Annotated in this window: 106 protein-coding genes, 6 pseudogenes and 1 riboswitch (2 of these 113 cut by a window edge); of the genes and pseudogenes, 11 read left to right on the top strand and 101 right to left on the bottom strand. The window is 35.6% G+C overall.

Going from position 1 to position 115,343, the window contains the following annotated elements:
• The 11 genes and pseudogenes from OTJ99_RS03855 to OTJ99_RS12460 form a co-directional block, all read right to left on the bottom strand.
• A protein-coding gene (locus OTJ99_RS03855) for a coproporphyrinogen III oxidase (RefSeq protein ID WP_083943515.1) crosses the window boundary here: on the bottom strand, window positions 1–144 show its start. Its footprint begins 1,311 nt before the window's first position; only the first 144 of its 1,455 coding nucleotides appear in the window; the start codon lies at window positions 142–144; its stop codon lies off the left edge, out of view.
• Between the two features lie 46 nt (window positions 145–190).
• The gene (locus OTJ99_RS03850) at window positions 191–799 is read right to left on the bottom strand and encodes an MBL fold metallo-hydrolase (RefSeq protein WP_045165157.1); all 609 of its coding nucleotides are present in this window, start codon (window positions 797–799) and stop codon (window positions 191–193) included.
• A gap of 40 nt (window positions 800–839) precedes the next feature.
• Window positions 840–1,289: a D-aminoacyl-tRNA deacylase gene (gene dtd, locus OTJ99_RS03845; protein WP_045165158.1), complete on the bottom strand. Its 450-nt coding sequence runs from the start codon at window positions 1,287–1,289 to the stop codon at window positions 840–842.
• A 6-nt stretch (window positions 1,290–1,295) separates the two neighbouring features.
• A complete protein-coding gene (locus OTJ99_RS03840) occupies window positions 1,296–3,464 on the bottom strand; it encodes a RelA/SpoT family protein (RefSeq protein ID WP_045165159.1) in 2,169 nt (722 codons plus the stop codon).
• Window positions 3,465–3,527: 63 nt separating this feature from the next.
• A complete protein-coding gene (locus tag OTJ99_RS03835) occupies window positions 3,528–4,055 on the bottom strand; it encodes an adenine phosphoribosyltransferase (RefSeq protein ID WP_045165160.1) in 528 nt (175 codons plus the stop codon).
• 246 nt (window positions 4,056–4,301) lie between these two features.
• Window positions 4,302–4,838, bottom strand: coding sequence for a stage II sporulation protein R (locus tag OTJ99_RS03830; RefSeq protein ID WP_235374640.1), 537 nt, complete (start codon window positions 4,836–4,838; stop codon window positions 4,302–4,304).
• A 131-nt stretch (window positions 4,839–4,969) separates the two neighbouring features.
• Window positions 4,970–5,308 (bottom strand): annotated as a pseudogene (locus tag OTJ99_RS03825) (Ger(x)C family spore germination C-terminal domain-containing protein); the annotation flags it as partial.
• Between the two features lie 117 nt (window positions 5,309–5,425).
• A complete protein-coding gene (locus tag OTJ99_RS03820; RefSeq protein WP_235374641.1) occupies window positions 5,426–6,265 on the bottom strand; it encodes a Ger(x)C family spore germination protein in 840 nt (279 codons plus the stop codon).
• The gene (locus tag OTJ99_RS03815) at window positions 6,262–7,362 is read right to left on the bottom strand and encodes a GerAB/ArcD/ProY family transporter (protein WP_045165161.1); all 1,101 of its coding nucleotides are present in this window, start codon (window positions 7,360–7,362) and stop codon (window positions 6,262–6,264) included. The genes OTJ99_RS03820 and OTJ99_RS03815 overlap by 4 nt, the downstream gene beginning before the upstream one ends.
• Complete coding sequence (locus OTJ99_RS03810; RefSeq protein WP_052671475.1) at window positions 7,359–8,951, bottom strand: spore germination protein; 1,593 nt, start codon at window positions 8,949–8,951, stop codon at window positions 7,359–7,361. Before OTJ99_RS03810 ends, OTJ99_RS03815 begins: the two co-directional genes overlap by 4 nt.
• A 17-nt stretch (window positions 8,952–8,968) precedes the next feature.
• Window positions 8,969–9,163, bottom strand: coding sequence for a CLC_0170 family protein (locus OTJ99_RS12460; protein WP_045165162.1), 195 nt, complete (start codon window positions 9,161–9,163; stop codon window positions 8,969–8,971).
• A gap of 127 nt (window positions 9,164–9,290) precedes the next feature.
• On the opposite strand from OTJ99_RS12460, the gene OTJ99_RS03805 reads away from it, so the two are divergent.
• From OTJ99_RS03805 to OTJ99_RS03790, 4 genes are all read left to right on the top strand, one after another.
• Window positions 9,291–9,743: an ACT domain-containing protein gene (locus OTJ99_RS03805; RefSeq protein WP_045165163.1), complete on the top strand. Its 453-nt coding sequence runs from the start codon at window positions 9,291–9,293 to the stop codon at window positions 9,741–9,743.
• 27 nt (window positions 9,744–9,770) lie between these two features.
• On the top strand, window positions 9,771–11,027 hold the full coding sequence (locus OTJ99_RS03800) for a homoserine dehydrogenase (RefSeq protein ID WP_045165164.1): 1,257 nt from the start codon (window positions 9,771–9,773) through the stop codon (window positions 11,025–11,027).
• A gap of 53 nt (window positions 11,028–11,080) precedes the next feature.
• Window positions 11,081–12,007 carry a homoserine kinase gene (gene thrB / locus OTJ99_RS03795; protein WP_045165165.1) on the top strand — a complete coding sequence of 309 codons (927 nt, stop codon included), beginning with the start codon at window positions 11,081–11,083 and terminating at the stop codon, window positions 12,005–12,007.
• A gap of 94 nt (window positions 12,008–12,101) precedes the next feature.
• Window positions 12,102–13,331 carry an aspartate kinase gene (locus OTJ99_RS03790; RefSeq protein WP_045165166.1) on the top strand — a complete coding sequence of 410 codons (1,230 nt, stop codon included), beginning with the start codon at window positions 12,102–12,104 and terminating at the stop codon, window positions 13,329–13,331.
• Window positions 13,332–13,395: 64 nt separating this feature from the next.
• Here the strand turns inward: OTJ99_RS03790 and OTJ99_RS03785 are convergent, their stop codons facing one another.
• The 11 genes from OTJ99_RS03785 to OTJ99_RS03735 all read right to left on the bottom strand — a co-directional run bounded on the left by OTJ99_RS03785 (window position 13,396) and on the right by OTJ99_RS03735 (window position 20,345).
• Entirely contained in the window at window positions 13,396–14,157 is a 762-nt protein-coding gene (locus OTJ99_RS03785) for a DeoR/GlpR family DNA-binding transcription regulator (RefSeq protein WP_045165167.1), read from the bottom strand.
• A 46-nt stretch (window positions 14,158–14,203) separates the two neighbouring features.
• Window positions 14,204–14,752, bottom strand: a complete 549-nt coding sequence (locus OTJ99_RS03780; RefSeq protein WP_045165168.1) for a GNAT family N-acetyltransferase — start codon at window positions 14,750–14,752, stop codon at window positions 14,204–14,206.
• A gap of 4 nt (window positions 14,753–14,756) precedes the next feature.
• Window positions 14,757–15,233 carry a metallophosphoesterase gene (locus tag OTJ99_RS03775; protein ID WP_045165169.1) on the bottom strand — a complete coding sequence of 159 codons (477 nt, stop codon included), beginning with the start codon at window positions 15,231–15,233 and terminating at the stop codon, window positions 14,757–14,759.
• Entirely contained in the window at window positions 15,211–15,825 is a 615-nt protein-coding gene (locus OTJ99_RS03770) for an XTP/dITP diphosphatase (protein WP_045165170.1), read from the bottom strand. Before OTJ99_RS03770 ends, OTJ99_RS03775 begins: the two co-directional genes overlap by 23 nt.
• Window positions 15,794–16,570 (bottom strand): ribonuclease PH, encoded by a 777-nt coding sequence (rph, locus tag OTJ99_RS03765; protein ID WP_045165171.1) that lies wholly within the window; start codon window positions 16,568–16,570, stop codon window positions 15,794–15,796. The genes OTJ99_RS03770 and rph overlap by 32 nt, the downstream gene beginning before the upstream one ends.
• 6 nt (window positions 16,571–16,576) lie before the next feature.
• Window positions 16,577–17,020, bottom strand: a complete 444-nt coding sequence (locus OTJ99_RS03760; RefSeq protein ID WP_235374642.1) for a GerMN domain-containing protein — start codon at window positions 17,018–17,020, stop codon at window positions 16,577–16,579.
• On the bottom strand, window positions 16,996–17,295 hold the full coding sequence (locus tag OTJ99_RS03755) for a hypothetical protein (protein WP_235374643.1): 300 nt from the start codon (window positions 17,293–17,295) through the stop codon (window positions 16,996–16,998). Before OTJ99_RS03755 ends, OTJ99_RS03760 begins: the two co-directional genes overlap by 25 nt.
• A 375-nt stretch (window positions 17,296–17,670) precedes the next feature.
• Complete coding sequence (locus OTJ99_RS03750) at window positions 17,671–18,651, bottom strand: MraY family glycosyltransferase (protein ID WP_045165172.1); 981 nt, start codon at window positions 18,649–18,651, stop codon at window positions 17,671–17,673.
• Window positions 18,651–19,157, bottom strand: coding sequence for a hypothetical protein (locus tag OTJ99_RS03745; protein ID WP_108720933.1), 507 nt, complete (start codon window positions 19,155–19,157; stop codon window positions 18,651–18,653). The genes OTJ99_RS03750 and OTJ99_RS03745 overlap by 1 nt, the downstream gene beginning before the upstream one ends.
• Window positions 19,154–19,936 carry a CheR family methyltransferase gene (locus tag OTJ99_RS03740; protein ID WP_045165173.1) on the bottom strand — a complete coding sequence of 261 codons (783 nt, stop codon included), beginning with the start codon at window positions 19,934–19,936 and terminating at the stop codon, window positions 19,154–19,156. The genes OTJ99_RS03745 and OTJ99_RS03740 overlap by 4 nt, the downstream gene beginning before the upstream one ends.
• Before the next feature lie 25 nt (window positions 19,937–19,961).
• The gene (locus tag OTJ99_RS03735) at window positions 19,962–20,345 is read right to left on the bottom strand and encodes a GNAT family N-acetyltransferase (RefSeq protein WP_045165174.1); all 384 of its coding nucleotides are present in this window, start codon (window positions 20,343–20,345) and stop codon (window positions 19,962–19,964) included.
• Window positions 20,346–20,460: 115 nt separating this feature from the next.
• Here OTJ99_RS03735 and OTJ99_RS03730 point away from each other — a divergent pair, with 115 nt between their 5' ends.
• A complete protein-coding gene (locus tag OTJ99_RS03730) occupies window positions 20,461–20,955 on the top strand; it encodes a MogA/MoaB family molybdenum cofactor biosynthesis protein (RefSeq protein WP_045165175.1) in 495 nt (164 codons plus the stop codon).
• 1 nt (window position 20,956) lies between these two features.
• On the opposite strand, the gene OTJ99_RS03725 is transcribed toward OTJ99_RS03730, so the two are convergent.
• From OTJ99_RS03725 to OTJ99_RS03675, 11 genes are all read right to left on the bottom strand, one after another.
• Window positions 20,957–21,880, bottom strand: coding sequence for a cyclic pyranopterin monophosphate synthase MoaC/MOSC-domain-containing protein (locus OTJ99_RS03725; protein WP_045165176.1), 924 nt, complete (start codon window positions 21,878–21,880; stop codon window positions 20,957–20,959).
• A gap of 5 nt (window positions 21,881–21,885) precedes the next feature.
• A complete protein-coding gene (locus OTJ99_RS03720) occupies window positions 21,886–22,812 on the bottom strand; it encodes a GTP 3',8-cyclase MoaA (protein ID WP_045165177.1) in 927 nt (308 codons plus the stop codon).
• Window positions 22,813–22,828: 16 nt separating this feature from the next.
• A complete protein-coding gene (locus OTJ99_RS03715; protein ID WP_045165178.1) occupies window positions 22,829–23,992 on the bottom strand; it encodes a molybdopterin molybdotransferase MoeA in 1,164 nt (387 codons plus the stop codon).
• A complete protein-coding gene (locus tag OTJ99_RS03710; RefSeq protein ID WP_045165179.1) occupies window positions 23,989–25,203 on the bottom strand; it encodes a molybdopterin molybdotransferase MoeA in 1,215 nt (404 codons plus the stop codon). Before OTJ99_RS03710 ends, OTJ99_RS03715 begins: the two co-directional genes overlap by 4 nt.
• A gap of 2 nt (window positions 25,204–25,205) precedes the next feature.
• Window positions 25,206–25,784 carry an ATP-binding cassette domain-containing protein gene (locus OTJ99_RS03705; RefSeq protein WP_045165180.1) on the bottom strand — a complete coding sequence of 193 codons (579 nt, stop codon included), beginning with the start codon at window positions 25,782–25,784 and terminating at the stop codon, window positions 25,206–25,208.
• Window positions 25,777–26,409, bottom strand: coding sequence for an ABC transporter permease (locus OTJ99_RS03700; protein WP_045165181.1), 633 nt, complete (start codon window positions 26,407–26,409; stop codon window positions 25,777–25,779). Before OTJ99_RS03700 ends, OTJ99_RS03705 begins: the two co-directional genes overlap by 8 nt.
• A 19-nt stretch (window positions 26,410–26,428) precedes the next feature.
• A complete protein-coding gene (locus OTJ99_RS03695; RefSeq protein WP_045165182.1) occupies window positions 26,429–27,244 on the bottom strand; it encodes an extracellular solute-binding protein in 816 nt (271 codons plus the stop codon).
• 86 nt (window positions 27,245–27,330) lie between these two features.
• A riboswitch (molybdenum cofactor riboswitch) is annotated at window positions 27,331–27,464 on the bottom strand.
• Complete coding sequence (locus OTJ99_RS03690) at window positions 27,460–28,140, bottom strand: HesA/MoeB/ThiF family protein (RefSeq protein ID WP_045165183.1); 681 nt, start codon at window positions 28,138–28,140, stop codon at window positions 27,460–27,462. (Overlaps the previous riboswitch by 5 nt.)
• Window positions 28,141–28,146: 6 nt before the next feature.
• Window positions 28,147–28,377 carry a MoaD/ThiS family protein gene (locus OTJ99_RS03685; protein WP_045165184.1) on the bottom strand — a complete coding sequence of 77 codons (231 nt, stop codon included), beginning with the start codon at window positions 28,375–28,377 and terminating at the stop codon, window positions 28,147–28,149.
• On the bottom strand, window positions 28,352–30,112 hold the full coding sequence (locus OTJ99_RS03680) for an aldehyde ferredoxin oxidoreductase N-terminal domain-containing protein (RefSeq protein WP_045165185.1): 1,761 nt from the start codon (window positions 30,110–30,112) through the stop codon (window positions 28,352–28,354). The genes OTJ99_RS03685 and OTJ99_RS03680 overlap by 26 nt, the downstream gene beginning before the upstream one ends.
• Window position 30,113: 1 nt before the next feature.
• Window positions 30,114–30,524, bottom strand: coding sequence for a 4Fe-4S binding protein (locus OTJ99_RS03675; RefSeq protein ID WP_045165186.1), 411 nt, complete (start codon window positions 30,522–30,524; stop codon window positions 30,114–30,116).
• A gap of 268 nt (window positions 30,525–30,792) precedes the next feature.
• On the opposite strand from OTJ99_RS03675, the gene OTJ99_RS03670 reads away from it, so the two are divergent.
• Window positions 30,793–31,542, top strand: coding sequence for a fumarylacetoacetate hydrolase family protein (locus OTJ99_RS03670; RefSeq protein WP_045165187.1), 750 nt, complete (start codon window positions 30,793–30,795; stop codon window positions 31,540–31,542).
• 134 nt (window positions 31,543–31,676) lie between these two features.
• On the opposite strand, the gene OTJ99_RS03665 is transcribed toward OTJ99_RS03670, so the two are convergent.
• The 14 genes and pseudogenes from OTJ99_RS03665 to thyX all read right to left on the bottom strand — a co-directional run bounded on the left by OTJ99_RS03665 (window position 31,677) and on the right by thyX (window position 48,032).
• Entirely contained in the window at window positions 31,677–33,266 is a 1,590-nt protein-coding gene (locus OTJ99_RS03665) for an FMN-binding glutamate synthase family protein (protein WP_045165188.1), read from the bottom strand.
• Between the two features lie 62 nt (window positions 33,267–33,328).
• Window positions 33,329–34,744 (bottom strand): phenylacetate--CoA ligase family protein, encoded by a 1,416-nt coding sequence (locus OTJ99_RS03660; protein WP_045165189.1) that lies wholly within the window; start codon window positions 34,742–34,744, stop codon window positions 33,329–33,331.
• Between the two features lie 159 nt (window positions 34,745–34,903).
• Window positions 34,904–36,592 (bottom strand): arginine--tRNA ligase, encoded by a 1,689-nt coding sequence (gene argS / locus OTJ99_RS03655; RefSeq protein WP_045165190.1) that lies wholly within the window; start codon window positions 36,590–36,592, stop codon window positions 34,904–34,906.
• Window positions 36,589–37,026: a DUF1934 domain-containing protein gene (locus tag OTJ99_RS03650; protein WP_045165191.1), complete on the bottom strand. Its 438-nt coding sequence runs from the start codon at window positions 37,024–37,026 to the stop codon at window positions 36,589–36,591. Before OTJ99_RS03650 ends, argS begins: the two co-directional genes overlap by 4 nt.
• Window positions 37,027–37,050: 24 nt before the next feature.
• Complete coding sequence (gene murI, locus OTJ99_RS03645) at window positions 37,051–37,854, bottom strand: glutamate racemase (RefSeq protein WP_045165192.1); 804 nt, start codon at window positions 37,852–37,854, stop codon at window positions 37,051–37,053.
• A 5-nt stretch (window positions 37,855–37,859) separates the two neighbouring features.
• On the bottom strand, window positions 37,860–38,954 hold the full coding sequence (locus OTJ99_RS03640) for a D-alanine--D-alanine ligase family protein (protein WP_045165193.1): 1,095 nt from the start codon (window positions 38,952–38,954) through the stop codon (window positions 37,860–37,862).
• Between the two features lie 106 nt (window positions 38,955–39,060).
• On the bottom strand, window positions 39,061–40,464 hold the full coding sequence (locus tag OTJ99_RS03635; RefSeq protein ID WP_045165194.1) for a phosphoglucomutase/phosphomannomutase family protein: 1,404 nt from the start codon (window positions 40,462–40,464) through the stop codon (window positions 39,061–39,063).
• 164 nt (window positions 40,465–40,628) lie between these two features.
• Window positions 40,629–40,731, bottom strand: a pseudogene (locus OTJ99_RS13005) (RNA polymerase sporulation sigma factor SigH); the annotation flags it as partial.
• A gap of 78 nt (window positions 40,732–40,809) precedes the next feature.
• Window positions 40,810–42,513 (bottom strand): IS1634 family transposase, encoded by a 1,704-nt coding sequence (locus OTJ99_RS03630; protein ID WP_045164553.1) that lies wholly within the window; start codon window positions 42,511–42,513, stop codon window positions 40,810–40,812.
• A gap of 513 nt (window positions 42,514–43,026) precedes the next feature.
• On the bottom strand, window positions 43,027–44,730 hold the full coding sequence (locus OTJ99_RS03625; RefSeq protein ID WP_045164485.1) for an IS1634 family transposase: 1,704 nt from the start codon (window positions 44,728–44,730) through the stop codon (window positions 43,027–43,029).
• A gap of 554 nt (window positions 44,731–45,284) precedes the next feature.
• A pseudogene (locus OTJ99_RS03620) lies at window positions 45,285–45,919 on the bottom strand (RNA polymerase factor sigma-70).
• Window positions 45,920–46,017: 98 nt separating this feature from the next.
• Window positions 46,018–46,503: pseudogene (locus OTJ99_RS03615) on the bottom strand (NYN domain-containing protein).
• Entirely contained in the window at window positions 46,496–47,257 is a 762-nt protein-coding gene (gene rlmB / locus OTJ99_RS03610) for a 23S rRNA (guanosine(2251)-2'-O)-methyltransferase RlmB (protein ID WP_045165570.1), read from the bottom strand. Before rlmB ends, OTJ99_RS03615 begins: the two are co-directional and overlap by 8 nt.
• On the bottom strand, window positions 47,244–48,032 hold the full coding sequence (gene thyX, locus OTJ99_RS03605) for an FAD-dependent thymidylate synthase (protein ID WP_045165196.1): 789 nt from the start codon (window positions 48,030–48,032) through the stop codon (window positions 47,244–47,246). The genes rlmB and thyX overlap by 14 nt, the downstream gene beginning before the upstream one ends.
• 99 nt (window positions 48,033–48,131) lie before the next feature.
• Here thyX and OTJ99_RS03600 point away from each other — a divergent pair, with 99 nt between their 5' ends.
• Window positions 48,132–49,157 carry a DnaD domain protein gene (locus tag OTJ99_RS03600; RefSeq protein ID WP_045165197.1) on the top strand — a complete coding sequence of 342 codons (1,026 nt, stop codon included), beginning with the start codon at window positions 48,132–48,134 and terminating at the stop codon, window positions 49,155–49,157.
• Entirely contained in the window at window positions 49,144–50,175 is a 1,032-nt protein-coding gene (locus tag OTJ99_RS03595) for an ATP-binding protein (protein ID WP_045165198.1), read from the top strand. Before OTJ99_RS03600 ends, OTJ99_RS03595 begins: the two co-directional genes overlap by 14 nt.
• Here OTJ99_RS03595 and fabZ read toward each other — a convergent pair.
• From fabZ to csaB, 21 genes and pseudogenes are all read right to left on the bottom strand, one after another.
• A complete protein-coding gene (gene fabZ, locus OTJ99_RS03590; RefSeq protein WP_045165199.1) occupies window positions 50,168–50,590 on the bottom strand; it encodes a 3-hydroxyacyl-ACP dehydratase FabZ in 423 nt (140 codons plus the stop codon). The genes OTJ99_RS03595 and fabZ overlap by 8 nt on opposite strands.
• A 36-nt stretch (window positions 50,591–50,626) precedes the next feature.
• Window positions 50,627–51,652, bottom strand: a complete 1,026-nt coding sequence (locus OTJ99_RS03585; RefSeq protein WP_045165200.1) for a DUF1646 family protein — start codon at window positions 51,650–51,652, stop codon at window positions 50,627–50,629.
• Window positions 51,653–51,685: 33 nt separating this feature from the next.
• The gene (locus OTJ99_RS03580; protein ID WP_200889466.1) at window positions 51,686–52,078 is read right to left on the bottom strand and encodes a Mini-ribonuclease 3; all 393 of its coding nucleotides are present in this window, start codon (window positions 52,076–52,078) and stop codon (window positions 51,686–51,688) included.
• 57 nt (window positions 52,079–52,135) lie between these two features.
• On the bottom strand, window positions 52,136–53,530 hold the full coding sequence (locus tag OTJ99_RS03575; protein ID WP_307188753.1) for an aminotransferase class I/II-fold pyridoxal phosphate-dependent enzyme: 1,395 nt from the start codon (window positions 53,528–53,530) through the stop codon (window positions 52,136–52,138).
• A gap of 1,488 nt (window positions 53,531–55,018) precedes the next feature.
• Window positions 55,019–56,230 carry an NAD(P)-dependent malic enzyme gene (locus tag OTJ99_RS03570; protein WP_045165202.1) on the bottom strand — a complete coding sequence of 404 codons (1,212 nt, stop codon included), beginning with the start codon at window positions 56,228–56,230 and terminating at the stop codon, window positions 55,019–55,021.
• Between the two features lie 496 nt (window positions 56,231–56,726).
• Window positions 56,727–58,004: a 2-hydroxycarboxylate transporter family protein gene (locus OTJ99_RS03565; RefSeq protein WP_045165203.1), complete on the bottom strand. Its 1,278-nt coding sequence runs from the start codon at window positions 58,002–58,004 to the stop codon at window positions 56,727–56,729.
• A gap of 902 nt (window positions 58,005–58,906) precedes the next feature.
• Window positions 58,907–59,572, bottom strand: a complete 666-nt coding sequence (locus tag OTJ99_RS03560) for a response regulator (protein WP_045165204.1) — start codon at window positions 59,570–59,572, stop codon at window positions 58,907–58,909.
• A complete protein-coding gene (locus OTJ99_RS03555; RefSeq protein WP_045165205.1) occupies window positions 59,569–61,188 on the bottom strand; it encodes an ATP-binding protein in 1,620 nt (539 codons plus the stop codon). The genes OTJ99_RS03560 and OTJ99_RS03555 overlap by 4 nt, the downstream gene beginning before the upstream one ends.
• A gap of 888 nt (window positions 61,189–62,076) precedes the next feature.
• A pseudogene (locus OTJ99_RS03550) lies at window positions 62,077–63,296 on the bottom strand (IS256 family transposase).
• Between the two features lie 422 nt (window positions 63,297–63,718).
• Complete coding sequence (locus OTJ99_RS03545; RefSeq protein WP_045165206.1) at window positions 63,719–64,369, bottom strand: MgtC/SapB family protein; 651 nt, start codon at window positions 64,367–64,369, stop codon at window positions 63,719–63,721.
• Between the two features lie 131 nt (window positions 64,370–64,500).
• Complete coding sequence (locus OTJ99_RS03540) at window positions 64,501–66,198, bottom strand: ABC transporter substrate-binding protein (RefSeq protein ID WP_045165207.1); 1,698 nt, start codon at window positions 66,196–66,198, stop codon at window positions 64,501–64,503.
• Window positions 66,199–66,291: 93 nt separating this feature from the next.
• Window positions 66,292–67,182: a carbohydrate ABC transporter permease gene (locus OTJ99_RS03535; RefSeq protein ID WP_083943516.1), complete on the bottom strand. Its 891-nt coding sequence runs from the start codon at window positions 67,180–67,182 to the stop codon at window positions 66,292–66,294.
• A gap of 33 nt (window positions 67,183–67,215) precedes the next feature.
• A complete protein-coding gene (locus tag OTJ99_RS03530) occupies window positions 67,216–68,130 on the bottom strand; it encodes an ABC transporter permease (RefSeq protein ID WP_045165208.1) in 915 nt (304 codons plus the stop codon).
• Between the two features lie 170 nt (window positions 68,131–68,300).
• On the bottom strand, window positions 68,301–69,854 hold the full coding sequence (locus OTJ99_RS03525) for a response regulator transcription factor (RefSeq protein ID WP_045165572.1): 1,554 nt from the start codon (window positions 69,852–69,854) through the stop codon (window positions 68,301–68,303).
• A gap of 7 nt (window positions 69,855–69,861) precedes the next feature.
• Window positions 69,862–71,613 carry a sensor histidine kinase gene (locus OTJ99_RS03520; RefSeq protein WP_045165209.1) on the bottom strand — a complete coding sequence of 584 codons (1,752 nt, stop codon included), beginning with the start codon at window positions 71,611–71,613 and terminating at the stop codon, window positions 69,862–69,864.
• A gap of 77 nt (window positions 71,614–71,690) precedes the next feature.
• Window positions 71,691–74,018: an alpha-xylosidase gene (gene yicI, locus OTJ99_RS03515; protein ID WP_045165210.1), complete on the bottom strand. Its 2,328-nt coding sequence runs from the start codon at window positions 74,016–74,018 to the stop codon at window positions 71,691–71,693.
• Between the two features lie 234 nt (window positions 74,019–74,252).
• Window positions 74,253–75,113, bottom strand: coding sequence for an AraC family transcriptional regulator (locus OTJ99_RS03510; protein ID WP_045165573.1), 861 nt, complete (start codon window positions 75,111–75,113; stop codon window positions 74,253–74,255).
• Between the two features lie 138 nt (window positions 75,114–75,251).
• Entirely contained in the window at window positions 75,252–76,193 is a 942-nt protein-coding gene (locus tag OTJ99_RS03505; protein WP_045165211.1) for a transketolase family protein, read from the bottom strand.
• A 1-nt stretch (window position 76,194) separates the two neighbouring features.
• Entirely contained in the window at window positions 76,195–77,043 is an 849-nt protein-coding gene (locus OTJ99_RS03500; RefSeq protein ID WP_045165212.1) for a transketolase, read from the bottom strand.
• A 103-nt stretch (window positions 77,044–77,146) separates the two neighbouring features.
• Window positions 77,147–77,998 (bottom strand): YitT family protein, encoded by an 852-nt coding sequence (locus OTJ99_RS03495; protein ID WP_045165213.1) that lies wholly within the window; start codon window positions 77,996–77,998, stop codon window positions 77,147–77,149.
• Entirely contained in the window at window positions 77,999–79,837 is a 1,839-nt protein-coding gene (csaB, locus tag OTJ99_RS03490; RefSeq protein ID WP_045165214.1) for a polysaccharide pyruvyl transferase CsaB, read from the bottom strand.
• 69 nt (window positions 79,838–79,906) lie between these two features.
• Between csaB and OTJ99_RS03485 the strand changes: the two genes are divergently transcribed.
• On the top strand, window positions 79,907–80,107 hold the full coding sequence (locus OTJ99_RS03485) for a DUF1540 domain-containing protein (RefSeq protein WP_045165215.1): 201 nt from the start codon (window positions 79,907–79,909) through the stop codon (window positions 80,105–80,107).
• A gap of 5 nt (window positions 80,108–80,112) precedes the next feature.
• Here the strand turns inward: OTJ99_RS03485 and OTJ99_RS03480 are convergent, their stop codons facing one another.
• The gene (locus OTJ99_RS03480; protein ID WP_045165216.1) at window positions 80,113–80,802 is read right to left on the bottom strand and encodes a 4Fe-4S double cluster binding domain-containing protein; all 690 of its coding nucleotides are present in this window, start codon (window positions 80,800–80,802) and stop codon (window positions 80,113–80,115) included.
• Window positions 80,803–80,823: 21 nt separating this feature from the next.
• A complete protein-coding gene (gene radA / locus OTJ99_RS03475) occupies window positions 80,824–82,152 on the bottom strand; it encodes a DNA repair protein RadA (protein ID WP_045165217.1) in 1,329 nt (442 codons plus the stop codon).
• Between the two features lie 130 nt (window positions 82,153–82,282).
• Here radA and OTJ99_RS03470 point away from each other — a divergent pair, with 130 nt between their 5' ends.
• Window positions 82,283–83,410 carry a glycosyltransferase gene (locus tag OTJ99_RS03470; RefSeq protein ID WP_045165218.1) on the top strand — a complete coding sequence of 376 codons (1,128 nt, stop codon included), beginning with the start codon at window positions 82,283–82,285 and terminating at the stop codon, window positions 83,408–83,410.
• Window positions 83,411–83,479: 69 nt separating this feature from the next.
• On the opposite strand, the gene OTJ99_RS03465 is transcribed toward OTJ99_RS03470, so the two are convergent.
• The 4 genes from OTJ99_RS03465 to rplM form a co-directional block, all read right to left on the bottom strand.
• A complete protein-coding gene (locus tag OTJ99_RS03465) occupies window positions 83,480–83,815 on the bottom strand; it encodes a P-II family nitrogen regulator (protein ID WP_045165219.1) in 336 nt (111 codons plus the stop codon).
• 18 nt (window positions 83,816–83,833) lie between these two features.
• Window positions 83,834–85,054: an ammonium transporter gene (locus OTJ99_RS03460; protein WP_045165220.1), complete on the bottom strand. Its 1,221-nt coding sequence runs from the start codon at window positions 85,052–85,054 to the stop codon at window positions 83,834–83,836.
• Window positions 85,055–85,254: 200 nt separating this feature from the next.
• Window positions 85,255–85,647, bottom strand: coding sequence for a 30S ribosomal protein S9 (gene rpsI, locus OTJ99_RS03455; protein WP_045165221.1), 393 nt, complete (start codon window positions 85,645–85,647; stop codon window positions 85,255–85,257).
• Between the two features lie 24 nt (window positions 85,648–85,671).
• Window positions 85,672–86,100 (bottom strand): 50S ribosomal protein L13, encoded by a 429-nt coding sequence (gene rplM / locus OTJ99_RS03450; protein WP_045165222.1) that lies wholly within the window; start codon window positions 86,098–86,100, stop codon window positions 85,672–85,674.
• 255 nt (window positions 86,101–86,355) lie between these two features.
• Between rplM and OTJ99_RS03445 the strand changes: the two genes are divergently transcribed.
• The gene (locus OTJ99_RS03445; protein ID WP_045165223.1) at window positions 86,356–87,489 is read left to right on the top strand and encodes a glycerate kinase; all 1,134 of its coding nucleotides are present in this window, start codon (window positions 86,356–86,358) and stop codon (window positions 87,487–87,489) included.
• Window positions 87,490–87,553: 64 nt separating this feature from the next.
• Here OTJ99_RS03445 and OTJ99_RS03440 read toward each other — a convergent pair whose 3' ends face one another.
• From OTJ99_RS03440 to dapF, 27 genes and pseudogenes are all read right to left on the bottom strand, one after another.
• Window positions 87,554–89,014 (bottom strand): alpha-L-fucosidase, encoded by a 1,461-nt coding sequence (locus OTJ99_RS03440; RefSeq protein ID WP_045165224.1) that lies wholly within the window; start codon window positions 89,012–89,014, stop codon window positions 87,554–87,556.
• Window positions 89,015–89,040: 26 nt separating this feature from the next.
• Window positions 89,041–90,854 (bottom strand): annotated as a pseudogene (locus OTJ99_RS13000) (L-fucose isomerase).
• A gap of 437 nt (window positions 90,855–91,291) precedes the next feature.
• Window positions 91,292–92,308, bottom strand: coding sequence for a LacI family DNA-binding transcriptional regulator (locus tag OTJ99_RS03420; protein WP_045165225.1), 1,017 nt, complete (start codon window positions 92,306–92,308; stop codon window positions 91,292–91,294).
• A 263-nt stretch (window positions 92,309–92,571) separates the two neighbouring features.
• Window positions 92,572–92,847: a 30S ribosomal protein S18 gene (gene rpsR, locus OTJ99_RS03415; RefSeq protein ID WP_045165226.1), complete on the bottom strand. Its 276-nt coding sequence runs from the start codon at window positions 92,845–92,847 to the stop codon at window positions 92,572–92,574.
• Between the two features lie 35 nt (window positions 92,848–92,882).
• Window positions 92,883–93,365, bottom strand: coding sequence for a single-stranded DNA-binding protein (locus OTJ99_RS03410; protein WP_045165227.1), 483 nt, complete (start codon window positions 93,363–93,365; stop codon window positions 92,883–92,885).
• A 15-nt stretch (window positions 93,366–93,380) separates the two neighbouring features.
• Entirely contained in the window at window positions 93,381–93,671 is a 291-nt protein-coding gene (gene rpsF / locus OTJ99_RS03405) for a 30S ribosomal protein S6 (protein WP_045165228.1), read from the bottom strand.
• A 129-nt stretch (window positions 93,672–93,800) separates the two neighbouring features.
• Window positions 93,801–94,931, bottom strand: coding sequence for an aldo/keto reductase (locus OTJ99_RS03400; RefSeq protein WP_045165229.1), 1,131 nt, complete (start codon window positions 94,929–94,931; stop codon window positions 93,801–93,803).
• Between the two features lie 111 nt (window positions 94,932–95,042).
• Window positions 95,043–96,110, bottom strand: coding sequence for a 3-isopropylmalate dehydrogenase (leuB, locus tag OTJ99_RS03395; RefSeq protein ID WP_045165230.1), 1,068 nt, complete (start codon window positions 96,108–96,110; stop codon window positions 95,043–95,045).
• Entirely contained in the window at window positions 96,103–96,603 is a 501-nt protein-coding gene (gene leuD, locus OTJ99_RS03390) for a 3-isopropylmalate dehydratase small subunit (RefSeq protein ID WP_045165231.1), read from the bottom strand. The genes leuB and leuD overlap by 8 nt, the downstream gene beginning before the upstream one ends.
• Entirely contained in the window at window positions 96,603–97,892 is a 1,290-nt protein-coding gene (leuC, locus tag OTJ99_RS03385; protein WP_045165232.1) for a 3-isopropylmalate dehydratase large subunit, read from the bottom strand. Before leuC ends, leuD begins: the two co-directional genes overlap by 1 nt.
• 491 nt (window positions 97,893–98,383) lie before the next feature.
• Window positions 98,384–99,028 (bottom strand): response regulator, encoded by a 645-nt coding sequence (locus OTJ99_RS03380; protein ID WP_045165234.1) that lies wholly within the window; start codon window positions 99,026–99,028, stop codon window positions 98,384–98,386.
• Window positions 99,029–99,079: 51 nt separating this feature from the next.
• On the bottom strand, window positions 99,080–100,078 hold the full coding sequence (locus tag OTJ99_RS03375) for an HDOD domain-containing protein (RefSeq protein ID WP_052671476.1): 999 nt from the start codon (window positions 100,076–100,078) through the stop codon (window positions 99,080–99,082).
• An 86-nt stretch (window positions 100,079–100,164) separates the two neighbouring features.
• A complete protein-coding gene (locus tag OTJ99_RS03370; protein WP_045165236.1) occupies window positions 100,165–101,868 on the bottom strand; it encodes an IS1634 family transposase in 1,704 nt (567 codons plus the stop codon).
• A 167-nt stretch (window positions 101,869–102,035) separates the two neighbouring features.
• Window positions 102,036–102,407, bottom strand: a complete 372-nt coding sequence (locus tag OTJ99_RS03365) for a response regulator (protein ID WP_268748494.1) — start codon at window positions 102,405–102,407, stop codon at window positions 102,036–102,038.
• 57 nt (window positions 102,408–102,464) lie between these two features.
• Complete coding sequence (locus OTJ99_RS03360) at window positions 102,465–103,127, bottom strand: sensor histidine kinase (RefSeq protein WP_045165237.1); 663 nt, start codon at window positions 103,125–103,127, stop codon at window positions 102,465–102,467.
• Window positions 103,128–103,170: 43 nt separating this feature from the next.
• Window positions 103,171–103,644: a response regulator gene (locus OTJ99_RS12385; protein ID WP_272508297.1), complete on the bottom strand. Its 474-nt coding sequence runs from the start codon at window positions 103,642–103,644 to the stop codon at window positions 103,171–103,173.
• 237 nt (window positions 103,645–103,881) lie between these two features.
• Window positions 103,882–104,328, bottom strand: a complete 447-nt coding sequence (locus OTJ99_RS03340; protein WP_045165238.1) for a chemotaxis protein CheW — start codon at window positions 104,326–104,328, stop codon at window positions 103,882–103,884.
• A protein-coding gene (gene prfB, locus OTJ99_RS03335; RefSeq protein ID WP_108720934.1) for a peptide chain release factor 2 occupies window positions 104,325–105,444 on the bottom strand; the annotation gives its coding sequence in 2 pieces (ribosomal slippage) (window positions 104,325–105,368 and window positions 105,370–105,444; 1,119 coding nt in all). The genes OTJ99_RS03340 and prfB overlap by 4 nt, the downstream gene beginning before the upstream one ends.
• A 46-nt stretch (window positions 105,445–105,490) precedes the next feature.
• Complete coding sequence (secA, locus tag OTJ99_RS03330) at window positions 105,491–108,037, bottom strand: preprotein translocase subunit SecA (RefSeq protein ID WP_045165240.1); 2,547 nt, start codon at window positions 108,035–108,037, stop codon at window positions 105,491–105,493.
• Between the two features lie 161 nt (window positions 108,038–108,198).
• Window positions 108,199–108,744, bottom strand: a complete 546-nt coding sequence (gene hpf / locus OTJ99_RS03325) for a ribosome hibernation-promoting factor, HPF/YfiA family (RefSeq protein ID WP_045165241.1) — start codon at window positions 108,742–108,744, stop codon at window positions 108,199–108,201.
• 268 nt (window positions 108,745–109,012) lie between these two features.
• Complete coding sequence (locus tag OTJ99_RS03320) at window positions 109,013–110,095, bottom strand: DUF362 domain-containing protein (protein ID WP_045165242.1); 1,083 nt, start codon at window positions 110,093–110,095, stop codon at window positions 109,013–109,015.
• Between the two features lie 16 nt (window positions 110,096–110,111).
• Entirely contained in the window at window positions 110,112–111,719 is a 1,608-nt protein-coding gene (gene dnaX / locus OTJ99_RS03315; RefSeq protein WP_045165243.1) for a DNA polymerase III subunit gamma/tau, read from the bottom strand.
• Window positions 111,720–111,763: 44 nt separating this feature from the next.
• Entirely contained in the window at window positions 111,764–113,896 is a 2,133-nt protein-coding gene (gene rnr / locus OTJ99_RS03310; RefSeq protein WP_045165574.1) for a ribonuclease R, read from the bottom strand.
• Window positions 113,897–113,933: 37 nt separating this feature from the next.
• The gene (locus tag OTJ99_RS03305; RefSeq protein WP_045165244.1) at window positions 113,934–114,491 is read right to left on the bottom strand and encodes an HDIG domain-containing metalloprotein; all 558 of its coding nucleotides are present in this window, start codon (window positions 114,489–114,491) and stop codon (window positions 113,934–113,936) included.
• Window positions 114,492–114,587: 96 nt separating this feature from the next.
• Window positions 114,588–114,824 carry a preprotein translocase subunit SecG gene (gene secG, locus OTJ99_RS03300; RefSeq protein ID WP_045165245.1) on the bottom strand — a complete coding sequence of 79 codons (237 nt, stop codon included), beginning with the start codon at window positions 114,822–114,824 and terminating at the stop codon, window positions 114,588–114,590.
• 24 nt (window positions 114,825–114,848) lie between these two features.
• Window positions 114,849–115,013, bottom strand: coding sequence for a hypothetical protein (locus OTJ99_RS03295; protein WP_235374647.1), 165 nt, complete (start codon window positions 115,011–115,013; stop codon window positions 114,849–114,851).
• 84 nt (window positions 115,014–115,097) lie between these two features.
• Window positions 115,098–115,343: the end of a diaminopimelate epimerase gene (gene dapF, locus OTJ99_RS03290; RefSeq protein ID WP_045165247.1), read on the bottom strand. The gene runs 591 nt beyond the window's last position; the window shows 246 of its 837 coding nt (coding positions 592–837); its start codon lies beyond the right edge, outside the window; it ends in the stop codon at window positions 115,098–115,100.

Here is a 115,343-nt window from a genome sequence, read left to right as displayed (position 1 = left end):
ACCACTTCCAAAGTTTATTTCTGCATTCGGATAAAATGCTCGTATTATATGTTGAAAATCATATAAGAATTTTTGGCTATTTGAATAGTATGTAATCTTCAACTTTGAGTTACCCCTTTTTAAAATTATGTCTTTTAAAAACATAAAATAAAAAACTTATAGCTTTCTTTATCAGCTATAAGTTGGCCTATTATTTCTCTTGAAAATTTTTCAACTCTTCATCTATTGTAGTAGGAATTCCATGACCCGGATATACTTTTACATTCTTTGGTAAAATTAAGAGTTTATTTTTTATAGACTCAAAAATTTGTCCTTCATTTCCTAGTGGAAGGTCGCACCTTCCAAAAGAATCTTTAAAAAGTGTGTCTCCTGAAAAAAGGATATTATTTTCATACAAAAAACAGCTCGAACCGGGTGTGTGTCCAGGTGTGTGGATAACTTTCAACCTCAGGTTTCCAAATTCAAGTATATCACCATCTTTGAAATACTTATCACAATTTATTATTACCTCATTCCCCACCATATATGAAAGATTATAATTCGGATTCTGTAATATCACCATTTCATCTTCATGTGCGTAGATTGGAATCTTAAACCTTTGTTTTAGATAATGACAGCCTAAGATGTGGTCAAAATGGCCGTGAGTAAGAAGTATTGCAGACGGCACAAGATTATTTTCAACAACTACACTTTCAATCCTTGTTGCATCATCTCCCGGGTCAATTATCACAACCTCTTTCTCACCAAATATATAGCAGTTTGTCAAAATATCCCCAACTTCAATACATTTAAAAAACATTTAAACTCTTTCCCCCCTCTACTTTTATAAAACAAAACCTTCAGAAGACTTTTTTGCTGTCAAGAAGAATTGTAACAGGACCGTCATTTACAATCTCAACTTCCATATGAGCCTGAAAAATTCCACACTCAACTCTGCCCACCAGTGTTTTTAGCCTGTTCACAAAATAGTTATAAAGCCTTTCTGCTTTTTCTTTGTCTGCCGCAAACATGAAATTTGGTCGTCTTCCCTTTCTTGCATCACCCATAACTGTAAAGTTTGAAACAACCAAAATTTCTCCATTTACATCTTTCAAGGATAGATTAAACTTAGATGCTTCATCTTCAAATATCCTAAGATTTACAATCTTTTCACAAAGATAATTTGCATCTTCTTCTGTATCATCGTTCGCTACACCAACCAATACACAAAGTCCTCTGTCAATTTTCCCAACAATCTCGCCATCAACAACAACAGATGCTCTCTTTACCCTTTGTACAACTGCTCTCAAAATGCTTTAGCCTCCTTTTACACGCTGAACGTCAAATACGCTGTCAATTTTTCGAAGTTTTCTTATTATCTTTTCAAGCTGTTCTGTTGAGCTTATCTCAACAGTCAAATTGATATTTGCAATCCTGTCGCGTGTTGTTCTTCCTTGAATTGCCTTTACTGAAATCTTGTTCTCACCAAGCAGGTTTGTTATATCCATCAAAATGCCCGTTCTATCATTTGCTAAAATGTTAATTTGTGCATCAAACTTTGCATCTTTTGTAACATTCCACTCAGCTTCCACTATCCTCTCAGGCTCTTTTAAGTACTGTTCAACATTAGGACAGTCACGCCTGTGGATTGAAACGCCTCTTCCTCTTGTGATATACCCTATTACCTCATCACCAGGTACAGGATTGCAGCACTTTGCAAATCTCACAAGCACATTTTCAACACCTTTTACTAAAATACCGTTGTTAGAAGACGCTTTTGTGGGCTTTGGTTTTTCTATCTGAACTTCCTTGTTCTCGTCTTCTTTAATGTATTTTTTTATCTCTTCTTTGATCCTTAGGGCAATCTTGCCAACTGTAATTCCACCATAGCCAAGTGCTGCAAACATGTCTTCAGGTGTTCTGTATCCGTAGCGCTGTGAAACTGCTTGCAAGACGTCTTCCTTAAAGGCATATTGCATTGGAAGATTCATCTTCTTGATTTCTTTTTCTAAGATGTCCTTCCCTTTTTGGATATTCTCTTCTTTTCTTTCCCTTTTGAACCACGCATTGATTTTGCTCTTTGCCTGAGGGCTTTTAACAATCTTTAGCCAGTCCTGAGAAGGACCGTGGACATTGGGTGATGTTATAATCTCAACAATATCACCATTTTTGAGCTCATAGTCAATTGGCACAAGCTTGCCATTGACTTTAGCTCCTGCCATCTTGTTGCCTATTTCGCTGTGTATTGCATATGCAAAGTCAATGGGAGTTGAACCCTGTGGCAGGCTTATAACATCGCCTTTTGGTGTAAACACAAATACTTCATCAGAAAAGAGGTTGATTTTTAAAGACTCCATGAACTCTTTTGCATCTTTTAGCTCTTTTTGCCACTCTAAAAGTTCCCTGAGCCATGCAAATTTCTCATCCTCATCAGTAGACTTTATCCTTCCCTCTTTATACTTCCAGTGTGCAGCAATTCCATATTCTGCTGTTCTGTGCATGTCAAAGGTTCTAATCTGAACCTCAAACGGCTCTCCTTCAGGTCCTATTACTGTTGTGTGAAGTGACTGATACATATTAGGTTTTGGCATTGCAATATAATCTTTAAAACGGCCTGGCATTGGCTTAAACAATGTATGGATTATGCCAAGAACTCCATAGCAATCTTTTACAGAGTTTACAATAATTCTTATAGCAAACAAGTCGTAAATCTCTTCTAATGTTTTTCCCTGTTGCTTCATCTTTCTGTATATGCTGTAAAAGTGTTTTGGTCTTCCATCTATCTGGCCAACTTCAATGTTTGCTTCTTTAAGTTTTTCAGATATAAGATTAATTATCCTCTGGATATACTCCTCTCTTTCAACTCTTTTTTTTGCTATCTTTTCAACAAGGTCATAATACCCTTCTGGGTCAAGATAGCGAAGAGATAAGTCCTCAAGTTCCCATTTTATTTTCGAAATTCCAAGTCTGTGGGCAAGCGGTGCATAGATGTCAATTGTCTCTTGCGCTTTTTGACGCTGCTTTTCAGGAGGCAAGTACTTCAAAGTTCTCATATTGTGCAGCCTGTCAGCAAGCTTTATCAAAATCACTCTTATATCTTTTGCCATTGCAATGAGCATCTTACGATAGTTTTCTGCCTGCTGCTCAAGCTTGCTTGTAAACTCAAGCTTGCCAAGTTTTGTAACCCCATCAACCAAAGATGCAATTTCGCTACCGAACTCTTGTTCGATTTGTTGTAGTGACGCAGAGGTATCCTCCACAACATCGTGCAACAGCCCTGCCACAATCGATGCAATATCAAGCTCAAGGTCAGCTAAAATCAGCGCAACTTCTAAGGGATGTACTATATATGGTTCACCAGAACTTCTTTCCTGCCCGTCATGATGTTTTTTTGCAAATTCATAGGCCTTTTTGATTAAATTGATATCTTCCTCTGTTGCGTACTTCTTCACCTTTTTTATCAGCTGTTCAAATTTCTCCTCCAAAGACTATTTCACCTCGAAGGACCACTTTTATTTTTGGTCCATTTTTTAAATTTTTAAAAGATTTTAAATCAAAGAAGACTCAAACTGGACAACAGACCTCACATCATATCCTTTTAAGTTTTGTCTTCCATTCAAATAGGTAAGTTCAACAAGATATGCAATACCCACAACCTTGCCACCAAGTTTCTCAACAAGCTTTATATTCGAAAGTGTTGTACCACCTGTTGCTAAAAGGTCATCTATAATGACTACCTTTTGCCCGGGCTGTATTGCGTCAATGTGCATCTCAAGAATATCCTTGCCGTACTCAAGTTCATATTCAACAGATACGGTTTTATAAGGAAGTTTGCCCTTTTTTCTGACCAGTACAAGACCTTTGTTCAAGACATACGCAACTGGTGCACCAAAGATAAAGCCTCTTGACTCAGGTCCAACAATTAGGTCAAAGTCAAGGTCTTTTACCAAATCTACTAGAGAATCAATTGCGTATTTGAATGCATCCTTGTCCTGCAAAACTGTTGTTATATCAATAAAATCTATACCCTCTTTTGGAAAATTCAAAACGTGTCTGAATTTTTCTTTCAGATTCATCCCATATCCTCCTGTTTCTTTTATTAAAATTTGTGTTCACGATATTTAGTATATCAAAAAAAATAATAGTTTTTGAATACCTACATATCAAATCTTTCAAAAAAATAAAAAAGCCCTTTTACTCCACAAAGGGAAATAAAAGGGCTTTTCTATATGCTCTTAAATACTCTTTTGAACCATGCTTCTTTGTAAAACTTTGTCTTTAGTATTTCATATACTTTGAGTTTCAGTTTTACAGGCATCTTATCAACGCTGCTGTAGCTCGTGGCAATTATATACTCTTTTTTTGTAAGTGATTTCTTTAAGCTCCTTTTTTGCCTTTTCTGGAAGTTCTAACTTTGCCTCATCAACAATACAAAGCGGCGGGAATATTACGCACCACCAGTTACTTCCACTTCCCTCACCAATGAACACCTTAACAGCATCATAAACACCAGAAGGAAACAGAAAGCCGTCATAGATTCTGTTTGGAAATAAATTTCTTTGTATGGCTACTTTTACATTATAGTTATATCCTCTTTGATTTATCTGCTGCTGTAAATATTTTTCTATTTGGGGGGTTTGAAGAGAAATTTGTTTTAATACATATGTCTTGCCTTTTGAATAATCAATTCTGCTTGAAAGATAAAAAATTAGCTTGTCTTTCACATATATCTTTAAATCTTGGTCTTCTTTTGAGTTGCTATTTGCAAGAATATGAATCCTTACAACTTTGTCTGCCAAATCATTTCGAAGGATACCAAGTTCTTTATAGCTCAAGTACCAATAGAAGAAATAAAACATAGTAGGGCAAACACAGCTGCAAAGAGATATCCTTGAATTTTCTTTTACTTAGCGTCATATTTTCTCTCCTCAATTTAACTTTTCTTTCTTTTAGCATTGCCACAAAAGAAAAGTTTTATACATGTCTGTCCTTAATAAATGGTGCCGCTTCTCCTAACTCTCACATCAGGCACAACTACTATATCAATCTTTTTAAACTCATCATTCCAGTTTTTCTTAAGCCTTTCCCAATCTTTTGGCCTTCTTTTTGATATTAAGTCACCAATACCTAAGATATCAGCATTGTATTTAAATTTAAGAAGGTTCACAAGTTCAGCTGCTTTCTGTTTTATAATACCATTTAGTCCTTTTTGTATATAGCTTCTCATAGGGTCATCTAAAACTTTATAACCACTTTGAAATACAAATTGGTTTACCTCACCTTCAATTCGGATATTGTATATGACCTTTATTCTACCATCTTTGCTTTCTAACTTCTTTTTAGTCTAGTCCTCTGTGGTGATAAATGGAACATAGGTGGACTTGTACTTCAAATCATCAATCAACGTATGTTTTACCTTACCCATCAAAAGTTTGTAGATAATTAGCTACTTTTCATTAAGCCACCCAACAAACCTGTAGTTCTTAAAAACTGCCGCACCAGCTACTCTCAGCGTCTCAACGCCTGGTTCTACTCTTGAGATAACTGCACATTTGGAGTTTATAAAGCTGTTTATAACATTGCTTAAAGGTGTGTCTATAATCCTTCCATAGACCGTTGCGTTTTTTGAAATCTCAAAAAGGTGAATTCCTGTCACAGGCTGGACAAGAGGCATTGTGTTTAAAGTGTCTCTTGCAGTTGTCTCTGAAACATATAAAAAGGTATTTTGAGGAATGTCTTTGTCTCTATACAGCGTGTCCAAAACCTCTTTAACAAGTTCTGGATTATCTACCAAGCCTCTTCCTAAGACAACAACCTTAAGATACCCATAATAAAGTCTTTTGTTTATATCTCTTTCAAGGTAATTTCTTATACCAAGCACACTATTTGTTGGCCTTACAAACAAAAACCTCATCTGCTCATCAGCTTTTGAGTCTTTGTTCATCATTCTGAGATTTGGAAAAAGCACAGTAACAGAGTATTTATACAGATTTTCTTTTGTTGGTAAAGGAGGTTTGACCTTTCTTTTTGTCTTTGGGTCAATGCCTTTCCGGTTTGTTTTGATCTCTGGCTTTTTCTGGTCTGGTGGAAACTTTTCGGTCTTTTTTTCAAGGTCAATGTACTTTTTGTTCTCATATTTATTTAAATCACTCAGATCATATTTATCAACGCCAAGCGCTAAAATGTATCTCCTGTCTTCTATCTTAATCCTGTCCCAGCACCCTGTGAAAGTGAATGTTATTATAAAAAGCATCAGTACTAAACCTGATATTTCCAAGCTTTTCATGTCTTCTTCACCTTCTTTTTTAAGACAAGCACAACATAGGTTATAAGTGGCAATATCAACACAACAAAGGTTGCAAAAAAGTAGCTGAAATAATCCATATATTTTTGAGTTTGTAAAATGTTATGGGGAATTAAAGAAAGGATGTATATAAACGGAAGCCGGGCAAATACAAAAAAGTTATGTTCTTTTGTATTGAATATCCTTGCTAAAATTAAGCTTGCCACCATTAAAAATATAATCTCTGTTGTATACGTTGTTATCATCCACAGAGCAACCACTATGCTTTCGGGTCTTTCTATTACAATCTCTAAAACTGTCACATCTCTAAAAAGATTTAAAGTAGGCCAAACCAGAGTTTGCATCTCTTTTGAACCAAAATCGGCAGTGCAAAATATTACTATTACCTCATAAATAAAAACCGTTATTAAAAAACCAAATAAAGCACTTCTGACTAATTTATCCTTTCTTCTTATATACGGCAGGAAGAAAAGAAAAACCTCAAACCCTAAAAAACTAAATATTGTGCTCCCTATACCTTGAATTAACTTTTTGAAAGGAATATTCAAAATTGACAAAAGATTTGAAAAATCAAGTCTTTGATATACAAAAAATGATAAGATAACTATAATCACAACAATTCCTGGCATGAGAATTTCGCACATTCTTGCTATGACCTCAACACTATATCTTGCAAGATATGCACACGTCAAAAGAAATGTAATTATTAAAACTTCGGTAGGTGTGAGATTAAACATAAACTCTTTTGCTGTCTCAGCAATTAGCCTTGTTTCAAATGCGGAAAAAACTATAAAATAGACAACATAAATAAAAGAAAAAACAACGCCAAGTACTTTACCAAAAGCAGAATTTAAAAGCTCTATAAAGGTGACATCAGGATTTGACATTGAAATTCTAAATAGAAGCAAAAAGACCAAAAAAGAAATTGTACCGCCAAGCAGCACTACAATCCAGCCGTTCTGATCAGCATATTTTGCAACTCCTGATGGCATAAACATAATACCTATTCCAATCATGACAGATACAAAAAGGACAAAACACTGAAAACTGGATATCTTGTCATTGTCGTTTATTATCATCTATTTTCACCTGCCACACTCGATGGTTGACCTCGCTCATACATCATCCTTATCTTTTGCTGTGTGCTTGCAAAAATAGGTCTTGCCCAGAGATATCTTGTGGGAAGCCTTACAATTGCATCCTTGTAGTCCATAATTTCAAACGAGACAAATGGTGAAAGCATTGGTACACCAAAGCTTTTGAGTTTAACCAAATTGCCTAATATAATAAGACTCAAAAGTATAAATCCATAAAGACCCAGTGCTGCACAAACAAGTATATACACAAACTTCAACAGTCTTAAGGATATTGAAAGATTATAAGCCGGCACTGCAAACGATGCAATTGCAGTTGTTGCAACAAGTATGACCATAATAGGCGAAATAATTCCTGCTTGAACTGCTGCCTGTCCTATAATCAAGCCTCCTACAATCCCAATTGTTTGGCCAATCGGTCCGGGAAGTCTCAAACCTGCCTCTCTTAAAAGCTCTAACATGAACTCCAAAAAAAGTGCTTCAATAAAAACAGGAATTGGCACTCCTTCTCTTGTTGCAGCAATAAAGAGCCCTAAGTCAGGTGGAATCATGCTTGGTGTAAATGATAAAATTGAAATATAAAATCCTTGGAGTGTCATAGCAACAGTTGCGGCAATAACCCTCAGTATCCGTATAACCGTTGCTATATGCCATCTTTCGTAATAATCCTCTGCATGCTGAATAGAAGTCATAATAGTTGCGGGAACAATGAGAGCAGTGTTTGTATTGTCGCACAAAATCACAACTCTTCCTTCATAAATGGCTGCAACTGCCGTGTCAACCCTCTCTGTGTGCTGGATGGTTGGGAAAAAGCAAAAGACATCATCTTCGATCAGCTGTTCTATCATTTCACCATCAATTATCGCATCAATATCTATTTTAGAAAGCCTTTGTTTAACTTCATTCAAAACGTCTTTATCAACAATGTCGTCAATATACACAAGATATATATCAGTTTGCGACCGTCTTCCAAGTTCCATATTTTTTATTCTAAGGCGTGTATCTCTCTCTCTTCGCCTAATAACAGCTGTTGAAAACCTTACAACTTCATTGAAGCTGTCTCTTGGACCTCTTACAGCATTTTCAGTAATTGGCTGTTGGATGCCTTTGTTTGGAAAGTTTCGGGTTGAGATTCGAATAATCTTGTCGCTTCCATCCACAAAAAGAAGCCTCTCTCCACAAAGAAGATCCAAAATGGCATTTTTAAAACTCGTTACTTCTTTTATGTCAGCAGTTGCAAGGATATGGTTTGAAATCTTCTCATATGCATTGATCTGATTTATATCTTCATCCATCAGGGTTGTCTCAATCATAAGATGCTTTATAACATCTCTGTCTATAATCTCTCTTGAAACAAAACCGTCCACAAACACTGTTGCACACTTGACATTTGTACAATAAAATTCCCTGTATACAATATCGTCGTTGTCAACAAGAAGTTCTTTTAGGTAGTTGAGATTGTCATCAATCTTCTTTGAAATCTCATCTTTTGCTTTAACAAATTTGCTTTCATGCAAGCACTGATATCCTTTTTCTCTCTGTCTTTTTCTTTTTATAATTTCAAAAAATCTCATCTTTTAAATCACCACTTTTAGATAAAAAGTTTTACTATATAAAAGAAAATACCAATTACAATCAAAACACTTGCCGTGATTCTTGCTAATTTGATCTCTCTCTTTAAATTCTTCGATTTAAGCTCCCTTATATCAAACATAAATATTAAAATACCACTTAAGAGAAACATTAGAATACTATACTTTGTAATGATATCTGAAAGCTTAACCATCGTATAAAATTCCTTTTCTACCATTTAGTATGAAATAAAATATCTTTTTTTATACTTGAATTTTGTCTTCGAGTATGCTAAAATCCATTTCATAAAGACATTTGTCTTTATTAGGTGAACAACAAAAATGCTAAAGAAAGATGCCACGTACTATATAGTTGAGGAGAGTGTTTTGCCAGAGGTTTTTTTAAAAGTCATCAAGGCAAAAGAGCTTTTAGAAAAGGGTGAGGTTAAGGCCGTAAACGAAGCTGTGAAAATTGTTGGAATTTCAAGAAGTGCATTTTATAAATACAAGGATTGTATATTCCCTTTTTTTGAAAGTTCAAGAGGAAAAATAATAACGCTTGCACTTGTTCTTCAAGACATACCCGGTATTCTTTCCAAAATATTGAACATTATCTCTGACACAAACGCAAATATACTTACAATCAACCAAAACATTCCCTTGGGTGGAGTTGCAACTGTTACAATATCCATTAGAACATCTGAGATGACAAAGTCTGTAAAAGAGCTGATTCAAGAAATTGAAAAGGTTGACGGAGTTAAGAAGATTGAAATATTAGGAAGAGAAGAATATTAAAGTTTTCAAAAAGGAGGGAAATTTGAATTGGTAAAGATTGCAATAATGGGATTTGGTGTTGTTGGTTCAGGTGTGTGGGAAGTTTTGACAAAAAACGCAGCATCAATTGCTAAAAGAGCTGGCGATGAGATAGGAGTTAAATACATCTTAGATATTCGTGACTTTCCAGACCATCCTGCAAAAGATTTGATTATTAAAGACTTTGACAAAATTTTAAATGACGATGAGGTTTCTATTGTCGTTGAAACAATTGGTGGGCTTGAGCCTGCGTATACTTATACAAAAAAGCTTTTAGAAAAAGGAAAGCATGTTGTAACATCCAATAAAGAACTTGTTGCAAAGTATGGACCAGAGCTTTTGAGAATTGCAAAGGAGAAGAATATAAATTATTTCTTTGAAGCAAGTGTTGGCGGTGGAATACCTATTATAAGACCTCTTCAGAACTGTTTGGCAGGAAATCAAATAACAGAGATTGCAGGAATTTTAAATGGCACCACAAACTATATCCTGACACAGATGAACAAATACTCACTGTCATTTGAGGAGGCGCTAAAACAGGCCCAGGAAAAAGGGTATGCAGAGAGAAACCCAAGCAACGATGTTGACGGGCATGACGCATGCAGAAAGATTGCAATCTTATCTTCAATTGCATACTCTCACTATGTAAACTATGAGAATATTTATACAGAGGGTATCTCAAAAGTTACAAAAGAAGACATGGAATATGCAGAGGAGCTCGGGTGCACAATAAAACTCATTGCTATGAGCAAAAAGTTAGATAGCACAACTGTTTTTGCGAGGGTAAGTCCACTTATGATACTCCAAAAAAGTCCTTTTGCAAATGTCGATGATGTATTTAATGCAATATTAGTAAAAGGTGATGCAATAGGCGATGTGATGTTCTATGGCCAAGGCGCTGGTAAACTTCCAACTGCAAGTGCGGTGGTGGGAGATATAATTGACATTGTCAAGCACATCGACAAGTCATATGTCTACACTTGGGGAATCTCTGGTGATATAAAGGTTTTGGATATAGATCAAACTTCATGCAGATTCTTTGTAAGAGTAAAGTACAAAGACCTATCAAAGGCAAAAGACGCAGTTTCAATTATTTTCAATGACTGTATGATTGTAAATACTCACAAACCAATTGGTGAAAGTGAGTTTGCGTTTGTCACACATGAGATGAAAGAAGGAGAATTCAAAGAGAAGATATCACAACTTGAAAAACTACCTGCTATTGAAAAGGTTTTATCTATCATCAGATATGATGAAAATATATAAAAGGGCTTAGAATAAATGAATAAATCTAAGTAGCTTGGGGGTAAGTTATAGAAATGATTTCTGTAAAGGTCCCGGCATCATCGGCAAACCTTGGTGCCGGATTTGACTGTATGGGGGTTGCACTAAAACTTTATAATATTATTGAAGTGGAAGAAATCGAAAAAGGATTGATCATAACCTCAAACCCAGACGACCCATCAATCGCCAAAGATGAAAATAACCTTGTTTTCAAAGCCATGAAGGTTGTATTTGACGAGGTTGGCTGGTACCCAAAGGGGTTGAGGATAAATCTTATAAATGAAATTCCACTAACACGTGGGTTGGGTTCGTCTGCTGCCTGTATCTCAGGTGGAATTTATGCTGCAAACCTTCTGTGTGGTGGAAAGCTTTCTGAAGAAGAGATGATTTTTTTGGCAGCTAAGATGGAAGGGCATCCTGACAATTCAACACCTGCAATGATTGGCGGACTTGTCTTTGCAGTACTGGAAGAAAATAAGGTAAACTACATTAAGTTTGTTGTGCCAAACAGACTCAAGTTTGCAGTGTTCATCCCTGACTTTCAGCTTTCTACTGAGTATGCAAGAAATATTCTGCCAAAGTATATTGAGTTTAAAGATGCTGTGTTCAATGTTGGAAGAGCTGCACTTTTTGCAAGCGCAATTACAACAGGAAACTACGAACTTCTGCCTGCTGCAACACAAGATAGACTTCATCAGCCGTACAGAAAAAAACTTATTCCTGACTTTGATAAAATTGTAAATTTATTTTTAGAGTTTGGTGCAAAAGGAGCATTCTTATCCGGTGCTGGTCCTTCTATAATAGCACTGATTGATGAAAACTACGATATTTTTGAGCAGAATGTTAGGAATGCACTCAAGTCCTTAGAGTTGAAAGCTAACTGGGATTTGATGATTTTAGAAGCTGATAACAGTGGTGCTACAGTCTTTTCTGTGCAAAGTAGCAGTAGTTTTAAGAGATAAGGCAATTATTAAAAAAGTGTAATATAATATTATCAAACCGACTATACAAGTTTAAAGAAATCTTTTAGTTTAAATAAAAGGGAGGGAACAAAAATTGGGAATAGTTGTTCAAAAGTATGGGGGAACGTCTGTTGCAGATAAAGAGAGAATATTCAGAGCAGCAAGGCGGGCAGTTAGCGAGTATGAAAAAGGAAACAAGGTAGTGGTTGTTGTCTCTGCTCAAGGCGACACCACCGATCAGCTAATCGAAAAGGCAAAAGAGATAAATGAAAACCCATCTAAAAGAGAGATGGATATGCTACTTTCAACAGGTGAGCAGATATCAATTGCTCTTATGGCAATGGCAATTGAAAAGCTCGGGTATCCTGTAATATCACTTACTGGCTGGCAGGCAGGAATAAAGACAGATAGTAACCACACCAATGCCAGAATTAAAGAAATTGACACAGAAAGGCTTCAAAGAGAGCTTGACAAAAGAAACATAGTGGTTGTTGCCGGCTTTCAGGGAATAAACAAGTACGATGACATCACAACTTTGGGTCGTGGCGGGTCTGACACAACAGCCGTGGCTTTAGCTGCAGCCTTGAAAGCTGACAAGTGCGAAATATATACAGATGTTGATGGTGTGTATACTGCAGACCCAAGAATTGTTCCAAATGCTTCAAAGCTAAAAGAGATTTCATATGATGAAATGTTAGAGCTTGCAACGCTGGGTGCAAAGGTTCTTCATAACAGGTCTGTTGAGCTTGCAAAAAAATATAACATTCCTATAGTTGTCAGGTCATCTTTTAATGACAATGAAGGAACAGTTGTAAAGGAGGTAAGTTCTGTGGAAAAACTGCTTGTGTCAGGTGTTGCTTGTGACAAAGATATAGCAAGGGTTGCTGTGATTGGAGTTGAAAATGTGCCAGGAAAGGCATTCCAGATATTCTCTTTACTTGCGAAAGAGAATATAAATGTTGATATAATCTTGCAATCAATTGGAAGAGAAAAGACAAAAGATATATCATTTACTGTGTCAAAAAGCAATCTCAAGCAGACATTAGATGTATTGACAAAGAACCTGCATGTAATTGGAGCAAAGGATATAACATACGCAGACAATGTTGCAAAGGTGTCAATTGTAGGTGCTGGAATGGTCAACAACCCAGGCGTTGCTGCAATGATGTTTGAAGCACTCTATGATGCAGGAATTAACATTGAAATGATTTCAACATCAGAAATAAAGATTTCTGTTTTAATTGACGAAAAGGATGCTGAAAAGGCAGTAAGAGCTATACATGATAAGTTTAAACTACATCTTTTGAATAGCAACGGAAAATAAAGGGCAAAGTTTTGGGATAATACATAAGGGGCTGCTTCAAAAATCCCAGGCAGCCCCTTTACTTTTAACAGTATACAATCTCAACATTCTTCTCTCTTATTGCATTTTCTTGACTTGGTGGCAGTACCTTGTCGGTGAAGATAAAGTCTACATCATCAAGTGTTGCAATGTTCACAAGTGCTGTTTTGTTCATCTTTGTGTGGTCTGCAATCATATAAACCTGTTCTGCTATCTCAATCATCATCTTTTTTACCTGTGCTTCAAGCTCGTTTGACTCTGTAAAGCCTTTTTCAATGTCAAACCCTTTACATGAAATTATAGCCTTGTTTGCATTAAGAGATTTCAAAGTATTCTCTGCAATAGGCCCAACAAGCGAAAGTGACCTATTTCTCAGCGTCCCACCTGTCGAAATCACCTTGATGTCTTCAAAAACTTTGAGCTCATTTATTATCTGCTCAGAGTTTGTAATGACTGTTATTTTCTTTTTGGTTTTGAGAAGCTTTGCAACTTGCAGAGCTGATGTGCTTGAGTCCATGACAAGTGTGTCGCCATCTTCGATATACTTTATTAAAGTCAGAGCTATTTGTTTTTTACCTTCAATGTTTGTTACATTTCTGAACTCAAATGGAATGTCAACATTGTAGTTTTCAACCAAGACTGCACCGCCATATGTTCTTTTTAAAAGTCCTTCCTTTTCAAGTTTCTCCAGGTCGCGCCTGATAGTTTCTTCTGTGACATTGAAAAGCTTTGCAAGCTCTGGAACAAGTACACTCTTGTTTTCATTTAGCATTGCCATTATCTTTTGTCTTCGTTCAATAGCAAGCACCTTTTTCTTACCTCCCTTTATAGATTTCAAACTGATTTCATATTCATTATTTCTGGTTTGCTATCTTCTCAAAATCTTTTCTTGTCATACCCATTATGATAACATCATGAAACTTTCCATCAATAAGCCTTGCTTCACGTAAAACCCCTTCAATTTTAAACCCACATTTCTGATAAGCTTTAATAGCCCTTATATTGTCATCAAATGTGTCAAGCTCTATTCTGTTTATATCAAGGGTTGTAAATAGGTATTTTACAAATGCCTTTATTGCGTCGGTGCCAAAACCTTTCCCCCAATACTCTTTTTCGCCTATGTGAATTCCAAGCACAACAACTTTATTTATAGGGTCATAGTCGCGGTAAGAAATAGAACCAATTGGTTTTCTGTCTTTTGTCTCAACTATAAACCGTTTAACACTTGAGGATGAACGCGAATAATACCATCTTCTGAACTCTCCAATAGATGTATAAGGAGCATCCTTCACACCACGTGCCCAGTACGCCACCTCTGGGTCATTTGACCATTTTTGGAGATATTTTAGATCTCCCCACCTCAGTTCCCTTATATTTACAAGTTCACCTTTTGCTATTAACATCCTTTCACACCTTTTCTAAATATGCTACAACACCAAACGCAGTTACCTCCGCAATAGCATATGACCTAGAGCCGTCTCTTGAAAGTGCTAAGCTGCCAGGGTTTAAAAATAAAATGTTGTCAGAGTAAAACTCTTCTTGCTGGTGTGTATGACCAAAAAACACTGCATCAACTTTTAAAGCCTTTGCGTGGTTAACAATAAGCTCATATGTAGACTTCACAGAATACATATGACCATGTGTTATTAAAATCTTTTTACCCCCAACTTCAATAATCTTCTCTGTTGGAAAATCTTTTGTAAAGTCGTTATTCCCTCGTACTATCTCAAATTTGAGATTTGGAAATTTATTCTGAAGATATACAGCATCTTTCACCAGGTCTCCTAGATGAACGCATAAAACAATATTTTTTTCATACTTTTTTACAATCCTCTCAGCATCATAAGTAATTCCATGTGTGTCACTCAGAACTAATATCTTCATTGTAAATCTCACCCAAAATCCTTTTTAGTTTTTCAAAAGCTTTAGCTCTGTGTGATATCCTGTTTTTCTCCTCACTTTCAAGCTCTGCAAATGTCAAAGTAGAGCCTTCAGGAATAAATACAGGGTCATACCCAAACCCATTTTTACCTCTTGGTTCAAAACCAATTTTTCCTCGGCATATTCCTTTTGTCTGATATACTCTGCCATTTTCATCAATAAATGTAAGCACACAGACAAACTGTGCACCCCTTTTTTCACAAGGAACATCCCTTAGTTCTTCTAAAAGCTTTTTAATTCTTTCTTCATCTGTTGCATTTTCGCCTGCATATCTTGCAGAATACACTCCAGGTCTTCCGCCAAGTGCATCTACTTCAAGGCCAGAGTCGTCTGCTAAAGTTGGTAATCTGTAAAGGTCGTATATAGTTTTTGCCTTTTTTAAGGCATTTTCTTCAAAAGTCTTTCCATCCTCAATTATGTTGATATTTCCTTCAAAATCGCTCAGAGTCAAAACCTCGTCAAAAAAATCTCCAATCAGCTCTTTTATCTCTTTTGCCTTTCCTCTATTCTTGGTCGCAACAAGAAGTTTTCTCATCCTTAGGAACACTCCCAATAAGTTTACTATCTTCCCCTAATATCTCTTTTTGTATTTCAATAATCTTTTGAATACCTTGTTTTCCAAGTTCAAGTAGCCTTTCAAACTGCTCCTGGGTAAAAGCAGCACCCTCTGCTGTGCCCTGAATTTCAATAAATTCTCCTTTGTCGTTCATAACAAGGTTCATATCAACAGAGGCTTTGGAGTCCTCTTCAAAACAAAGGTCAAGCATCTCAACCCCGTCACATATCCCAACAGAGACTGCTGCAACAAAATCTGTGATTGGGAAATTTTCTATCACTTTCTCATCATAAAGCTTTTTGCAGGCATCAAACATCGCAATAAATCCGCCCGTGATTGAAGCTGTTCGCGTACCCCCGTCTGCCTGAATAACGTCACAGTCAAGAATTATCACACGCTCACCCAATGCTTTAAAGTTTATACCAGCTCTGAGAGCTCTTCCAATTAGCCTTTGTATCTCTTGGCTTCGGCCGCTGAGCCTGAGTTTATTTATATCTCTTACATTTCTCTGCTGGGTTGCCCTTGGAAGCATTGAATACTCAGCAGTAATCCAGCCCTCACCACTTCCTTTTTTAAAAGGAGGTACTTTGTCGTCAATTGTTGCAGTGACAATTACCTTTGTGTTGCCCATCTCAATCAGGCATGAACCTTCAGCATATTTTATAAAGTTTCGTGTTATCTTTATTGGTCGAAGTTCATTATATGCTCTCTGGTCTGGTCTCATGGCTCTTTACCTTCCTTTCACAGTTTTAGATTTATAGGATTTTAATACAAACTGGCTTACATCTATTTTATCTTTTAAATGGTACTGGTCAAGGTATTCTTCTTTGCCATCTACAGAGAGTTTAATATACCGTATAGACTTGTCAATTTCTTTTGCTGTAAAACAAATTGAGGATAAGATTGTGTCAATTTCACTACTTCCTTTTAGATTCAAAATCTGGCTTGACAAATCAATATATAAGGTTTTCTCTTTTAGATTTACATTATTCAATTTTAACCCATTTAGTTTAGAAAATCTATAGCTAAGACTTTTTATCAGTTGCCTCAAACCAAAAGTCAAAAGTGTGTTTTTATAATTTTGTGGAATACCTACCCACTTTGGCACAAGAAAGATATTATCTTCAACCCTTTGCGGTACAAACAAAATTAGCTGGTCATGTGATCGTCGCAAAAATGGAGTCTTATTGTAAGATGTTCCATCTTTGTAAAAATTAAACCTCTTTTTATGTTATCAAATGAGGTAATAAAAAACGCTATCGCTTTAACGTAAAAATCTAAATATTTCTTTTGATAAAACTTTGAATTTAAATCAATTTTAGCACAATCTCCTTCAACTTTAATAGAATTTATCTCAATGTCATCGGGAAATATACAAAAAAGCCCAAAATTTCTGAGTTTCCTCTGCCTCTGTGGTGAAAACACAGAAAGTTCAAGCCCTTTTTTCATCACAGATAAAGTTTTCTCAGTATAAACATTTGCTAATACAAGGTTTTTGTGTTTGTCACAAAAATATGCTAAGAATTTTCGAAGAATTGCCAGTACTTATCTGCTCAGTTGAATAAAGAGTATAAACGTCACTGTCTACAATTTCAAAATTTATTTCAGTTTTTGTACTTTGAGAATTTTGATACACGTCATCCCGAGCTATTGTAGATAAAAAGTTATTTATACTACAAGAGGTTAAGAACAATAAGCAAAGAATTAATACAAAAAAATTCTTTTTCTCATTCCAAAACCACCCTCTTTTCATAGACTTATGTTAATCTTTTTATTAGCATATTTAAAATGAGGGTGGCTTAGAACAAGAAAAAGAATTCTTTATTATCTTCTTGCCAAAAGCATTATGATAAGAGAGGTCAGCGAAAAACAAATGCTAACTAAGTACAAAAATAGCACTGTTTGCTTTTGATTCAAGCCTGCTTCAAGAAGCCTAAAATGGACCTGACTTTTGTCAGCTTTGTGAATAGGTTTTCCTTCCTTAATTCTTTTGAATATGACAAAAAGATTATCAAATATAGGAAGTCCCAATGTCAGGATTGGCACAATCAAAGACACAACTGTTGCCACCTTAAATGTCCCTTCAACAGCAATTGTCCCAAGGACAAATCCTAAGAATGTAGCACCTGAGTCGCCCATAAAAATCCTGGCTGGGTGGCGGTTGAAAATCAAAAAAGCTGAAGCAACACCTACAAGTGCTGCCGCCATGTAAGTTGAAACCCTTGCTGTTGAAATTATGCTGAGGTTCATCAGAGCAACAAAAAACAAAGTAGTACCTGAGATTGTAGTAATACCTGCAGCAAGACCATCTATCCCATCAATAAAGTTTATTACTGTTGTCACACCAAAAAGCCATATTACAGTTGCTATATATTGAAACCACACCGGAAAGCTTATGAACTTGTGTGTAAACGGGTTCGTTATTCCTTCAATCTGAATACCCATAAAAAAAACTATTGAACATGCCAATATCTGCACCAAAAACTTTGGAAGAGCGCTAAACTCTTTACCTTGAGATTTATACCAGTCATCAACAAGACCAATTGCCAAAATCAAGCTTGATGCTATAAAAAAACCTAAAAATTCACGGCTTATGCCTCTTATCAAAAACTGGGAGACGAAGAATGCAACAAACAGAGCAACTCCACCTGTTACAGGAATTGGATATGAATGAATCTTTCGCGGATTTGGTCTGTCAACAAACCCTATCTCAATTGACTTTCTTTGGATATATGGTGTTATAACTGTTACCAAAACGAACGAAATCAAAAACGAAAGCGCATCTTTTATTATAAGGTCTGTCATTAGTTTCCCCTCCAAGGAATTTTGAGACTCTTTAGCTTTTGTAAAATAAGTGTAAGAAGATAGTCATAAAGTACAAAGATAACCTCAGAAGAAGCAACCGTCAAAGCTATTCCAAATTTAAAATTCGGGATCTCTTTCATTATTATTTTAAACACAAAATATAAAATAATTAGCGCAACATTATAAAACAAAAGTTTTAAACCAAGCTCAATATAAATTGGAAAACCTCTTTCACATATAGCCTTAAACAGCGGGTAAAGCCCAAAAATAAGAATGTATAGCACAGCTACAAGTTTGTTTGGTACAATCATTAAGCTCAGTAAAGATACTACAACGTACGTAAGAAAACCAAGTTTTATGCTATTTTGCCATACAATTATCATTATGCAAACCGAAGAGAGAATGTAAAACAAGCTATTTCCCTTTGGTAAAACTGAAGCAAAGAACAAAAAAATTATACTAAGCGCTCCCATCAACCCAGCATATGAAATTTCTTTTGCTTTCAAATATTCATCACCTTTTCATAAAAGAATGTTCTAATTGACTTTAGTCCATACTTTTGAGGCATTATTATCTGCTCAGTTGAACCTACAAATAAAATACCATTCATCACAAGAGATTTGTTAAAATTCCTATATACCATATCCTTTGCTTCTTCTGTAAAGTAAATAAGAACATTTCTGCATACAATCAAATCCATTCCAATTGGATAAGGGTCTTTTAACAGGTCATGGTGTTTGAACTCAACACACCTTTTTATCTCATCACTTATGTAATATAATTCTCCATTTTCTCTAAAAAACCTTCTTACAAATTCCTGAGGCAGTGCCTCAAGACTTTTTTTCAGATATACTCCTTCTTTTGCTTTCCTTAAAGCATCATCATCAATATCCGTTGCTAAAATCTTTATTTCGCTTAAAGGGAAAAACCTTGTCAGAAGCATGACAATTGAATATGGCTCTTCACCCGTTGAACAGGCAGCTGACCAAATTCTTGGTCTTTTTGTCCTTTTGAGAATATATGGCATAATTTCTCTTTCAAGTATTTCCCACTGTTGTGGATTTCTGTAAAATTCAGAGACATTTATTGTCAGGTAGTTAATAAACTCATTAAAAAGCCTTTGGTCTTTTGTCAGAGCACTGTAGTAGTCAGCATAGTTTTGAAAGCCGTTTTTCTTCATTAAAGACTCTATTCGCCTTTTCATTTGTTTTTCCTTATAATACGAAAGATTTATTCCTACATACTCCAAAATCTTCTTTTTAAACCATTCGTAATCAAGATTCATATCTAACCCTCTTTCTATACCACTTTTACTTGCAGTGCAAATTCAAATAAAATGCTTGCACATCTAAGATAAGCCAATCTCCATCTTCGATAAAACCAACTCTTTTAAAGAAGCTATCTTCCATTCCTTTTTTTACCTTGATAATAGGAATGTTGTTTTTATAACAATGATTTATTTGCATCTTCAAAAGTCCATCGCCAAATCCCATCTTGCGAAAGTTTTCTTCTACCACAATTGATAAAATTTGAGCTTGAGTTTCTTCTACCGCCAGCTGCGAAGCTGCAATAATATTACCTTTATCATCCACAACATGAGTTATCGCATTATCATAGAACTGAAAACCATATTGTTCTACAAGTTTTTTAACCCAATGTCTTTCAGAAGGATTCATCTGCCTTATTTCAACCATAAAACTTTACCCTCTTTAAAATTAAGATGATATCTTATATAATTATAACAAATTGTAAGGCAGTTTAAAATCTAAATGAGGAAAAATAGTTTTGAAAAAAGGAGGAAAGTTTAAAATGGCATTTACATTTGCAGTGATAACATGCTCAGACAAGGGCTCAAAAGGAGAAAGAGAAGACCTGAGCGGAAAAGAGATAATAAATCTCTTACAAGCTCAGGGGTTTTCAAATGTGTACTACAAGGTTGTGCCAGATGAGAAAGAAGAAATAAAAAAGGCTATAGTAGAAGCAGCAAATGCTGGTGCAAACCTAATTCTAACAACTGGAGGCACTGGCTTTTATAAAAGAGATGTTACACCTGAGGCAACACTTGAGGTTATCCAAAAACAAACACCGGGCATATCAGAACTCATCAGGCATGAGACAGGCAAAATTAACAAAAGAAGTTATCTTTCGCGCGGAGTTTCGGGAATATATGAAAATAGCCTCATAATCAACCTTCCCGGCTCACCAAAGGCAGTAAAAGAGTGTATTGAGGCAGTGCTGCCGGTTTTAGAGCATGGATTAAATATCTTGCTTGAAAATGAGAGGGAATGTGGTAAGATAGAGTGATTTAGCCTAAAATTTCTATAATATCTCCTACCCTTATTTTACCACCTTTTAATACCCTTGCAAACAGTCCCTCTTTTGGCATTATACAAACGCCAACCGTCCTTGCTATTTCACATCCATATCCATGGCATTTTTTCCCTATCTGGCTTATCTCAAGTATTACATCATCTCCTATCTTTAGCTTTGTACCAAGCTGGATTTTGCTTATATCCAGTCCTTCTGTTGTAATATTCTCTGCAAACTTGCCAAAACAAAGGCCTTTTATGCCGTACTCTTCCATCTTTTTTATGCTGGACATATCAAGAAGGCTTACTTGCCTGTGGGAAATTCCTGCATGAGCATCACCTTCTATCCCAAAATTCTCAATTACATGTGCCTCTTCAACTGGCTCTTTTGGTGTACCTTTTTGTCTGCTTATGTTTATTGAAATCAACTTCGCAAAACCTTTTCTTTTATCAAAGATATAATGTCCTGATTTTCCTCCTATCTTTTCAATTAATCTCACATCAGAAATCACCATATCCTTCTTTATTGCCTTGCACATATCATAGATTGTCTCTAAAAAAATCAAAACTGCAGTTATTGCCTCCATCTCAGCACCTGTTTGGGCTTGTGTCTTTACCTCGGCTACTGCCTCTATATAACCTTGTTCTTTGTTTACCGAATATGAGATATCGACGTGTGATAGAAATATATTGTGACAAAGCGGAATCAGTTCTGATGTCTTTTTTGCCGCTATTATTCCAGCAATCTTTGCTACTGAGAATATATCACCTTTTGGTAGCCTGCTTTTTTCTATCGCTTTTATGACCTCGCTTCCCACATAAATTCTGCCACTTGCCTTCGCAATTCTTTCGGTTATTTCCTTATTTGATACATCAACCATCTGCGGCATTCCTTCTTTATTCAAATGAGTAAACTCCATTTCTTTTACCCTCCTATTTTAAACATCATTGAATCTGTTGATGGTAATCTTGTAAAGTTTTTCTTTTTGACAAATTCCTGAATTTTTTCAATCAAAATATCTTCATCATTTAAATACTCTTTCAAATTAAGTCCTATTTTATCGAATAAACAGTTGTAGAGAACTCCTCTTGATGAGACTCTTACCTTATTACAGCTGCCACAGAAGTGTCCTGATACAGCGTTTATAACCCCAACAACCTGGTCAAAGTCTTCGAGATAGTAATATTTTGCAACAGAGTTTTCGCTGCTCTCAATTTCATGAAAATTCTTAAATCTTTTCAAAACCTCTTTTATGCTCACAAATTCACTCTCAAAAATCCTATTTGCAACTCCTACTGGCATAAGTTCGATGAACCTTATAACAACATTATTCTCCTTAGCAAATAATATCAAGTGCTCTATTTCATCAAAGTTTACTGACCTTAGCAAAACTGTGTTAATCTTTACTTTCTTGAATCTTGACAAGCTTTTTATTGAACTTATTACTTTACCCAGTCCGTCCACACCAGTTAAGACTTTGTATTTTTGCCTATCTAAAGTGTCAAGTGAAATGTTAATTGACAAAAGATTGCTTTTTGCTATCTTCTCAATCTTTTCTTCATCTAAATACCCGTTCGTTGTAACATTTATATTTTTTATACCAATGTTATCAGCAAACTCTATAATATCAAATATGTCATCTCTTAAAAATGGCTCACCACCTGTAAACCTCAGTTTCTTTATACCAAGTTTTTTAAACACCGCAATAATTCTAAAAATCTCGTCTTTTGGAAAATCTTTGTTTTCAATTTCGCATGATTCCTTTGTTCTGCAATACTTGCAGAAGAAATTGCACCTGTCTGTTATTGAAAATCTCAAGTATTCAATCTTTCTAAAAAATCCATCATACATTTACTATCACCTTTTTCTAAATCAATTTAACCTCAAGCAAGCTTCCCTCTTCAATTAAATCCACATTAATTGGAACTGTGACATATCCATCTGCTCTCTTTAAACTCGATATTACACTTGCTCCTCTTCTTAAAACTTTGGCTACATTCTTACCATCTATATTTTCAATACTAACTCTCACATATTCTTCAGAACCTATGTCAGATGAGAGTCTTCTCTCAAGTGTGGCAAATATACTTTTTTCTTTTGGATTTAAATTGTACGCTTTGAAAAATGACCTTAAGAATATCTCTCTTAAAACAAAAAACATTGAAACAGGAAAACCAGGAAGTCCTATTACAAGCTTATTTTCTATCTTTCCTATAATTGTTGGCTTGCCGGGTTTTATGGCTATGCCGTGGACAAGTACCTCTCCTAAAGCCGATATAGCCTCGGCTGTCAAATCTTGGTCACCTTTAGATGACCCAGCATTTACAAAGACTATATCAAACTCTTGTAAAAGCTCTTTTATCTTCTCTGTAAGTTTTTTTAAATTGTTTTCTACAGGCTTAAAAATTCCAACTTCGAAACCATATCTTTGAAGTAAATCATTGAATATGACAGAATTGAACTCAACAAGCTGTCCTTCTTTTTCAACTATGTCAACAAGCTCCTCCCCTGTTGGCAAAAAAGCAACCTTTGGCATTTTGTAAACCTCAATTTCAAGATAGCCCCCAGCCTTCAAATACACCTTGTCAAAAAAGGTTAAAAAATCACCTTTTTTAACAAGAAACTGGTCTTTTTGTACATCCTCACCTTTTGAACGCACATTCTGTCTTGGATAGTAACTTTGGAAAATCTTAATCTTTCCATCTTCTATTTGTGCTTCTTCAAACGGCACAACAGCATCAAAACCCTCAATGCTTTCTCCTGTCTGGACAACTTTAAAGTTTTCAATTATTGCAGGATTGGCATCTGTGGTATTAAAAGTTTGCTCCGCATTTATTGCATAACCATCCATTGCAGCAACATCTATAGGAGGCGATGTATTGAGTGAAAGATAGTCTTTTGCTACAAATTTACCATGCGCTTTGTATATTGAAATGGTCTCTGTTTTAAGGCTCAAATATTCTTTTAATATTTTCTCAATTATATCTCTTGCATCTTGGGGAAGTGTAGCTGAAAAGTGATAATCCTTCATAGCAATGTCACCTCAACAATATCGCCTGCCTTAATCCCTGTTTTTGTACTATCTACTCTGATATAACCTGATGCGTTATTCAAAAGATTTATCGAACCGGATTTCCCGTACAGAGGTTCGGCAATAATTTCATCAGAGTATATAAGCTTTACAAATACAAACTCTGTTCTTCCGCTTGAGATTGCAAAGTTTGTCTTCATCTTTGCTAAAACTTTTTTTGATGTATCCTGCTGATGAAGCAGAATGTCAATCAGCTTTTTGACAAAGAACTTAAATATAAAAAGGCAAGAAACAGGGTGGCCTGGAAGCCCAAATATAGCTTTGTCAAAAGCCTTTGCAATTATTGTTGGTTTTCCCGGCTTTATCGAAACTCCATCAACAAGAATTTTTGAATTCTCTAAGCTTGAAATAGCTTTCAGTGTGTTATCATATGTCCCAACAGAACTTCCGCCAGATACCAGCACAATGTCGTTTTCTAAAATGGCTTGTAGTAACACATCTTTCAAAGCATTATAATCATCTATCACAATTCCATACAATTTAGGTACTGTGTACTCTTCAATGCAAGAAGCATAAAGCGTATATGAGTTTACATCATAAATCTTGGCTCCTTCAAGATTCTGGTCTTGTGAGATTATTTCATCACCTGTTGAAATAATCCCAACTTTTAGCTTTGAGAAAACTTCAACTTCTTTTTGTCCAATTGCTGCCAAAACACCAATTTGAGGCGCTTTTAATTTTTGATACTTTTTAATAACAACACAGCCTTTCTTTATATCCTCACCTTTTTTAAGTATGTTCTCATTTGGCTTTACTGGTCGAAAGACAAAAAGCTTCCCATCTTCTTCAATGGTATTTTCAAGCATGACCACGGCATTGCTGCCATCTGGCACATAACCACCTGCAAAAATCCTCGCCGCCTGACCCTCTCCAATCTCGAAAGTTGGAATCTCCCCTGTCTTTACCTCACCAATCAAATCAAAGATTGCAGGGTTTTCATCGTTTGCCGAAAATGTCTTCTCACACCTTATTGCATATCCATCAACAGTTGACTTGTCAAAGTTGGGAACATCTATGTTTGATATAACGTCCTTCGCACAAATCATATCTGTAGCTTCTTTTATAGAAATGGTCTCTGTTTTCAAGTTAATGTCTGAAAATTCATTTCGTAAAATATCAAACACCTCAAAGTAAGTTTTTAAAACCTTCATGATCAACCACCTTTTTCTATTATTTGATTGTCCTCAAAATAAATGATCTTTGCGTTTTTTATTTCTTGTGAGTCATGTGTCACCATAATTATACACCTATTTTGTGCATCTTTTTCTATCTTTTCAAAAATAAAATCTTTTACAACGTTACTAAGATAAGAATCTGGTTCATCTAAAAAAAGAACATCAGACTTTGCATAAAATGTTCTCAAAAAGGCAACAAGCTGTTTTTGCCCAAGTGAAAGAGAGTGTATGTTCAAATTAGGGTCTATTGAAAATGCTTTTAGTACTTTTATAGCTTCTTTTAATGGCTGTTCTTTTAAACTCAAAGAAAGGTTGTACGCTGCACTTCCTTTGAAAAAATATGGCTGCTGCGGAAGCATAACTTTTTTATTAAATGTATTCTTGATCATCCCCTTAAAATCTTTGTCTTTGCCAAAAAGCATCCTCAAAAATGTTGTTTTTCCACATCCATTTGATCCTTTTATAATGTATAAGCCTTTATTATCAAACTTTAAGTTTTTACATCGAAACAAAAACCTGTCTCCAAAATACTTCTCAACCTCTTTTACCTCAATCAACTATATCACCCTGCAATATCTGTAAAATGGTATTAAACGAAAATGATATAATGAGTAAAACCATACCCAGCAAAAGCGCCCTTGAAAATTCTCCTTTTGTAATTTCATAGATAATAGCTGTTGTCAGAATACGAGTTTCTCCTTCTATATTCCCACCGACAATCAAAACAGCTCCTACCTCGGAAATTGAACGCGAAAGCCCAAGAATGGTTGCATAAACCAGCTCTTTTGAATACTCTTTTATAAGTGCAAAATATCTTTTTTTACCTTCCACATTTAAGTAATCTAAGTTGTCCAAAACCAATTGAACATTTTTGAGACCTGACAATGTGTATAGTACAACTATTGGTACAATTAAAATTACCTGGGCAATAACCATTGCCCATTTGGTAAAAAGTATATCTAAAAAACCTAATGGGCCTCTTCTTGAGAGAATAATATATACCAAAAGTCCCGCTAAAACTGGTGGAAGACCAGAGAGAGTATATACCAACCTCAACACAAACTTTCGGCCTTTAAACCTTTTTATCTTCAAGACGTATCCTATTGGAACGCCTATTATAATCGAAACAATTGTTGATGGAATACAGACAATCAGGGTTGAGACAACAACATTTGCAAGCATTGAGTTTACCTCTGCCTTTTTATTTTACTGCTCTGTAAACCTCTTTTTTGAAATATTTTTGATTAAAAGAATTAACAAGCTTACTGAACTCACTGCTTTTTAAAAAAGTGTCAAATACTCTCAAGTCTGATTTTTTGGGTGAAAAGGCAAAGTAATATGTGTTTGCTAATATTTCTTCATTGGGATTTTGATATATAACATCCAGTTTATCAAGTTTGTCTTTTATTTTATAAAATGTTGCCTCATCAGTTAAAATAAAAGCCTCCTTTTCATTTGCAAGATTTAAACTCATCCCCATCCCCTGACCTGACTTTATATAGCCTTTAAAATTTGGCTTTGTTTTTGCCAGTTTCCAAATCTCAAGCTCTCTAATATACGTTGCAGAGTTGTCTGCCCTGGATACAAATTTTAAGTTTTTATTTTTTATTATTAAAAATGCCGCCTGAACAGATTTTACCTTCTTGAATAAATTCTTTTTGCTTTTTGGACCAACAAGTATAAAGTAGTTCGAAACAAAAGGAGTATACCCTTGAATGAGCTTTTGTTTCTTGAGGTCATCTAAAAAAGATTTTTCATGGATGATTATTCCATCAGCATCCCCATTTTTGAATATCTTTACAGCCTGACCACTTCCAACAGAGATAAAATTAAGTTTCATATTATTCTTTTTTTCAAATTCAGGAACAACAAAGCTTAAAAATCCACTATCATATATACTTGTAGTTGTTGCTATCTTATATGTTTTAACAGGTTTTGAAAAAGAATATAATGAAAATGTAAAGATAAAAGTTAAAAGAATAGATACCAAAACAATTTTAACCATAGCCTTTTTCATCTTTTTGCACTCCTTTTTTAATAGTCAAACTTTAAGTTTTTCTAAAACAAAAAAGGTACTCCCCCGCTTTGAATAAACCGGAAAGAGTACCCTTTAAAATCTTTCCTTTCCAAAGCGGGAGGCGCAGTGGTTTCCCAAACCTGCACCCTATCGGCCAAAGCACCATGAAGAGGGAAAAACCCTCTTTTTAGGTTGCAATGGCTCGGAAAGATTTTTTAAAATTCAAAAGTTCTATATTCATTTGTCAAAAGGTTTACAAGTAAACACTTACCAACAAGCGGTTCCCCTTGCTTTGAGACCAGTTTACAAAACTCAGAAAGCTCAAGTGCTGCTGTTAGCATTGGTGCAAAAATTGGATTGCCAAGGTCTTTTTCAGCACCCTCAACATTTTTCTCTCCTAAAAGTCTTTCTATTCCAGGTGTGTCTTTTGTAATGATGGCAACCTGTGCATACCAGCCAGCACAGCCACCGTGGATTAAAATTTTACCTGTCCTTTGTACAAACTCAGATAAACTTTTTCTTATCTCCATGTTGTCTGTTGCATCAAATATATAATCTGCCTCAAGTAAAAAGATTTCAAGGTTTCCTAAATATGCCTTTTCTTTTATGGGTTCAAAATACACATTAGGGTTTATCTCTTTTACCCTCTTTTCAGCTTCAAAAACCTTGTATTTACCTAAGTTGTTAATATTTGATAACACCTGTCTGTTGAGGTTTGTTTCATCAAATGTATCCATGTCAACTGCTATAATCTTCTTTACTCCAAGTCTTGCTAGGCCTTCAATCAAAAACCCGCCTATGCCACCGACACCAACAACAGCAACAACTGTTGCAAAAAGCCTTTTTTGTCCTTCTTCAGTTAAGGCACCAATATTTTTTAAAAATCTTTTTTGCATAAAACTTTATCCTCCAGTTGCAAATGGAGTAATATACACACTATCATTGTCTGAAAAAATATAAGTATTGTCAACTTTTTTTTGGTTTACAATAACAAATCCAACTTTGTCAGCTGGAATATTAAGCTTCTGAAGAAGGGTTAAAACATCTGTGTTCTCTTCTATTTCAAGCTCAAACTTGCCAATTCTGCTGCCATATCTTTTGAAAAAATCATTTACCTCTACTCCAATTTTCATATTCTCTTTCCACCCTTTCAATATACATCTTCAAAAGCCTGTTTAGCTTCTGCTCATCCATCTTTCCCCAAAGAGTTGGCGTTTCAAAAATTCTCTTTGGGAATTTGTAATTTTCAAGTGAATAGCCAAGTTCCTTTTTAATTTTCAGTTTGGTAAAGAAGATGTCATTGCCAAGGCGGGTCAGGTCTTCGTCTGTCCAATTAATACCTATTGAATTTAGAGCTTTCAGAATTGTTGGTCTGTCATAAACTTTTCGTGCAAAAAGGCAGATGCAAAGTGATGTCAAAATAGCTCTTTCTTTTTCCTCCTTTATTACATAATCTATTATATCCTCATCCTTTAGTTCTTTCGCACTCTGGTCATATGCATACCCTGCATTATCCAAGTGAGAGTGCCTTGCACCAACAGTCTGACCAAGAGCAAACGCATATCCTGTGTGATATCCTGCCATCTCATTTCCACCGTATAAAAGCGCAAACTCTTCGCCACCGTATTTTTTGACAGCTTCCTTCAAACCATTTCCAATAGTGTAATAAAACTCATTTACCCTCTCTGCAATGTTGTCAATTGCCTTTATATATTCCATGGTATTGCCAAATTCAAGGTCAGCTAAGGTATCTTCTCTTGTGATAAGGCCTTTTTTAAGTGCTTCTGTTGCCCATGCCAAGACAACACCAGTTGAAATTGCGTCAAGCCCTGCAAGTTCAACCTCTTCTATAATCTGCAAAACTTCGTCTGTTGTCTTGATTCCAAGAAGGCTTCCCAAAGCATAAATCAGTTCATGGTCGTATGATACTGCTATTGACTCATATTCATATCCTTTGTCAAACTCGCGTCTGAACTGCCCTATATGAATACATCCAATTGGACAGCCGACACATGAAACCTTTCTTATTAGATTCTTTTCTGCAAAAGTCTCCCCAGATATGTCATCTGCATGCTCAAAATTGGACTGCAAAAGGTTCTTTGTTGGCAGTGAATTTATAGCATTTAAAACCTTGATGTTCATCGGAGTTCCAAGCTCATGGTATTTTGCCATGGCGTCTGTTTGTGTGACCTTTTTGTAAATCTCTTGGTATGTCTTGAAATATTCTTTCAAATTGGAAATTGGCAAGTCTTCTTCGCCCATTATCATCATTGCTTTTAAATTCTTACTTCCAAAGACTGCCCCAATCCCAAGTCTTCCAAAATGCCTATAAGTATCTACATTCACACACGAATATGTCACAAGATTTTCTCCTGCTTTTCCAATTCTTATAATACTTCTTTTACCAGGACCTGGCTCTCTTTCTCTTATCAGTCTTCCAACTTCTTCAACATCAAGTCCCCACATAGCTCGCGCATCTTTGAATTCTATAGTCTTGTCTGTTATAACAAGATATGTCGGTTTTTGGGCCTTTCCAGTTATGACAATTGCGTCATATCCTGCATTTCTGATTGCCATGGCAAGTCTTCCACCTGCATGACTCTCACCATACTCACCTGTATGAGGTGAGATAAATGTTGCCACAGCTTTTGTCACAACAGGAAATATTGTTGAAAGTGGGCCAATTGAGATAATAAGTGGTTGCTGCTCATCAAGTGGCGGAAGGTCTTTTTTCATGTTTTCTTCAAGTAGCTTTGCAGCAACTCCGACTCCACCTAAGTATTTATACAAGTCCTTTCTTTCTTGTATATCTGCTTTTTTGTTTGTAAGGTCTATATATAGAACCCTTATAAAATCTGTCCCAATCATTTTACTCCCTCACCTCTTCCATGCTCAGGCAATTGTGAGGACACATTCTAACACATGCTCCACAATGCTTGCAAACTATAGGAATTTTCCTGTCGTAGTCCATGTGAATAGAACCTACAATACAAGCCGAAACACATTTCTCACAGGCAATGCACTTTTCTTCTATTAGCCTTACGCCTCCACCCGGACGCTTCACAAGCGCATTTGTTGGGCAGACCTCTGCACAGGCAGGTTCTTTGCAAGCAACACATACTGTTGCTGCAAACTTGCTCTGAAGTCCTCCTCTTGTCTTTACTTTTATAGAGCTTTTTGCTAAGTTATGATTGTTATGATTCACAGCAGCACATGTAAGCATACATGTAAAACATCCAAGGCACTTGTTCATATTGTCAGCCCGAAGAACCTTTGGCAATTAAATCACCACCTATTAATAAAATGAATTGATTAATTATGACACTGTTTATTCTCAAATAGGCAGTATATAGCTGTTTATACCCACATGAACTTTACACTAAACAGTTTAGCTTGTATTTGTTTATTTTTTAACAATTTTATTATACCACTTGATATGAAAGTTTACAATATGTCTTCTTGCAATTTAAAATTTGTATTCTGAAGACCCATGTTATATAATTTTAACTAAAATGTTGTTATCCAATAGTAGGAGGCGACAAGTATAAATGAAACTTGGAAGATTTTTTTATGCAAATAAGACATTTTTCGGACTTGTGGAAGATGATATGGTAAGAGTTGTAAAAAGTATAGACCCACTGACTGTAAGCAATGAAACTTATCCAAAAGAAGCCTTGAAAATTTTATCTCCTGTAAAACCCTCAAAAGTCATTTGTGTGGGACTCAACTATAAAGACCATGCAAATGAACTAAAACTTGAAATCCCTCAAACTCCTGTTCTTTTTTTAAAACCCTCAACATGCGTTATTGGACACATGGAAAATATTATATACCCAGAGCATATGAGCAAACAGGTAGATTACGAAGGTGAGCTTGCAATTGTAATAAAAAAGGAGTGTCGAAATGTCACACCTGACAAAGCAAAAAAATACATATTGGGCTATACCTGTGCAAATGATGTGACAGCAAGAGATCTTCAGCCTAAAAATGGTCAGTGGACGGTTGCAAAGTCATTCGACACATTCTTACCACTTGGTCCTATTGTAACAGATGAGATTGACCCAAATAATAGCAACATCAAAACATACTTGAATGGACAAGTTGTTCAAAGTTCAAATACTAACAATTTCATCTTCCCTGTCGAAACCTTGGTGAGTTATATAAGCTCAATAATGACTCTAAAACCATTTGATGTAATTATAACCGGTACTCCTTCAGGAATTGGGCCAATGAAACAAGGTGATGTGGTCGAGGTTGAAATAGAAGGAATAGGTAGGCTTACAAATTACGTTATATAAACGTTTATAGTATTCCACTAAAATTAAAATATGAGAAAAGTAAAGTGTGAGAAAAGGGCTGTACCCTCTGTATATTTTCGGGGACAGCCCTTTGATGCTTTTTTAAAGTAAATAATCACTTTTCAATTTTGAAATTATTCTTCCAAAATTCTCTCTGCTTCTTCTCTGTACGCATCCATTACGTATGGAATACCCGATATCTTTGCAGCATCTTCTGTGAGTGCAATCAAATCCTTTCTTGAGATTGTAGAAATTCTGAAGTTTCTCGAACCTGCCATAAGCTGCTGCAAACCTGTTTTGAATTTCTGTACAAATGTGTAAATACCAATTGCACCAAGAGGAATATTCTTTATTTCATCACCATATTTTTCTTTGAGCTCTTCATATGTGATAAATATCTCTTCTGGTGTTGTTCCATACTTGGAAACTGTCTTTGGCAAATTACCTTCTTTCAGCCACTTTTCAATGTTTTTGCCTACCATTCCTGGTATCATTAATGCTCTTCCCATACAAACAGCTTTTACATATGGAGCGCCCATTGCAATTGCTTTGAACACTCCATCTTCTGTTGAAAATCCGCCTGCAATTGCAAGGTCAGGAACTCTGAAACCTCTTTTAGTAAGCTTCTCTGCAAACTGATATGCCAATGCTTCTAAGTAAAATGTCGGAATTCCCCATTCATTCATCATAGGCCACGGGCTCATGCCTGTGCCACCTGGTGCACCATCTATTGTTATCAGGTCAAGCTTTGCCTCAGCACCAAACCTCAGCGCCATTGCCAGCTCCACAGCTGAGTAAGCACCTGTTTTGAGAGTAATCCTCTTAAATCCAATGCTTCTTAATCTCTCAACCTCTTTCAAAAAGCTTTCCTTCTCAATAAAACCAAGCCTTGAATGTCTTTCAAATTCTCTGATTGCACCTTTTTTGAATGCCTCCTGCACTTCTTTTAAAGTTGGATCAGGAAGTACTATATACCCTCTTTTTTTCAGCTCAAGAGCTCTCTCTAAGCTATTTACCTTTATCTCACCGCCAATGCACTTTGCACCCTGACCCCATTTGAGTTCGATTGTGTCAAGCCCATGCTTTTCAATGACATACTCTGCAACACCAAGGCGCGTGTCCTCAACATTCATCTGAACAAGTATTTCGCCCCAGCCCTCATAAAACCTCTTGTATGTTGTGATTCTTCTGTCCATCTCAGGAGATTTTTTGACCTTGCCATCCGATGTAAGTTCAAGCTCTGGGTCAACACCACAGACATTCTCACCACAGACAAGTGTGATACCTGAGATAGCCGCACCAACTGCAAAGTGCTCCCAGTTCTTGCGTGCAATCTCTGTTGATCCAAGTGCACCCGTAAATATTGGAACCTTCATCTTAACCTTCTTTTCCCAACCGTATTCTGTCGTTGTGTCAACATTTGGAAAGATTGCTGTATCAGGATTTGCTTCAACACCTTCAGGAAGACCCTTTGCGCCGACTGCATAACCTTGGATGTTTAAATGTGAATAGTCGACAGGATAATTTTTGTCAGCACCTGCAGTGACCTCGCCAAACGGTCCAGGATACAAAACCTCTCTTCCTCTAAATGATGCTAAAAAGATTTCACAATTACCCTGACATCCATCAACACACCTTGTACAAAGTCCTGACATAGGAACAACATCTCTTGAACGGTTAAATGTACCAGTTGCTTCGTTCGCATTTGGCCTTCTTAAGTTCATTCCAACCATCCTCCCTTCCTACATTGTTGAGTTATATAACATTAATAAGTAGTTGTATTAAATCATAGATCTATACTAAGTAAAGCTAACATTGTTGCGCCAATTTTTACCAACGGTAAAAGTGTTCTCATAATGGGGATTTTGTATTCTCTGATTGTATATCTTATTTTGCCTGAGGGTCCAGTTGGAATCTCATTTACATAATCAACCTTTATGGAAATGTCGCCAAACTTACTTTTAATACTCTTTACAAATTGTTCTACTTCTCTTTCATCAAATCTTTTTCCTTTTACAATCTTAAGTGTCATATTATCTAAATCATGCTGAATGAGCTGATACTGTAGCACTCCCTCCATCTCTCTTGCTAATATGTTAAAGAAATGGCTATCATAAATTTCACCACTTTTTGCCACAAAAATCTCGTCTATCCTACCATCTATTTCCTTGATAGTAGGAAAACCTATCCCACAGTCACACATCTCGTCATCCAAAGTTACAACATCTCCAAGCCGATACCTCAGCCTTGGCATTACATAATTGTGAAGGTCTGTAACTAGAATAGCTTTTTTGTTTTTATCCTCCACACCTTCAATATCGACAAACTCGTAATAGCCTGTTAGAGTCATCAAATGCATCTTACCTTTTCTGCATTGATAGGCAATAATACCTCCATCTCTTGCACCATATTCATTTATCACAGGACATTTGAAAACCTCTTCTATCAAATCTTTCTGGTATTTATATAAATTCTCGGCTGTTGTAACAACACCTTTTAGTTTTAATCTGAGCTCTATCTTATTCTCCTTAATAAGGCTTGCAAGTTTATAAGCAGCCGAAGGATAAGCGTATATAAAGGAAGGCTTGTATTTTTGAATCTTCTTTGCTATATTTCTTATATTTCTTTCATTTATCTCCCAAGATGAGATTATCAGTCTATTTTTCAACACAAGCTCTTTAAGTTTGTCTTTCAAACTCTTTGTATTTTCAATATCATTTAAGGACGCCCAAAGCATAAGACACCTGTCGCCAATATTAATCCCCCACCATGAAAGTCCCAAATACCTTGCTGCCTCGTACCACTCAACTGTCTCCCTGTCTATGTAAAACTTCACAGGCTCACCTGTAGAACCACCTGTTTTGTTGAGAATACAGCGAGATAAATTTGCTTTGTCAGACAAATACAAATCTCTATTTTGGTTGAACTCTTTTTTCTCTAAGATAGGAAATTCAAGCAAAGCGTTTTCTGGTTCGGTCATAATTTTTTCTCTTAAATATTCAAACTTTTTGTATGCTGGGACATGCTCCAGACAAAAAAGAAGTAGTTTTTTTAACTCTTCCTTCTGGATGTTTTCAATCTCCAATTTACTTTTTGATTGATTATTTCTCAAAATATTCAATTTTTTTCTAATCCTATTTCCTTTGAATAATTCCATTAAAGGAAAGAATACATTTCTAATTAGTATTGCAAATATATCCATAGTATAACTCCCAACTTAAGTGCTTTTTACTACTCAAATTATATCATATTGTTTCAAAGACTAACAATAGATTAAAAACTTTTAATCTAAATTTTATTCAAAGTAAACAAAAAGCCTCTTAACCATTTGTCAAAAATAGTTAAGAGGCCCCATCTTTATTTACATTTTTTCTGGAGCATCAACACCCAAAAGTGTCAGCACATTTTTAGTTACAATCCTTACACATTCGACAAGTGAAAGTCTTGTATGCATTAGCTCTTCGTTTTCATTTTTTACTCTACATGCATTGTAAAAAGCATGAAAAATTGAGGCCAAATCTAAAAGGTACTTTGTAACCCTGCTAACATCTAAATTGCGTGCTGCAATCTCTATCTCTTCTGGAAGCTCCAAAAGTTTTTTGAGCAGCTCAAGCTCTTCCTCTTGCTGCAAAAGCTCAAGCCTAATTTTTTCTTTATTTAGAACAATCCCCTCTTCAGAAAGAGCCCTTATTATCCCACAAGTTCTTGCATGAGCATACTGCACGTAAAATACAGGATTGTCAAGGGTCTGCTGTGTAACAAGGTCTAAGTCTATCTCAATATGTGTGTCTGCCGATTTTGTGTTGAACATAAACCTTGCTGCGTCCTTCCCAATCTCTTCTATCAAATCGATAAGGGTTATAGCCTTACCTGTTCTTTTTGACATTCGCACAACTTCCTTGCCACGAACAAGCCGTACAAGTTGCATAAGGATTATAACAAGCCTTTCAGGATCAATTCCAAGTGCTTTCATTGCAGCCTTCATCCTTGGAACATGTCCATGATGGTCTGCTCCCCAAATGTCAATTACAATGTCAAACCCTCGTTTCTCAAACTTGTTCCTGTGGTAAGCAATGTCAGCTGCAAAATACGTGGGTATTCCATTTGTTCTTATCAAAACCTCATCTTTTAAATTTTCATCCAACTTTGATGCAGCAAACCATACAGCTCCGTCTTTTTCATAGGTAAATCCCCTCTTTTTCAATTCCTCAATTGTCTCAAAAACCTCACCACTGGTATAGAGGCTGCTCTCATGGAACCACACATTATATTCGATGCCATACTTTTGTAAATGTTCTTTCATCAGTGCAATATTTCTCTTGAGCGCAAACTCAACAAGCTTTTTTCTTCTCTCCTCAGAAGGCAAAGTTTCTAAATCATCCCCATTTTCGTTTAAGTATTCTTTGACTCGCTCGATTATATCCTCACCGTGATAACAATCCTCTGGAAGTTCTATTTTTTCGCCCTTGAGCTGTCTGTATCTTATCTCAAGGCTCTGTCCAAATTTTTCTATTTGATTCCCTGCATCGTTTACATAAAACTCTTTTGTAACTTTATACCCTGCCCATTTTAAAAGGTTTGCAAGACAGTCGCCAAGCGCACCACCTCGCGCATTTCCCATGTGCATAGGTCCTGTCGGATTTGCAGAAACAAATTCAACCATAACCTTTTTCCCATTTCCAATATCTACTTTGCCATAATCATCACCTTCAGAAAGTATAGCATCTACAACCTTGTAAAGCCACTGTCTTTTGAAAAAGAAATTGATAAAGCCTGGCCCTGCAACTTCTACTTTTTCAATCAAAGTGTTTGTCAGGTCAATATTATCTACAATGTTCTGAGCTATTTCACGTGGGTTTTTTTTGAGTTTTCTAGTAAGCTCCATTGCAATGTTGGTTGCAAAATCGCCATGAGCTTTTTCTTTTGGTTTTTCGATCATTATTGGAGGAACAACATCGTTTAGCTGAAATATGCCCTTTTCAACGCAAGTATTTATAGCCTTTTCAATGGTATCTTTTATCTGGTCTTTTGCAAGTTTTACTAAATTCAATTTTTTACACCTGCCTCTTTTATTTTGAGTAAAAAGTCGTTTTCAGACATCATATGCGAATCTAAATCTATGGCATATTCAACAAAAACCTCTCCACCATTTTCGGTCAAATCTACCCTCATCTTCTTTGTATAAACTCCTATCATTATCACACCGTCTTCAGTGATATATGTTGATATATGCCTCTTGCCCGGCTCAAAAATAAGGGTTGACGTAACATCGCCATAGCGAATTAATGTTATATGGTTCGGCTGAATCTTAAATGTAGTAGTTGTACCTTCAAGCCCAGTAAGCTCGCTTTCTTTATATGTCACATAAAAGCTTTCACCTTTTTTATAAAACGTGCCTTCTGTGAAAAACTCTATGCTATTCTCAAGGCTATTTATGGGGTATTCTTGGGTGCCCTTGACAAAAATCAAAACGTCTTTTTTCATACTTTCACCTCAAAAACATTGGTTTTAGTATTTTTCTATATCAATCTTTTCTTCACATTTTATCTTTTCATTTAAGAATATTGAAGCAACTGCTTCGAACTTTTTCAAATTGTCACTTGCATAAAAATAATAAGTTGGCTCCTCCTCTGAGCTATTTAACATATTGTTTTGTTTTAGAACCTCATATGTTTGTTTTGCTGTCTCAAGCGCAGGGTTTATCAAAGTTACCTCTGGTAAAATCTTCTTTATGACATTTTGTAAAAATGGATAGTGTGTACACCCTAAAACAAGGGTATCTATTCCCTTTTCTCTGAACTCTTCTAAATATTCCTTTGCAACAAGATATGTCACTTCTTTATCGACCCACCCTTCCTCAACAAGCGGCACAAATAGAGGACAGGGCTTTGAATACACCTCTATCTCTGGGTCATACTCTAAAATCTTTTTCTCAAAAGAACCACTTGCAATTGTGCCTTCTGTACCAATTACACCAACTTTCTTGTTCTTTGTTGCTAAGACTGCAGCTTTTGCTCCAGGCTCAATGACAGCAACAATCGGAACATCAAACTGACTTTTTAAATATTCGTATGCATAGGCAGACGCAGTGTTGCAAGCAACAACTACAATCTTGACATTTTTGGATAGCAAAAACCTTGTGTTTTGAGTGGCAAACTTTGTCACTGTCTCTTTGGACTTAGATCCATAAGGGATCCTTGCCGTATCACCAAAATATACTATGCTCTCATTTGGCATAAGATTTACAATCTCTTTGAAGACTGTAAGCCCGCCAAGGCCTGAGTCAAATATCCCAATTGGTCTTGTATCCATAGGCTTTAACCCTCTTTGCTATATTTTATGCTTTGTTTTTGTTGGTTCTTTTCAATTGCAAATTGTATGAGTCTGTCAAGAAGCTGAGGATATGGTATACCGCTGTACTCCATCAGTTTTGGATACATCGAAATACTTGTAAAGCCAGGGATTGTATTTACTTCATTGAAATACACCTTATTAGTTTCTTTGTCAACAAAAAAGTCTATTCTTGCCATACCACTACACTCAAAAAGCTTGTAAATCTTAATAGCAAGCTCCTTAATCTCATCCTCTACCTGCTTTTCAAGTTTTGCAGGAATGATTAATTCTGATGAGCCATCTATATACTTTGCTTCATACGAATAAAACTCCCTCGAAGGCACTATCTCTCCCAAGGCTGACACAAAAATTTCGCTATTGCCAAGCACTGCACACTCAATCTCACGTGCATTTATAGCCTCTTCGATCAAAATCTTGGTATCATACAAAAATGCCTCATGGATTGCCAAAATCAGCTCGTCTTTGTCTTTTGCCTTTGAAATCCCAACTGATGAACCTGAATTTGCAGGCTTTACAAATACAGGATACGAAAACTCACTTTCAATCCGTCTGATGAAATATTCCTTTTTGGAAAGATACTCATCTTTGTAAATCACTAAAAAATGGCCCTGTGGAATCCCCTCTAAAAGAGCAAGTTTTTTAGCAAAAGCTTTGTCCATGCAGAGCGCTGATGACAACACACCACATCCAACATACGGAATCCCCGAGAGCTCTAAAAGCCCTTGTACAGTACCATCCTCACCATTTAATCCATGCAATACAGGAAATACAACGTCAATGTCAATAAAGGTAGCTTCACCATCTTTTATCTTCACAAGCGCTTTTTTAGTCCTGTCTGGTGAGATAAAACATTCAATTGAATACATTGTCCATTTGCTGTCTAAATCTTCTATCTTTCCTGTGTACAAAAGCCACTTCCCTTCTTTTGTAATACCAATTGGTATTATCTCATACTTTTCCTTGTCAAGGTTTTGCATAACCGATTTTGCAGAGATTATCGAAACTTCATGTTCTGTTGAAACTCCACCGAACAAAACTGCAACCTTTAATTTGGTCATCTACGAATTACCTCCACAAATGTGCTTTTTGCAAATTTATAATATTCATATTCATAGATTCTTCAATTTTATTACACTTAAGCAATAAGCAATCCTGTATAAAAAACTACAAACCCAGATATTCTTTTACCTCAGAAAGTATATTTTCAAGAGTCTTTGCATCCTTGCTCTCCGCATATATTCTAATCAAATCCTCTGTACCAGACGCCCTTACCAAAAACCATGCCTCATCCTCTAAAATAACTTTAAGACCATCTCTTGTCCTGTACTCTAAGCACCTCAGCCCAGCTACGTTGTCTTTGCCAAAATTCTTTATTCTCTCTAATGCCTCTTGTTTTTTGCTATGTGTGGTTCTAACGTCAATTCTTTTACTATATAGCTTTCCATACTCAGATTCAATTCTATCTAAAATCTCTCTTGGAGATTTTTCAAGCTTTGCAACCGCCTCTGCAACCAAAAGGTCTGCCAAAATCCCATCCTTTTCCGGCACATGCCCTTTTATAGAAAGTCCACCTGATTCCTCACCACCAATTAAAGCATCCTCTTTCATAAGACACTCTGCAATGTACTTAAACCCAACTGGTGTTTCAATGCATCTCATACCATGTTTTTGAGCAATCTTGTCAATCATAGAGGTTGTTGCGACAGTTCTTGCAACAGAGGAAGCCTTGCCTCTTGTGTTAATTAAATAATCTGTTAACATAAATATCACTTCATTTGCTGAAATAAACTGACCATCAGGGTTTACAACACCAAACCTGTCAGCATCACCATCTGTTGCAAGCCCTAAATCAAACTCCTCTGTCTTTATAATCTCAAGCAAATCCTTCATATTCTCTAAATTTGGCTCTGGCAAATGACCACCAAAAAGTGGGTCACGCCAGTTGTTTATTACTTTTACGTCACATCCAAGCCGTCTTAGAGCCTCGTCAATATACCCTATCCCACAACCATACATAGGATTTACAAGTACCTTTAGTTGTTTGCCCTCAAACGCTTTTTTGTCTATCAGATTCAATATGTCGTTCAAATACTCTTCTTTGTAGTCAAAATACTCAATGAGATCTTTGTCAGGATTTATATCTTTTAGCCCTTCTTTTTGGATTCTCTCAACATTTTTTATTATCTTGTCAGTAATTTGCGTATTTGCTGGACCACCATAATGAGGTATGAACTTTATTCCATTGTAATAATATGGATTGTGGCTTGCTGTTATCATAATTGCACCGCTTGCTCCTTTTTTCACAACTGCATGTGCAACAGCCGGGGTAGGAATTGGATTTTGCGAAAATAGCACTTGAATACCATTTGAGCTTAAAATCTCAGCACAAATCTTTGCAAAGTTTTCTGAATGGAATCTATAGTCATAACCAACGATTATTTTCGGACTTTCGTAAGTTTCCAGGACATAATCTGAAATAGCCTGAGCAACAATTTTTACGTTGTCAAATGTAAAGTCGTCTGCAATAACCCCACGCCAACCATCTGTTCCAAAGGTTATTTTTTTCATCTTTATTAGGCCTCCTTTTTAAAAAAAATTGGACAAGTATATTATAATATAGTTTAAAATTTTTACAACAAACAAAAAAGATGGCCTGCGCAAGCCTATCTCCCAACTTCGCTGCAGCCATCTTCCTAAAACTCTATTTTCTGTCTTTTAAAAGTTCACATCTCTTACTCAGAACTATTTAAGTACTTCTCAATCCTTCTTCTTTACACGTTGCAGTGCATTGTCAATTGATTTCACATCCTTGTGAATCATTTCTGCAATCTCTCTTGACTTTGTCAGTTTGAAGCTCAAAAAGCTTGGGAGGACTGGGATTGACAAAATATGGACCTCAATTTTGTCACTACATCATTTGCTAATACCAATAAATTCTAAGCCTTCCTCATATGTCATGAAGTTTTTTGGACCCTTTATCTTCATTACATTCAGTATATCTCCAGCTTCTCCCTCAATTTTTTGCTTTATCAAATATTTCTTCCCTTTTATCTCTATTTCAAAAAAGTTCATTGAATATATTGCTTCCATTATCCTTTCACTACTTATTCCTTTACCTTTTCTCCTCAAAATATATTCCAATGTCCTTTGCAGTAAAAATGCCAAAAAACATATCACAAAATGTCCTTTTATTCTGCTTTCTGTAAAGTGATATATCGGTCGCACTTCTAAACAGCTTTTCATTACTCTGAATGACTGTTCTATCTTCCATAAATCGTGATATGCTCCTAAAACCTCTTCTACATCCATATCCTTTTTGCTCGTTTGAATTGCATAATAACCGTCAAATTTCTCATCTCGTTTTATCGTTTCCTCATCCAATACATATTCTTCTGATTTTGATTTCTTCTTCAAATATTTCCTTGCACCTTTCTTTTCTAAGGCTGTTATGCTTCCTTTGTTCTCTAAAAGCTCTTTGGCTTTTCTTACCAATCTCTCTCTGTCTTCTTTGTCTTTCTTGGCTCTCTTGCTTGAATACGTTATTATCAAATTCTCTTCTATTTTGAACTCTTTACCCTCTTCATCCTTGACAATATTTGTTCTTTCCAATACCTTATATTTGAATTCATCACCATAAATTTCTTCAGCATTCAAACATCTTTTGCCATCAAGTCTTTTATATCCTTCTTCATTAAAAACTTCATCTAAAATTTCTTTACTTGCATTCTTTAATCTGCTTGCTACTATATAGTCGTACCCAGCTTCTTTTATCATCTTTAAATTTATTCTGCTGTTAAGCCCTTTGTCTGCTACTATTATTATCTTATCTATACTAAATTTTTCCTTCAGCTTCCTCAGTATCTTTACCATCGTCTTGCTATCTATCGTATTACCAGGAAAAAGTTCATACCCTATCGGTCTGCCTTCTTTGTCCACCAAAAGCCCTAATACAACTTGCACTTCATTTACCTTGTTGTCTTTGCTAAACCCAAAATTTTTAAGTTCATCCGCTCTACAACTCTCAAAGTATATTGTCGTCACATCATAAAACACTACATCAACTACCATCTTAAATAAGTCTTTATTTCTCTGATACAGGTATGTCTCTAAATCTTCTTTTACACTGTCAAGAAAATCTAAACACCTGTACAATTGATTCAAATCTATATCCTCTTCAAATCCAAAATATTTGCTTCTCTGATGATAAGTTCTTAGTTTGCTCATTGGCTCTATCAATCTCTGTATGGTCATTAAAAAACTTACTTTGTCTACATCAAATTTTATCTTTCTCTCTTTTGCTGCTTTCCCTTTTAAAAACTTATCAATTTCAAGCTCCTGCCATAACTTTCTGTATACAATGTATCCCCAGTTTTTTACAACTGCATCCGAAATATCTTCTTCAGATTCAATAGTAACAGCTTTTGCATTCTCAGTAGTTGTTTCAGCGACAATATCAGATAGTTTTTTTACAATGTTTTTAAAAGCGGGGTCATCTTTGAGAATATCAAGTCTACCAAAGTTAAATAGTACTCTTTGCTTTACTTTACCATTTTCACGGTAATTTTCGACTAACCTAACATACTGATAACCGCCAGCATTAGTAATTTTGACAAACATATGGCAACTCCTTGAAGATAGTTTGTTATATTGTACCACAAAATATTTAAAAAGTCAAGCAAATTCAGTATATATTAAGCTAAAATTTGTCCCTACATTTTTTAAAATTTTTTATTTTTCTCTTCTTGAAACCCGCATAAATTAAGACTTTGTTATTTTTTGTTAGCTCAAAAACACCTCTTAACTGACAAAGTCAAGAAAAAAATTGGACAAGTATATTATAATATAGTTTAAAATTTTTACAACAAACAAAAAAGATGGCCTGCGCAAGCCTATCTCCCAACTTCGCTGCAGCCATCTTCCTAAAACTCTATTTTCTGTCTTTTAAAAGTTCACATCTCTTACTCAGAACTATTTAAGTACTTCTCAATCCTTCTTCTTTACACGTTGCAGTGCATTGTCAATTGATTTCACATCCTTGTGAATCATTTCTCTTGACTTTGTCAGTTTGAAGCTCAAAAAGCTTGGGAGGACTGGGATTGACAAAATATGGACCTCAATTTTGTCACTACATCATTTGCTAATACCAATAAATTCTAAGCCTTCCTCATATGTCATGAAGTTTTTTGGACCCTTTATCTTCATTACATTCAGTATATCTCCAGCTTCTCCCTCAATTTTTTGCTTTATCAAATATTTCTTCCCTTTTATCTCTATTTCAAAAAAGTTCATTGAATATATTGCTTCCATTATCCTTTCACTACTTATTCCTTTACCTTTTCTCCTCAAAATATATTCCAATGTCCTTTGCAGTAAAAATGCCAAAAAACATATCACAAAATGTCCTTTTATTCTGCTTTCTGTAAAGTGATATATCGGTCGCACTTCTAAACAGCTTTTCATTACTCTGAATGACTGTTCTATCTTCCATAAATCGTGATATGCTCCTAAAACCTCTTCTACATCCATATCCTTTTTGCTCGTTTGAATTGCATAATAACCGTCAAATTTCTCATCTCGTTTTATCGCTTCCTCATCCAATACATATTCTTCTGATTTTGATTTCTTCTTCAAATATTTCCTTGCACCTTTCTTTTCTAAGGCTGTTATGCTTCCTTTGTTCTCTAAAAGCTCTTTGGCTTTTCTTACCAATCTCTCTCTGTCTTCTTTGTCTTTCTTGGCTCTCTTGCTTGAATACGTTATTATCAAATTCTCTTCTATTTTGAACTCTTTACCCTCTTCATCCTTGACAATATTTGTTCTTTCCAATACCTTATATTTGAATTCATCACCATAAATTTCTTCAGCATTCAAACATCTTTTGCCATCAAGTCTTTTATATCCTTCTTCATTAAAAACTTCATCTAAAATTTCTTTACTTGCATTCTTTAATCTGCTTGCTACTATATAGTCGTACCCAGCTTCTTTTATCATCTTTAAATTTATTCTGCTGTTAAGCCCTTTGTCTGCTACTATTATTATCTTATCTATACTAAATTTTTCCTTCAGCTTCCTCAGTATCTTTACCATCGTCTTGCTATCTATCGTATTACCAGGAAAAAGTTCATACCCTATCGGTCTGCCTTCTTTGTCCACCAAAAGCCCTAATACAACTTGCACTTCATTTACCTTGTTGTCTTTGCTAAACCCAAAATTTTTAAGTTCATCCGCTCTACAACTCTCAAAGTATATTGTCGTCACATCATAAAACACTACATCAACTACCATCTTAAATAAGTCTTTATTTCTCTGATACAGGTATGTCTCTAAATCTTCTTTTACACTGTCAAGAAAATCTAAACACCTGTACAATTGATTCAAATCTATATCCTCTTCAAATCCAAAATATTTGCTTCTCTGATGATAAGTTCTTAGTTTGCTCATTGGCTCTATCAATCTCTGTATGGTCATTAAAAAACTTACTTTGTCTACATCAAATTTTATCTTTCTCTCTTTTGCTGCTTTCCCTTTTAAAAACTTATCAATTTCAAGCTCCTGCCATAACTTTCTGTATACAATGTATCCCCAGTTTTTTACAACTGCATCCGAAATATCTTCTTCAGATTCAATAGTAACAGCTTTTGCATTCTCAGTAGTTGTTTCAGCGACAATATCAGATAGTTTTTTTACAATGTTTTTAAAAGCGGGGTCATCTTTGAGAATATCAAGTCTACCAAAGTTAAATAGTACTCTTTGCTTTACTTTACCATTTTCACGGTAATTTTCGACTAACCTAACATACTGATAACCGCCAGCATTAGTAATTTTGACAAACATATGGCAACTCCTTGAAGATAGTTTGTTATATTGTACCACAAAATATTTAAAAAGTCAAGCAAATTCAGTATATATTAAGCTAAAATTTGTCCCTACATTTTTTAAAATTTTTTATTTTTCTCTTCTTGAAACCCGCATAAATTAAGACTTTGTTATTTTTTGTTAGCTCAAAAACACCTCTTAACTGACAAAGTCAAGAATTTTGACAAACATATGGCAACTCCTTGAAGATAGTTTGTTATATTGTACCACAAAATATTTAAAAAGTCAAGCAAATTCAGTATATATTAAGCTAAAATTTGTCCCTACATTTTTTAAAATTTTTTATTTTTCTCTTCTTGAAACCCGCATAAATTAAGACTTTGTTATTTTTTGTTAGCTCAAAAACACCTCTTAACTGACAAAGTCAAGAAAAAAATTGGACAAGTATATTATAATATAGTTTAAAATTTTTACAACAAACAAAAAAGATGGCCTGCGCAAGCCTATCTCCCAACTTCGCTGCAGCCATCTTCCTAAAACTCTATTTTCTGTCTTTTAAAAGTTCACATCTCTTACTCAGAACTATTTAAGTACTTCTCAATCCTTCTTCTTTACACGTTGCAGTGCATTGTCAATTGATTTCACATCCTTGTGAATCATTTCTGCAATCTCTTGATAACTCCTTCCTTCAAGGTATAGATTTAAAACCTTGTACTCAAATGGCCTTAAACAACCTGTGATGATATTTAATGCGTTTTCAAACTCCTCCTTTGTAATCATAACTTCTTCAGGATCAGAGATAAAAGAGTTAGCAATTGTGTCAAGCAAAGTCCTCTCGTCATTCTCTTCATAAACGGGTTTATTCAGTGATATGTACGTGTTAAGAGGTATATGTTTTTGCCTGCTTGCAGTCTTTATTGCGGTTATCACCTGTCTTGTAATACAAAGCTCAGCAAACAGTTTAAAAGTGGGGTATTTGCTCTCATCAAAATCGCGCACAGCTTTAAAAAGGCCTATCATACCTTCCTGGTAAATGTCATCCTTTTCAGCACCAATCAAAAAGTACATTCTACACTTTGCCTTTACAAGGTTTTGATACCTATTTAAGAGCACTTCTGTAGCCTCTTTGATACCCTCGCGCGAATACTTTACAAGTTCTTCATCTGTACAACTATTTGAAATTTAAAAGTTGTTTTTGTGATGTCAAGGCAAAATGCCTCCTTAATTTTTAAGCCTTTTTTGTCAAATGTTCACCATACAAGATTTCTTCCCACATCATAACTATATATTATCACCAAAGGTGTATCAAGCTTGGTCTAATCTTTTTTTGAATTTCTCTAACTTTTCAAGGATGCTACTATCAAGCGTATCTTCAAGTCTGTCTTTTCTCCTTACCTCTTCATTAACCTTTCTCTCAAGCTCTTTTTTATAATTCTCAATCTCATATATAAGCTCTCTTGGAGGCATTCTAATAGCCCCGTCCCCTAAAATCATAAGCTGCTCTAAGTAATTAGATGTCACAACTGCAATTGATTCATACTTTGCATTTTCATAGACATACTTTTTCTATGTAGTTATCAGCCGTCTCACTTCTATGTTATTTATAACTTCTTTTTTCCGCTGAGCACCTTTTACTAAATGTGAGTCAAAAACAACTGTTATCCTACACCCTCTATACCCTGAAAAGTCAGCCAAAATATCTATAAGTTTCTTTCGCGCAACTTCTAAATCATCCTTAGCAATTTCTTTTAACTTGCTCCAAGCATTTATGAAATTGTAGCCGTCAACCATCAAGTGCACCTTTTCCTTCTCCTTCTTGAATTCTTTGTTTTAAAACCTCAAAGAAGATAATCCCAGCCGCAACAGAAGCATTGTAAGAGTTGACCTTGCCTTTTTGGGGAATTTTCACTAAAAAATCAGCCCCCTCTTTTACAAGCCTTGAAATTCCTTTACCTTCAGAGCCAATCACAATACATGTTGGAATCTTAAAATCACAATCATACAAAAGCTTTGTGGCATTGTTGTCTGCTGCGTACACCCAAATACCCTTTCGCTTAAGCTCATCTATTGTTCTTCTTAAGTTAACAACTCTTGCTACCTTAATGTGTTCAATTGCACCAGCTGAAGCTTTTTCAACAGTAGGGGTGATCGGGCATGAATTCCTTGCCTCAATAATAATACCATGGGCACCACATAAATGGGCAGACCTTATAATTGAACCAAAATTGTGTGGATCGGTAACCTCGTCTAATAACACTAAAAAAGGCTTTTCGCCTTTATTTGATGCTTCAAGCAAAAGGTCATCTATATCCCAGTACTTATACTCCTGAGCAATTGCAATTACTCCCTGTGGATTTTTTGTCTTCGCCATCTTTTCTATCTTGTTCTTGTCAACTAACTTCACAACAATGCCTTTTTGTTTGCAAAGGTTTATAATCTCAGAGATGCTCTTGTCCTTTGCAGTGTTTGATATATATACTTCTGTTATTTGAGTGCTGCTATTTAGTGCCTCTTTTACTGGATTTTTTCCCTCAATTGTCCTCATCTTTTTCCCTCTTTCCAAGGTATTTTTGTCTGACCTTATCATACTCCCCACAAGAAAACTTGCCTTCTGGGCAATAGCCAAGCTTTATACATTTGGGACCTGCAAATTTGAACAAATTTGGCGCAATACCTTTTACTATCTCCAAAATCTTATCGGCAACGCTTCTTATTTCCCACTGTGCTCTGTTGCAACACCGCTGTTCAAAAAAATGCAAAAGCTCTCTTGCGTTCATTGTCATGATTATCTTCGTCTCACACGCATTCGGAAGAACATACCTTGCATCTTCTATTGCCATCTTCTCGGCCTTCTTCAAAGCCTCTTTTTCACTCAAACCCTTGCTAATAAGAACTTTTTTGTGTTTTTCCTGCAACTTTTCTGTCAAAACTCTATAACTTTTTGCAATCTCATTCATTGTGTCTATGAATATATTTTTAAGCTCTTGGTCTTCTTCTATACTTGGCGGGATTACATAGTCAAACCCATCAAGCCTCACATACCTTTGAGACTGCTGAGAATATGAAGCAATCCTGTGTCTGACAAGCTGGTGTGTAAAGCTCCTGCTAACACCCTCAATCCCAAATGTAAAACTCACATGCTCAAGCGGAGATTCATGGCCAACATCAATCAAGAGATTTAAAAAGTTTTTAACTGCTTCGCTATCGAGCTTATCATAAATATTCTCAACTGATGTATTTGAATAACAAAGCTTTGCAGCTGTTGCTACAACCTTTTCAGGGTCGGGTGTATGCGATAAAAGAACAACCTTAAAGCTCATTTTTATCCTCCATCTTCTTCTATTGACTTTTATTGGTATAAAAACAAAGATGATTTTGTGATAAAATTATTTTATCACAAAAAGGGGGCATTTTTATATATGCTAAAGGTCTTTATTCAACAAAAGGTCCAAAACTTTGTTGTAATCACTTATGACTTTATCAAAAACCACATGCCTTTTTCTGACGGGGAGTTCGTGAAGGTATACATATACCTAAAGTTCTTGCTTCAAAATAAAGTGGAATTTATTGAGATAAACAAGATAGCACATGACCTAAACCTTCTTGAGAGTGATGTAATCAAAGCACTTGAATTTTGGTCAGAAAGAAGACTGATAAAGCTTACAAAAGATGCAGATGGAAATATAACAATTGATTTTTTGGACGAAAAGCTTGAGTTTGAAAAGCCTGAAAATGCACCTACACCCCCTGTCTACACAACTGAAGACTTATCAAGGTTTTATGAAACAGACGAAAAATTCAGGGGACTTCTTGAATTTGCTCAAAAGCAATACTGCAGGACTTTCAATAAAAATGATATAGACGTGCTTCTTGAAATTTATGATTGGTTAAAGCTTCCTATTGAGGTAATATATCTTCTCATAAACTATGTAACAATCACTAAGAATAATAAGAATCTTAAATACCTTGAACAAATGGCAATTAAATGGAAAGAGCTGAATATAGATAGCATTGAAAAGGCTGAGGAGTACATAAGGTCACAAGAGGACACAAGTAGAATAAAGAGACTTGTACTTCAGAACCTTGGAATATATCACAGAGCTCCGACTAAGGTCGAAGATGAGATTATGAACGTTTGGATAAATGATTGGAAGATGCCTGAAGAAGTCATAATATACGCTTTGAGTCTGGTAAAAAATGTTAATAATCCCACTGTAAATTATGTAAATGGTATAATAAAGCGATGGTATGAGGCAGGACTAAGAAGTTTAGAGGCAATCAAAAAGTTTGAGCTTGAAAATGCACAAAAGAGAGAGAAAAACAAAAAACAGTCAAGTTCTAAGAAAGTTTTATATGAAGAAAGAGATCCGTCTACATATACAGCTCTTGAAGAACTTTATAAAAAGGCATTGAGAGGTAATAGAGATGACGATGATGACGAATAAAAAGAAGATAATTGAGATGATAAACAGGATATATCAGCAACGTCGTCAAAATGCAGAAATTGCAAGAGAAAGAAAGATTGCTCAGCTTTCTTCCAAGTCAAAAGATTTTGATATATTAAATGAAAAGATAACAAAAGCAGGTTTAAAACTTTCACAAGCTTCTCTTTCTCAAAACCAAGCTGAGATAGAAAAGTACTCAAAGATACTTGATAGCTTACTTCAGAAGCGGACAAAACTTTTGATTGATCTTGGACTTGGAAGTAATTATTTAGAACCTGAGTACACATGCCAAGCATGCCAAGACACTGGTTTTATTGTAAGTGAAAACGGAATTGAGGTTTGCAAATGTAGAACACAGCTCTTCATAGAACTTTTGTATGAACAGAGCAAGTTAAAAGATATTCTAAAAGAGCATAACTTTAAAAATTTTAACTTAGAATATTATTCAAAAGAGATAGACCCACAGGAAGGTATATCTCCTTATGAAAATATGTTAAACATTATAAAAGAAGTAAAAAAATTTATCAAAAACTTTGACAAACCTTCTCAAAAAGGACTACTTTTTTACGGTAGTACTGGGCTTGGCAAGACCTTTTTAGCCCACTGTATTGCCAAAGAGATTATTGACAGAAAAAAAACGGTAATATTTCTTGACAGCATCTCATTCTTTGAGATTCTAAAAGAAAAGTACTCTAAAATGGTAAGGCTATACGATGAAGTAGACGATGAAGAGTATAAAAGCCTTGAAGAAGTGGACCTTTTGATTATTGACGACCTTGGAAATGAGGGAAAAAGTGCAGAGTTTTGTTATGGTGTATTTCAAAGTCTTTTGGACAAGCGTTATATGACAAACAAGAAGATGATCATTACAACAAACTATAACATCGATGGTTTGCTAAAGCTCTACTCAGACAAAACAATGGGAAGGCTTCATGAGTATTTCATGTTTTTGCATCTGTTTGGTGAAGATATCAGGGTTATAAAGGCTAAAACTCAGTTAGAAAGGAGAGCTACTTAATTGCAAAAAGTAGCTCTCCCTCGCAAACAACTTCACCTTCAACATAAGCAACAGCTTTCGCCTTGCCAATTGAGCCTTTGAGAGATATAAGCTCTGTTTCAATCAAAAGCACATCTCCCGGTCTTACAACCTTTTTAAACCTTACTTTATCAATACCCGCAAAAAACGGAGTCTTTCCTTTAAATTCTTCTTTTGAGAGCATGGCAACAGCTCCAACCTGTGCCATTGCCTCAACAATTAAAACACCTGGCATTACAGGATTGCCCGGGAAATGCCCTTGGAAAAAAGGTTCATTTATTGTTACATTCTTTATTCCTTTTGCCTTTTTTCCCTCTTCTATCTCAATTATTCTGTCAACAAGCAAAAATGGGTACCTGTGTGGTAAAATCTGCAATATGCTGGTAACATCGTACATTAACTACATCTTCCCTTCATAAGTTTTTGAAATTTTTTACAGTTTAATTATAAACACCAAAACAAAATATACAGCCATCAAAATCAAACCTATCGGAACTCCAATCCTTGCCCACTCTTTACTTTTAATTTTGAACTTTCCTGCAGAGATTATATTTGGTATATTTCCGGGAATTAGCATTCCTCCACTTATAATCATTCCAAGAACAATTGCTCGGACCTGTTCATCTGTCATTTCTCTTGAAATCTCTGCAGCTGCCAGGGTAGCATTATCCACTATTGCAGAAATCATGTTTACCCAGTAAAGAATTTTGGCATCTAACTTTATGATGTACAAATCTATCAAGGGTTTAAAAGCAGTCCCTAACAGTTCAAGTGCAAATACGAACACAAAAACCTTAAAAGCCCTTAAAAACACATCTTTAATGCTCTCTGCACTTTCTGTAAATTCATCTTTATCTGTTTTACTTGCCTTTTTAACAACAAGAGCTGCTAAAAAAGCCATTAACAGTATTGTGATAAAAATTTCTAACCCAATTGCTCTTGCTAAATAGAAAAAGTCTGCTTTAAGCTTTGAAATAGTAATTGTTGCTAACGGTTCACCAACTGGTGTCAATGCCGCTCCAAATCCAATTGCAAAGCACGCCAATACAATAACCTTTACCTTGGTGTTTCTGTCAAGTGGCATGTGATGCATTATTTCGGTTAATAACAGTGACGCAATTATGGCAGTAATAAAACTTGAACTTAATCCCAAAATAACAATTATAACAAACACAAAAAGCTGGATTGAAATTCTATGAGTTAGTAATTCTATCATTGTGTTTATTCTATTTCTAAAGAAGAAAAACAACATCCCTGCTATCAAAACAGCAAAAGTTATATAATAAAGCAAATGATTTTTAAGAATATGTTCAAATAAATCTAAGCTCATTTGCTTTGAAATAATAACACCTATAATGCCCATTATGAACAAAAAATACTCTAAATTATGTTCAACTGCCTTAACAAAAAAAGGCAAAAATAAAATAATCAAAAGTAGTACTATTAACCCACTAATCATTTTTTATCAATCCTTTCAAGATTAATACTAAAATTAGTTGTTTTTACTCGTTTGGTACTCTTGAGTTATTATTTCATACACTTGAGAAAGAATATACTCCAATCTTTCAATATTGTTTTCTAAATACAAATAACCAATTAATGTTTCAAGTGCTGTAGCATATTTATAATCACTCAACTTAGCATTCTTGGAAATGGTTTTAGTCTTCGCATTCCTGCCTCTCTTTACAATCCTTTTTTCATTTTCGTCAAGCTTTTCATACAATTTTTTTATAGCTACTGCTTGACTTGAAGCCCGAACATACATAGTAGTTTTCAAGTAGTAAAGATAAGGAGTCAAATCAGGATTCTCGGATATCACTTTATTTCTTACATATAACTCATACACTGCATCGCCGATATAAGCATATACTAAAGGACTAAGCAATTCATCAACACTCTCTCTTGAATGAATTCTAAAAGTCACTTACTCACTAGACTTTTCTCAATCAGCAGTACCTAAAACTCTAATTGTATTGACATATGGGTCAGCAGTGCCCTGAAGCTGACAGTCCTCCTCTTTCAGAAGTTTAATGTAATCTACAAGGTCTTTTGTTATTCTCTCCCCAGGCAAAATTAGTGGTATTCCCGGCGGATATGCCATCACCATTTCGCCCGAAATCTCACCAACTGCATTGTCAAGCTCAACAACCTTCTTTGAACTATAAAAGGCATCACGTGGCGAAACAATAACCTGTGGTGAGTGAAGCACTATTGTTGGAGTCTTTACATCTTTTACACCAAGTTTCTTTGCCATATCACGCAGCGCTTCAATTAGCTTTTCCACACTCTCTTGTGTATCACCTAAAGTAATTACTGCCAAAATATTGTAAAGGTCAGACATCTCTATCTGTATATTGTACTCCTCTCTTAAAATTCTTTCAGCTTCATAACCAGTAATTCCAAGCCTTCTGACATTGATTCCAAGCTTTGTCTCATCAAAGTCATAAACACCAGGTGTTCCAATAAGCTCTTTGCCAAATGCATAAAGTCCTTCAATCTTGTTTATTTCCTCTCTTGCCATCCTGGCAAGTCTCAAAGTCTCTTCTAACATCTCTTCACCATACATAGCAAGCTGTTTTCGTGCAACGTCAATTGAACACATCAAGATATAGGATGAGCTCGTTGTCATTGTAAGGTTCAAAATTTGCCTTACTGTCTCAGGTTGAATCCTGTGACCTCGCAAAAGAAGTACTGAGCTTTGAGTAAGTGACCCACCCGTCTTGTGTGTTGACACAGCGCTCATATCAGCGCCAACTTCCATGGCGGTCAGTGGAAAATCATTGTGAAAGCCCATATGAGCACCATGCGCTTCATCAACCAGAACTGCCATACCAAATTTGTGTGCAGTTCGAGTTATAGACTTTAAATCACTTGCTATACCATAGTATGTTGGATTAATAACAAACACAGCCTTTGCATGAGGATGCTTCAAAATAGCCTTTTTGACGTTCTCTACTGTCACACCCATTGTAATACCAAGCTTTTCATTTACCTCTGGCTGTACATATACAGGAATTGCCCCGCTTAGGATTATTCCACCAAACGCGCTCTTGTGCGCATTTCGGGGCAAGATAATCTCATCACCAGGCTCACAAGCTGACATTATCATTGTCTGCACACCAGCTGTTGTACCGTTTACTAAGAAGTAGGCATATTGAGCACCAAATGCACTTGCAAAAAGCTTTTCTGCCTCGTAGATAACTCCAATCGGATTGTTTGGATTGTCCAAATCTTCCATGCCATTTAGGTCCATTAACATGACGTTCTGTCCAACAAAATCGGTAAACTCCTTCAATCCTCTGCCATACTTGTGACCTGGCACATGAAATGGGATGATGTTTTTCTAAATGTGTCTTTTTACAGCATCAAAAAGGGGTGTTTTGCTCTGGTCCTCCTTTGTCACCTTATTCTGCCCTGCCTCCATCCTTTATATTTTTTAATTTTCTGAATGATAATTATACCACACTACAATTTTTTTAAAAGTATTTCTTTACTCAGATATTATCAAGCGTTTTGGGAAAAATCTTTGCAAAAGTATATTGTATTTAAGAAATTATATGCTTTTTCACTCTCCTTCACATATCCTTAAATGCTGCCTAATTCTTTGTTACTTTTTTAATTTAACCAGAAATCAGTAATTTCACTTTTATACTATATTGCGGCAGGGCCTTATCGTCTAAAACCATGTCTCTACGTTATCATTCCCAGTTTATTTCACACTGTCTTTCTCTCATTGCCACTCTTCAGTATATTTGTAATCAACTCCATATTTTCTAATTTCTAACCAGCAAATTACTTAAAGAGCTATTGTCTCCTTTTAAATCTCGATACAGTTTAAAGGTTTGCAGTTACATCAAAGAGAAACACTCTCTTATTTAAAATATCATTAATTTCCGCAAAATTTTATGAAATTTCCAGCCTCTCTCTAAAACAGATTACACCAACACAAATTGTTATTACTGAATATGTCAAGTCCAACCAACCAGCACCAATTTCTCTGTCAGATTTAAGATATGCCGTACCATAAAGACCTCTTTATATACATTCTCACTTTCCATATCTTAGCCAACTAAAAACAAAGCCCTAAATCTTATTCCATTAAATTTCTTAAACTTACCATAAGGAGTGTCTTTTTTAGTAACATAAATCTTCTTTTAAGTATAGCCAAAAGTTTTACTCTCACAGATATTGCTTCCGTTACTTCTTAACAATTCAACAAACCTTTACCGACAAAAATAGTAACAACAGACTTTCTGAACTAGCATAAATTGTTAAGATTTCAAAAACAGCTACTAACAGAGTCATCAGGCATATCCTAACTTTGAAAAAGCGAAAAACATAATTTTCTCTATAATACTTAAAAACATTCACTTCATAGACTTACAACCCAAAAAAAAAGTCATGCAAAATATAAAAAAACAGCTTAAGGGCTTTAGTACCAACCTTTAGTTACTGCCCTCGTATTAAAAATGTCCTTGTCATTGTCATCGTTGAAATTGGAAATATCAGAAAGTTTAATATAATGAAGTTGTTGTTTGCTAAATATATGTCAGCATCATTATGCATCGATATTAGGTAGATAATCTCAAGTACTTAAGAATACTTTATTTAGGTTAATCATGGCAATCGATAATCCCTGAGCCATCTATTCAGTTTCTCTGCTATTTGGTAATAATTAGCAAACATCAAATTTATAAGGCACACCAAACCAAGAAATTCTCGTAAATTTTTTTTGATACTTTTCATTTGTGTCGTTATTTATTTTGCTCTTTTCTTCTTTTATATTACTCTCTTTTTTCTCTTAGTTTAAAATTCATTTGCATACCTATGAGTTGAGCATTCTCTCCCTTAATTCGTCCGGGTCTATTGACAACCTAGCAACACCAGAGTCCATAGCAGCTCTTGCTACGCTAGATGCAACATGGGCTGCTACTCTCTTATCAAAAGCCTTTGGAAGGATATTCTCAGCACTAAACTCTTCTCCTACAAGATCTGCTATAGCAGTAGCTGCTGCAATTTTCATATCCTCGTTAATCTCCCTTGCTCTGACCTCAAGTGCTCCTCTGAATATCCCAGGAAAAGCAAGAACATTGTTCACTTGGTTTGGAAAATCAGACCTCCCAGTACCCACAACTTTTGCTCCACCAGCCTTTGCTTCATCAGGCCATATTTCAGGTACAGGATTTGCCAAAGCAAGGACTATAGGATCTTTTTTCATAGATGCAACCATTTCTTTAGTAAGTACGCTCGGTCCTGATACACCAATAAATATGTCAGCCTCCATTAAAGCGTCATTGAGCTTCCCTTTTATTAAACTTTTATTTGTCAGCTGCGCAATTTCTTCTTTACTCCAATCGTTTCCTTCTCTACCTTTATATATTATTCCTTTTCTATCGCATAGAATAATATCCTTTACACCAACCTTTAGCAAAAGCCGTGCGGTAGCAATTCCTGCAGCTCCAGCACCATTTATAACTACAGTCACATCTTTTATTTCCTTACCCACGATTTTAAGGGCATTCATCACAGCAGCAAGAACAACAACCGCTGTACCATGCTGGTCATCATGAAAAACTGGAATATCTAGTTCTTCTTTTAATCTTTTTTCTATCTCAAAGCACCTGGGCGCTGAAATATCTTCCAGGTTTATTCCTCCAAATATTGGTGAAATATTCTTTACAGTAGAAATGATTTCCTCCACGTCCTGGGTATCAAGGCAGATAGGAAATGCATCAACACCGCCAAAAATCTTAAATAAAATGCACTTTCCTTCCATAACAGGCGCTGCGGCTAAACTCCCAATATTCCCAAGCCCTAATACTGCCGAACCATCTGTAACTACAGCTACCATATGGCTTTTTACAGTGTACTCATAAGCAAGCTCAGGGTTGGCTTTTATTTCCTTGCAGGGCTCGGCAACCCCTGGAGTATAGCTTAAGCTTAAATCAACTGAATTTTTTACCGACACCTTGCTTATCACTTCTATCTTACCTTTATTTTCCCTGTGAAGCTTCAATGCCTCTTCTCTTATGTCCATTTTTTAACACCTCCTGATTTCTTCAAATTAGAAAAAGTAATGTTTTTGTTACTAATCTTTCTAGCCTTGTTTACTGTTTAAAAATTCTAAAGATTCTTTTTTACAAAAGATTTTCTAAATTACAATTGTCACACTTTTGTATCTTTTCTTCTTTCTTGAAGATGAGATTGCCGTGTTACCCACTTCGGTCGTGATACTTTAATAAATTTTATTACCTCTATTATTGTGGAACCTCTTTCATTTACGTGTAAACGTTATAAGATTATTAGAGTTATTACAAAATACTTCTTGAATGCAAAGAAAGTAGTACTTGTACATTTTCAGAAAAAATCGACATTTTCAAACTTGTCTAATTTTTACTTTTACACCTTACAGAAATGGTACTCTTCACGTCTTTTTTTTAAACACCTATTTGTGTTACTATGACAACAGAATCGAGTGATATTAAAATGTTCCCACAACAACTTACTTTAGCGTCTCCATATTTTTTATAATCCTATTTTCCGATTAGACTTACTAAAAATCCACCGATTATGAGCATAATAGCTCCTCCGATGCGAGAAGATATCTGGGCAAATGGCATAAGTTCCATCCTCTTGCACGCAGAGAGCACAGCAACATCTCCTGTACCACCCATATTAGCCATGCACAGTCCAGCAGTTATTGAAGCTTCTATAGGATAAAACCCGACCCATTTGCCTATAATCCACGTACCTAAAATAGCCCCTACCACAGTTGCACAAACAAGAAGTATGTATTGCCATGACATAGCTGCAATGATGTCTGCAAGATTTGTATAACTTATGCCTATCCCTACGAGTAGTGCAGCAGTCCAATAGTTCACAACAAATTGATACCACTGACTGGCAGCTTGTTCAAGTTTCTCTGGTAAAAGTCCTAAAATTTTTGCTACCGCAACGGAAATTATCATCCACGCAAATGGATGTATTGAAGGCACAAAGTTACCAATTATGTTCCCAAGGACGTAGAAAGTACATGACATAAGCATACCCATACCCATCATTGTAAGGTCGAGACCAAACTTTTTCTCTGTTTCGATGTTTATATCCTGTGATGGCATTATTCTACCATTTCCAGTTAATTGTGGCCTCATTTTTCCAATTCTGTCCAACATACCTGCTGCAATGATAGCAAGAGCATTCCCAAGAGCTACAGCTGGAACCATCCGCGACAATATAGAAGTAGGATCCTGATTCAAGACTCCACCATATATCTTGGACATAGGAACAGCACCTGCACCCATTCCCCCTCCCATGATAGGTATGCCTATATAGAGGAGAGCCTCTTTCCATCCATATCCTATTAGCTTCCCTACAATCGACACAAGCCCAAGGGAAGCTATAATTCCTCCAAAAAGTGCAGGGAAATATCTAGCGCCAGCGTTTATTAAAAGTCTCCTATCCATCCCCAATATGCTACCTGTGATTAAAGCAGCGATATAAAAGTCCAGGAAGTTACTTGTCTTCATAAAGTCGTTTACAGTTTTAATCGTTCCTTCTGGCAGCAGCTTAAACATAACAAGTGCAGCGGTACCAAATATAATAACGATTGGAGCTCCACCCAGGTAGTCTTTTATTATAGGAAGTCGATTTCCTATCTCCCACAATATGGCACCAATCACTATCATAAAGCCGAAGGCACCTACCATATTGGATGGCAAAAGATTTAAATAAACACTAGCAAAAATTATAATTGTAAGAATTAAGAAAATAGATAATGAAAAACCAGCAATTTTAAATCCTTCTTTGGTCATATAAACTATCCTCCTTTTTATCTGTTGTTATGCTAGATAGAATATAGCACTTTCAGAGAGAAATACTCAAGTTTATTTAAATATTTAAAGCAATTACGTAAATAATTAAAGTCTAAGATAAAAGTAATAGATAGGTTGCCGAACGTTTTTTGAGATAAAGTTATAGTAAGAAGTGCAAAACCAGATGAAAAAAGAATGGAAAATAGCTTTTATAAAAGCACAAAAATATTTAGAAAGTTTTTCCAACAATTGAAAGGACAATTAAAGCTTTAAAATCAAAGAAAGCAATAATGAGGAATGCCCAAAGAAACTTAAACGTATGTAAATATAAATAGGCTTGTTTTGTTTACACAGTAAAAAACAAGTTAAACAGTTTGAGGAAATTAGAATACAGAATAGATGAAGATTATGAAATTTAAACAAACGATAAGTATAAAGATAAACCAAATTATCAAATTTTTTGAAATATTGTGCAAACAAAAGTGTGTAAAGCTATATTTATATAATCCATAGTGTAATTTATAGAATTGTAATATTTTGTAAGCAAGTATTAAATAAAAGGTACCTTCTTTTCCTCTTTACAATTTGTCATTATTCTAGCCATTAATTAGGTGCAAAGATACTTCTTACACAGTTCTCACTGTTTAGAAAGCAGGAGTTCGTTGTGAAGACCATTTTTGATTTTAGTTATTTTCTCCTCTGAGTAAGGCAAGCCAAACTTTCAAAGTTTTTGAACAGCAATTTACCTATTCAATATAAACCTATATCAAAAAGGTGAGATCTACAAATTTTTGAATTTATGTAAAATAATTAGTAATTTAACATCCATGTTAAAAATATCTGTCCTACAAGTTAAAAAAGTTCAATTTTAGTATTTAAACCAAAGATGTCAATAATCAATGTCAAAATATGTAATAATAAAGAGTAACTGGTCTCCCCGCCCCGCCGTATTGCATTTTACTTTTCACCATCCCCTGTTCTTCCATATAGTCAAGATATTTCTTCGCCGTCACACGTGAGATATTTAAATTTTTGGCAATTTCCTCAGAAGAAACCGGTCTGCCGTAAGCCTTTAAAACCTCAATTATTTTTTCCATTGTTCTTCTGTCAAACCCCTTCTTCTCATTGTATTGTACATTCCCTGGTCTCAATAAAAAATCCAGTTCTTCCTGAGTGAGATTATTGCCACTTTTAATTTTTTCACACCTATAAAGATAGTTAAATAAAGCCGCTTTGAGTCTTGAGAACTCAAACGGTTTTATTAGATAATCTACAACACCATACCGTAGTGCCTCCTCTATATCTTTGTTGTGATTGTCGGCTGTAACCATTATCACATCCAGTTTATATCCATCCTTTCTAATTTGTTTCAATATCTCTATGCCATTCTCATTCGGCATATAAACATCGAGTAAAAGCAAATCTACTTTTCTCTTTTTTAAATACTCTTTAGCTTCTTCTGCATTTCTTGCTATTCCTACTACAGCAAACCCCTCTAACATATCCACATATTTTTTATTCACCATAGCCACCATGGGATCATCCTCAACGATGAGCACGTTAATCATAATTCATCCCTCCTCTCTTCACTTTTTACTCTATTTGTTTTACCTTTAGGGATTTTTACAATAAAAGTTGTTCCCTGCCCTCTACTTGTTCTAACTTCTATTTCGCCCCCTTTTCTTTCAACGATCTGCTTCACAATATAAAGACCTAAACCCTTCCCTGATGGTTTTGTTGTAAAACCTTTGTCGTATATATGTGGAAAAATGTTTTCATCTATGCCAGGTCCATTGTCAGAAACCCTTATAAATATATAAGTGGGTCTTTCTTTAATGTACACATTGATTAATTTCTCATCTTTCCCTGCAACCGAAAGTACTTCTATAGAATTTTCTATGAGATTTCCTAAGACGGATACAATGTCACCAGAAGATACTATACCATGGTCCATTTCCAACTCACTGTCTTCATCCAAATAAAGTTTTACACCCAGCTCCGAAGCATGACTGTATTTTCCAAGTAGTAACGCCGCCACCTTACTGTCCTTTATACTTCTTGTAATCTGTCCTGTAAAATATTGTAACGCTCCTACTTCGTTATACACAAATTTTAGTGCTTCATCAAACTGATTTAATTTTATCAGACCTGCCACAACGTGCATGTGATTCATAAATTCATGAGCCTGCGCCCTTAGTGTATCCACAATTTGTTTGTATCCGGTAAGTTGTTCCCCAAGAGATAGAAGGTCAGTTTTAGGTCTAAAACTAGCAATAGCTCCTTCAATTTTCCCATTTACGATAAGAGGTACTCTGTTGGTTATTACTGAAATGCCATTTATGACTTGTTCATCATCATATTCCGCAATACCAGTATCTAACACAATCTTTAATCTTGTGTCAGGTATAATCTTGTCTATCTCCTCGCCGATAACTTCCTTGTCTTCGAGGCCAATAATCTTTTTAGCCGAATCATTTATTAGAGTTATCCTTCCTTTTTTATCTATTGCAATTATTCCCTCTACTACCGCGTCTAAGATTGAATTGCGCTCTTGAAAGATTTTTGCAATCTGGTAAGGTTCCAGCCCAAATATTTCTTTTTTTATATTTATAGCAAGAAAGTATGCGCCGCCAGTTCCAATTCCTATAGATATTATCATAGTAAGGAGGATATTTCTTATTAACTGCAATTGCACTTTGTTTATATCCCGTGTAAGAACACCAACCGCTACAGCCCCTATTTGTTTATTGCCGTCCATTATTGGAGTAAAAGCTCTAAGTGATGATCCTAATGTACCTATACCTCTTGATATATATGTTTCTCCTTTCAACGCCCTCTTTTCATCTCCTCCTACGAATTTTTTGCCTATATTTTGAGGGTTTGGGTGAGAATACCTTACACTTTTCATGTTAATTATAGTGATGAACTCTATATTCTTAGAGTTCTTTCTAATCCGTTCAGCATATGGTTGTAAAATCTTTTCCGGGTGCGACATGTAAAAGGCAGAAATAACGAAAGGATCTGTAGCAACACTGCGGGCAATATTCATAACATTGTTTGCCATTTGGTTTTCTATTGATACATTTATATTTTTGATGGTAAATACAGTAGAAATTGTAAGACATATAATTACTATTAATGTAGTTAAAATTGTAATTTTTGTTTGCAAGCTAAGTTTTTTCATATATTAGCATTTACCTCCTTCATTCTATTGCTTATCTTTGCATAAGCACTTGAAATGAGAGTCATTAATTATTTCAAAGAAATCACAAAAAATCTGTACTCCCTTTTCACAGTTACAGCGAAATATGCTTGTGAACAATGAGGTTATTTTCTTTTTCCACTATATATCTCTTTTCTTCATTTTTTGCTGCTCGCTATCTTTGAGTTGTTGCCATTTATCTATTTGACGATAGGTGTAAATAGTGAATACTTTTTTTCGTTCTAATTTAATGTAGCTTAAACTTAAGTCTTATGTTCACCTGATTGAAGCTGTTATAAAAATGAAGTGATGGACTTTGTGTTACTTGCTTCTTTACTTTTACTTTATTTTTCATTTACCACTTAGTACTCTAGTTTATTTCCTTTTCGCTGTCAACGCATATTCGCTTGCTTTATTACCGTTGTAATTCTTCAACCACTACCCATTCTGTAGTGTCTAAATTCTATTATACATCAGATACAATTTCATTTTAATACTTGAACTATAAATTAGCAAATCCTGAAAAATAGTTTTAGCAAACATAAAAATCGGATACGTGTTGAAAAGAAAAGTCCAAGAAACGTATTGGTCAGGATATGATTGCAACAGTGACTGCAGATAGAAAATTTGAATAGTTGCATATATATAAGCATTATATTGTGGTTGAAAATAACCCCCTCAAGAAAACAATCAATGACAGTAGTATGTCGTAAAATTAATCAAGGATGTGGTTCTTTAAATAATTTTGCGTATTTATGTGAAAAACCATTCTTCGTGGTGGAGAAATCATTCAGAATAAACTTGTCTACCTTATATTTCTTAGTATTACCATTTCAAATTTTTATGCTGGGTTATACTACTTTGTAATTTTTATTGTTTTAAACTGCTTCCATGGAAGCAGTTTAAAATGTGAACGTATTTTCTTAAATGTTCAGAACACATTAATAAAAGCTGGTTTTAACATTATATCACAATTTCTATACCTTTGTGACCACTTTCTTATAAAATTTTTTGTTAAAAGATAAAACATCTTCTCTAACCTTATATTATTTGGAAACACTGATTTTGTCTTTGTCACATTCCTAAACTGTCTATAAATTTACTTTATAACGCTTGTGGTATAAATTATCTTCCTTATCCTGTAAGGGAAACTTAGAAACTAAAGTAAAAACATCCAGTTGTTTCCCCCAGTTCCTGAAAGCATTTGAATACTGTTTTCCCCATAGCTTTTTTCACTTGAACAGAAAATTCTCTAAAGATTCTCTTCCATCGGTTGCGTGGTATATTCTTTTTATAGTCCTTTGAAAATTCCTTAGTATATGTTTGTATGAAACATGTTTGAATGAATTTCTTAACTTATGAAATAATGCATCTTTGAATATCACATCTGGGAAATATCGCTTATATTTCTAATGCAATCCAAATCACCAACACAAAACAATAACCCCCTCTTCTACACCTCCTGTTTTTAAATCGTCTAAAACACCAAGTCAAGAATTTTAGCCTTTCACCCTTCTCAATTCCATATACCCGAAACATCTTTATAGCATTCAATTATTTATGTCTAAAACAACATAGGCAGCTTTGTTAACTATTCTGCTCTCTCTTTTATCTAACAATGAATTGCATCTATGAAAATAAACGGATATATCTTTTCTACCGTCTATTTTGACATCCTCTTATATTTGGAATTATTTTTTCCGTAATTTTATTAATTATCTCAGCAATAATTTCAATACCGCCAGATATCTTTAACTTGTTCGAGAACATTTCTTTATTGTCATTCTAACAATTTAGAAATTGTTTTTTGGTTTTTAAATCTTTTTTCTCTGTCTTTCGCAATATCAATTTCTCTCTCCAACCTTAGTTTTTTTTACACCCTTTTGAGTATATCCATTTCGAGAATTTATAGTTTTTTCCAATATCATATTTTTTACGACCCAAAGCTTCATCAGTTTCTGTTCTTAAAAAGCTTTTAATAACATCTTTAAATAAGTCTTTTAAACTTCTGTTAAATGTCATCAGCACCTTAAATATCATTTTTTCTTAATCAATTCAGGGAACCGCTCCTCTGTCAAAGTATTTTCCATAACATAAAACATCATTCTTGGATATTTTTATATATATTCTGTTTCTTACCAAGAAGGAGGCACTTATACTTTACACAAAATTATTTATAGCCTCGAACAATATACCAATGAGGATTAAAAAACCCTAAATGCTGGAGATTTCTTAAATGCAGTCGCATTTTGATAAAAAAATTTCTATATAAACTCTTGATACTATCAATAGCAAAAAATCTTTAAAAATTTTATCTTCTGTGGTTTTAATACTAAAAGTACATGGTTTAATATTATCCTTTGCAGTTGTTGTGTTATTGCACTTTAAAATTTTATCATAAGTGGAATATTTCTTTTATTTCTCTTGTGGATATTTTTACTTATGATGGTTGTATCTTTCTTCAACAACCTCAGAAAAATTATTTAAAATTTTTTTCAAAACACAAATGAACTTACTCAAAAAATATCCTCATAACACCTTCCACAAGATATAAGTCTGTTATGAGCTGATTGATATTAGTATCAGGCAAGACCGAAATCTTATAATGTATCTTTTCTGTATTTTCGTGTATAAACTTAAGGTCTTTTATAGTAATAGAGTGTGCAGACAAAATAGAATCAATTTTTTGTATAGAGTTTTTAAGATTTTGTCCTTCAACAACAAGCACGCGCAAAATCCCCTTTGAAACAAATCTCACCTCAAACTTTTTTAAAAAGATCAATGTAAGATATACAGCAGCTGTTACCAAAATAGCCCCTTTATAGTACCCAATGCCAATAGCCAAACCTATACATGCAACAGCCCACAAAGTTGCAGCAGTTGTCAAACCCTTTACAGTCGCACCATCTTTTATAATTGTTCCTGCACCCAAAAAACCAATACCCGAGATAACTTGAGCACCAAGCCTCGCAACATCTATGTTTGCGTGGCCCTTGTAGTATACATTGAAAATATACTGTGATGTCATCATAACAAGAGTAGAGCCCACACAGACTAAAATATGAGTTCTAAAACCTGCCGGTCTGTGAACATTTTCTCTCTCAATACCAATAAGCCCACCTGCTAAGATCGCAAAGATAATTTTTAGTACATCCTCTAACATTCTCAAATCCCTCAATTTAAGAAGAGAATATTAATTATTTTATACTACAAATTATGACAAAATAAAAGGGCTGCCCCATCTTCAGACAGCCCCTTTCACAATCCACAATTTTTAAAATAACATCAATTTAATTATTTTGTCCACAGTTCAATATTTTGCTTGATTCTCTTTGTGTAATACTTTTCAACCTTGCTGTTGCCAAGTTTTTCAAGCCCAGCCAGAAAATTGTTCCATACCCTATCAAAATCCTTTTCTTTTGCCATAACAACCTTTGGAATTGTTGATAATGTATAATTCCAAATTTTATCGTTAATTGTCTTGATCTCTGGATCATCAATTGATATCATCCACAGATAACCCCATGTCTTTTCAGGATACTCATTAGCTTTTGGAAACAAATCTTTCCAAATTTCTGCCTTATATGCTGACAGCACCTTTTTCTCAACATCACTATAGTTCTTTCTTATATCTTCTTTTCTTGTGTCAGGCGCAATTGGATTGCCTGTTGAATCAATATACGTATTAGGCAATCTTGGGAATGGATAAATGTAAGGACCTATACCAGTTTTCTTTGCAAATGTAGGATCAGTTTTCCTCATCTGGTCATATTTTGGTGTAAATACTCTCTTACCCTTTACATATGTGTGATGAACACCTTCAATACCCCACTGTCTTAAGATATTAGCATCTTCTGTGCACATCCAGTCAAGGAATTTAATTGCTCTTACCTTATCTTTGCACTTTACTGTTATAGCAACACCCCAACCACCTGTATATCCAACTTTTACATCAGGTGGACATTGTTTTATTTTTTCATTAACTGTAACAGGATAATAACCATATGTGTATTCGTACTTACCTGCCTTTTTGAGAGCTGTAATTGGTTCACCTACCGCCCAACCTGCATCAATTAAAGCAAGAACTCTTCCAGATGCTATTTTAGCTTTATATTGGTCGTCTTTCTGGACAAATGTCTCTCTATCAAGGATTCCTGCGTTCCATAAGTGATTTAACCATTTGAAATATTCTTTTTCAATTGGACGTTTATAATGTCTTATTACTTTCAAAGTTTTTGGATCAACATAAAACTCTCCATCATCTGGTGCGCCTGTTGCCTGAACAGCTGGATTTGTAACCGATATAACAGTTCGCCAGTCATCAGCACAAAGTGTGAGCGGAATTGTTGGAAGTCCATCTGTAGTAGGATGTTTCTTCCAGTACTTGACTATTGCATTTTCAAAGTCTTTGATTGTTCTTATTCTTGGGTACTTTTGTTCAATTACTACTCTGTGCTGAATCATAAAACCGCCATTAACATCCAAAGTTGCGTCATTGTCTGTTGTAATTCCCAAACAGTAAATATGTGGATCCTGTGGACTCCATCTGAGTCTTTTAAGGTTTTTACCATATGCTTTTTTGATATTAGGACCGTACTTTTCAATTAAACTGTCTAACTGTACAATACCACCGGCATTCTTAAGAAGTTGCAAGTCTCCTTTTGCATATACCAAGTCTGGATAATCACCACTTGCAGCCATGAGTTGAAGTTTCTGTTGACCAGCACCTTGAGCTATTGCATACTCAATCTTTAATGTAACACCTGTAAGTTCTTTTATCTTCTGTGCAACTGGTGACTTAAATCCATCATCATTTGGGTTTGTTTCAGCACTGTACATAGTGAGGGTAATTGGCTTTTTTGCCTCAGGTGTTGGTTTGAGAGGCTTTACAAGTTTTGAACTCCCAGCATTACCAACTAAACAAATACCTAAGACAAAGCTAATTATAACAACTACCGAAATAACTGCAAAAAATCTTTTTGAGATTCTCATAGTTTTTCAAAACCTCCCCTTTTTTATGTTTTTAGTTTATTTTAAGCTGGAGTAACCAGCTTAAAACCAAAATTTTAACAACTTTTTTGACATTTAGCTTTTTACTGCACCAATTGTCATACCATGTATAAAATATCTCTGAATAAATGGATACACAAGCAATATGGGAAGCGTTACAATTATTGTCATTGCCATTCTCAATGAATGTGGTGTGACTTTCATGGTCCTGTTAGGATCAAGATTACTATAATAATCTACTTGAGAAGATGCAGTTGCATTAGACAGAATCTTCTGAAGCTCATACTGCAAGGTGGTAAGCTTTGGTTCACTTGAACAATAGAGATATGTATCAAACCAAGAGTTCCAATGTCCAACTGCAATAAACAAACTAATTGTTGCAATAACAGGAGCACAAAGTGGCAAAATTATTTTCCAAAATATCAAAAAGTCATTTGCACCATCTATCATTGCTGATTCTTCCAAATCGGGCGGAATCCCTTCCATATACGACTTTATAACAATAACATTAAAAGGACTTATAAGACCGGGAAGAATATACACCAAAAAGTTATTCATAAGTCCAAGTCCTCTTATTAGCATGTAATCAGGAATCAAGCCTCCACTAACATACATAGTAATAATAAACATTATTGCAACTGGTTTTCTTGCAATAAAATCCTTCCTGTTTATAACATAAGCAACCATAGCAGTTGACAAAACACCTACTGCAGTGCCAATAACAGTTCTCAGCACAGTTATCAACACAGCCCACGGAATTTGAGGATAGTTTAATGTTTCTATATAATTTATCAACGTAAACTTTCGTGGAAATATCGTAATTCCACCTTTCACTGTATCATAAGGATCATTAAGTGATACAGCTAAAACGTGTAAAAAAGGATAGAGAGTGACCACTGCCAAAATTATCATTAGTAGGTAATTAAATACTTCAAAGACCAAATCCCCAGCTGTTTTCTTTTTCACTTTAAAATGCCCCCTTGAATCAAGCTTTCTTTTTTACATCATGCGATAGCCAGTTGTCTTTTTAGAAAACCAGTTAGCAAAAACAAGTAGTACCAAACTTACAACTGACTTAAAAACACCTGCAGCTGTTCCAAATGAGTATCTGACTGTGCCGATACCATATGTAAGTATATAAAGGTCGATGACATCAGCAACATCTCTTGTTGCCGCAGTTCTTAAAAGAAATTGCTTTTCGAAACCTATGTTTATTATGTTTCCTATGCTCAAAATCAATAGAACTATAACTGTCGGCATTATCCCCGGAAGAGTTATGCTTATCATCTTTCTGAATCTTCCCGCACCATCAACTGTTGCAGCTTCATACAGTTCAGGATTTATTGAAGTGATTGCTGCCAAGTATATAATTGTGTTCCATCCGAGTTCTTTCCAAATATCAGAAAATGTGACTATCCACCAAAAATAACGAGGTTCTGCCATGAACATAATTGGGTAATTTGTGAGATGAAGCTTTTGTAAAATTTGATTTATCACACCACTTGGCGATAGAATTTCGCTTACTAAACTTGCCACAACAACCCACGAAACAAAGTGTGGAAGATATGAGATTGTCTGGACTGTTCTTTTAAAGCTTATATTTTTTATTTCATTTAAAAGTAAAGCTAAGATTATTGGTAGTGGAAAGCCAAAGATCAAACCCATAAAACTCATTATTAATGTATTTCTCATAGCTTTGTAAAAGTCAGGGTCCTGAAACATCTCAACAAACCACTTAAATCCAACCCATTCTTGATTCCAAATAGGTCTACCAGGCTTATAATCTTGAAAGGCCATAATCCAACCCCATAGTGGGACATACCTAAAAATAATAAGCCATATGATAAAAGGAAAAATCATTAGAATTAGATATCTTTGCCGCCACAGTTTTTTTGAAAGTTTTGCACTGTTCATTTTAAGACCTCCAACTTTACTCTATAACCCACTGTTCAGACATAAATGATTTTAAAAAGAAAAATAAAATCACAATACCCTATTTTTTTGACATCTTATACCCTACAGTTTAGACATTAAAAAAACAAAAAAAGAAGCCATTTTTTGTAGCTTCTTTTCTGATATATTTATCAATTTTTTTGTTTTTCTTTATACTCCTTTGGTGAAAGCCCTACATATTTTTTGAATTTTGAACAAAAATAATCAACATCTTCAAAGCCAACTTTTTTACACGTTTCAGATACCTTACATCCTTCTTTTAAAAAGACTTTAGCCTTCTCTACCCGTATTCTATCTAAATACACTGTGAAGTTCTCTCCAAAAATCTTTTTAAAGAGCTTACTAAAATAAGAGCTATTGTATCCAAAAGCATTGGCAATTGTATCTAATTTTATATCTGCAAAATAGTTTCTCTCTATAAAGTCAGCAATCTTTTGTTTTAGGCTATCAGGACTTAATTTATTAATCTCATCTGCAAGAGATACAAAGTAGAATTTTATCAAACCTTTTAATTCTGTTAAGGTAGGCTGAATGTAAAAACTCTTTAAAATCTCTTGGCTAAGATATTTTTCAACAAGAGGTTTATAGAGCTCATTTTGCGACAATTTATATAAAGTCTCAATATAAAAGTTTGAGAAATTTATCTTTATATCCTCTTCAGACATTCTACTGTATAAAAGTTGTTCACTCTTTTCTTCAACTATCCGATTAATGCTCTCAAACCCATTTAGTGCAATAGCCATTGCTAATTTTTCAGTACACTCTTTATTATCAAAGTTGACTTTTTTACCTTCAATATTTTCCACATACTCTCCTATGTAAACAATTCCTTTGTATCCTAATAGAAATCGCTTTTCAAGCAATTCTATTGCTTCCTTAAACGACTCTTTGATAAGAGTGTAATCATCTACTTCACTACCAATTGAAATCACCACTTGGTTGCCAACTATTCTTACCAGGTTTTCCTTTAATATGTTAATACTTTTGCTATTGAAGGGATACCAAAAATCTTTGAAGAGAATACATATATTATGATTAATAATTGTTGAATATCCACAACAATTTCTTTTTAAAAACAAATCTACCTCTCTTTTTAATTGAAATATCTTTTCTTCTATAATCTTTTGATTATTTTTGCTATAAAACGCCACCACAGCAACTTGATATTTATTCCATGGAAGTAAGAGCCCGTAAAAACTACTGATATAATTTATTTCATGCTCATCAAATGCCCCCAGCAAAAGTTTTTCTATTACTTTTTCCAAACCGATTTCTTGAGTGGTCCGAACTGCCCTTTGCAGTTCAATCTCTTGACTGATCTTTTGTTTCACTTTCTCTAACTTCTGCTCAAGCATACGCGGGTCAACAGGCTTTAGCAAATAACTTTCAACACCAAGCTCAATTGCTTCTTTTGCATACTCAAACTCAGAATACCCTGAAAGAATTATAACTTTGGTATTCACACCTTCCTCTTTCAACTTTTTTATAAGCAAAAGCCCATCTATTCCAGGTATTCTGATATCAACTAAAGCAACTTCAGGTTTAAATTTCTTTATCTTTTCTAATCCTTCTATTCCATCTTGAGCGGTGGCAATAATCTCAAATCCCAATGCTTTCCAATCAATAATTTTTTGAAGACCCTCTAATATTATAGGCTCATCGTCAATCAAAATTGCTTTTAGCAAAACCTCTTCACCTCTTTGGAATTTGAATTTCAATACTCGTGCCTTTCCCAAGTTCACTATTTATAAAAATTTTTGCCTCTTCCCCATAAAATAGTTTTAGTCTATGATAAACATTTTTCAGTCCCACATGACTTTTGTCTTTGCTATCTAACGACTGTAAGACCTCCTCAAGCTTTTCCTTAGGCATTCCAGCACCATTGTCTGTAACAATTATCTTTATTGTTCCATCTTTTTCAAATATCTTAATTTCAATGGTTCCTTTTCCTATCATTGGTTCAATACCATGCCTAATTGAATTTTCCACAAGTGGCTGGATAATAAACGGAAGTACTTTTGATGAAAGAAGGTCATCTTGAACTTCAATTTTGTAATCTATTTTATTTCCAAATCGGAACTTTTGAATTTCTAAAAATTCCCTAACAATCTCAATTTCTTTTTCCAAAGTTATTAAATCTATTGTCATCTCTATACTTTTCCTGAGCAAATTACTCAGCAAATAAACAACTTGAGCTATTTCATACTGACCTGTACAAAAAGCCTTCATCCTGATAGCCTCAAGAGTATTGAATAAAAAATGAGGATTTATTTGACTACAAAGCATCTCAAACTGGATTTCTCTTTGTTTAGCAATTATTTGCTGTTTTTGTACCTCTGCCAGATACACCTGGTCAATCAGGTTTTTGATATTTTTAGCCATTGTTTTTATATTCTCTGAGAGCTGTCCAATCTCATCATTGCCTAAAATATTTATCTGTGCATCCAAATTGCCATGCGAAATTTCATTCACTTTTTTGTTCAAGATTGCAATTCTGTCAGTTATCAGTTTAGAAAATAAGAGCATAAGAAGAAGTGATACTAAAGAATTAACAAGTATAAGCACAAACGTTATAAAAGTTATTTTGTTGACCCTTTTAAATATCTCTTTCTTCGAGAAAAAGGAAATGACTTTGAGAAAGCTGCTTCCGCTTTCACTTGCACTGATTGTGCCTAAAATTGCCATTGTTCTTTGACCATCAATATTGACATTCTCAATAAGTTTGCCATCTTGAGAGGAAAAATTAAAATTCAGTTTCTTACCAACAAGATCTTTGTCTTTTGCAGCAACGATTATTCCTTTGTCAGTAATAACTAATGTGTTTAAGTGCAATGACAATACTTCCTCAAGCTTTTCTTTCTTTATGTAAATTACCATTACACCTATTCTTTCACCATAAGAGTTTTTTATAAGCCTTATCAAGCTAAAATAATACTGCGGCCGAAATGGATTATTGTCAAACACAAGCTCCCATAAAATCTTCCCATCGCCTTTTATGGCTTCTTTAAACCATTCCTGATTTTTCGTATAATCGTCAACCTTTACAATTTCGCCTGTATCAAGCAATGTGGGATTAAAGGCATAAATTTTTATTGCATGAATATTTTTGTTGTAAATAGACATGAGATTGGAAAGCTCTGTATATGAAATATAATCATCGTATATTTTGGATACATCTTTGTACTCTGTTGAAAGTATATTCAGAAGTTTTTTATCAAGATATAATTTATTAGAAATATCAACAGTATTCTGTACAATATCCATAAGCTTAATTTTTACATCTTCAACATTTTTTCTTGTGTCTTTGATAGCATTTTCCAAAGCAATTGCTCTGAGGTTTAAAAAAAGAATAATCCCCAAAATAGTTTGGGGAATTAAAGCAGAAATCACAAAGGCTAATATGAACTTTTTCTTTATTTTCAAATTTGCAAAAAAGAGCTTCATCTTTTCTCACCTATTTGATTTCTTTAATTTTATTTTAACTAAAACCATGACGGTCAAACAATGGAAAATTTTTAACTCTATTTTTCAATACTCAACAACGCTTCTTTACTTGCTGCTTCTAAAATTACTTCACTCCCATTTTCTTTTTGATTTACAATAGCATTAAATTGAAACTTTAACTTAAGTCCATGGAAAAGAAGTCTCCAAGGCTTTTGAGTATCTCTTAATACATTTATTGAAATTTTGTCATTGTCTCTTTTTACTTCTAACTCAAGTTCTGTCTCGCCATTTGTATTCTTTACAGCTACACAAGCAGTCTTCCCATCCTCCAATTCATATACATTCAATGTTACATTTTGAGCATAGTCATAATCAGGCTTTGTGTCACAACTTCCTATTGGAATTATAGAATTTGGCCTTGCCAAAAGCGGCAAGCTAAAATAATCATGTTTTTCCTTTCTCCACCTGCCACCAACAATCTTTTCACCTGTCAATATGTTTGTCCATATGCCTTCTGGAACATAATACTGAACCTCGCCATCTGGTGAGAAGATTGGAGCAACTAAGAGGCTACTTCCTAACATATACTGTCTATCAAGGTACTCGCATGCTGGGTCATCTGGAAACTCTAACACCATAGGTCGCAAGACCGGAATTCCTTTTTCTGCTGCCTCTACAGCCTTTGCAAAGATATAAGGCATAAGTCTACATCTTAGCTTTGTGAAAAACCTCAAAACATCAACCGCTTCCTCGTCATAAAACCAAGGAACTTTATATACAGTATTCCCATGAAGTCTGCTGTGTGAAGAAAGTAGCCCAAATGCAACCCATCTTTTGTAAAGATCTGGTGTTGCTGTACTCTCAAACCCGCCTATGTCATGACTCCAAAATCCAAATCCACAAAGTGAAAGTGAAAGGCCACCCCTGAGCGTCTCTGCCATAGACTCATATGAAGCCAAACAGTCTCCGCCCCAGTGTACAGGAAATTTCTGGCTTCCTGCTGTCGCTGACCTTGCAAACACAACTGCATTTCCCTTGCCAAACGTTTCTTGAAGCGTCTCATATACTGTCTTGTTGTAAAGATAGGTGTAGTAATTGTGCATCTTTTGAGGGTCTGAACCATCAAAATAAACAACATCTGTTGGAATTCTTTCACCAAAATCTGTCTTAAAACAGTCAACTCCCATTTTAATTAGCTCTTTGAGCTTATCTGAATACCACCTGCACGCCTCGGGGTTTGTAAAATCAACAATTGCCATGCCAGGCTGCCAATCATCTGTCTGCCATACATCACCATTTGGCTTTTTCAAAAAATACCCTTTTTCTTTTCCCTCATCAAAAAGTTTTGAAAACTGAGATATATAGGAATTTATCCAAACACAAATTTTAACTCCCTTTTCTTTTAGACGCTTTAGCATCTGCGAAGGCTCTGGAAAAACTCTCTTATCCCACTCAAAGTCAACCCAGTGCATATCCTTTATCCAGAAACAGTCAAAGTGAAATACATGAAGTGGAATATCTCTTTGAATCATTCCATCTATAAAGCTTGTAACTGTTTTTTCATCATAGTTTGTAGTAAATGAGGTTGTAAGCCAAAGTCCAAAAGACCATGCAGGAGGAAGCTGCGGTCTTCCTGTCAGCCTTGTGTAATTTTCTAAAACATTTTTCATGCTGCTGCCACCAATTATGAAATACTCTAAATATTCACCTTCCACAGAAAACTGGACTCTTTCCACATTCTCAGTGGCAACTTCAAACGATACACGCCCTGGGTCATTTACAAAAACACCATACCCACGGTTTGTGATGTAAAAAGGAATGTTTTTGTAAGCAAGCTCAGAGATCGTACCACCATCTTCATTCCACATATCAACCACTTGTCCGTTTTTAACAAAAGGGGTAAACCTCTCACCCAGCCCATAAACACACTCACCAACACTCAAAGAAAGCTGTTCCCTCATGTAAGCAGTATTGTCAGGCATGATTGCGTAACCAAGATATTTATAACCATTTTTTGTTAGATATTTATCTTCATAGTAATATGTTACTTCCCACTCACCTTTTTTACTAATGGTGGCTTTGAGCTTCCCACTTGTTATTACTATATTATCTGAAAAATCTTCTATCAAAGGACAATATCCTTCTTCTTGATGAAATTCAAAATATGGCTTCTTATCCTTTTGTCCTTTGTAGTGCCAAATCTGCACTCTTATAACATTGTCAAAAGGCGAAGAAAAACGTATAGTAAAAACAGGACCTTGTAGAGTTTGTCCCCTGTTTGTAATGAAGTGAGCTGGTGCAAAAATTGTGACTGAATCTCTCGAAATTTCGTAGTCATATACATGGGCTGGATGATACAATTTTACTCCATCTTTTACACGCCAAAGACCGTCTGTAAATTTCATTTTGTTAATTTCCCCCTTTTCTTAGTTTAAAAACAGTTATTGCTTATGAAAAATTTAGAAACAATCAAGTTTTATTATATAAAACCTCTTTTCTCACTTCTCATACTCTATTGCAAAAAAGTATAAATACCTTGCTCTAATCAATATAGAAAAATGTAAATCTTATCAAAAATAGTGGTTCTTGCTGAAGATAGGTAACTGTTAGTAAGTAGTTAGGGTAAAATGAAAATCATCTTAACATAAGACATTTTTTTTGTATTTAAATGGAGTAACACCAACATACTCTTTAAACACTTTGATAAAGTAGCTCACATTATTAAAACCTACTTCAAATGCAATTTCAGAAATACTCATGTTTGTGTTTTTAATAAGCTCTATCGCTTTTTCAACTCTGAACTTATTTATGTAATCAACTGGTGTAAGATGAGTAATTTCCTTAAAAAGACGACAAAAATAGAATTTACTCAGGTTTGCAAGCTTTGCGAGCAGGTCAATATCTATATCAGATGAATAGTTGGAATTGATAAAATCAAGCGCGGACTTTATTTTTTCAAGTTTCAAATCAAGCTCTCTGTCAGTATTACCAGCTGTTATATATCCCTTATTAAAAAGATTATAAAATATAATGAACAAATAGCCTTTTACTAAAAGCTCATAACCTTTTGGCTTTTCTTTCCACACTGTTATTATATTCGAAATTAGTTCTCCTGTGTGTTCATCTTCAAAACTATTTTGAACAACTAGTTTTCTTTCTAAAATAGACTGCAAATATTTGCTTTTACATATATCTGGACCTTCGGAAAATAGCATGCTCAAACTAAATACAATTGCATAAGGTTCAGGATTATCTTCTGCTTTTCCACCATGAATTGACCCACAGTTGACAAATAAAAACTGTTTCGGTCCTAAAAAATACTCTTTGCCATCTATCCTAAAACTTGCCGTTCCCTTTTCAAGATATACTATTTCAAATTCATCATGCCAGTGAGGTAGAAGAGTATTGTTTTCGTGAACAAATATTTTTTCATATACATTTATAGGAAACACCGCACTGCCATGCTGAACCTTTTCTTTGAGTCTCAACCTCTCATCCATTGCAATTTCCCCACTTTTTTGTATGTTTTCAACAAATGCAATGTATTTATCTCTAATAAATTTTACCACAAGCTCAACAAAATAAAAAGCTGCCGCAGACCAAAATTTGCGGCAGCATTTCACCTATTGAATAATATTTTATCTTTTCATCTTCATAACCTCTTTTGCTTTATTTACAATCTCTTCTGCTGTGAGCTTGTAGTATTTCAAAACATCCTCAGGCTTTCCTGACCTTCCAAACTCATCATTTACTCCAACCATTTTTACCGGTACAGGATAGTTTTGAATCAAAACCTCAGAAACAGCACTTCCAAAACCGCCAAGGATATTGTGCTCTTCTGCTGTGACAATACAGCCAGTGGCTTTTGCAACATCTAAAATCAAATCAACATCAAGTGGTTTTACGCACGGCATATCAACAAGATAAACCGATATTCCTTCCTCTTGAAGCATTTTTGCTGCTTTTATAGCTTCATGGACCATTAGCCCTGTTGCCAAAATTCCAACATCTGTCCCTTTTTGTAGAACAATACCTTTCCCAAGCTCAAGTTTTAGTTCACCTTTCTTGTAAATCTCCTCAACCCCAAGTCTTCCCAAACGAATATAAACAGGGCCTTCATGCTCGATTGCAAGCCTTACACATTCATACGTGGATGCTGCATCAGAAGGAGAGAGCACTACCATCCCAGGAATTACTCTCATCAATGCTATATCTTCAAGCATCTGATGAGATGCACCATCTTCGCCAATTGATACACCTGCATGTGATGCTCCAATCTTGACATTTAGGTGTGGATAGCCAATGGAGTTTCTCACCTGGTCATACGCTCTTCCTGCTGCAAAGACAGCAAATGTGCTTGCAAAAGGAATCTTACCACATGTTGCAAGCCCTGCTGCTGTTGCCATAAGGTCTTGCTCTGCTATTCCTATATTGAAAAATCTATCAGGAAACTTCTTTTTGAAAATCTCTGTCCTTGTGGATTTTGAAAGGTCTGCATCAAGTACAACAATGTCTTTGTACACTTCACCAAACTCAGCCAGTGCTTGACCATATGCTTCCCTTGTTGCTATTTTTGCCATCTTATCCTTGCACCTCCAAACTTTCTAGCTGCTTTTGTAGCTCCTCTAAAGCTTTTTGTGCCTGCTCTTTATTAGGAGCTGTACCATGCCAGCCTACTTCATTTTCCATAAATGATACACCCTTGCCTTTTACTGTTTCAGCAATAATGATTGTGGGTTTCCCTTTTATTGTCTTTGCTTCGTTTACAGCCTTTTCAATCTGGTTAAAATCATGCCCATCAATTTTTATAACATGCCAGCCAAATGCCCTGAATTTTTCATCAACAGGCTCGGGGGACATAACCTCTGTGATTTTACCATCTATCTGAAGGCCATTGTGATCTAAAAATGCTGTGAGATTGTCAAGTTTGTAATGTGCAGCTGTCATTGCAGCTTCCCAAATTTGTCCTTCTTGGATTTCGCCATCGCCGAGCAAAACATATACTCTATAATCCTTTTTGTCAAGCTTTGCAGCCAGTGCCATTCCATTTGCAACAGACAATCCCTGACCTAATGACCCTGTTGACATTTCCACCCCGGGCACCTTTTTCATATCGGGATGGCCCTGCAGACTTGAATAAATCTGCCTAAAACCTTTTAGCTCCTCCTTGCTTATGAAACCCTTTTCAGCCAAAACCGCATATAAAAGAGGTGATGCATGCCCTTTAGAAAGAACAAACCTGTCCCTGTCTGGGTCTTTTGGATTTTTAGGGTCAACGTTCATTTCAACAAAGTAAAGATATGTCAAAATCTCAACACCAGAAAGTGAACCGCCCGGGTGACCAGAGCCAGCTTCAGCTGTTTGAATAATTATGCTCTTTCTTATTTCAGTTGCTATCTTTTTGAGCTCAAGCTCCTTTGCCTTGTCCATCTTATACCTTGAACCTCCCTTACGAAATTTGGATTCTCATTTACCAATTAACTGGTGGTTTACTTCTTTTTTCTTTACATTATACCATTAAATCATTTTTTACTTAAACAGAAAAACCTTCACCTAAAACCTCACGAACATCTGTTAAAATCACAAAAGCTCTTTGGTCAATACTTTTTACAAGTTTTTTGACACGGCTCACTTCATGTCTCTTAACAACACAAAGAAGTACATTCTTCTCTTTCTTTGTCCACATGCCAATACCATGAAGACCTGTAACACCTCTGTCAAGCTCTTTTATAATCTTCTCTGCGATTATGTCTGACTTGTCAGAGATTATTATAAGTGCTTTTGCAAAGTTGACACCTTCTAAGATGGCATCCATTACCTTTGAACATGCAAAAAGGGTCAAAACTGCCCAAAGTCCAAGTTCATAGTTTTTAAATACTATTGATGCCATTGCAATTACAGCAACATCAAGCCCTAAAAGAATCTGTCCAACTGAGATAAAGGAGATAAACTTATGAATTATTCTTGCAAGCATCTCAGTTCCACCAGTTGTTGCCCCATACAAAAGCACAATGGCAAGGCCAAGACCCATTAGCGCCCCACCAAAAACTGAAGCAAGTAGCTTATCATATGTAATACAGGGCAAGAAAGCTGTCAGGTCTGTCAAAACTGAAAGGGCTATTGTACCGTACACACTCTTGACTCCAAAATCTACTCCAATTGTCTTCACACCCCAGATAAAAGCAGGAATGTTCAAAGCAAGCATTGTCATACCAACAGGAAGCTTGTAGTGCGAAACATAATACACAACTGTTGCAATACCAGAAAATCCACCAGCTGCAATCTTGTTTGGAACAAGAAAGAGGTTTAAAGACAGTGCAACCAAAAGTGAACCAAATGTTATTGCAGCATATTCATATATTACCCTGAAAAATCTTTTAGTCATTTATCTTCCTCCAAATACCCTGGTTTTTAAAACAACAAGTACAAATTTAGGCAGAGAAAGCATTCTTTTAAACCTCCATGGCTGAGTAATTAGCCTATAGAACCATTCAAGACCAAGTTTTTGGAATATCTTGGGTGCTCTTTTTACCTCACCGGACAAAACATCAAAGCTGCCACCAACACCCATAATAAGTTTGCAATTTAGCTTCTTTTTATTTTTGTAAATCCATTCTTCTTGCTTTTTCATGCCCATTGCAACAAAGACTACGTCTGCCTTTGAAGATTTTATAAGCTCTATCACCTTCTCGTTTTCTTCTTGTGAAAAATAACCGTGGTGTGTACCACAGATACTTAAGTTTTTAAAAATCTTTAAAAGATTTTCTTTTGCCTTTTCAGCAACTGAAGGCTTTGCACCAAGTAAAAACACCCTTTTTTGTTGTCTTTCAAGCTCTGGCATTAGCGCCATCATCAGGTCAAAGCCAGTAACCCTCTCATACAGTTTTTCACCAAAATATTTTGACGCCCACACAACCCCAATTCCATCTGGAACATTTAAATCGCTTGAGTTTAGAATCTTTTTAAACCTTTCATCCTTTTGCGCAAGCATAATCATTTCCACATTTGGAGTAAAAACAATATGGGGTGATGAGGAATTTAAAAACTCAAGACACTTTTCTTTTGCCTTTTTAAAGTTCACACAGTCAATCCTCACACCTAAGATGTTTATGCTGTCTTTCTTTTTAATATTATTTAAAGCATCTTTTAATATCTCAAAAGCCTTTTCAGCTTTCTGAGTCATGTTTTTTGTAATTTCATCAATCTTTTTTGCTGCTCTTCCATCAGATAGCATATATTGAATGCTAATTAGCACATTGTTTACATCGAAACTGTCTACATGTCCTGCAGGTTTAAACCCATATATTTTTAAAAAACTGTCAATCTTTGGGTCATAGGAAATACCAATGAATCTAACACCCATCTTTGCTGCAAACACAAGAGCGTGAAGTCTCATCCCAACTACTAAATCCAATTTCTTAAAAATCCCTAAAAGCTCATGAGGGGATAGCTTTTCACTTAGCACGTATGGTCTATTTTTCATCTTTGAGACAATCTCATTTATCTTGATTATGTCCCATTTGCCCTGAAAAGGGATAAATATAACATTGTACCCTTCATTTTCTATAAGAATGTCAGCAATCTTTGCAATTTTGTCAGTCATATTCTTTTCCTTTTTCCATTTCCTTACCACAATGCCCACTGTTTTTTTGCTAAAATCTATTTTATACTCTTCTAAAAGTTTTTGAATTTTTTGCTCACAGCAAGGATTCAGTAAAAAGGCAGGGTCTGCTGAAAGTTCAATCTCTTTATTTATCTTTAGCTTATGCAAAAAATCAAATGAGTCATAGTCTCTTACTGTAATATAATCTGCAAGTTTTATTACATGTTTGAAAAGAAGTATATTATACCACCTTTTAATGGGTCCAATTCCCTGAGAAAAAATAAAAACTTTTTTGCCAAAAAGCTTTGCAAGAAAAATCTGAAAAAGGTAATAATAAAGACTTCTGTTACTCGTCTCATTTTGAAAAAGACTTCCCCCGCCAGAAATAAAAATGTCACATCTCTTTATTGCTTTTATAACAGAAGGAATCTTTTTCCTGTTCACAGACTCCACATTATAGATCTTTGATGTAAGCTCTGGTCTTGAAGACAACACAACTATATTCAAACTGCTATTGCTCTCTCTTTCATATTCTTTTAGTTTATCAACCAAAACCCTTAGGATTGCCTCATCACCAGTATTTAATTGTCCATAATATCCCGATATAACAATATCTTTCATTTGCTTTTCTCACCCAAAATTAAAATATTGGTTTTGAACAAAGTTCAAATTATTTGCAGAGAATAATCTATGGAAAACTTAAAAATCACATCAATATTGGAGGTATATAAGATGCCAGATAGAATAACCTGTAATGTCTCTGATTGCATGTACTGGGACAACAAAAGATGTACAGCACCTTCAATTGAAGTATCAGTTGATGGTGGTGGCTCTACAGCTCACGGCACAAAAGAAAAAACAAATTGCCACACATACACCTTAAGAAGATAAAATTCCTATCTTTTGACCTCACTTCCGTAAGGACAGACCCTCATGCATATGCCACAAACCTGGCCACGCCCTATATACTTAAACTTTTCCTTCATGTAAGTGCTACACGCATGGGGGTCTATCATCTCATTTCTATCAATGCCCAAGTACCATGTACTTCCACGAAGTGCCTGTGCTGGGCAGCTTATAATACAGAGATTGCACTGTCCACATTGAGGCTCTATTATATGATTTTCAATCTTTTCTTCTGGTTCATATGTTGTAAGTATTGTTCCAAGCCTTACCCTCGGACCAAATCTATTGTGAACAAAAAGGTTGTTTTTCCCTATAAAACCCATGCCAGACAAAACTGCTCCTATTTTGTGAGATAAAACTCCTGAAAAACCGTTGTCCTTGCCATGGACGCTCTGTGATGCAGCAACACTCATCGCAAAATAGCCTTTTGACTCTAAAAATAATACTCCTTTTAAAGTCAAAAGGTCAATGAGGTTATTTACTGCCTTGTAATGGTGGTAATATGTAAATGTGGGTGAATCCACAATTTCATTTACAATAGCGTCAGAAAGTCTCACAACCACAGTTATGCAGGTTTTAAACATTTTTAGTTCAGCTGGAAGGTATTCATGTATATTTGAAATACCAACGTCACTTGCACCTTCTTTAATTAGCATTTCCTTTAATTCTTTTAAGATCATATTAAAAATCACTCTCTTTTTTTAGAATATAAAATCAAATACTTCTTCTATATTTGACATTGCATATATCTTCATCCCAAAATCTGAAGACAAATTTTCTGAATTCCTCTTTGGAATTATTGCTCTCTCAAAGCCAAGTTTTTTAGCCTCATTTAGCCTTTTTTCAATGCTATTTACTGCTCTAATCTCGCCGGTTAAACCCACTTCACCTATTAACACATTATCTCCAATTGGCACGCCCTTATAACTTGAGGCAATTGCACACACAATTGCAAGGTCTGCCGCAGGTTCTGTAACCTTAAATCCACCTGCAACATTCACATATATATCCTGAACATTTAAAGGAAGACCAACTTTTTTTTCAAGTACTGCACAAAGCATTACACACCTGTTATAGTCAATTCCGGTCACAGTCCTTCGTGGTGTACCAAAAGATGTCGGGGTGGTCAGTGCCTGAATCTCCAATAAAATAGCGCGCGTCCCTTCAATTGCGGAGTAAATAGCAACTCCTTCTACATTGTAGCTACTCTCTAAAAAGAGGCTTGAAGGATTTTTTACCTCAACAAGCCCGCTATCGGTCATCTCAAATATTCCAAGCTGGTTTGTTGGTCCAAATCGGTTTTTGTAAGCTCTTATAATTCTAAATGTATTAAATCGCTCACCTTCAAAATACAAAACACAGTCAACCATATGCTCTAAAACCCTTGGTCCGGCAATAAGTCCGTCTTTTGTAACATGTCCAACAATTACAATTGTAATTTTTAAGCTTTTTGCCAGCTTCAAAAGTTTCATTGTCACATCTCTTACCTGTGTAACACTTCCCGGAGCTGATTGATTATCTGGAATATACATTGTCTGAATAGAATCTATTATGATAAACTCTGGTTTTAGTTCCAAAATCAGTTTTTCAACAAGGTCAAAGTTTGTCTCACACAAAATCTCAATATCACCATTTATTTTTAGCCTTTCTGCTCTGATCTTTAACTGGTTTGCCCCTTCTTCACCAGAGACATATAATACCTTCATCCTCTTGCTCAAGATACTTCCAACCTGCAAAAGCAAAGTTGACTTCCCTATCCCTGGCTCCCCGCCAAGCAAAATCAGCTCACCTTTGACAAAACCTCCACCAAGGACACTGTCAAGCTCATCAATTCCACATAAAAACCTCTCTTCTTCTGTTGCGACATCTGAGAGCTTTAAAGGTGTCAAATTACTTTGTTGAGGTTTTGTAATATCTTTTTTCTTATCCTCTACGTATTCTCCCACTAACGTGTCCCAACTTGAGCAATTTGGACATCTTCCAAGCCACTTTGAAGTCTTGTAGCCACATTCTTGACAGACATAAACCATTTTCAATTCAAATCACCTTTTCTTTAAATCCATACGATATATTTTTATCATATTTTCACCTATTAATAAAGAGTTATGATATAATCTAATTGATGGGTATGGTAAAAATGAGGAGGTTTGTTTTTAAAAAATGAAGGTCTTGCATTTAATAAGCGGTGGGGATACTGGGGGCGCAAAAACACATATCATAAACCTTTGTTCAAAACTAAAAAATCTGGTTAAGCTGAAGATTATTTGTTTTATGTATGGACCATTTTATGATGAGGTAAAAAATGCTGGAATTGACATAGATGTTATCCCGCAACGTTCACGATTTGATTTGAGTGTTGTTCACAAGATATATCAAATGATAGAGCATGAGGGGTACGATATAATTCACTGTCACGGGGCAAGGGCAAACTTTATCGGAATGTTTCTCAAAAGGAAGGTCAAAAACATACCTTTTATAACAACAATACATAGTGATTTTGACTTGGATTTTCAGGATGTGTTTTATAAAAGGATTATTTTTTCGTACTTGAACAAGGTCTCACTAAAAAGGTTTGATTATTTTATTTCTGTTGGGTCTGCCTTAATCAGCAAGATTAAAAGTTTAGGAATAGATGAAGAAAGAATCTTCCTTTTATACAACGGATTTGACTTTGCCAAAGAGATAAGTTTTGAAGAAAAAGATACATTTTTGACAAGATACATCGACAAATCCCTGTATCAATCTAAAACAATTGTGGGAAACTTAAGTAGGTTATACAAAGTAAAGGGATTGGATGTTTTTATTAAAGCTGCAAACTTGGTTGTTAAAGATAATCCTAATGTGATTTTTCTAATTGGTGGAAGCGGTCCTCAGAAGGAATTTCTTCAAAATATGATAAATGAGTTTAAATTGAATGATAGAGTTTTTTTGCTTGGGAACATAAAAAATCCATATGATTTTTTCAATGCAATAGATATAAATGTAATTAGTTCATATTCAGAGACATTCCCATACTCAATCTTAGAGGCAACAGCTCTCGAAAAATGCTGTATCTCAAGCAAAGTAGGTTCTGTGCCTGACCTTATTGAAGATGGTGAAAACGGCTTCTTGTTTGAGGTAGGAGATTATAAAGAACTTTCTAAAAAAATAGAAACTCTTTTAAATAACAAAGAACTTATTACAACTTTTGGCATAAGACTTTCTCAAAAAGCAAAAGAAAAGTTTTCTGCTGAGAACATGGCAAAAACGCAATTTGAGATTTACAAAAAGATTATGCAAAAAAGATAAAGGGCTACCTTTTGCAAAAACTTTTACTAAGCAGGTAGCCCCTTTGATTTTTGATGTTTTTTAAAACTTCTAAATTTTTACATTTCTTTCTTTGCTGCTAATTCTGATAACCTCACTTACCTCTGAGACAAATATCTTTCCATCACCTGGGTTGCCAGTTGAGCAGCACTCCAGAATAATGTCAATCACCTTTTCAAACTTCTCATCACTCACAATAATCATCACAAGAACTTTCGGAAGAAGATCAACGGTATAGCTTCCAGCTCTCCACTGCAGGGTAATACCACGCTGTATACCTCTTCCTTTTACTCTCATAACTGTCATACCATAGATTCCTTCTTTTTCTAAGCACTCCTTGAGGTCATTTAGCTTTTCTTCCCTGATAATAGCTTCAATCTTTTTCATTTCAAAACACCCCCAAAATTAAATTCCGCCATAAGCTTCTTCGCCATGCTGGGATATGTCAAGCCCAACTGTCTCCTCTTCATATGTCACAGCAAGCCCAACTGTATTGTCAAGAATTTTCGCTATTACAAATGTAATTACAAATGTAAAAGCCCATACAACAGCTACAGAAATTAACTGTACTAAAAATAGCTTAAAGTTTCCAAATATCAAACCATCATTTCCGCTAGGGTTTATCGCCTTGCTTGCAAATATGCCTGTTGCTATTGCCCCCCAAGTTCCACCCATGCCATGGCATGCCCATACATCCAAAGTCTCATCAAGTTTTAGTCTTTCGCGAAGTCTTATAAAGTAGAATGAGATTACAGATGCAACTGCACCTATTACAATTGCTGAAAGAGCATTTACATAACCTGATGCAGGTGTTATTGCAACAAGCCCAACAACCGCACCTGTTGCAATTCCAATTGCACTTGGTTTTTTGTAAAGCCAGCTTATAATCATCCACGAAACTGCAGCAGAAGCAGCAGCAACATTTGTCACTACAAATGCGTTGACACCAATCTCGTTTGCAGCAAGACTGCTTCCACCATTGAACCCAAACCATCCAAACCAGAGCAAAAACGCCCCAAGTAATGTAAGTGGTACATTATTTGGTTCCATCTGAACTTTACCAAAATCTTTCCTGGGTCTTAGTACAAGTGATAGTGCTAAAGCTGACACACCAGCAGTAATGTGCACAACAGTGCCGCCTGCAAAATCCAAAGCGCCCAAGTCTTTGAGCCATCCACCTTTTGCCCACACCCAATGTGCAACAGGGTTGTAGACAAACAGAGCCCATAGTAGTGTAAAGAGTATATAACTGCTAAATTTTATTCTTTCTACATACGCACCTACAATTAAAGCCGGGGTAATTACAGCAAACATCATTTGAAATGCCATAAACAAAAGGTGTGGGATTGTGGCTGCATAGTCAGGATTTGGTTTATACCCCACATTCCTCAGTCCTGCCCAATCTAAGGTGCCAATCAAACCAAACCTGTCAGGGCCGAATGCCATGCTGTAGCCAACCAGTACCCATTCAATGCTAATTATCCCCAAAGTCAACGCTGACATGGTAATTGTGGAAAGAAGGTTTTTTCGTCTGACCATACCACCGTAAAAAAGACCTACCGCCGGTGTCATCAGCATAACCAAAGCAGTTGAAATGAGTACCCATACAATATCAGCATAGTTCATCCAAAACACCCCCAAATCTTATTTTGAAAGTCTATATCCGCCTAAAATGCAAAATGGGGACATACCATTTTTGGTATGCCCCCATTGGCAATTACATTTCTATTATATTCTCTTCTTTGTGAATTGTCAATAGGTGAAAGAGAAAAATTTCTAAATTGCAAAAATAAAAGCTCCTTGAAAAAGGAGCCGCCAAAACTTTCTTATCTTTTTGAGAACTGGGGTGCTCTTCTTGCTTTCTTGAGACCGTACTTCTTTCTTTCCACCATACGTGGGTCTCTTGTGAGAAATCCTGCTTTCTTCAAAACAGGTCTTAGGGTTGGGTCTGCAAGCACTAAAGCTCTTGCAATACCATGCCTTACAGCACCTGCTTGGCCAGAAAGCCCGCCACCTTTAACCTTTGCAATTACATCATATTTGTTGAGTGTTTCAGTAAGTGTCAATGGCTGCTTTACAATAATTCTCAATGTCTCAAGAGGAAAATACTCTTCCATGTTCTTATCGTTCACAATAATTTTGCCATTTCCAGGTGAAAGCCAAACCTTTGCAACAGAAGTTTTTCTTCTACCAGTTGCATAGTATTTTATCTGTGCCACTTTCATATCCTCCCCTAACTAAAACTAAATTTCCAGCACTTCTGGCTTTTGTGCCGCATGTGGATGATTTGGTCCTCTGTAGACCTTGAGCTTTCTCATGAACCTATCTCTCAGCCTATTTTTAGGAAGCATTCCGCGCACCGCAATCTCAATTGCCTTTTCTGGATGCTTTTCAAGAAGTCTGCGATATGGTACGAACTTAAGTCCCCCAGGATATTTTGTATGATATCTGTATCCATCCTTGTCAAGCTTTTTACCTGTCAAAACAACCTTCTCAGCATTTACCACAATTACATAGTCCCCAGTGTCAACATTAGGTGTAAACTGGGGTTTATGTTTTCCTCTCAAAATCACAGCAATTTTAGCTGCAAGCCTTCCCAGCGGTTTTCCTGTTGCATCTATCACATACCACTTCTTTGGAACTTCATTTGGCTTTGCAAGGTATGTCTTCATCGCTCTTGTTTTCACTCCTTTTAAAATTTTGTTTTCTGAAAATCTATGTTATCAACTCATACTCGGGGCCTCATTTTAAAACATTAAATATTCTAATACATTATATTGTCAATGTCAATTGCTTGGAGAACGATTTTTAACTAAGCATAAGTAAATACTTTTATTTTAAAAATGCAAGGAATTTGACAAGAATTTTGGTAAAATATAAATGTAAACTTCGCATTGATAAGATTGACAAGAAAGGAGGAAATGTTATTGAAATATTTGGTTGCACCGGATAAATATAAAGGGTCGTTTGACGCTTCAGTTGCATCTGAGATAATAAAAGAAGCTATTATTGAGGTTGACAAAAGCGCAGAAGTTTTTCAGCTTCCGCTTGCCGACGGTGGAGAAGGAACTCTGACAGCTCTGTCTAAAATCTTCGGTGCCAAGATAGAAGAAGTTGAGGTAAATGACCCTCTTTTTAGGAAGATAAAAAGCAGGATAGGATTTTTTGAAGACAAAGCAATTATTGAAATGGCAGAATGTTCAGGACTTCTTCTTTTAAAAGATGAAGAAAGAAATCCTCTTTACACAACAACATACGGTGTTGGCGAGCTCATCAAATACGCAATTTCAAAGAAAGTGAAAGAAATCATCATTGGCATTGGTGGATCTGCAACAAATGATGCAGGAGTTGGGATGCTAAATAGCCTTGGCATGAAATTTCTGGACGAAAATGGAAATGAGTTAAAACCAATTGGGCAAAACTTGGTAAAAATAAAAAAGATTGATGATTCAGAATTTTTGAAAGATGTTCTTAAGATAAAATTTACAGTTTTGTGTGATGTTACAAATCCACTTTATGGAGAAAACGGTGCAGCGTATGTGTTTGCACCCCAAAAAGGGGCAGACGAAAATGCTGTAAAGCTTCTTGATATGGGACTTAGGAATTTTGCAAATGTTGCCAAAGAGTATCTCGGAAAAGATTTATCGCTGTCAAGCGGAGCTGGTGCTGCAGGGGGATTAGGATTTGCACTTTTGGCTTTTTTGAACGCTCAATACGTATCAGGAATAGATTATATACTCAGCGCTTCAAATGCAGAAGAACATGTCAAGTGGGCAGATATTATCATCACCGGTGAAGGAAGATTTGACAGACAAAGCCTATCTGGAAAATCTACAATTGGAATTGCAAGACTTGGGGCAAAGTTCGGCAAAATGGTAATTGTTATTTCAGGTTCTATTGATTGTCCTTTTGAAGAATATTCAAAAGAAGGCATAACTTCAATTTTCTCTATCGTTGATATGGCATCATCGCTTGACAGATGTCTCAAAGAAGCACCACGGCTTTTGAAAGAAACTACAAAAAGTATTGTGAATTTGATTTTAAGGGCAAAAAAACTTTAAAAAGCAGATAAAACCATCAGGGCTATCCCGTTTTTTTTGGAATAGCCCTGAAAAAGGAAAGTTTTTACTTTATACAAAAACAATGTGGATATCCTGTGCTGGAGTACTTCTCTGGCAATTTGATTATCAGTGCGTTATCGAGCTGTTCAAATTCAAGCTTATCTTCAAAACCCAAAAGTTTTACCTCTTTGACAGAGATACCGCTTGACAGTCCCAAACTTTTGATGATTGCTCTGTTATCTTCTGGATACTTCATTTGAAAAGCAAAAATTTTCCCTTCTTTTTGTGTAAATCTAAAATCTTCTTTTGTCCACTCGAGCTTTTTCTCCTGGAAAGCTCCACCTTGAGCTTTTGTCGGACCTTCTCCATATCTTATCCATGGACGTGTTGCATATATGGCTTCTGCGTTTACTTTCATCCATTTTGCAATCTCATCAAGAATATAAAGACACTCATCATCCAGTGTGCCATCTGGTTTTTGTGGAATGTTTAAAAGAAGGTTTCCACCTTTGCTGACAATATCAACAAGCATTTCAATTACCTGCTCAGCAGTTTTATATACAGCTCTTACATCATAAAACCAGCCACCTACACATGTATCTGTCTGCCATGGATGAGGTAGAATATCTTCGGCTGCTCCACGTTCAATGTCCAAAACACCAATTTTATACACATCCGGATTTGTGTCTTTTTGAGTGTACACTGCTTGATTTATACCACCGTGATTCTTGGCACTTGTATTGTAAAGATGCGCAACTATACTCAGACCAATCTCACCAAATGGAACACCACCATCTGAATACAAAAAGTCTGGTTCATACTGGTCGATTAAATCTTTTATTCTTAAAAACCATTTCATATGCCACTGTGCACTTTGTGAGTACCAATTGACAATCTTTCCATGCTGTTTTTCTAGCTCATACTCGTCCTTATTTGGGTGATAAAAATCCTCATGGGCAGGGTCATTTCCATCATATGGAACACCCTTATATGGTCCTTTTGAATCACATCCTTTGCTTGGTGCAAACCATGAAAAGCTTGCTGCTAAATGTTCTGATACACCAAACGGAAGCCCTCTTTCCCTTGCAGCCTTTGCCCACATTCCAACAATATCTTTTTGGGGACCCATATTTACTGCATTCCACCTATGGTATCGGGAATTCCAGTTATCAAAGTTATCGTGGTGAACAGCCTGAGCAACAAAATATTTTGCCCCTGCTTTTATATACAGATCAATTAATTCCTCTGGATTAAACTTTTCGGCCTTCCACATCTGAACAATGTCTTTGTAACCTACTTTTGATGGATGCCCATACTTTCGCCAATGATAGTAATACTGTGGCTCTCCTTCTCTATAAATATTGCGTGCATACCAGTCCCCATACATAGGAACCGATTGAGGCCCCCAGTGCGCCCAAATACCAAACTTGGCATCTAAAAACCATTGAGGACATTTGAATTGTCGTAAAGATTCCCATGTTGGTGAGAATGGACCTTGTTGGATGGTTTTTAAATACTCCTCCATGTGTAAAAGACCTCCTTGTACACAAATTATTTCTTATAAAGTGGCCCAAAATTTTTGCATGCTCTAAAATCTGCACCTTCTAAGTCTTCTGTTCCAAAAGCACTCCAAGCACTCGGTCTGAATATTCTTTCTTCTTCTACATTGTGCATGCAAACTGGAATCCTTAAAATAGATGCCAATGTGATAAACAAATCATCCACATGTCCATAGGTTATTGCACAATGATTTGCTCCCCAGTTTTCCATCACAGAGTATACGCTCTTAAACGCTCCCTTGCCAGTTAGTTTTGGAACAAACCATGTGGTTGGCCATGTCAAGTCTGTCCTTCTGTCAAGTATTTCATGAACATTTGGAGGAAGTTCTACTGTCCAGCCTTCTGCAATCTGAAGAACAGGTCCCAACCCTTTAACAATATTTAATCTTGAAATTGTAACAGGCATACCACCTCTTGTCACAAATTTTGTTGAAAATCCGCCACCTCTAAAATAGCCCAAATTTGCATAATAGAATCTTGTTGCTTCTAAACACTTTCTAACTTCTTCTTCAGTGATTTCCCAGAAAGGTTTTATAGCAGGCTTGCCGTCAATCTCTTGCTGACCTGTTCCGTCCAGTGCTGCTGAACCTGAATTTATAAGATGAATAACCCCATTTTCCAAAAGTCCTTCTGGTTTCCATCCAGTGACTCTATAAATAGCACCTTCGCTCCAATATGTTCGAACGTCTGCAAAAATTTGAGCTGTATTCGTAAGAAGATGCCCAAATAACATACATACACCGTTTAAGCTATCATTCTCAGTTGCAAGTATGTAGGGCTGTCTCAGTCCATTCCAGTCAAATGAGGAGTTGAGAATTGTTTCCATAAAATCACCGTTTGGAAAATGATCTGTCCACTGCCGCTGTCCTTGAAATCCTGCTAAAATTGCATTATGTCCAAGTGCTCCTTCGGGATAACCTAATGCTTCAAGTTTTTTGTTACCAACCATTAAATCTCTCGTTATTATAGCCATCTTGACTACAAATTCCCATACCTCATCCTTCTTTTTTCTGTCAACTCTTTTCTCTGGTGGATTAGGATCTTCTCGTTCCTTACAATTATTCCTCACCCACTGTATTGCTTTTCAAATTCTTCTTGGTCGTATATCTTTTCTTCTATTCGCCTTATTATCTCTGACATGTCAACATACTCAACTCTCATCCCAAGATAATCCTCAAAAAAAGTCAGGGTCAACAATAGAACCCGCAATTCCCATCGATACGTTTCCAATTGAAAGATAGGACTTATTTTTCATTATAGAAACTGCTAAAGCACTTTTTACAAACTTTAAAATCTTTTCTTGGACATCTTGAGGAACTGAAAAATCATCTTTGTCTTGAACATCCTTCCCATATATCTTAAAGACAGGTAACCCTTTTTGATTGTGAGCGGCCGACACTGCAGCAAGATATACAGCACCCGGTCTTTCTGTACCGTTAAATCCCCATACAGCTTTTGGAATATCCAGTGTCATATCCATTGTTTCTGAACCATAACACCAGCAAGGTGTGATTGTTATAGAAAGGCCTACTCCCTCTTTTTTGAAAAGTTCATCTGCCATTCTTGCCTCAACAACACCACCAATACACCGAGGAGGGAGCACACACTTTACTTTCTCGCCATTTGGCAAATAAACATTCTTTTCAATAAATTCTGCTACCGATTTTGCTAATCTCCACGTCTGCTCTTCTAAAGACTCTCTTACTCCACCATATCTTCCATCTATAGTTGGTCTTATACCCACCTTGGGGTAATCTTCAACAAATCTTTTTTCACCTATGAAACATTCAATCTTTCATTTGACATTTTTGCTATTTCTCCTTTCTTTCAGTTTTTGAGATCCAAAACTATATTGGCAAAATGGAAGGAAAGTATATGAAACGTTTAGCTTTTGTTTTAGAAAAATAATTATAACGCTATTCATTCTGTCTTTAAAGTATATATGCTATTGTATATATGCTATTTTACAACTTGTCAATATTTAACTAATTTTTTGCACCAAGCTTTTATATAATTGTCCGTTAGTCCTAATTGTATATCGCAATTTTCTATTTACTATAAAAATAGAAAGTTAATTATCACTAAAACTCTCTCACCATATGCTAAACGTTTCACAAACCATGACAAAATGAAAATTTTATTTTTGATTTTATTATATTCTTTGATACATTCCTTGTCAATAACAAATAAATTGAATAAAAAATAAGTCAAAAACACTCTAAATCATCTTAAAACCAATAAAATCAACACTTGACCTCTCGTATAGATTTTTTTATCAAAAGTTGTGCATCCAACTTTTTAAAGAGAGGAAAATCGCTTTTATCACCTTTTAGTCTCTTTAAAATAAGTTCAGCCGCAGCCTTGCCAATTTCCTCTGTTGGTTGTAGCACTAAAGATAGTGGTGGTTTTACCATTCTTGCTATTTCAATGCTGTCAAATCCAATAACAGAAAGTTCATCGGGAATTTTGACATCCTTTTCATTCAGAGCGATTATACTCCCTACAGTCATATCGTAATTTGTGATGAATACTGCAGTAGGAGGATTATCTTTCTCTAAAAGCTCCATCATCTTTTTAAATCCTGATTCCATACTGTGATAATCACTAAATTTTATATACTCCTCATCTATTTCCACGTTATAATCCTTGTGTGCCTCAATGTAACCTCTCAGCCTTTCCTTTGCTGTATAAATATTTTGTGGACCGCATATTATGCCAATTTTTCTATGTCCCATAGTGATAAGTTTTTCTACCGCTTTGTATGAAATTTCAAAATTGTTTACAACAATTGTGTCACACTCATAATCTGGAATTGGTCTATCAATTGCTATTATTGGAATATCTCTTTTTACAATTTTTCTTATATCACAGCCCCTCAAAGAAGTGGGAACAACTACAAGAGCATCTACTCTTTTTTTATAAAGAAAATCAAATCTCTCCTTTTCCAATTTCTCATCATCTTTATAGTCGCACACAACAACGCTATAGCCTGTTTCAAGCAAGATTGTTTCCAAACTTGAAATAATAGTGCTAAAAAACTGTTCAAATACAGGTATAAGCACACCCACGGTCATAGTCTTGTTTGTCCTCAAGCCTCTTGCAATCTCATTCACTTCAAAATCCAAGGCTTTTATGGCTTCTTCAATCAATATTCTATTTTTTTCAAGCACATTTCCTCCATTTAAGTATTTTGAAATTGTTGCAATTGACAAGCCTGTGTAGCGAGCAATGTCTTTGATGGTGGCTGGAATTTTTATCACCTTCTTTTGGGTAACTATTTTGCTATTATTTTATCACTATAAAGTTTTTTAAATCAACAATTTTACAACATGTATAATAGTGTCAAGCAGAATGCTAAAAATAAATTTTGCTTTTTGAATAACTATGCGAAAAACTTTTTGAGTAGCTTATTGATGTTTTAAATACAAAATTTATGTTACAAAAAGGTAGTTTATAATTTAGAAAACTGCACACAGAGCAAAAAGCCTCTATGCTCTGTCTCAGGCATAGAGGCTTGTAGTATTTATTCAACTATAAACGGCAAAAGTGCCAAGATTCTTGCTCTTTTAATTGCCCTTGTTAGCTGTCTTTGATGTCTTGCACAGTTTCCTGTTGTTCTTCTTGGCATGATCTTGCCTCTTTCAGTAAGGAACTTTTTCAATCTATTTACATCCTTGTAGTCTATGTCGTATATTCTTTCAACACAAAAAGAACAAACCCTTTTCTTTTTCTTCTGTCTTGAGCTTACCTTTTCTACAGTCTGAGTAGTTTGGGTTTGGGTCTGATTTTGATTTGTCAACCATCTTCCCTCCTTTTTCAGTTTTTTACTTTTATTTAAAACGGCAAGTCATCTTCTGGATTTTCGTCAAGTTCCAGTTTCGAAGAGGTATCTATATCTTCCTCAAAGAAGTTTTCAAGCTCACTGTCAAGTACCTCTTCGTCTAAGTCTGGCAGGATATCTTCCTCTTTTACATCTGCTTCAGCCTCTGCTGGAACATCTTTTGGCTTTGGTTCTGCAAAGTATATCTCCTCTGCAATTACCTCTGTAATATAATGTCGTCGATTTGACTCATCATCCCATGTTCTAAGCTGCAGTCTTCCTATTACAACTACCTGCCTGCCTTTTTTTAGGTAATTCTTCGAAAACTCAGCAAGCCTGCTCCACGCAACAATGGGAATAAAATCAGCATCCTGGTCGTTTTCGCGCTTAAATCTTCTATTAACAGCAAGTGTAAAGTTTGCAACGGGGGTATTGTTAGCAGTTAATCTAAACTCAGGGTCGCGAGTTAAGCGACCCATTAAAATAACTTTATTCAAAAAAGCCGCCCCCTCTTACTTTTCGAGCTTTACAATCAAAAACCTGATAACCCCATCTGTGATTCTGTAAACCCTCTCAAGCTCGCGAGGGAAGTCAGGCTTGCTTATAAACTGCATAAGCACATAATATCCTTCTGCATGCTTGTTAATCTTGTATGCAAGCCTTCTTTTTCCCCACTCTTCTACTGTAAGAAGCTGCCCATTGCTTGAGATAAGGTTCTTGAACTTTTCGATGAGGTTTGTTCTTGCCTCATCATCAAGTGTGGGGCTTATTATAAACACTGTTTCATACTTTCTTTCAACCACAGCTTTCACCTCCCTTATAGACTTAAAGGCCCCCAAATCACTTTTTGGGAGCAAGGGAAGAGTAATTTTTTCTTCCCACAACATGCAGTATTTTATCACAAAATGCGCTTTAAAGTAAATAACCTATTTTTACTTTGAAAAATATGCGCGAACTTCTTTTAAAATTTCTCTTATTGGAAGGTTTTGTGGACATTTTGTCTCGCAAACGCCACACTCAACACAATTTTCTGCTCTCTCTTTTTCTTTCTTTGTATAATCATTTTTCATCTCCTGATACATGTTATACATGCTTGCCTGATTGTAAATGCTAAAATTCCAAGGAATATCAACACCCTGTGGACATGGCATACAGTATTTGCACTCTGTACAGTTGACTTTTCTCAGTTCATTGTACCTTTGCGCAACCTTTTCAACAAGCTCAAGTTCTTCGGCTGTAAGACACCCTATATCATATTTGCTTGCATACTCGATATTTTGCTTTACCTGCTCCAATGTGCTCATACCACTTAAAACAACTGATACTTCCTTCTGATTCCAAAGCCATGCCAAAGCCCACTCAACAGGTGTTCTTTTGACAGGTGCTTTCTCCCAGAGCTCTTTTATCTCTTGAGGCGGCTCTTTTGCAAGCTTCCCACCCAAAAGCGGCTCCATGATGACAACTGCTAAACCTTTTGCCGCAGCATACTTTAATCCTTCTTCTCCTGCTTGATAGTTCCTGTTTAGAATATTATACTGAATCTGGCAGAATGTCCAGTTGTAGCTATCCACTATTTCTTTGAATGTAGCTAAATCATCATGGAATGAAAATCCTATATACTTTATTTTGCCTTCATTAATAACTTTTTCCACCCATCTGAAAATGTTCATCTCTTTTAGCTTTTTCCAGTGGTCTTTGTTGAGAGCGTGCAAAAGATAAAAGTCAATATAGCCTGTATCAAGTCTTTTTAGCTGCTCATCTAAAATCCTATCAGCATCATCAAAATTATTTACCTGCCAGACAGGAAGCTTTGTTGCAATCTTGACCTTTTCTCTATATCCTCCTTTCAAAGCTTTACCAACCACAACTTCACTGTTCCCCCCGTGGTATACATACGCTGTGTCAATGTAATTGATTCCATTGTCCATTGCAAAACGAAGCATTTCAATAGCCTTGGCCTTATCAATCTTAGAGTTGTCACCGTCAAGTATGGGAAGTCGCATTGCGCCAAAACCAAGAGCTGATACTTTGAAATCGGTCCTTCCAAAGGGCCTGTAATTCATTAAAACACTCCTCCCCAGTAACCGTTTATTTAGAGTGCGTGATGTTTATATTTTACCTTACCTTTTTGAAAATATAAATACAAAAAAGCTGCAGAAATTTCTCTGCAGCTTTTAAATATTTTCACAAATGATTTTTCCCATCTGCTTTGTTCCAACCAGTTTGCAATTTTCTGTGTAGATATCTTTTGTCCTATATCCTTCTTTGAGAGCAATCTTTACTGCATTTTCTATAGCCTTTGCAGCATCTTCCATCTCAAAGCTGTAGCGCAGCATCATTGCAGCAGATAAAATTGTTGCGATTGGGTTTGCCAAATCTTGCCCTGCAATGTCTGGTGCTGTGCCATGAATTGGCTCGTAAAGTCCAACACTGCCTTCGCCTAAGGAAGCTGAGGCAAGCATCCCAATTGAACCTACAATCATTGATGCTTCATCTGATAAAATATCCCCAAACATATTAGAAGTAAGTATTACATCAAACTGTGACGGATCTTTCACAAGCTGCATGGAAGCATTGTCAACATACATGTGAGCAAGTTCCACATCCGGATAATTTTTTGCAACCTCCTCAACAGTTTCTCTCCAGAGCCTTGAAGACTCTAATATATTTGCTTTGTCAACAGAGGTTACTTTTTTCTTTCTCTTTCTGGCAGCTTCGAACGCAACCTTTGCAATTCTTCTAACTTCACTTTTTGAATACACCTCTGTGTCATAAGCCACTTCATCGCCATTTTTTACTTCTCTTCCTTTTGGTCCAAAGTACATTCCTCCAATTAGCTCCCTGACAACCAGAATATCAATGCCCTTGTCTACAATCTCCTTTTTGAGTGGTGATGAGTCTTTTAGCTCATCATACAGCACAGCAGGACGCAGGTTAGCATAAACTTTTAGTCCCCCTCTGAGCTTCAAAAGAGCCTGTTCAGGTCTCAAATTTCCAGGAAGTCCATCCCACTTTGGTCCGCCAACAGCACCCAATAGTGTTGCCTCACATTTTTTAACAAGTTCCAAATCTTCCTCTCTAATTGGCACCCCATACTTGTCGATGGCACATCCGCCAGCGTCAATAAAGATATACTCAAATTTAACTCCAAACTTTGAAGACACTTTGTCAAGAACCAGCAGTGCCTGCTCGATAACTTCAGGACCTATTCCATCACCAGGAATTACAGCTATCCTATGCATCTTTTTTCAACTCTCCTTTTACAAATTCTATCAGCCCGCCTGCTCTCATTATATTTTGCATAAACTCAGGAAATGGTTTTGCTTTAAATTCCTTATTTTTTGTGAGGTTCTTTATAATACCTGTGGCAAGGTCAACTTCAACCTCATCACCAGCTTCTATTCCATCAACTGCCTCTTCGCATTCAACAATTGGAAGACCAATATTTATGGCATTTCTGTAAAATATCCTTGCAAACGACTTTGCCACAACACATGAAACTCCACATGCTTTTATTGCAATTGGCGCATGTTCTCTTGACGAACCACAGCCAAAGTTCCTACCTGCAACCAAAATGTCACCTTTTTGAACCTTGTTCACAAAGTCTTTGTCCAAATCTTCTAAGCAATGTTTTGCAAGCTCAGCAGGGTCAGATGTATTTAAATATCTTGCAGGAATAATGACATCTGTGTCAATATTATCATAGTACTTGTGAGCTTTCCCTTTGAAAACCATCACTCTTCATCTCCCTTCATCCCAAGCTCTTCAGGTGAGCCGATATAGCCCAAAACCGCTGATGCTGCTGCAATGGCAGGCGATGATAGATAAACCTCACTATTTGGGTGGCCCATTCTGCCAACAAAGTTCCTGTTTGTTGTAGCCAAAGCTCTCTCGCCTTCTGCCAAAATTCCCATGTGCCCGCCAAGACATGGACCGCAAGTAGGTGTTGAAACAACACAACCTGCATCAATGAAGATTTCTATGAGTCCTTCTTTTAATGCCTGCTTATAGATGTTCTGTGTCGCAGGGAAGATGATACAGCGAAGGCCTTTTTTAACCTTTCTTCCTTTCAAAATCTTTGCTGCAATTCTCAAATCTTCAATTCTTCCATTTGTGCAAGAACCAATTACAACCTGGTCTATATAAATCTTTTCTGTTATCTCATCAATTGTCTTTGTGTTCTCAGGAAGATGTGGAAATGCAACTGTTGGCCTTATCTTTGAGATGTCAATCTCGTAAACTTCTGAATACTCTGCATCTTCATCTGCCTTGAAGATTTTGTAAGGCTTTGTTGAGTGCTGTTTTACATACTCAATTGTCTTCTCATCAACCTCAAATATACCATTTTTTGCACCTGCTTCAATTGCCATGTTAGCAATTGTGAACCTGTCATCCATAGACAAAGATTTTAATCCCTCACCTGTATACTCCATGGATTTATAAAGTGCACCATCAACGCCAATCATACCAATAATGTGAAGGATAATATCTTTGCCTGATGTCCAGCCAGTTTTCTTGCCGTAGAGAACAAACTTGATAGCTTCTGGGACTTTGAACCAGCACTTTCCTGTTGCCATTGCACATGCCATGTCAGTAGAACCAATTCCTGTTGAAAAAGCACCCAATGCCCCATATGTGCAGGTGTGAGAGTCTGCACCAATTACCAAATCGCCAGGCACAACCAGGCCTTTTTCGGGCAAGAGTGCATGTTCAATGCCCATCTCGCCAACTTCAAAGTAGTTTGTAATCTCATACTTTTTAGCAAACTCGCGAACCATCTTACACTGCTGAGCAGATTTTATATCTTTATTGGGAGTGAAGTGGTCTGGAACTATTGCGATTTTGTCCTTGTCAAAAACCTTATCAACACCTATCTTTTCAAATTCTTTTATTGCAACAGGTGTTGTGACATCATTTCCTAAAACTAAGTCAACATTTGCAAATATCAAATCGCCTGGCTCAACATATTCTTTGCCTGCATGGTATGCCAAAATCTTTTGGGACATTGTCATTGGCTTTGACATAGCAAGTAGCCACCTCTATTTTTTGTTTTTATAAAATTATAAACGTCGCTAAAATTATTTTCATCACGAAAATTTGTATACTTTATGTATTAGTTAATGTTTTTTTCAATAATAATCAGGTGAACATTCAATTTGAATATTTACATTATTTTCCTTCTGTGTATTAATTCTTAAAGTTCTTTTCAACACAGATGTAAAAGGAGTAAGCGAAAGTATATATAGAAGTGGTTTTTCTTCTATTTTTGCTGGAATCGAAATTATAGTAACCAATTTATTGTCAACACAATCAATACTCATAGTGGTAACCGAATCTAAGTCAACATTGATTCAAAATCATCATAATCTCAATTAATGTAAATAATAATACACTGTAATATCCTTCAAAAGTGTATTTTGCTGTATTCTTTACTTCTATTTTGATTTTGCTATTGCCTTCAAATTTTTCTTCAATAGTTTTTTCAAATCTCTCATTAACCTCTCCATGCCAAACTTTATTGGATAGATGGGTAACAGTGAAATGAAATTTGCTGTTGTTCTTTCATATTTTCCAACAAGAAGAGAATAGTGTCTTTCTTTCTATCAGTTTTTAAAAGCTGAATAAAATATGAATTTTGATAAGAAATAATATCTCTTAAAATGTCAAAGTTTTGCTTTAGCTCTCTAAACTTTTTCTCTGTGTTTTTCAAAACATTGACATACATCTCATTTCTTTTCTCAAGAGTTTTTGTTTGCTCTTTTTTCTCTTCTTGGATTACATAATATTCTATTGCTTGATTTATTACCACTTTGAGTTCTTCTTCTACATTCCACGGTTTTGTGATAAATCTAAAGATTCCTGCTTGGTTGATGGCAGCCAAAACTTGAGGAAGCTGTGTAAATCCTGATAATACAATTCTAACTATTTTAGGATATTTTTGCTTTACAATTTTGAGCAGAGTAAGACCATCCATTTCTGGCGTTTTCATGTCAGCAACAATAACATGGACATTTTCTTTTTCTAATATTTTCAATGCTTCTTCACCGCTTTTTGCAAAAAGGCACCTATATTCTTCATCAACTAATGCTCTTTTTAAAGCGCTCAAAATATTATCCTCATCATCAACAAATAATACTGTGTACTTCTTCTTTTTTCTCAAACTCCCATCTCAAATTATTCTTTTTTGTAAGTATTCTCTAAAAACCATAATTTAATTTCTTGGCAAAATAGAGTAAAAAGGATATTCTTGAAAACTCCGAATTTCTAAAATATCCCATGCACAATAACATGCAATATTAACAGTACAAACCAATTCTTTATGAATAATCCTTTCATCATATGGTTTGTGGTGAAATAGAGCAGCTTCTACTACAGGATAAGGTATATCCCACCAATTTAATAGTACTGCTCCTAATTCTGTATGAGTGATTCCAAACAATTCAAGCTCGGTTTTTTCGTAATCAATTGTTCCTTTTTCTTTTTTTATGATATCAAGATATTCTAAAAATTTCTGAGGATATGCTTTAAGCAAAATCAATTGTCCAATCCCATGAAGCAAACCTGCAGAGGCAAAAGAGTCATGGACTCTTTTTTTTATAACATTGTCATACAGGTAATAAAATAGATTATTTGCAATATTAACGTGTTGCCATAACAAAGATTTGCTGCTTCCACTGGGTAAACACTCGAAAACAGTTGCATTCAAGACTATATTCCTTACATTTACTAATCCCAAATACACTACCGCTTGTTTTACAGAAGCAGTTTTTAAATTGTAAAAAGCTGAATTGGCAACTTGTAATATTTTAGATGAAGTTGCAGGGTCTTCTTCAATAGCTTTTATTATCTCATCTATACCTAATTCGTCTTCTATCACCCTTGTAATTTTGAGATATAAGTCCTTTAATGTAGAGATATAGTCAATGTTGTTTACTATTTCTAAACATTTTTTGGCTTTCATCAAATCTTCCAACTCGAATATATTTCTAATTATTTGTTTAAGTCTTTCATTATCCCATGGTTTTAGAATGCAAAGCTTTGCAATATTTGTTTGGAGAGCTCTGAAAACAAGATTTTCGTCAGCATATCCACTCAAGATTACACGAATAGTACTAGGATATCTTTGTTTAATAATTTTTAGCAATTCAAACCCAGAAATATTCGGCATTCTCATATCGCTTATTATTAAATCAATATGGCTTTCTTCCATAATTTTCTTGACTTTGTCAGTTTGAAGCTCAAAAAGCTTGGGAGGACTGGGATTGACAAAATATGGACCTCAATTTTGTCACTACATCATTTGCTAATACCAATAAATTCTAAGCCTTCCTCATATGTCATGAAGTTTTTTGGACCCTTTATCTTCATTACATTCAGTATATCTCCAGCTCCTCCCTCAATTTTTTGCTTTATCAAATATTTCTTCCCTTTTATCTCTATTTCAAAAAAGTTCATTGAATATATTGCTTCCATTATCCTTTCACTACTTATTCCTTTACCTTTTCTCCTCAAAATATATTCCAATGTCCTTTGCAGTAAAAATGCCAAAAAACATATCACAAAATGTCCTTTTATTCTGCTTTCTGTAAAGTGATATATCGGTCGCACTTCTAAACAGCTTTTCATTACTCTGAATGACTGTTCTATCTTCCATAAATCGTGATATGCTCCTAAAACCTCTTCTACATCCATATCCTTTTTGCTCGTTTGAATTGCATAATAACCGTCAAATTTCTCATCTCGTTTTATCGCTTCCTCATCCAATACATATTCTTCTGATTTTGATTTCTTCTTCAAATATTTCCTTGCACCTTTCTTTTCTAAGGCTGTTATGCTTCCTTTGTTCTCTAAAAGCTCTTTGGCTTTTCTTACCAATCTCTCTCTGTCTTCTTTGTCTTTCTTGGCTCTCTTGCTTGAATACGTTATTATCAAATTCTCTTCTATTTTGAACTCTTTACCCTCTTCATCCTTGACAATATTTGTTCTTTCCAATACCTTATATTTGAATTCATCACCATAAATTTCTTCAGCATTCAAACATCTTTTGCCATCAAGTCTTTTATATCCTTCTTCATTAAAAACTTCATCTAAAATTTCTTTACTTGCATTCTTTAATCTGCTTGCTACTATATAGTCGTACCCAGCTTCTTTTATCATCTTTAAATTTATTCTGCTGTTAAGCCCTTTGTCTGCTACTATTATTATCTTATCTATACTAAATTTTTCCTTCAGCTTCCTCAGTATCTTTACCATCGTCTTGCTATCTATCGTATTACCAGGAAAAAGTTCATACCCTATCGGTCTGCCTTCTTTGTCCACCAAAAGCCCTAATACAACTTGCACTTCATTTACCTTGTTGTCTTTGCTAAACCCAAAATTTTTAAGTTCATCCGCTCTACAACTCTCAAAGTATATTGTCGTCACATCATAAAACACTACATCAACTACCATCTTAAATAAGTCTTTATTTCTCTGATACAGGTATGTCTCTAAATCTTCTTTTACACTGTCAAGAAAATCTAAACACCTGTACAATTGATTCAAATCTATATCCTCTTCAAATCCAAAATATTTGCTTCTCTGATGATAAGTTCTTAGTTTGCTCATTGGCTCTATCAATCTCTGTATGGTCATTAAAAAACTTACTTTGTCTACATCAAATTTTATCTTTCTCTCTTTTGCTGCTTTCCCTTTTAAAAACTTATCAATTTCAAGCTCCTGCCATAACTTTCTGTATACAATGTATCCCCAGTTTTTTACAACTGCATCCGAAATATCTTCTTCAGATTCAATAGTAACAGCTTTTGCATTCTCAGTAGTTGTTTCAGCGACAATATCAGATAGTTTTTTTACAATGTTTTTAAAAGCGGGGTCATCTTTGAGAATATCAAGTCTACCAAAGTTAAATAGTACTCTTTGCTTTACTTTACCATTTTCACGGTAATTTTCGACTAACCTAACATACTGATAACCGCCAGCATTAGTAATTTTGACAAACATATGGCAACTCCTTGAAGATAGTTTGTTATATTGTACCACAAAATATTTAAAAAGTCAAGCAAATTCAGTATATATTAAGCTAAAATTTGTCCCTACATTTTTTAAAATTTTTTATTTTTCTCTTCTTGAAACCCGCATAAATTAAGACTTTGTTATTTTTTGTTAGCTCAAAAACACCTCTTAACTGACAAAGTCAAGGCTTTCATCAAATCTTCCAACTCGAATATATTTCTAATTATTTGTTTAAGTCTTTCATTATCCCATGGTTTTAGAATGCAAAGCTTTGCAATATTTGTTTGGAGAGCTCTGAAAACAAGATTTTCGTCAGCATATCCACTCAAGATTACACGAATAGTACTAGGATATCTTTGTTTAATAATTTTTAGCAATTCAAACCCAGAAATATTCGGCATTCTCATATCGCTTATTATTAAATCAATATGGCTTTCTTCCATAATTTTTAATGCTTCTTCAGCATTCTGGGCAAAAAATACTTCATAGTCCTCATCCAAAAACGCTCTATTAAGAGCCTTTAATATATTTATTTAATCATCAACAAATAGGATTGATTTCGACATCGTCTATCCCACTACTTTTCAAATTTGATTTTCCAATAATTTCGACTTTATAGGAAGTTCAAATACAAAAGTAGCACCATGTCCTTCTTCACTTTCAGCCCAAATATCCCCACCATGTTTGTTAACAATAATGTCATATGAAATGCTTAGCCCAAGCCCCGTTCCTTTCCCAACATCCTTTGTGGTAAAGAAAGGTTCGAAAATCTTTTTCAAGTATATCTTTTTTATGCCAGGACCATCGTCTTTTATAGAACAATATACAAAATCAGAATCCTCCCATGTTTTTATCCAAATATGACCCTTTTGTGTCCTATTTGGCTGTGACTTTATTGCTTGAGCAGCATTGATTAAAATGTTCAGTATGACTTGACCTATTTCACCACGATTACAATAAATTTGCCTTATTTCTCCATATTCTTTTATAACTTCAATATCATATTTTAGTTCGTTTCTTGCAATCAATAGAGTTTCCTCTATAATATCATTTAAGTCTTCATAGCTTGCTTGACCATCCAACCCACTTCGTACAAATTTCTTTAATGTCTGAACAATATGTGCAACTCTCCTCAGTCCATCCATTGTCTCACTCAAAAGCTGGTCTACATCTTCTATAATAAAATCAAATTTAAATTGCTTTTTAAATTCACTGATTCTCCTGCAATTTTCAATAACACCTTCCATATCTATTTGATTACCATTACAGATATTTTTACAGATATTTTTACTAAACCTTATCGTACTCCTCTATTAACTTTTTAAATTTTTCAATGTATTTTCCTAATGTTCCCATATTAGTTATTACGAATCCTAAAGGATTATTAATTTCATGTGCAATACCTGCTGCTAATTGACCAATTGCAGACATCTTTTCGTTTTGGATTAAAACATCTTGAGTTTCTTTTAACTTCTTCGTCAGTTCTATCAATTCCTTATTTTTCTCTTGTAAATCGTTTAAAGCTGATTTGTAGAGATATTGGTAGTTTCTCAACCTTACAGCAGCTCTCAGTCGAGAAGTTAGTTCAATTTGATTTATTGGCTTTCTTATAAAATCATTTGCACCCAGGCTAAAGCTTTCTTTTATAACTTCATCGTCGTCAAGCGATGTCATAACAATGACATAAATATCACCATATTCTTTAGTTCTTCTTATAAATTTCAAAACATCAAATCCACTTACACCTGGTAGAACTATGTCCAAAAATACTATGTCAATATCATCTTTACCAATTAGCTCAATTGCTTTTTCTCAAGTATCAACTGTCTAAATTTCCCAGTTCATTTCCATTGATTTTATAATATCGTTGATCTGTTTGTAAATGAGGGGAGAATCATCAACAATCAATATTCTCATACAGCCCACCACCTATTAACTTCCAAAAAAAAATTAGAGTAAGGATGTTGTTCCTTACTCTATATACCCATTTTAACTTAGTTATTAATTCTTAATATGCTTCTCAATTTCTTCTTCCTCATCCATTGTAAGCACATTCTTCAGGTCAAGTATTATAATCATGTCATCGCCAACTCTTGCAATAGAATCAATAAATTTGCGCTTGATACCTTTTATGCTCTCGTTTGCTTTTTCAATCTTGTCCTCTTCAATCTTTAGTATTTCTGAGACATCGTCAACCAAAAATCCAAGCTGGAATTTAGAAAGCTGTACAATAATAATTTTTTGCGTCTCTGCTTTTGAGTCAATCTCAAGTCGCTTTGCAAGATTGTAAACAGGAACAGATGTACCTCTCACATCAATAATACCTTCTACATATTGTGGTGCACTTGGAAGTTTTACAATCTTTGTGGGCTTTATAATTTCAACAATCTCAAGTATGTCAACCCCAAAGCTGCAATCTCCAACATTGAAAATAACATATTGCTTCACGCTACTTCCTCCTCATTCCTGAATTTTTTGAGGTAAGCGTTTATAAAAACATCTATCTCACCGTCCATTACTGCTTCAACATTGCCAACCTCTGCATCTGTCCTGTGGTCTTTTACCAAGGTGTATGGGCAAAATACATATGATCGAATTTGGTTGCCCCATCCAATCTCTGTCTGCTCACCCTTGAGTTTTTGTAGTTTTTCTCTTCGCTCTTTTTCTTTGAGCTCTAAAAGCTTTGCTTTCAAAATTTTGAGAGCAATCTCTCTATTCTTGTGTTGAGAGCGTTCATTTTGACATGTCACAACTATTCCAGTTGGTATATGCTTAATCCTCACAGCTGACTCTGTTTTGTTTACATGCTGACCACCTGGCCCAGATGCTCTGAATGTGTCAATCTCCAAATCTTCTTCTTTTATTTCAATATCTGCATCGTCTTCTACTTCAGGCAAAACCTCAACAGCTGCAAAGGATGTGTGACGTCTTCCTGCCGCATCAAATGGTGAGATTCTTACAAGTCTGTGAACACCTTTTTCTGCTTTTAAATACCCATAAGCATTCTCACCAACAACCCTGATTGTAACATTTTTAATCCCTGCTTCTTCACCCGGTAAGATGTCCAATGTCTCGACCTTGTAGCCTTTTTTAGCTGCCCAGCGTGTGTACATACGAAGTAACATCTCTGCCCAATCTTGTGCTTCTGTGCCACCAGCACCTGCGTGAATCGATAAAATTGCGTTATTCTTATCATACGGACCGTTTAAAAGTATCTCAAGTTTGAATTCCTCTATCTTTTTTTCTAAATCGACCAATTCTTTTTCAAGCTCCTGAGACATTTCAATGTTGCCCTCTTCAATGCTTAGTTCCGTCAAAACTTTCAAATCTTCCCATTGAGAATAAAGTTTTTGATACCTTTCAATCTTGTCTTTTATTCTTTTAATTTGCTGTAAAACCTTTTGGGAATTCTCCAAATCTGTCCAAAAATTTGGATCTGATGTCTTGTTTTCAAGATTTGCTAGCTCTGCTTCTAACCTATCTATGTCAAAGAGAAACCCTCATTTCCTTTAAATCTTCTTCTGCCTTTTCTAACCTTTGCAAAATCTCTTCAAGCATAAGCATACTAAAAACCACTCCTTTCCACAATTTTTATTTATATACTTGTTTTTCACACAGCCCCGCAACACTTTTTGTACTTTTTGCCACTGCCACAAGGGCATGGATCGTTTCTACCAACTTTTTGAGTTTTGACAACAGGTTTTCTCACAGGTGCATCTGATGGAGAGTTTTCATACATCTCCTTTACAACTCTTTCTCTTTGTGGCATATTTTCAACATTCGCATGGAGAATAATTTTTATGGTATCCTCTTGGATTCTCTTTATCATCTGGTCAAACATCTCAAAAGCCTCAAATCTGAACTCAACTATTGGGTCCTTTTGACCAATTGCGCGAAGCGATATACCTTCTCTTAACTGGTCGACTGCGTCAATGTGATCCATCCAATGCATATCAACAACTTTCAAAAGTACAACTCTTTCAAGCTCGCGCATAAGTTCGCCAACTTCTTGCTCTTTTTTCAAATATTTCTCTTTTGCAGTGGAAATCAGCTTTTCTCTTAGCTCATCTTTTGTCATATTCCTTGCATCTTGTTCAGAAAGCTCACCATCTAAGAATATAAATTTTAGGTCCTGCAAAAGCCCTTTTATGTCCCAATCATCAGGATGTGGACTTTCGCCTGTGTAGACCTTTATCTTGTAGTCAACAAGTTCATCTATCATATTCAAGATAGAATCTCTTAAGTTCTCACCCTCTAAGACTTTTCTTCTTTGTGAATATATTATTTCCCTTTGCTTGTTCAAAACATCGTCAAATTGCAAAAGATGCTTTCTTATCTCAAAGTTTCGGGCCTCTACTCTCTTTTGTGCCTTTTCAATTGCATCTGATAATAGCTTGTGTTCAATTGGTTGATCGTCAGGAAGTCCTAATGATTCAACAAGTCTCTTGATTCTCTCAGAACCAAAAAGTCTCATCAAGTCATCTTCTAATGAGACGTAAAACCGTGATTCGCCAGGGTCACCCTGACGGCCGGCTCTTCCGCGCAGCTGATTGTCTATTCGCCTACTTTCGTGCCGCTCTGTACCAATCACTTTTAAGCCACCAAGCTCAGCAACACCTTCGCCCAAAACAATGTCAGTACCACGCCCAGCCATGTTTGTTGCAATTGTCACAGCACCCTTTTGACCAGCTTTGGCAATTATCATCGCCTCTTTTTCATGGTGCTTTGCATTTAACACCTCATGCTTAATTCCACGCTTTTTTAGCATTTCGCTTAACATCTCAGATTTTTCTATTGACACTGTACCTACTAAAACAGGTTGACCTTTCTTGTGAGTCTCAACAATCTCCTCAACAATTGCCTCGAACTTTGCCTTTTCTGTCTTGTAAACCTTGTCCGGATGGTCAATTCTTATCATTGGCTTGTGAGTTGGTATCTCAATTACATCAAGTTTATAGATTTCTCTAAACTCTTGCTCTTCCGTCTTTGCAGTACCAGTCATGCCAGCAAGTTTTTTGTATAGTCTAAAATAATTCTGGAATGTAATGGTTGCCAGGGTCTTGCTCTCTCTTTCTATCCTCACACCTTCTTTTGCCTCAATTGCCTGATGCAACCCATCAGAAAATCTTCGACCGTACATAAGCCTTCCTGTGAACTCGTCTACAATTATAACCTGGCCGTCTTTCACAACATAGTCTCTGTCACGTTTCATGAGTGCATGAGCTTTTAGTGCCTGGATTATATGATGGTGCAAAGTAGCATTTTCCGGGTCGGCAAGATTTGTAACACCAAAATACTTTTCTGCCTTTCTAATTCCCTCTTCTGTCAGAGCAACTGTGTGTCTTTTTTCATTTACTATATAGTCATAGCCAGTTGTGTCTGGCATCTGTTTGTCATCGTCACTGTTGTAATAAAGAGGTTTTAGCTTTCTTACAAAATTATCTGCCCTTTTGTAAAGGTCTGTTGACTTTTCAGCTGGCCCTGATATGATAAGAGGCGTCCTTGCTTCGTCTATCAAGATTGAGTCAACTTCATCTATGATTGCATAGTTGAGCTCTCTTTGAACAAGTTCTTCTTTGTAAATGGCCATGTTGTCTCGCAGATAATCAAAACCAAACTCATTGTTTGTACCATAGGTAACATCACAGTTATAAGCCTTTCTTCTCTCTTCGCTTGTCAAGCCATGCACTATCACACCAACAGAAAGGCCAAGGAACCTGTAAACAGGCCCCATCCATTCTGCGTCTCTTTTTGCCAAGTAGTCATTAACAGTTACTATATGAACACCCTTCCCCTCCAAAGCATTGAGGTATGCTGGAAGGGTTGCAACCAAAGTCTTTCCTTCACCTGTCTTCATCTCGGCAATTCTTCCCTGATGCAGAACTATGCCGCCAATAAGCTGGACCCTGAAATGTCGCATCTTCAAGGTTCGCCATGCTGCTTCTCTTACAGCTGCAAAAGCCTCTGGTAATATATCATCTAAGGTTTCGCCATTTTTTAGTCTTTGTTTGAATATATCTGTTTTTTGCCTCAGCTCTGCATCTGTTAATCTTTCATACTCTGGTGCGAGCGACTCAATTTTGTCAACAATCGGAAGGATCTTTTTTATCTCTCTTTCGCTGTAGCTGCCAATTAGTTTTTCGATAATTTTTAACATCCTTTTTCTCCCTCGATTTTTTGAATTTTTAGATGTTCAAGTTATAATTTTATCACTAATTGAACTAATCTTCAAACAAAAATCCGCTCAAGACAAATCGCGACTTGTCTTGAGCGGGGGCAGTGATGTCTCATAGAATTTTTTCTTTTGTCACTCAATTTTTAATATTCTGGTTCAATCAGACCATATGCGCCGTCATTTCGCTTGTATACCACATTGACTTTATCAGTGTCCTGATTTAGGAAGACAAAAAAGCTGTGTCCCAAAAGGTTCATCTGCAGAATTGCCTCATCAACGCTCATAGGTTTTATTGGAAACCTCTTTGTCTTTGCAATCTTAAACTCACCATTTTCCTCTTGATTTGTCTCTTGCTGAGCTTCTTCTTCAAATGTCATATATCTTAAAGACTCTGCATCCTTTGCCCTTTTTGCAATCTTTGTCTTGAACTTTCTTATCTGCCTTTCCAAAGTGTCAACAACCAAATCTATTGCACTGTACATGTCATTGCTCTCTTCTTCAGCTCTTAAAATCATCCCGTAAAATGGTATTGTTACTTCAACAATGCGTCTAATCTTCTCAGCGCTTAATGTCACATATACATCACAGTTCATTTTAACATACCTTTCAAGTTTTGAAAGTTTCTTTTCAATCCTCTCTTTTAGTGCATCCGTTACCTCTATATTTTTGCCACTGATTATAAAGTTCATCATACTCATCATCCTTTCTATGTAGAAGGTTTTGTTTGATATTATATATATACCACCTAATCAGAACTTTTTACACAAAAATTTTATCCACAAAAATATACACAATCCACAATAGAACATATCCTTTCTGTTAAAATTTATTACTGTGGATAATGTCAATAACTCTGTGGATAGCTCATTTTTCAAAGAACGCAGGCTGTTGAAAAAGTATTTTAAGAACACAAAAGCGCATGCCGCTGTCTTTGGCATGCGCTTCCTCTTTATTTCACTAAACCTTGCTTTTTATAAACTGAACAATCTCATTTGACTTTGGTGGACAGCCATAGATTGAAATATCAAAATTTTTAGTGCAGCTTCCTATTCCAATTCCATCAGCCTTTTTCCCCTTAAAACCTTGACCTATGCAAAGTTTTTTGTCAATCTTTCTCAGATACCCTTCTTCATCTAATCTCATAAGAGCACTTATCAAGTTTGCATAGCAAACAGAACATGCATCCATATCTTCGATATACTTTGCATACTTGCTGACAATAGATGATTTTTTTGTAGCCAAGCCCGGCTTTTTTTCAGGATTTATTTCTACAAGATTATAACCTGTTGCCTTCCCAATCCCTAATTTTTCAGCAAGCCTTATGTATTCTATATCATAAGGACTATATCCCAAATTTTCTGCAGCAAAGGCATCAATCAAAACTGGGTCAAAACCAAGTGCAATAAAATCCTTTTCAACAGGATTCCCACCCTCTTCAAAGTCAGGGTCTGGCATGAGGCTATCCACCACTATAAGATGAGTTTGTATTGCTTTGTTCAAATAGGCAATTGGTTTGTGAAGCCCAAGAGTGTGAAATCTTCTCTTTTCACTATCAGGGATTAATCCTTTTAAGTTTTTAAGGGCACATGTAAGCTTTGTCTGGCAATGACCTTTTAAAAGAGGAACATTTATTAAGTAGTCATATTCAAATACACTTTCGCAAATACATAGCTCATACCCATCCACATTTACTTTTCTGGCTTTATCATCTTTTGTATCTATTAGCTTAACATTGTATTTTTTTGAAATCTCAGTATATCCACACACTTCAAATGCCCTCTTTGTAGATGCCCCAAGCCATGCACCTTCTAAAATCGTAATATCGCCATAGCCATTTTCCTTTAAGTATTCAATTATCCCTTCAACTATCTGTGGATTTGTTGTAGCACCAGAAGTATATGGCTTTGCAACTACCAAGTTTGGTTTTATTGCAATTTTAGCATTTTTAGGAATGTACTTTTTCACATCGGCATATTTTAGTAGTTCTTTTGTCATTGACTTTGCATCCTTGCCGTAAATGATGTAAATGTTGTTATTCAATCTATTTCTCTCTCCCTCACTCTTTTATGGTAATCTCTGTATCAGGAAAAATGCTTTTGAGTTTGCTTATAATTTCCTCATCAGATTGAACTTCTTGTTTGGTTTGAGAAACATTGCTATTTACTTCTACATCAACCTCACCATCGTACCCTACTACTTTTTTCAGTACAGACTTGAAATAATCAAGGTTTCTTTTTAAAAGCTCTGCAAAGACACTATCTTCCTCTTTAAAGCAGATTTTGAGGCCTCCTTCAAACTTAATGCTTGCATTTTGCAGAACCTGCGAAAGCCCCGGTTTTTCCTCTTTTATCGCTTCTTTTATCTCTGCCCATCTCTCCAAAATCTCAGAAACATCTGGCTGTTGAGATACTATCTTCTCTTCTTTAGAGCTCGAAAGTGTTACATTTTCACTTGAAACTTTGGATGATAAAGAGCTTTTGTCAGGTTTTAAAGATGCCAAAGCATTCGGATTTTCTAAAATCTGTGAAAGTCTTGCTTCAAGTTTTTTTACTCTTTCATTTATTCCTTCAAATGATGTGTCCATCTGCACATCACAAAGTTTTATTGTGTTTATTTCAAGCAAGACTTTTGGAAACCTTGTCCATCTTATCTGATTTGCAGTGTCAATTAACATCTTTATAACAGACACGATTCTATTTGAATCAAGGAGGTTAGAAATATTTGTTACAAAGCTCTTGTCTTCATCCATCATGTCAAGTAAAATGTTCTGGGCACCTAAACGCAAAATCAAAGCATTTCTCAACATCTTTATGCTCTCTTCTAAAAATGTATTGACATCCATTCCCTCATCCCAAAGTCTATTTATCACTTTTAAGCCCTTGTTAGAATCATTCTCAACAATTGCACTCAAATACTCTTTCACAATTTCTGTTGAAGTAACGCCCAACAAGTTTGCAACAAATTTGTATGATATATGCTCATCAGAGGTGTTCACACATCTCTCTAAAATTGTAAGGGCGTCTCTTAATGCCCCCTCTGCCTTTTGAGAAATAAGATACAGTGCTTGGTCGTCAATCGAGATTTTTTCAAGCTCAACAACTTTTTTGAGCCTCTCATATATATCCTTTACAGAGATTCTTTTGAAATCAAATCTCTGGCACCGAGATAAAATTGTAGCAGGAACCTTTTGTATATCTGTTGTTGCCAGAATAAAAAGAGCATGGGCAGGAGGCTCTTCAAGGGTTTTTAAAAGCGCATTGAAAGCACCTGTGGAGAGCATGTGAACCTCATCTATTATATACACTCTTTTTTTGCACATTGAAGGTGGGTATCTGACCTCATCTCTTATTTGCCTTACATCATTCACGCTTGTATTGGATGCTGCGTCTATCTCTAAAACATCAAGAGTCTTTTCTTTTAAGATGCTCTGGCACACTTCACATTCGTTGCAAGGATTTCCGTCTTTGGGATTAAGACAGTTTACTGCTCTTGCCATTATCTTGGCAGTAGTTGTTTTACCGGTGCCACGCGGTCCAGTAAAGATATACGCATGAGCTACCTTGTCTTGTTTTATTTGATTTTTTAATGTCTTTGTGATGTGCTCCTGTGCAACAACATCCTCAAATACTTTAGGTCTGTACTTTCTATAAAGTGCTATATGCATAAGCCTTCACCCTTGTCTTAAAGGATTTTTAAAAATTTTTCTAATCACACGATTGTAAACTCTATCTGCCTTAAAGCTACATTTGCATCAATAAGTTTTACCTTCACCTTGTCTCCTATCTTATACACCTTTTTTGACTTCTCTCCAATTAGTTGATATGTCTTTTCGTTAAATACATAATAATCATCTTCTAAGGAACTCACTCTTACAAGCCCTTCAATAGTGTTCTCAAGCTCCACAAAAAAGCCAAAAGGCGTGACGTTTGAAATAATACCTTCAAAAACCTGACCGATTTTGTCTGTCATAAACTCTACTTTCTTGAGTTCAACTGTTTCTCTTTCAGCCTCTTCAGCTATCTGTTCTCGCTGCGATGTCCATTTTGCTATTTCAGGCATCTTGCGGCGAAGTCTTTCTGCTTTCTTTTCTGTCATCTTACCTTTTAGAACATCTTTCATAATTCTGTGAATTACAAGGTCAGGATATCTTCTAATGGGTGATGTGAAATGACAATAGTAATCTGTCGAAAGACCAAAGTGTCCAAGATTTTCTTCACAATACCTTGCTTTTTTAAGTGAGCGAAGACAAAGCGTGTGAATTACCCTCTCTTCTGGTGTGCCCCTGCTTTGTTCTAAAATTGCTTGCAGTGCCTTGGGGTAAATCTTGTTGGAAATTCCTTTCAGAACATAGCCCATATTGTATATAAACTCCGCAAACTGGTATATCTTTTCTGGATCAGGTTCTTCATGAACTCTGTACAAAAACGGAACATTTAGCCAAAAGAAGTGATTTGCAACTGTCTCATTGCAGACAAGCATGAACTCCTCTATTATCTTGTTTGAGATTGTGAGCTCATACCTTCTGACATCAATTGGTTTGCCGTTTTTATCAATGATCACCTTTGTCTCGTCAAAGTCAAAGTCCAAAGCCCCACGTTTCATACGCTTTTCGCGCAAAATTAGTGCAAGTTCTTTCATCAGCTCCAAATCTTCTCTTATGTGTTCATATCTTTTGAGAAGGTCTTTGTCCTCTTCTTTAAGTATCTTTGTTACATTTGTGTATGTCATCCTCTCCTTGCTTCTTATAACGCTTTCAAATATATCATGCTTTATCACATTGCCGTTTTTGTCTATTTCCATTAGCACAGAAAAGGTGAGTCTATCAACATTTGGGTTGAGAGAACAAATTCCGTTTGACAGCTTGAAAGGAAGCATTGGGATTACTCTGTCAACAAGATAGACGCTTGTTCCTCGCCTGAAAGCCTCTTTGTCAAGGTGTGTATTTGGCTTTACATAATGGCTGACATCTGCAATGTGAACGCCCAGTAGATAGTTGCCGTTTGGAAGCTTTTTGATAGATACTGCATCGTCAAAGTCCTTTGCATCCTCACCGTCAATTGTAAAGATTGTCCAGTCTCTTAAATCAACTCTTCCTTCAATTTCCTCTTCTAAAACCACATCAGGGATATTCTCAACCTCTTTTAAGACCTCTTTTGGAAATTCTTCATCTAATTCGTACTTTTTAATGATTGATAATATATCTACTCCTTTTGCATTTTCATATCCCAAAATCTCAACAATTCTTCCTTCAGGGTTCCTTCTCTTTTCAGGATACCTTGTAATCTCAACAACAACCTTTTGCCCTGTCTTTGCTTTGTTTTTCCCGCTCTTTGGAATATATATGTCATAGGTTATTCGCTGGTCATCTGGAATTACAAATCCAAAGTTTCTGCTGTCTTCATATCTTCCAACAACTCTTGTAATTCCTCTTTTTAAAATCCTCTCAACATACCCTTCAACCTTTTTCCCTTCAACAGGCAAAGAAAGTGCCTTGACAAGCACTCTATCCCCATGCATAGCTCCGTTCATATTTTCTGCTGAGATAAAAATATCAGGAACATTGGGATTGTCAGGAATCAAAAATCCAAATCCACGGGGATTTACTTCTAATGTGCCAACAAAAAGGTTCATCTCCTCGGCAAGACCGTATCTTCCACGCTTTGTCCTAACAATTTTGCCTTCCTGCTCAAGTTCATCAAGTATTCGTTTGAGCAAAAGCTCATCTTTTCCACTCCAGCCCAAGATACCTAAAATCTCAGAAAAAGTCATGGGATGATAGCTTTCTTCTTGGATTAAGCTCCACACTTCTTGTTTCTTTTCTTCAAACTTTGCCTTTCTCACGGGGCATCTCACATCCTCTTTTTTAAAAGTTTTTTCTTTAAAGTCCAAGCTCTACACTTATTTTCTGCATAGCCTCTAAAGATATTCTTAAAAACTCCTCAAGCTCAAGCCCAAGCTCAGAACATGCCTTTATCTGCTCTCTGTTTGCTCCTTTTGCAAAGCTTTTTTCGTTAAATCTGTTCATCAAAAATGGTACAGTTACATCAGAAAGCTTTTTAGACGGCAGAATCAGCGCACCTGCAACTATAAACCCTGATGTGGGGTCAACACAGTAAAGCGCTTTGTCAAGAAGACTTAAGCGTGGAAGACCATGTGCGTCATTGTGAACTTTTACTGCATACACAATGTCTTTATCAAATCCCAAATCTTCTAAGATTTTTGCACCAACCATACTATGTGAGTTTGGGTCACTTTTTGTTTCCTCATAATCTATGTCATGGACAAGTCCGCATATTCCCCATTTATCCATATCCTCTTCAAAATAGCATGCAAGCTCTCTCATAATCGCCTCACATGCCAAACAGTGTTTAAGTAGGTTTGGAGTTTTGATTCTCTTCTTGACCTCTTCAAGGGCTATTTCTCTTGTGATTTGCATAACTTAAAACTTCCTCCTTTTGTGTTGTGGTTTTGCTGAAATATACCGCGCAAGATGGTTAAAATAAAAACCCAAGGTCGACAAGCAACCTCAGGTTTACTCTATTACAAAAAACAATATCACTGACACAACAAAGAAAGCTGCTGCAATTATCCATGTGTATCTTCCAAGCATAGCATCAAGAGTTCTTCCCTTGTACTTTCCAAAAAACGTCTCAGCACCACCTGCAATTGACCCAGAAAGCCCTGCGCTCTTGCCTGATTGCAAAAGCACAACTACTATTAAGGCTATCGCCAAAAGAATTTCTAACACTGTCAGTATAATCTTTGCCATTTTACTTATAAAACCTCCCCAGTTTTAAAAATCAACCTCTCTGCACTTTGTTTCAACAAGCTTGATATTCCCTTCTTTGTCTTCACCAAGCAAAAGGTCGCACATCTCTTTTGCCTTGGCGTTTGTTAAAAACACATCTTCAACTTTCTTACCATCTTTGTACTCAATCTTGACGTAAAAAATTTTCATCGTCTTTGCCTCCTTGCAAAAAGCCCATAAAAACCATACTAAAATTATATCACAAGGCAGCAAAATTTCAATCAAATTTGAACCTTATTCGAAATATTCCCCAACAAATACCTCCTCAGCAGGGCCTGTCATAAAAACAACATCGCTATCTTGCCATTCTATCTCAAGAGTTCCAAAATAAAGGTGAACATTTGCTTTTCTTTCTGTAAAGCCATTTAAATTTGAGGCTATCACAGATGCACAAGAACCTGTGCCACATGCAAATGTTGCACCTGCTCCTCTTTCCCAAGTTCTCACCTTTATATTATTCTTGTCAATCACCTGAACAAA

The organism is Caldicellulosiruptor naganoensis (assembly GCF_026914285.1).
Classification (GTDB): Bacteria; Bacillota; Thermoanaerobacteria; order Caldicellulosiruptorales; family Caldicellulosiruptoraceae; genus Caldicellulosiruptor; species Caldicellulosiruptor naganoensis.
This window is presented reverse-complemented; position numbering and strand designations above follow the sequence as displayed.

Coding starts and splice junctions, on each gene's coding strand:
- OTJ99_RS03850 (WP_045165157.1), bottom strand. CDS start 799: ATGTTTTTTAAATGTATTGAAGTTGGGGATATTTTGACAAACTGCTAT.
- OTJ99_RS03835 (WP_045165160.1), bottom strand. CDS start 4,055: ATGAATCTGAAAGAAAAATTCAGACACGTTTTGAATTTTCCAAAAGAG.
- OTJ99_RS03830 (WP_235374640.1), bottom strand. CDS start 4,838: ATGTTTTATTTCTTCTATTGGTACTTGAGCTATAAAGAACTTGGTATC.
- OTJ99_RS03820 (WP_235374641.1), bottom strand. CDS start 6,265: ATGAAAAGCTTGGAAATATCAGGTTTAGTACTGATGCTTTTTATAATA.
- OTJ99_RS03815 (WP_045165161.1), bottom strand. CDS start 7,362: ATGATAATAAACGACAATGACAAGATATCCAGTTTTCAGTGTTTTGTC.
- OTJ99_RS03810 (WP_052671475.1), bottom strand. CDS start 8,951: ATGAGATTTTTTGAAATTATAAAAAGAAAAAGACAGAGAGAAAAAGGA.
- OTJ99_RS12460 (WP_045165162.1), bottom strand. CDS start 9,163: ATGGTTAAGCTTTCAGATATCATTACAAAGTATAGTATTCTAATGTTT.
- OTJ99_RS03805 (WP_045165163.1), top strand. CDS start 9,291: ATGCTAAAGAAAGATGCCACGTACTATATAGTTGAGGAGAGTGTTTTG.
- thrB (WP_045165165.1), top strand. CDS start 11,081: ATGATTTCTGTAAAGGTCCCGGCATCATCGGCAAACCTTGGTGCCGGA.
- OTJ99_RS03780 (WP_045165168.1), bottom strand. CDS start 14,752: ATGTTAATAGCAAAAGGTGAACTTGTAAATATAAGGGAACTGAGGTGG.
- OTJ99_RS03775 (WP_045165169.1), bottom strand. CDS start 15,233: ATGAAGATATTAGTTCTGAGTGACACACATGGAATTACTTATGATGCT.
- OTJ99_RS03770 (WP_045165170.1), bottom strand. CDS start 15,825: ATGAGAAAACTTCTTGTTGCGACCAAGAATAGAGGAAAGGCAAAAGAG.
- rph (WP_045165171.1), bottom strand. CDS start 16,570: ATGAGACCAGACCAGAGAGCATATAATGAACTTCGACCAATAAAGATA.
- OTJ99_RS03755 (WP_235374643.1), bottom strand. CDS start 17,295: ATGAAAAAAGGGCTTGAACTTTCTGTGTTTTCACCACAGAGGCAGAGG.
- OTJ99_RS03750 (WP_045165172.1), bottom strand. CDS start 18,651: ATGACAGACCTTATAATAAAAGATGCGCTTTCGTTTTTGATTTCGTTC.
- OTJ99_RS03740 (WP_045165173.1), bottom strand. CDS start 19,936: ATGAATCTTGATTACGAATGGTTTAAAAAGAAGATTTTGGAGTATGTA.
- OTJ99_RS03735 (WP_045165174.1), bottom strand. CDS start 20,345: ATGGTTGAAATAAGGCAGATGAATCCTTCTGAAAGACATTGGGTTAAA.
- OTJ99_RS03730 (WP_045165175.1), top strand. CDS start 20,461: ATGGCATTTACATTTGCAGTGATAACATGCTCAGACAAGGGCTCAAAA.
- OTJ99_RS03725 (WP_045165176.1), bottom strand. CDS start 21,880: ATGGAGTTTACTCATTTGAATAAAGAAGGAATGCCGCAGATGGTTGAT.
- OTJ99_RS03720 (WP_045165177.1), bottom strand. CDS start 22,812: ATGTATGATGGATTTTTTAGAAAGATTGAATACTTGAGATTTTCAATA.
- OTJ99_RS03715 (WP_045165178.1), bottom strand. CDS start 23,992: ATGAAGGATTATCACTTTTCAGCTACACTTCCCCAAGATGCAAGAGAT.
- OTJ99_RS03710 (WP_045165179.1), bottom strand. CDS start 25,203: ATGAAGGTTTTAAAAACTTACTTTGAGGTGTTTGATATTTTACGAAAT.
- OTJ99_RS03700 (WP_045165181.1), bottom strand. CDS start 26,409: ATGCTTGCAAATGTTGTTGTCTCAACCCTGATTGTCTGTATTCCATCA.
- OTJ99_RS03695 (WP_045165182.1), bottom strand. CDS start 27,244: ATGAAAAAGGCTATGGTTAAAATTGTTTTGGTATCTATTCTTTTAACT.
- OTJ99_RS03690 (WP_045165183.1), bottom strand. CDS start 28,140: ATGCAAAAAAGATTTTTAAAAAATATTGGTGCCTTAACTGAAGAAGGA.
- OTJ99_RS03685 (WP_045165184.1), bottom strand. CDS start 28,377: ATGAAAATTGGAGTAGAGGTAAATGATTTTTTCAAAAGATATGGCAGC.
- OTJ99_RS03680 (WP_045165185.1), bottom strand. CDS start 30,112: ATGATTGGGACAGATTTTATAAGGGTTCTATATATAGACCTTACAAAC.
- OTJ99_RS03670 (WP_045165187.1), top strand. CDS start 30,793: ATGAAACTTGGAAGATTTTTTTATGCAAATAAGACATTTTTCGGACTT.
- OTJ99_RS03665 (WP_045165188.1), bottom strand. CDS start 33,266: ATGAACTTAAGAAGGCCAAATGCGAACGAAGCAACTGGTACATTTAAC.
- OTJ99_RS03660 (WP_045165189.1), bottom strand. CDS start 34,744: ATGGATATATTTGCAATACTAATTAGAAATGTATTCTTTCCTTTAATG.
- OTJ99_RS03650 (WP_045165191.1), bottom strand. CDS start 37,026: ATGAAAAAAGACGTTTTGATTTTTGTCAAGGGCACCCAAGAATACCCC.
- murI (WP_045165192.1), bottom strand. CDS start 37,854: ATGGATACAAGACCAATTGGGATATTTGACTCAGGCCTTGGCGGGCTT.
- OTJ99_RS03640 (WP_045165193.1), bottom strand. CDS start 38,954: ATGACCAAATTAAAGGTTGCAGTTTTGTTCGGTGGAGTTTCAACAGAA.
- OTJ99_RS03635 (WP_045165194.1), bottom strand. CDS start 40,464: ATGAAAAAAATAACCTTTGGAACAGATGGTTGGCGTGGGGTTATTGCA.
- OTJ99_RS03630 (WP_045164553.1), bottom strand. CDS start 42,513: ATGTTTGTCAAAATTACTAATGCTGGCGGTTATCAGTATGTTAGGTTA.
- OTJ99_RS03625 (WP_045164485.1), bottom strand. CDS start 44,730: ATGTTTGTCAAAATTACTAATGCTGGCGGTTATCAGTATGTTAGGTTA.
- rlmB (WP_045165570.1), bottom strand. CDS start 47,257: ATGAGGACAATTGAGGGAAAAAATCCAGTAAAAGAGGCACTAAATAGC.
- thyX (WP_045165196.1), bottom strand. CDS start 48,032: ATGAGCTTTAAGGTTGTTCTTTTATCGCATACACCCGACCCTGAAAAG.
- OTJ99_RS03600 (WP_045165197.1), top strand. CDS start 48,132: ATGCTAAAGGTCTTTATTCAACAAAAGGTCCAAAACTTTGTTGTAATC.
- OTJ99_RS03595 (WP_045165198.1), top strand. CDS start 49,144: ATGATGACGAATAAAAAGAAGATAATTGAGATGATAAACAGGATATAT.
- fabZ (WP_045165199.1), bottom strand. CDS start 50,590: ATGTACGATGTTACCAGCATATTGCAGATTTTACCACACAGGTACCCA.
- OTJ99_RS03585 (WP_045165200.1), bottom strand. CDS start 51,652: ATGATTAGTGGGTTAATAGTACTACTTTTGATTATTTTATTTTTGCCT.
- OTJ99_RS03570 (WP_045165202.1), bottom strand. CDS start 56,230: ATGGACATAAGAGAAGAGGCATTGAAGCTTCACAGGGAAAATAAAGGT.
- OTJ99_RS03565 (WP_045165203.1), bottom strand. CDS start 58,004: ATGACCAAAGAAGGATTTAAAATTGCTGGTTTTTCATTATCTATTTTC.
- OTJ99_RS03560 (WP_045165204.1), bottom strand. CDS start 59,572: ATGATTAACGTGCTCATCGTTGAGGATGATCCCATGGTGGCTATGGTG.
- OTJ99_RS03555 (WP_045165205.1), bottom strand. CDS start 61,188: ATGAAAAAACTTAGCTTGCAAACAAAAATTACAATTTTAACTACATTA.
- OTJ99_RS03545 (WP_045165206.1), bottom strand. CDS start 64,369: ATGTTAGAGGATGTACTAAAAATTATCTTTGCGATCTTAGCAGGTGGG.
- OTJ99_RS03540 (WP_045165207.1), bottom strand. CDS start 66,198: ATGAGAATCTCAAAAAGATTTTTTGCAGTTATTTCGGTAGTTGTTATA.
- OTJ99_RS03530 (WP_045165208.1), bottom strand. CDS start 68,130: ATGAACAGTGCAAAACTTTCAAAAAAACTGTGGCGGCAAAGATATCTA.
- OTJ99_RS03520 (WP_045165209.1), bottom strand. CDS start 71,613: ATGAAGCTCTTTTTTGCAAATTTGAAAATAAAGAAAAAGTTCATATTA.
- yicI (WP_045165210.1), bottom strand. CDS start 74,018: ATGAAATTTACAGACGGTCTTTGGCGTGTAAAAGATGGAGTAAAATTG.
- OTJ99_RS03510 (WP_045165573.1), bottom strand. CDS start 75,113: ATGGATGAGAGGTTGAGACTCAAAGAAAAGGTTCAGCATGGCAGTGCG.
- OTJ99_RS03505 (WP_045165211.1), bottom strand. CDS start 76,193: ATGGCAAAAATAGCAACAAGGGAAGCATATGGTCAAGCACTGGCTGAG.
- OTJ99_RS03500 (WP_045165212.1), bottom strand. CDS start 77,043: ATGGACAAGGCAAAGGAGCTTGAGCTCAAAAAGATAGCAACTGAAATA.
- OTJ99_RS03495 (WP_045165213.1), bottom strand. CDS start 77,998: ATGACTAAAAGATTTTTCAGGGTAATATATGAATATGCTGCAATAACA.
- csaB (WP_045165214.1), bottom strand. CDS start 79,837: ATGAAAGATATTGTTATATCGGGATATTATGGACAATTAAATACTGGT.
- OTJ99_RS03485 (WP_045165215.1), top strand. CDS start 79,907: ATGGAAAACTTAAAAATCACATCAATATTGGAGGTATATAAGATGCCA.
- OTJ99_RS03480 (WP_045165216.1), bottom strand. CDS start 80,802: ATGATCTTAAAAGAATTAAAGGAAATGCTAATTAAAGAAGGTGCAAGT.
- radA (WP_045165217.1), bottom strand. CDS start 82,152: ATGGTTTATGTCTGTCAAGAATGTGGCTACAAGACTTCAAAGTGGCTT.
- OTJ99_RS03470 (WP_045165218.1), top strand. CDS start 82,283: ATGAAGGTCTTGCATTTAATAAGCGGTGGGGATACTGGGGGCGCAAAA.
- OTJ99_RS03465 (WP_045165219.1), bottom strand. CDS start 83,815: ATGAAAAAGATTGAAGCTATTATCAGGGAAGAAAAGCTAAATGACCTC.
- OTJ99_RS03460 (WP_045165220.1), bottom strand. CDS start 85,054: ATGAACTATGCTGATATTGTATGGGTACTCATTTCAACTGCTTTGGTT.
- rplM (WP_045165222.1), bottom strand. CDS start 86,100: ATGAAGACATACCTTGCAAAGCCAAATGAAGTTCCAAAGAAGTGGTAT.
- OTJ99_RS03440 (WP_045165224.1), bottom strand. CDS start 89,014: ATGGAGGAGTATTTAAAAACCATCCAACAAGGTCCATTCTCACCAACA.
- OTJ99_RS03400 (WP_045165229.1), bottom strand. CDS start 94,931: ATGAATTACAGGCCCTTTGGAAGGACCGATTTCAAAGTATCAGCTCTT.
- leuB (WP_045165230.1), bottom strand. CDS start 96,110: ATGCATAGGATAGCTGTAATTCCTGGTGATGGAATAGGTCCTGAAGTT.
- leuD (WP_045165231.1), bottom strand. CDS start 96,603: ATGGTTTTCAAAGGGAAAGCTCACAAGTACTATGATAATATTGACACA.
- leuC (WP_045165232.1), bottom strand. CDS start 97,892: ATGTCAAAGCCAATGACAATGTCCCAAAAGATTTTGGCATACCATGCA.
- OTJ99_RS03375 (WP_052671476.1), bottom strand. CDS start 100,078: ATGGAAGAAAGCCATATTGATTTAATAATAAGCGATATGAGAATGCCG.
- OTJ99_RS03370 (WP_045165236.1), bottom strand. CDS start 101,868: ATGTTTGTCAAAATTACTAATGCTGGCGGTTATCAGTATGTTAGGTTA.
- OTJ99_RS03360 (WP_045165237.1), bottom strand. CDS start 103,127: ATGGAAGGTGTTATTGAAAATTGCAGGAGAATCAGTGAATTTAAAAAG.
- secA (WP_045165240.1), bottom strand. CDS start 108,037: ATGTTAAAAATTATCGAAAAACTAATTGGCAGCTACAGCGAAAGAGAG.
- hpf (WP_045165241.1), bottom strand. CDS start 108,744: ATGAACTTTATAATCAGTGGCAAAAATATAGAGGTAACGGATGCACTA.
- dnaX (WP_045165243.1), bottom strand. CDS start 111,719: ATGCATATAGCACTTTATAGAAAGTACAGACCTAAAGTATTTGAGGAT.
- OTJ99_RS03305 (WP_045165244.1), bottom strand. CDS start 114,491: ATGCAAATCACAAGAGAAATAGCCCTTGAAGAGGTCAAGAAGAGAATC.
- secG (WP_045165245.1), bottom strand. CDS start 114,824: ATGGCAAAGATTATACTGACAGTGTTAGAAATTCTTTTGGCGATAGCC.
- OTJ99_RS03295 (WP_235374647.1), bottom strand. CDS start 115,013: ATGAAAATTTTTTACGTCAAGATTGAGTACAAAGATGGTAAGAAAGTT.